The organism is Flavobacterium sp. GCM10023249 (assembly GCF_042653365.1).
Lineage (GTDB): Bacteria > Bacteroidota > Bacteroidia > Flavobacteriales > Flavobacteriaceae > Flavobacterium.
In genome coordinates, this window is the sequence record NZ_JBHSHZ010000006.1 from 403700 (window position 1) to 519042 (window position 115343).

Here is a 115343-nt window from a genome sequence, read left to right on the forward strand (position 1 = left end):
CTGCTTTTTCTTCCGAAAAACCCAACTGTTGGAATTCATTTTCAACTTGTTCAGCCGATTTACCGTTCAATAAAGCTTCGGTTTGAGCAAAGAAATTCGACATTAATTTATCGTGATGTGATTTATCTCCATACAAAGACTTCTTAAATCCAATAAAGTCTGTCGGAATCAATTTGGTTCCTTGATGAATCAATTGAAAAAAAGCGTGTTGGGAATTGGTTCCTGGCTCTCCCCAAATAATGGTTCCTGTTTGATAATTTACAGGATATCCATTGCGTCCTACACTTTTCCCATTACTTTCCATAATTCCTTGTTGCAAGTAGGGCGCCAATTTTTGCAAATACTGAGTATATGGAATCAACGCTTCGCTTTCAGCGCCATGAAAATTATTGTACCAAACACTCAATAATGCCAAAACTACAGGCATGTTTTTATCGAAAGATGTCGTTTTAAAATGCGTATCCATCGCATTTGCGCCAGACAAAAGCGCTTCAAAGTGATCAAAACCAACTGCCAAACTAATTGTCAAACCAACAGCGCTCCATAACGAAAATCGTCCTCCAACCCAATCCCACATCGGAAAGATATTATCGGGGTGAATTCCAAAATCCGTTACTTTTTGAATATTAGTGGACACAGCGACAAAGTGTTTTGCCACATCTTTTTGCTGTGCTGATTGTAAAAACCACGATCGAATGGTTTCTGCATTGGAAAGTGTTTCCTGAGTTGTAAATGTTTTGGAGGCCACAACAAACAATGTGGTTTCAGGATTGAGTTCCTTTATAATTTCTTGAACATGATCTCCATCAACATTGGATACGAAATGAACGTTCAGATGATTTTTGTAAAACTGAAGTGCTTCTACCACCATTGCTGGACCTAAATCTGATCCGCCTATTCCTATATTAACAATATCTGTAAATGCTTTACCAGTAAATCCTTTTCGATTGCCTGAAATTATTTCTTCAGAAAAAGCACGCATCTTCTTTTTTACTTCGAAAATTTCCGGGATTACATTGTGACCATCAACTAAAAAAACATCATTCTCATTAGCTCGCAAGGCGGTATGCAAAACAGCGCGATTTTCGGTCTGATTGATAGGCTCACCAGAAAACTGAGCTTCTATCGCTTTTTGCAAACCAACCTCTTCAGCCAGTTCCAAAAGCAAATCCATTGTTGTCTGGTTGATTTTATTCTTGGAATAATCCAACAAAAATTTTCCCCATTGAATATGGAATTTTTCTGTTCTTTGATTGTCAATTGCAAACAACTCTTGCATGTCTACATATTGCGTTTCTGCAAAATGCTCTCTGAGCTTTTCCCAAGCAGAAGTTTCGGAAGGATTGATAGAAGGTAACGGCATAATTTCTGTTTTTTCAAACTATTGAATAGCGAATTTACAATTTTGCTTTTGATAAATTACCAACAAAATCAACTTCTAACGAAGTTTTTAAAGCGAAAACGTTATAGTATAGGAAACTTATTCAATTCCCTGTTTCGACAAGTTCATACCACTTATTGCACACCGGCTACACTATCCAATTCTCTTTTCAGAGGTTCGATAAAAGTCAAATATCGGGGTTTATTCGCTGCATTCATTGGAGTAGAGTTTGGCAGTTTCAACTTTAAAGCATCGACTTGTTTGCCATTTTTCCAAAAACGATAACACACATGTGGTCCAGAAGCCAAGCCGGTACTACCTACTTTACCAATAATTTGACCTTGTCTTACTCTTTGTCCACGTCGAACTAAAATTCGAGACATATGCAAATATTGGGTTGAATAGGTTTTATCATGTTTGACTTTGACATGATTCCCGTTTCCAGCAGTATAACCCGCCAATTCCACCACACCGTTTGCGGTTGACATTATGGGAGTTCCATGTGGTGCAGCATAATCGGTACCATTATGTGGTTTGAAGAATTTTTGCACTGGATGAAAACGTCTTTTCGAAAATCGAGAAGTTATATTAATCGATTTCAAAGGTGCTTTCAAGAAGAAATTTTTTAATGCTTTGCCTTCTTCATCATAGTATTCAATTCTATCCTTTGGTGATTGTTTGAATGGAAATGCATACACTCGCTTTCCTTTGTATTCAAAAAAAGCACATTCCAAAGAATCTACTCCATCATAAATGGAATCGTTGATATAGCGTTCGGTAAAAGTAACCGCAAATTTATCTCCTTTTTTAGACTTAAAGAAGTCAATTGACCATTTATAAACATTGGTTAATTTAGACGATAATGAAGCCGCTACTCCTTCATTTTTTAATGTTTCTGAAAGTGAACCATTCAATTCACCAGCAATAGTGCGTCTTCTAAAAGTAACCGGTTTTATTTTTTTTGAAGCTTTCACAATTGAATCGGTGAAATCAACTATATAATAACTTAACTGATCCGGTTGGTAAATAAAGTATTGAAGCTTCTTAGTTTTATCTTTAGTTCGCAACAGGGTATAAGGTTTACCCAACCGCATAATACGAACATTAAAAGTATCTTTTACTTTACTGATAATTTCATGAACTTGTTTCCCGTTTAGATTTTGTTTTTCAAGAATACTTCCAAAAGTATCTTCTTTTTTGATAGTATCCCGAACCACAGAATAATCATTCAGTTTAAAACCAAAGTCATATACTATAGGCTCTGGCTTTTTTATAGGCTGAACCACTTCAACTTTATCATTTTTACAAGAAACTGTTAAAAATGTAACAATTAAAAAAAGGATGTATTTCTTCAAAAGGAGCTTTATTTAGCATTATCCGAACAAAAAAGTGGATAAAAGAGATATGAAAGCTAATATAAGAAAATTTTAAACATTCTCACCCCAAGACGCTAATTCTTGTTCTGACCAAAGCTCAGGGAAGAAAATACGTCGTTGGTATCTTGGATGCATGTATTTTTTCCAGTCGCTTCCGCCAGTCGCTTCTCCGTCGCCTTTGCCATTATCAATGTACTTTTTGGCTGCATTATAATGCCCCATTACCCACGTTATATTTACCGTATAATCATAATGACGCATTGCTTTTACTAATTCTGGATTTTGCTGATCAGCTTCTGGAAGCTCTTTGAATTTACGCCAAAGATTGATGGTATTATATTCCTCCATAATACGAAGGAACTCTACTTTGTATTTTTCTTCAAACTGTTGCAAGAAATACGATTTTTGACCTGTTTGATAATCTTTTCCGGCTGCTTGCCAATACAAATGTTCAAAAGCATGTGTATACGGAGTATTTCTATCTATCGTTGCTCTAAAACGATAATCAATTAAATTAATCAGATCAGTAGAACAAAACTCGATCATTCGATATTGAGCACTTTGGAATCCGCTTGCCGGTGTTAAAGTGTGTCTGAATTTCATATATTGTTCCACTTCCATTCCATCTCCCATAATGGTAAAAGAGGTAGTCAACATATCAAAGTAACGACTGATACGCATTAAACGCTCAGCAAAGAATTCGGTAGTTAATTTTTCAGAATGAGCCACTTGTTTGATTTCCCAAAGAATCATCTTGAACAACAATTCATTAACCTGATGGTACATAATGAAAATGTTTTCATCCGGCAATGTAGTTCTTTGCACTTGAAGGTTCAACAAGGCATCGGTTTGAATATAATCCCAATACGTAATGGGTTTCGACCAAAGCAATCCTTCAAGATACGCTTCTGTTTTTTGGTTTAACTCTTTGTATTTTTGATCAATTTCGTTTACTAATCCTGAATAATCACTCATTACTTTACTCTTTTATTATCATGAACGGATTTTTCAATCCTTTAAAAGCATCTAAATCTGCTTTAAGCGAACCAACGGCCAAGCTGGCTTTAATACGCAAAGGTATCTTATTTTCGTCATCTGAAATCCAAACCGTCAAACTTTCCTGCTCTTTAAAAACTCTTCCAGATTGCACCAATGGACGAAACACCATAGCTTTTACTTTTCCGAATTTTGTTCTGATGGTTTCACGTCCAACAAATTTCAATTTGAACTTATAGATTTCATTATCAAAAAACATATCTATTATAATCGATTCACCAACAGTCAATTTATCGATTTTAGGATGATTTCTCAGATAATAGAAGGAAGACATGATATCCTGAACGTTTTCGGTAACGCTAAAGGTTTTTTCGGTATCGTTCTTATAGTCTTTAACTAAAACCGTATTTTTATCTTGGTTAAAAAAGCCTTCCTGGTTTTTAGTATAGCCTCCTTCATCAATTTTTCTTAAGTATTGATAAGGTTTCGTGGTTTCTTTATCAAACTGACTTTGGTAATGGTCATCTACTTTAAAAAAGAAACGAGACATTCCGGAAGTATACCCATGTCCTACTGCATAAAAAACCTTTTTATTATTACGAGTCGCCTCTTTCACTTCGAGTGTTGCATAACCTGCATTTACTACACCATAATGGATTCTGAATTTAAACCATTCACCAACATCAAAAGCAGTGGGTTTTTGAGCGATTGCCGTTATTGAGAAAAGCAACGAGAAGAATAATAGTCTTATTTTCATTTCTTTGGGATTTATGTTTTCTAAAGAGAATACAATTTCCATTCCAAAAGTAATAAAAAACAAAAAAACCCAGTCATTGCTAACTGAGTTTTTATGCTATTAACCAACCAAAAAACTATAAATTATGAAAATTTATCAAAATTCAAAGGGAACCACCCCTTAGAATTCTGACGCAAATATATAGCGGGTTTTTAATTTTATCTAACAAAAAATCAACTTTAACATATTTTTATCAAAATAAAAGGTACTACAACGTTTTCTTTTGATGATTATTCAATAAAAATCATTTTTTATTAATACTAATTTAACAAATTCGAAACGCCAATTTTGAAAATAACTCAAAATCAAGCCCTTAGAAAATGCAAAAAATCCGGAAAATTGCATTTTCCGGATTTTTTTGAATATTCTTAAACAATTATAATGTTCCTCTGATTGCTTGTTCTCTTTCTATTGATTCAAACAAAGCCTTAAAATTACCAGCACCAAAACCTTTGGCACCCATTCTTTGAATAATTTCGAAGAAAAGTGTTGGCCTATCCTCAACCGGTTTAGTAAAAATTTGCAACAAATAACCTTCTTCATCGGCATCAATCATAATCCCTAATTTCTGAAGTTCATTAATATCTTCTTTGAATTTAGACATATGATCTTTTAATCTTTCAGGAATTGCATCATAGTAAGCTTGTGGTGGTGTACTCAAAAATTCGATTCCTCTTGCACGCATTTCGGCAACAGTAGAAATGATATCATCGGTAGCAATGGCAATATGCTGTACACCTTCATCTTCATAAAAATCTAAATATTCTTCAATTTGAGAACGCTTTTTCCCATGAGCTGGTTCGTTAATTGGAAATTTAATTCTCCCGTTACCATTTGACATTACCTTAGACATCAAAGCCGAATATTCGGTAGTAATTTGTTTATCGTCAAAGGAAAGAAAATTCACAAATCCCATCACATCTTCAAACCATTTCACCGCTTCATTCATTCTGTTCCAACCCGTATTTCCAACCATGTGGTCGATATACTTTAAACCAACCGGTTCTGGATTGTAATCAGATTTCCACTCATTGTATCCGGGTAAAAAGATTCCGTTATAATTTTTACGCTCCACAAAAATAAAGACTGTTTCCCCGTAAGCACCATAAATACCAGCACGAACCACTTCACCATTCTCGTCTGTTTCTACTTTTGGTTCGAAATAAGGTTTTGCCCCACGCTTCGTAGTTTCTTCAAATGCCGAACGTGCATCTTCAACCCAAAGCGCAATCACTTTAACACCGTCACCATGCTTTTTCACATGTTCACCGATTGGCGAATCACTATTCAATGCTGTTGTCAACACCAAACGTATTTTGTCTTGCTTCAACACATAGGAAGCTCTGTCTTTCACTCCAGTTTCCAATCCAGCATAAGCTAACGACTGAAATCCGAACGCAGTTTTATAAAAATGCGCTGCTTGTTTCGCGTTACCAACGTAAAACTCAACATAATCTGTTCCTAATAACGGAAGGAAATCTTGTGCTCCTTCAAATATTTTTTCTAATCCGTATTCTACTGATTTTATTTCTTGTGACATGATATTCTATATTTTAAGACAAAGTCAATTTGTCAAAAGTTGTGTTTAAGTTATTAATCCAACCAAGATTGGTAGTATTTCTCATCGGCAATTTTCATAGCATCTTCAGTAACCATCAAAGGCTTAAACGTATCAACCATAACAGCCAATTCTTGCGTTTCCGTTTTTCCGATACTTCTTTCGGTAGCACCAGGATGCGGTCCGTGTGGAATTCCAGCCGGGTGTAACGATATATGACCCGCTTCGATATCATTACGACTCATAAAATCACCATCCACATAATACAACACCTCATCACTATCAATATTACTATGATTATAAGGCGCAGGAATTGATTCAGGATGATAGTCATACAAACGCGGTACAAAAGAACAGATCACAAACGCATCGGTTTCGAAGGTTTGGTGCACCGGAGGCGGTTGATGAATACGTCCTGTAATGGGTTCGAAATCATGAATTGATAATGCATAAGGATAATTAAAACCATCATACCCAATTACATCGAATGGGTGGGTTGCATAAATCATTTCAAAAATTTCATCTTTCTTTTTTACTTTGATCATGAAATCCCCTTTTTTATTATTGGTTTCCAATTCCTCTGGACGACGAATATCACGTTCACAAAACGGTGAATGTTCCAACAATTGACCGAACCAGTTACGGTAACGTTTTGGAGTATAAACCGGACGATGTGACTCAACAATAAACAAACGATTGTCCTCGGTATCGAAATCGATTTTATAAATCATTCCGCGAGGAATAACCAAATAATCACCATACTTGAAATCCAAATTCCCCAGCATGGTTCTTAATTTACCGGTACCTCGATGAATGAAAATCACCTCATCGGAATCTGTATTTTTATAAAAATAATCAGTTGTCGATTTTTTAGGCGCAGCCAATGCGATATGACAGTCGGAATTCGTCAAAACAATTTTTCGGCTTTCCAAAAAATCATCAGTTGGCTCCACTTGAAACCCACGAAGTCTATACGATTGAATATTATTTGCTTTGGCTATTTTAGGTGCAATTGAATATTGTTTTCTGATTTCCTTAACCTGAGTAGGTCGGTTTTCATGATACATATTGGTTGACATTCCGTCAAATCCAATAGTACCGAACAATTGCTCGTAGTACAAATCCCCGTTTTCTTTACGGAATTGGATATGTCTTTTATAGGGTATTTTTCCTAGTTTATGATAAAATGGCATCTTCTTTTATTTTAAAGTGTAAAACTTAATGTTTTAAGTCGGTTAACCAAAACACTACTATAAATCAAAAAGAACCTTTTCTCATTCAGGATTTCTCTTGATGAGGAACTTCAAATGGGCTAATAAACCTTTAAAAGTGGTTTTCATATAGCACAAATATCGGAAAAATCTCTTAGTTATTGAAACAAAAAAATCCCAAATTATTAGTTTGGGATTTATATTATGTTGGTGATTAAATTATTTATTCTCCACCATTATTTAGTTTACTATTCTTTTTACCGTAAAGGAAATAGAAAGCAACACCAATACCCATCCAGACAACTAGACGAAGCCAGCTCTCCAAAGGAAGTGAATACATCAAGTACAAACAAACCACCACACCCGCAATTGGCACGAAAGGCACTAAAGGTGTTTTGAATGCTCTTGGCACATCTGGCATTTTCTTACGCATTACTAATACTCCTATACAAACTAACACGAATGCCAACAATGTTCCTATACTTACCATGTGACCTAAATCAGATACCGGAACAAAACCAGCAAAAATACTAACGAACACTAAGAAGAAAAGATTGGTTTTCCATGGCGTTCTGTATTTAGGATGAATTTCACCGAAGAATTTAGGCAATAAACCATCAGTACTCATGGTATAGAATACACGGCTTTGTCCCATCAACATAACAAGCATTACCGAAGTATATCCTGCAAGAATAGCGATAATTAATCCATTTTGAAGGAAATCATAACCTGTTACAGCAAAAGCTGTAGCGGCTGGTTTGGCATCACCTGCAAACTTATAATACGGCACTAATCCCGTCATTACGTGAGCAAATAATACGTACAAAATAGTACATACAACCAACGACCCTAAGATACCTATAGGCATACCTTTTTGAGGATTTTTAGCTTCCTGTGCAGCAGTGGATACTGCATCAAAACCAATAAAAGCAAAGAAAACTGTTGCAGCTCCAGCAGCAATACCTGACCAACCAAATTGTCCTTTTACACCTGTATTTTCAGGAATATAAGGAGTATAGTTTGCTTCGTTAATATAACTCCATCCTAAAACAATGAATAAAATAACCACTGATACTTTAAGGATTACCAAGAAGTTATTTAAAGAAGCTGATTCTTTTGTACCTCTAATCAACAATAATGAAAGCAAAGAGACAATTATTACTGCAGGTAGATTAATAAAACCACCATCAATAACGGTTCCATCACTTAAAGTTAATTTTTCCCAAGGAGAACAAATAAATTCATGCGGAAGATGAATCCCGAACTTACTCATAAGCTCTAAGAAATATCTTGACCAGCTCACCCCAACGGTTGCAGCTCCCAAAGCATATTCTAAAACAAGATCCCAGCCTATAATCCAAGCCATAAACTCACCCATTGTAGCATATGAGTAGGTGTATGCACTACCAGCTACTGGTATCATTGATGCGAATTCCGCATAACACAAACCAGCAAAAGCACATCCAACTGCCGCTAAAACAAATGATAAAGTCACAGCAGGACCGGCATTCTCAGCAGCTGCGATACCCGTTAATGAAAATAAACCTGCCCCGATGATTGCCCCAATACCTAAAGCAACCAATGCTTTTGAAGAAAGCGTTCTTTTTAATCCTTTTTCTGATTCATCAGCTTCCGAAAGAAGTTGAGTAATCGATTTTCTTTTCCAAATTGACATAAAATTAATGTTTGTTTGTTTTTGTGTCCCAAAAATAGACTTTTTTAAAAACAAATACCTAAAAAAACACCTTTTTATAGCAATGTTTAACAATTAAAAAGCATTAGAACCAAAAACCAACGCTAAACCATGTATAATGTTTACTTGTATCTGGAGACCAAGAATGTTTCATTTCAATTGGGCCAATTAGAGTTTCTAATCCATAGCCCAACGCATAACCCGTATGATTTGGTTTGACAAACCACTCTCTGTTGTCGAAGATTTTGTCTCCAATATTTGCAAAATTAGCGGTAAAGTTCAAATGGTTTTTCTTCACAAATTCATAATCGACACTAGCGCTTCCTTTTACATAACTGTCACCATGTAAATCTAGAAAATTATAGCCGAAGAAAGGCTTAAAATTATTAAACGCATTAAAACCATAACCGCCAAGAATAAAATCATTGATATGATTAATACCTTCACCAACAGTAAAACCGCCTTCTGTTTGTACTTTCAAAGAAACCCTTTTAAAAAAAGTATGAACGAAGGCTACATCCGCTTTAAAAAGGGAGAATTTGGAAAAATCATTGTTATAATCGGTGGAATAGAAACACGATTTAAAGTCACCAAAGAAATACCATCCTTTTTTAGGAAAATATTTATTGGTAAAGGAATCAAATTTCAAAAACCCGAATGCGGAATAATACGAGCTGTTATCAATATCCATTGCAGTATCTACATCGTTTGAAGCAATATTGATTAAATTATGTTCCAATCCTCCTCCAATTAAAAATTTCTGAGCAAAAATAGTCTGCACATACACCTTATTTGACAAGCTGTGGTAACTTAAGTCAATGGATTTCTTACCCAATGCTTGTAAAATGGCACCATTTCTAAAATCTGTGTTACTCGTTTTATTAAATTGATCAAAGGCTGATTTCAAACCAAAACTCCAATGAAAACCGTTATCGATATAGTAATCCAAATTGTAACGAATATTATCGCCAATTATAAAATCAACGGAACCAACATCATTTTTAAAAAACAAATTCTTTTTGGTGATATTTACCAGAGCATTCGATTTGAACAAATCGTCATAATGTACTCCCAGTTTAAGAAAAGTTTTGATTGGATTTTCCTGGACATCTACCAATAAAACATCTTTATCTCCTTGTTGAGATAATTTATACTGTATTGATGTAAAATTTTGGGTTGCATTCAAATTATTTACACCACTACGTAGGTCATCATAACTAATTTTGTGTCCGGGTTTAAAGCGAAGTTTTCCTAAAAAATAGGAACGGGTATAATTTCGATGTCCTTCAAAATTAATCTCACTCAAATACAAACTATCGTTTTTAACTGATTTTAAAGGCACAGTCTTATAATTTGTCCCTAAAGCTTTTAGTTGATCCGATACATTTTGAGCAGCTTGTTCACCATTCTTGATAATAATTTCACCCAAATCAAAAGAAATCACAGAGAAACCTTGAATATTCGGTTTGATGTAAATATCGGTCATTGCTTTTTTCTTGTCCATATTTTCCAATGTTTTAAAATTGGAAATCTGAACCAAAACCCCAGTTGCACCACTTATATTATTGATATCTTTCAAGCCATCTTGAACATCCACCCCAATAATGATATCGGCGCCCATTGCTTTTACTTCTTCAATTGGGTAATTATTAACCACACCCCCATCGATATAATACTTTCCATCAATTTTTACCGGCGAGAATAATGACGGAAAAGCACCGCTTGCAGCCAGACACATCGGTAATGATCCTTCACGAAACACAACACCTTTACCCGTTTCAACATCGGTAGCTACACACAAAAAAGGAATTTTAAGCTGATTAAAATCGCGAATATGACGATAATTATGAGTTAGTTTACTAAATAAATTATAGTTATACAATCCTTTTGAAAACCCTTTAGGTACGGTAATTTTCAACTTCTGAAAAGGAAGTGTTAGCGCATACACCTCATCATTATTTTTCTCATAGAATGTTTTATTGCCTCTTGGGATAATATCTTGAATAATAGCATCTGAATCCAAGTTTCTAAAAATAGAATCCAATTCATCGGCAGTATAACCCGAGGCATACAATCCTCCCACTATAGCTCCCATGCTTGTACCGCCGATATAATCTATCTTAATACCCGCTTTTTCAATTTCTTTTAAAACACCGATATGTGCTAATCCTTTGGCGCCTCCTCCACTTAAAACCAATCCGATTTTTGGCTTCTTGATTGTGTCTTGAGCATACAGATTGCTACAAAAAAAAACGAGTATTACTAGGAGAAGAGTTCTCATTTATTGGGATGTGTTATTTATCTTATAAAATTCGGAAATTTTTTTGGCTTTTGAAACTCCTACAACATCGGAAATATCCTTTTCCGATGCTTCTTTAATTCTTTTAACACTTTTGAAATGTTTTAGTAACGTTAGCATCGTTTTTTCTCCAATACCCGGTATTAATTCCAAAGTTGAATTAAGTGCCGCCTTGCTTCTTTTATCTCTATGAAAGGTAATTCCGAAACGATGTGCTTCATTTCGCAAATGTTGAATCGTTTTTAATGTTTCCGACTTCTTATCTAAATACAAAGGCACCGAATCGCCTGGGTAAAAAATTTCCTCCAATCGTTTTGCAATACCGATTATGGCAATTTTCCCTCTTAATCCCAAATCATCCAGACTTTTTAATGCAGAAGAAAGCTGTCCTTTACCACCATCAATAATAATTAATTGTGGCAAAGATTCTTTCTCATCCAGCATGCGCTTGTATCTTCGGTACACGACTTCTTCCATCGATGCAAAATCATTCGGTCCTTCCACGGTTTTTATATTGAAATGACGATAATCTTTCTTACTTGGCTTTCCATCTTTGAACACTACACATGCCGAAACCGGGTTGGTTCCCTGAATATTCGAATTATCGAAACATTCAATATGACGCGGCTCCGACGAAAGTCGTAAATCCTTCTGCATTTGCGCCATAATGCGATTGGTATGCCTATCTGGATCCACAATTTTAATTTGTTTCAACTGATCTAGACGATAGTATTTGGCGTTACGCTCGGATAAATCCAAAATTTGTTTTTTGTCTCCCAATTTCGGAACGGTAACTTTAATTTTTTCTCCGAAATCCAATTCAAATGGTAGAACAATTTCTTTCGAGTTCAAATGAAAACGTTCCCGAAGCTCTACAATAGCCAATTCGAGTAATTCTTCATCCGTCTCTTCCAACTTCTTTTTCAATTCCATAGTATGCGAACGTACAATAGCACCATGAGATATTTGCAGGAAATTCACATAGGCCATCGCTTCATCTGAAACAATTGAAAACACATCAATATTTGACAATTTTGGATTCAGAATTGTCGATTTAGCTTGATAATTTTCCAGCACTTCGATTTTTTCTTTGATTTTTTGTGCTTGTTCAAACTGCATATCCATTGCTAAATCCGTCATTAATTTTTTGAAGTCTTTCAAACTTTCCTTGAAATTCCCTTTAAGGATTTCACGAATTGCATTAACTTGATTTTGATAATGTTCTTGTGTTTCTAAACCTTCACATGGTCCTTTGCAATTCCCTATATGATATTCAAGACAAACTTTGAACTTACCACTATTGATATTGGAGCGACTTAAGTCAAAATTACACGTACGAAGCGGATACAATTCTTTGATCAAATCCAAAATGGTATGTACCGTTTTGAAACTCGTGTATGGTCCGAAGTATTCCGATCCATCTTTAATCATTTTTCTTGTAGAAAAGATGCGAGGAAAAGGTTCATTTTTGATACAAATCCAAGGATATGTCTTGTCGTCTTTCAACAAGACATTATAACGTGGTTGCAACTTCTTGATGAGATTATTTTCAAGCAGCAACGCATCGGTTTCAGTTGGAACAACAATATGTCTTATTTCAACAATTTTCTTGACCAAAACATTAGTCTTAGCAGTATCGTGAACCTTATTAAAATAGGACGATACCCTTTTTCTTAGATTTTTAGCTTTACCAACGTACAAAATCTTACCTTCTTTATCAAAATACTGGTATACACCCGGGTTATCAGGTAGTGTTTGGATTTGAAGTTCGAGGGAAGTCAACATGAATTGATTATGCATTAAGAGTTGTTTCAAATTTACAAATAAGTTTCATTTTTAAAGTACATTTGCCGTGCATCTCTAAGCAGATTGTAAAAATAATCACTATGAATAAATCCGAACTCCGTACCAAGTACAAAACACTCCGTAAAGAATTAACCTTTGACGAAATTATGAATGATAGTTTGGCAATTGCCAATCACTGTTTGTATTTACCAATTTGGGAAAAGACCTATTTTCATTTGTTCCTTCCAATTGAGTCACAAAAAGAAATCAATACCGAATTTTTACTTCAAGTTCTGGCAGGAAGAGATAAAGAAATCGTAATCTCAAGGTCAAATTTTGAAACCCTCAAAATGACCCATTACTTATTAACTGACAACACTAAAATTAAAACCAATGACTATGGCATTCCAGAACCTGTTGATGGATTAGAAGTTCCGGTTCACAAAATTGATGTGGTTTTTGTTCCTTTATTGGCTTTTGACAAAAAAGGAAATCGAGTAGGTTACGGCAAAGGTTTTTATGATCAATTCTTAGGCGAATGCAAAGAAGAAGTGATTAAAATTGGTTTGTCTTACTTTGATCCTGAAGAAGTTATTGACGACATGCAAGAAACCGATATTCGACTGAACTATTGTGTGACACCATTTGGAGTCATCGAATTTTAGTTTATATTAGCGCACCCAAATTCATTAAACGAAACATTATGTTAGCAAATTTAAAATCGAAAGTCGCTATGATTTTGCTTGTTATGGTTTGTGCTACTGGTTTTACCAGCTGTACCGTACATCACCATCACAATCGCAAAACAGTAAAAGTAAAAAGGTTACCTCCAGGAAAAGCAAAGAAAATTTCCGGTGACAAGAGTGCCAGACGTCATGCTCCAGGACACAATAAATAATAAAAAAGACCTCAAATGAGGTCTTTTTTTTTTGCTCTTTATATTGTTTCCTTTTTGGCAAACGCTTTTTTATTGAATACGATTAATAATCCCACACCTGTAGAAATGGCTACATCGGCGATATTAAATATAGCATTAAAGAAGGTAAAGTTTTTTCCTCCCAAAAACGGAACCCATTCCGGCATAGGAAAATCTTTAATGATAGGAAAATAGAACATATCCACTACTTTACCATAAAACCAAGGTGCGTAAGGTTCATCGGAGAATAAAACGGCAGGTTGCATATAACTTTCATTAAAAATTCTACCATAGAAAACTGAATCCAAAATATTACCGAAGGCTCCAGCTAAAATCAAAGAAATAGCAAATATGAGCAAATTGGAAGCCTTCTCTTTCACTGAAAGCCATAACCAATATCCAATTCCACCAACAGCTGCAATTCGAAACAGAGTTAACGCAATTTTACCGTAGGCGCCCGGAATTTCGGCACCCCAGGCCATCCCTTCATTTTCAACAAAGAAAATTTTAAACCAATCAGTGACATGAACTTGTCCTGCTTCACCATAGACAAAGTGTGTTTTTACATAAATCTTTGTGATTTGGTCAATTACTAAAACGATAAAAACGATGAGATAGGCTTTCTTTAAATTCATTATTTTATGTTTGAGACACAAAAATAGTATAATTAAAATAAAAAACGCCCCAAAAAGGAGCGTTCAGTAATTTTTAGAAAAAGATTAACGTTGCAAGTTCTTTGCTTCGATACTCATGGTAGCATGCGGTACCAACTTCAATCTTTCTTTATTGATAAGTTTTCCTGTTACTTTACAAATTCCGTACGTTTTATTCTCTATGCGGATCAATGCATTTTTCAAATCGCGAATGAATTTTTCCTGACGGATAGCTAATTGTGAATTGGCCTCTTTCGACATAGTCTCACTCCCTTCTTCAAATGCTTTAAATGTTGGGGAAGTATCATCTGTCCCGTTATTTAAATCATTAAGGTAAGCACTTTTGATTAGGTCCAAATCATTTTTAGCTTTTTCCAGCTTCTTTTGAATCAATTCTTTGAATTCTGCTAAATCAGCATCCGAATATCTTATTTGTTCTTCTACCATAATTCCTTACTTTGAAATTAATATTTTAGTTCTTAGTTCATCAAACTCAATTTCCGTACCATTTTCGATACTTTCTGTGAAAGCTAGTTCTTCTGTTAAGGTTTCCGATTTGATGTAGTCCAAGTTCGCTTCAACAGCTTGTTGAATTTCCCCTTGTTTCAACATGGCTACTTTAATCTTATCCGTTACTTCAAAACCAGAATCTTTACGTATATTTTGGATTCGGTTGACTAATTCCCTAGCGATACCTTCTTTTCTCAATTCATCGGAAATCGTTATGTCCAATGCTACTGTTATACCGTTTGAATTAGCTACCAACCAACCCTCAATATCTTGTGAAGAAATTTCCACATCTTGAGTTGTTAAATTAACACTATTTCCTGAAATAACAATAGAAATCTCACCTTTTCGCTCTATTTCAGCGATTTGTTCCTGAGAAAATCCCTGTATTTCTTTGGAAATCAGACCCATATCCTTTCCGAACTTCGGCCCTAAAGCTTTAAAATTCGGCTTAATTTGTTTCACTAATACCCCTGAAGCATCATCCAGAAGTTGTACTTCTTTGACGTTTACTTCCGCTTTTATCAAGTCAGAAACCGCCTCGATTTCAGCACGTTGAACTTCGTCAAGTACTGGAATCATTACCTTTTGCAACGGTTGACGTACTTTGATCATCTCCTTTTTACGAAGTGACAAAACCAATGAAGAAACCGTTTGCGCCTTCAACATTTTGCTTTCCAGCGATTTATCAACAAAATTTTCAACAAATTTTGGGAATTCCGCTAGATGCACACTGCTATATTTTTCGGCCTCTGTAGCTGCATTCAAGTCTTTATACAAGCGATCCATAAAGAATGGCGCAATCGGCGCAGACAATTTCGCAACCGTCATCAAACACGTATACAACGTTTGGTATGCTGCAATTTTATCAGTTCCGTATTCCCCTTTCCAGAATCTTCTTCTACATAAGCGAACGTACCAGTTACTCAAATTTTCCTGAACAAAATCAGAAATAGCACGAGCCGCTTTTGTTGGTTCATATTCTGCATAGGCTTCATCTACCAATTGAATTAATGTATGCAATTCAGACAAGATCCAACGGTCGATTTCCGGTCTTTCTGCTAGTGGAACTTCCACTTCGTTGTATTTGAAGCCATCAATGTTGGCATATAACGCAAAGAACGAATAGGTATTATACAAAGTACCGAAGAATTTACGTCGTACTTCAGCTACTCCTTCAATATCAAACTTCAAGTTATCCCAAGGGTTCGCGTTCGCAATCATATACCAGCGCGTTGCATCGGGACCGTATTCTTTTAATGTTTCGAAAGGATCAACAGCATTTCCTAAACGTTTCGACATTTTTTGTCCGTTTTTATCCAATACCAGTCCGTTAGAAACAACATTTTTATACGCTACTTTATCAAAAACCAAGGTACCGATTGCGTGTAAGGTATAAAACCATCCGCGGGTTTGATCCACCCCTTCTGCAATAAAATCAGCAGGGAACGATTGATTACCATCGATCAATTCTTTGTTTTCGAAAGGATAATGCCATTGAGCGTAAGGCATTGCACCCGAATCGAACCAAACGTCGATCAGATCCGTTTCACGCTTCATTGGTTTGCCCGAAGGTGATACCAATACGATATTATCCACTATATTTTTATGCAAGTCCACCAAATCATAATTGGTTTCCTCCATATTTCCAATTACAAATCCTTTATATGGATTCTCTGTCATGAAACCGGCAGCGATAGCCTTTTCGATTTCATTGTACAATTCCTCTACCGAACCGATACAAACCGTTTCTGTACCTTCCTCGTTTCTCCACAAAGGCAATGGGATACCCCAGTAACGTGAGCGGGAAAGATTCCAGTCGTTTGCATTCTTCAGCCAGTTACCGAAACGTCCTTCACCGGTTGCTTTCGGCTTCCAGTTGATGGTTTCATTCAAGTCGAACATACGGTCTTTTACTTCCGTAACCTTGATAAACCAAGAGTCTAACGGATAGTACAAGATGGGTTTATCTGTTCTCCAGCAGTGTGGGTAACTGTGTACATATTTTTCTACCTTGAAAGCTTTATTTTCTTCTTTAAGGCGGATAGCGATTTCAACGTCTACTGACTTCTCCGGTGCTTCACCGTCGTTGTAGTATTCGTTCTTCACATACTTACCACCCATATCCCCCATTTGGCTTACAAAGCGACCTTGTAAATCCACCAGAGGCACAGGATTACCATTCTCGTCCAATACCAACATTGGTGGCACTTCCGGAGTAGCCTCCTTGGCTACTTTAGCATCATCGGCACCAAATGTAGGCGCAGTATGAACAATACCCGTTCCGTCTTCGGTGGTAACAAAATCACCTGAAATTACGCGAAACGCATTCTCAGGATTTTGGTATGGTAACGTGTACGGCAACAACTGTTCGTAACGGATACCTACTAAATCGGCACCTTTACTAACATGTAAAACCATATACGGTATTTTCTTGTCTTCGGATTTATAATTAGCAAAATCTTCTTCCGATTCCGCTAAGAAGTACTTACTTCCGAACTGTTTTCCGATTAGATTTTCAGCCAAAACAACATTAATTGGCTCAAAAGTATACTGATTGAAGGTTTTCACCAAAGCATAATCAATCTTAGGACCAACTGTCAATGCAGTATTACTCGGCAATGTCCAAGGTGTAGTAGTCCAAGCCATCAAATGAATCGTCCCGAAGCCTTTCAAGAAATCAGGCAATGTATTTTCGATTGCTTTGAACTGTGCCACAATGGTTGTATCGGTCACATCGCGATAAGAACCCGGCTGATTCACCTCATGCGAAGACAATCCTGTTCCTGCTTTCGGCGAATACGGTTGAATCGTATACCCTTTGTATAATAAATCTTTAGTATAAATCTGTTTTAGCAACCACCAAACCGACTCCATGTATTTTGACTTATAGGTTACATACGGATCTTCCATATCTACCCAGTAGCCCATTTTTTCTGTAAGGTCATTCCAAACATCTGTATAACGCATTACTGTACGCTTACATGCTTCATTGTATTCGGTAACAGAAATCGTTTTACCGATATCCTCCTTAGTGATTCCTAATTCTTTTTCAGTACCTAATTCCACGGGTAATCCATGGGTATCCCATCCCGCTTTACGTTTTACTTGAAATCCTTTTTGAGTTTTGTAACGACAAAAAATATCTTTAATCGCTCGGGCCATCACGTGGTGAATTCCTGGCAAACCGTTTGCTGAAGGCGGACCTTCAAAAAACACATACGGAGTTGCACCTTCGCGTGAAGTTACAGATTGTTCAAAAACATTGTTTTTTTTCCAGAAATCAAGAACTTCTGATGCCACTGTTGGCAAGTCAAGTCCTTTGTATTCAGTAAATTTCGTGTTCATTTTGTCGTATTCTAAAATCAATCTGCGAAAGTAATGATTTGTAAGGCAATAGACAAAATTACAAAGCCAAAAAATGGTTAAAAAGCAAGCCTTTTTACTAATATTATGTGAATTGTTGCGAAAAAATTACTTTTGCACTCACATACAAGTCCCCATCGCATGAAAAAACAACTGTTTTATCTTTTTGCATTATTACAATTAACTCTACTTAATGCGCAAAATCACAAAGCTATTGACACTGCAGATTATGCAGAAAGAAAGGCATTTGTAAAAGAATTTAAAACCAAAAACGACAACCATGTAAAGAAAATTAAGGAACGTTTTCCTGGAAAAAGAGGAAAAGAACTTGCGAAGTCACACACACGCTTCCAAGAATTTTTTATTAAAGAAATAGAAGACAAAAACTACACGTTCAAGTCGGAATTCGAACAATACGTTCAAGATATTATTACCGAATTAAGACAAAAAAACACTGAAATTCCAAATGATCTAAAAGTACTCATCGGTAAAACCAACATCCCTAATGCTTATTGTTTACCAGACGGCACCTTTGTAATCAATATGGGTTTATTCAATTGGATGGACAACAGAGATCAAATTGCTTCTGTAATAGCGCATGAGCTTGGACACAAAATACTAGAGCATAGTTTGAAAAAGCAACTGGATAACATCATCACCAATGAGAAAAACAAAACCGAAGTCAGCTTATTAAACGAAGTGAAGTATAATCGCACCATAAAAGCATTTGATGTTTTCAAAAAGCAGATTTATGCCAAGGGTGAAATCAGTAGAAAATTTGAGACTGAATCTGACTCATTAGGATATATTTTATATCGTAAAAGCACTTTCAAAAAAGCCGATTTTACGAATGCGTTGAAAAACTTAGAAAAATACGATACCATTTCTTCAAAGGAAGTAAACATTGCTACTTACAAAAAGTTCTTTAGCATACCTGAACAAGATTTTAAAGAAAAATGGTTTCAAGGCGAAGATTTTTCAGCCTACAATTACGATCATTACAAGGAAAAAATAAACAAAGACTCTGTTTCAACCCATCCTGAAATTGTCGAAAGAATAGCCTTCCTAAAAAAGCAATTTAAAGAACTTGATTCGGATGAAAAAGCAGAAGAAGCTGATGCTGGTTTCAAAAAGATGCAAGATATAGCACGAATGGAAATGCTTCCCAATTTATTTTATGAAGAAAAATTCGGAGAAGGCATTTATTTGTGCCTACAATCATTACAAGAAGAAAAAGACAATTTGCATTACAAACTTTGGCTAGGAAAATGCTTTGAGAAAATCTACGAAGGAAGAAAAAACTACAAACTCAACCATTATCTGGACCGTATTGAACCTAAAAAACAGAGTAAAAGCTATCAGACTTTTTTAGGATTTATGTGGAATTTAAATTTGGAAGAGATAAAGAAAATTGCTGATTATTACAGCAAAAACTCCTAGATACCATTAACAGTAAAAAGTATAAAATTCAACTAAAAAAGCAGGGCATTCTTAAAGAATGCCCTGCTTTTTTATTCATTAATAATTCAATCGTTCCAGGCGAATTTTGTTGTATTTTTCCTTTTTATTCAATTCCTGAAAAAGAATATAGCCCTCTTTAGCCACATACGGTACAATCCAGTTTTCCTTCGATGAAATCTTTATTTTTTCTTGTTTGAATTCTCCTTTGATCAATGTGTTGATATATAAATTCCAATCCCACACTTTCTCCTTAGCTGTTTCGTCTTTTTCATAATCTCTATAGAAGAACACCACGTCATCGCCACTATTGACATATTGTGAAAATAAATAATCCGAAGTAATCCATTTTGATTTCTCTTTATCGAACACTTTAATTCCTTTTATTTTAAATGCACTGTCAGTGTATACATACACCATATCTTCTGATTTAGGCGCAGACCATCCATCGTATTCTCTAAATTTTTCAGTCAATACTCCTACACTACCATCTTTAAGGAAAAACAAATCTCTTGCAGACAGTTTGTATCCTTTTTCCATATATCCCAAACGGTCGATAGTCGGAATGAATTCTTTCAATTCGTTGTATAAAAAAGCCTGTTGATCCAACTGGAACGTTTTTTTATCGATTAATAATCTTGCAAAACCTAGTTCTTCGTCTTTGGTTGCAAAAAATTTCCCTACCAATACAATTTTATCATCGAAAGTCTTTTGATTTGAAATTTCATGACGATCACCGTAAAGGAAAGTGATGTTTTCGATAGTTTTGGCACTGAATTTATCGATAGGCGTTTTCACAACTTCCTTTCCGGTTTTCATATCGATTACCAACAAGTGAAAAGTTTTCACACCATCATTATCATTATTTAGAATTCCGTAGATATAATTTTCATCCTTTTCAATTATCCTCAATACTTCTTTGTTCTTTTTATTTCCACTTGTATTATAGGAATATTTCCAAAGTTCCTTTTTTTCGTCATCAAACCTAATTAAGCTATTATTGTTGATATAGCTTCCGTAATCATTAAACTCGAGCACAATAAAACCGCCTTCTTTCACCTCATACACATACGAAAAGTAGTTGTAGCCCTTTTCTTTTTTCTCTACTTTATTGTTTTTACGTAATTCGTTCCAGTTCTTAAACTCAACACTCTCCTTGATGGCATTGTTTTCGTAGTCGTAATACTTCTTTTTCTCTACCGTATTGTCTTTAAGATTAACTACCATTGAAGCAGGTGAGAACATATCTTTAGCTTTAGTAGCATAGTAGTCGATACGACTTGGTCGTAGAACAATATTGCCTTTAAAATCCATATATGCACTATAATCGGCCGCAGTGATATCTCCTTCAAATTCTTTATTCGCTACCGGGTTCAAGTTTTTATCAAGAAGTACATATTCGAATTTTTTTGTTTTTTCGCCAGATTTACCATATCCGTATAGTGCCACATAGCCAAAAAGTACGTCATTCTGATCAAATACAGCATTAAAACCAAGATAATCCCCTTTTGCAAGTCCAACCAAATCTTGGGTTTGTGCAAAAAGAAAATTTTGCACCATTAACAACATAAATAGTGTGATTTTTTTCATTTGAAAATTTAAATTTGCGCAAAAATACTACACTTTCTTTAAGTAGACCGATGCTTATGCAAAAACTTCTTTCAAAACTTCAAGCGATTTTGGTTTTTTAAAACCATCAAGGTGAAAAGTATAGTAATCCAAAAGGATTTTAAGCAAGTGTTGCCTATCGTTACCCGTAAAGATTCTCTGGTCACTGTCGAATTTGAGTTCGATTAATTTTTTGAAGAGCAATGTTTCTTGTTCCGAGAGGCAGCCTAATGCGTTTAAATCGGCAAAAACACCTTCATTCATTTCGAAATAAGGGAGATCAAAATAAGACACATCTGGATAAAATCCCAAAAATTTGGTAATCTCAAGTAATAGTATCAAATGAAAATTAGCAACATCGTCGTGTGTATCCAACCAAATTAGAGCCGTCTCCAAAAACTCAAAAAGGCGTTCATTTTTTTCTTCTTCCCGAATACTGTGATGCAATATTTCCGACAAGAAAATAACAATTGTACTTTTCACTATATCCAGATTTAGGCTTTGATATGCGGTAGCCAATCGGATTTCCTTAAAATGTTCGAGTGTTCCTTTATTTTTGTGATTCGCTTCAACTTCCAGCAAGGTAAGCGGTTGAAAATAAGCAATTTTCTGCGAAGATTTTTTAGCTGAAAAAGCATTCGGAACAAAATACGATTTGAGTCCGTTAGACAAAGTAAAACACTTTACAATCAAGGATTTTTCCTGATACTTAAGAGAAGAAATAACTATCGCTTTTGTTTTAACAAGCATTAGCGAACAATCATAATTTTTTTGGATTCTACTTCTACACCATCATCCGAAGAAATATGCACAATATATACCCCAGAAGCCACTTTGTATTTATCAAACGCTTTGGTATTCCACAACACGGTTCCGCCTTGCGCAATTGCTTCATATACTAAATTACCACTGATATCGGTAATTTTCACATTGCATTTATCCATTAATCCTGTAATGGAAACATCACCGGTAAAATTTGGACGAACAGGATTTGGAAAAACTACAACATTTTTAAGATCATCCGCCCCTGTTGTTGCATTTCCTTTGTAAGACACCATACCTGCTTCTGTTGCGATAAAAACCTCTCCAGTAATTTCATTGATATCGATATCGTTAATCATGTTACTAGGTAGCGGAGAATTCTCTTTGGTAAAAATGTTATATGTTTTTTGACCGTCTGGCGAAATGAAAAACACACCATTACCAGCAGTTCCAATCCATTTATTATTCGCACCATCAACTACAATATCAGTAATAAATTGCTGGTAAAGTAATTCCTGAGCAACACCATCTTCTAGAATAATAATCGAGTTTGTTTCCAATTCATCTTCAGAAATAAAAGAATCTGCACTTGACAAAACTCGTAATCCTTTGCTTGTTCCAATCCAAAGACGATTTCTATTATCCACGGCTACAGCTCTCACATCCCGAGTTGGCAAGTTCCCTTCTCCAGTACCTTCACCTATACTAATACATTTATTACCAAGTGTTTCATTAAAACCAATCAACCCAAAGAAATTGGTACAAATCCATTTGGTATTATTTTTATCTACAACCAATCTTCCTAAACTTGCTATTGCTGGTGTTAAAACACATGGAAGAGTATAACCCACGAAACTACCATCGGTTTTTAAAACATGTAAATTCCTAGACACCAAAGAATTTGTCATCCATAAGTTCCCATTTCTATCAAAACCAACACCATTCACGCGAACATCATCCGGCACCTGACCTTGAATTGTCTCAAGACTACTATTGGTTGTATTATAAATAGTTGTTGGCACATTATCCACAAATTTCAACAAGCCCGAGTAATACGAACTAAAAAACACTTCTTTATCATTATTCGGATTAACAATACTTCTTGCAATGGATTTTGCTCCGAATAATCCTGAATAAGGAAATTCTTCCCAGACACCGTTTTCATTGAATTTACTTACAGGAAGCAAGTCTAATGAATACGGGTTGTAGCCAGCATTATAATCACCGTAAACGGTCCAAAGTCCGTTGGGATAAGCATCTACACCAAAAATCATATTCCTGAACGGTCCGTTGGGTGTACTATTCTCAAAAACTGTAGTATTGGCCTGAGTGGTGGTAATCACACCTTTTTCTTTTGTCCCTATATACAATTTATTGTCTTTAAAAGTGCTTGATGTAAAACTCACAGATGGACTGGAAGTATTATTCACTGTAAACAAATTTGATAATAAATCATTTAAAACGTAAACGTAATTTTGCGAGGTTACAAGCAATCTATTTTCAACAAACCGAAAATCCAATGGAATTTGGTTAAAATTCGTTACATAAACTGGATTATTACCCACTAAATTATACAATCCTGTTCCTGTATCTATTAAAGCTACTCCGTTGGTAATAGCCTCAACTCCTTTCCAGTTTCCGGCAGCCACCATTGTCCACTGATTAAAATCAATCAGATTGGGATTGGTTACTGAAGCAGTAAGTAATCCATAACCATTTGCTACAGTATAGATTGTATTGTTAAATATAGTGGTTTGAAATATTTCGATATTAATCCCGTTAGGCCCAATAAAGTAGCTATCTCCAAACTCTGAATTTTGTAAATCAAAAACTGAAATTCCATAATCTGTAGAAATGTAGAGTTTTCCATTGAATTCTGTAAAATGATTAATTTTTTTCTTATCTGATGGAACAGAAACCTTATTCACAATATCAACTACATTAAGTATTGAGCCATCCTGATCGTTTACGACTACCATCAAACCATCTACGTGTCCTATGATAGTCTTATTAAAAGCCTGTGAGTGATAAATTTGCGTTATGGTTTGCCCAGACAGTCCTTCCACTGTTGTTGTTGTAGTTAACACATTGGTTGTAATGTCTTTCTTAAAAAAAGCATTTTCAGAAGCCGCAATAACAGTAGTTCCTCCCTGCGTGATATCTTTGATAGAGTTATACGAAAAGAATCCTCTCCAATCCTGATTGTTTTGGGAAAAACCAGCAAAGGAAAAAGCAAAAACGACAATTGTTACAACAAATTTATTCATATAAAAAAAGATATCGCACAAATATAGATAAAAACGATTTTATTTAGGTTTTAATATACTGAAAACAAAAAGTCCTGCAAATGCAGGACTTTTATTGATATATAGCTTATAGAAATTACACAACTCCTTGCGCTAACATAGCATCGGCAACTTTAACGAAACCAGCAATATTTGCACCTTTTACATAATCCACATACCCATTACCGTCAGAACCGTAATTCACACATGCTTGGTGAATGTTGTTCATAATTACTTTCAAACGATCATCAACTTCTTCAGAAGACCAGCTTAAACGTAATGAGTTTTGTGACATTTCAAGACCAGATGTAGCAACACCTCCAGCATTTGAAGCTTTACCAGGAGCAAACAAAATTTTAGCATTTTGGAATACTATAACTGCTTCTGGAGTCGATGGCATGTTAGCTCCTTCAGCAACACAGATACATCCGTTTGCTACAAGCGCTTTAGCATCATCTTCGTTCAATTCATTTTGAGTAGCACATGGCAATGCGATATCACATTTCACTTCCCATGGACGTTTTCCTTCAACAAATTTAGCGTTTGGATATTTTTTTAAGTAATCAGAGATACGACCATAGTTTACGTTTTTGATTTCCATAACGTACGCTAATTTTTCTTCATCGATACCTTCTGCATCATAGATATAACCTGATGAGTCAGATAATGTAACTACTTTTCCTCCTAATTGTCTTGCTTTTTCAGCAGCATATTGTGCCACGTTTCCAGATCCAGAAACTACAACTGTTTTCCCATCGAAGCTTTCTCCTTTAGTTTTCAACATGTTGTATGCAAAATATACATCACCGTAACCAGTTGCTTCAGGACGGATTAATGAACCTCCGAAAGTGATTCCTTTACCAGTTAAAACTCCTGTAAACTCGTTACGTAATTTTTTATATTGACCGAACATATAACCTACTTCTCTTCCACCTACACCGATATCACCAGCAGGAACGTCAGTATCAGCACCAATATGACGTGCTAATTCTGTCATGAAAGCCTGGCAAAAACGCATGATTTCAGTATCTGATTTACCTTTAGGATCGAAGTTTGAACCTCCTTTACCACCACCCATTGGCAATGTCGTTAATGAATTTTTGAATACTTGCTCAAAAGCTAAGAATTTCAAAATACTTAAATTTACTGAAGGGTGAAAACGCAAACCTCCTTTATAAGGACCAATTGCTGAGTTCATTTGAATTCTATACCCTTTATTAACTTGTGTTTGACCTTTATCATCAATCCAAGCCACACGGAACATCATTACTCTTTCTGGTTCAACCATACGCTCAAGTAACATTTTACCTTGGTATTTCGGATTGTTTTCGATGAAAGGAATTACTGTTTCGGCAACTTCTCTTACAGCTTGTAAGAATTCTGGCTCATTAGGATTGTTTTTTGCTACAGCCTCTACAAAAGCATCAATACTATGTGACATAATAATTTTAATTTTTACGTTAATGAAAACGTTTTCGTTTAGTGGAGCAAATATACATTTTCTAAAAATAACACCAACGGTTTTAGGCTAATAAATCACTTATCAAAAACTTAACCTTAGAATATTGCGGTTTTTTTACTGTTTTTTTTTTGATGTGATTGATGTTTTTATATATTTGTCCTATAATGACTTAAAAGTTGACCCATGTCTAAATTTTATAGCTTAATCGTTTTTCTAACTTTAGGAACAATCAGCTCGCTTCAGGCGCAGTTTGGCTTTTCTCATGAAGTGGGAGTAATTACTGGTCCTGTTGCCTTTCAATCCGACTACGGTGAGAGACATGACTTCGACACCAATGCAGGAAATACTGGCTTAGGAGTTGGTTTAGTTCATTATTTGAATTTTTCATATAGAGCCGATTGTAACTGTTACACCCCTGAAACCTATTTTAATGACCACTTTAAATTACGAAGTGAAATTTCATACAACAAAACCAAATTAAATCATTTTGGCCGTTGGGTTGACCCGGATAAAACATCAGTTGGAGCAGAACAATTAAGAGCAATGTCAGGAAGTACAGCTGTTACAAACATTGGTATGCAATTGGAATATTACCCGTTAAGCATTCGTGACTTCACCTCACAAACTGGAAGTTTTGGCCCATTTGTAAGTTTGGGAGCACAATTCAGTTTTTACAAACCAGAAGTAGGCACAACATATGGTGACGGTCAATTATTAAACCAAGCCAACATCTTCCCTAAATACTGGACACCTTCAGACGGTGAGGCACACGGTTTTACCAACGAAAGAGGAAGCACATGGTCTGTTGTATCGAGTGTGGGTAGCCGTTATAAACTAACACCTTTATCGGATTTAATTTTAGATTTACGTTTTCAATACTACTTTTCAAACTGGGTTGACGGTTTAAATCCAAACGAAGATCTTTATCCAGAGAACAAAGCCAACGACTGGAATGTTTGGTTGAACTTCGGATACATTTATTACTTAAATTAATAGAAATACAAAAACATAAAAAAAACCCGAGTTCAAACTCGGGTTTTTTTGTTTATTATGCCAATGCTTGTTTCAAATCTTCAATCAAGTCATCCACATCTTCCACTCCTACACTCAAACGAACCAAATCATCAGTAATACCAATTTCTTTTCGTTTGTCTTCCGGAATAGAAGCATGCGTCATTAAAGCCGGGTGATTTGCCAATGACTCAACGCCACCTAACGATTCAGCCAAAGTAAATACTTTTACTTTCTCCAAGAAGCTAATTGCATCTTGCTTTTCACCTGATTTAAAAGTAAAAGTTACCATACCTCCAAAACCACCTTTCATTTGCTTTTTCGCAATTTCATGAAACGGATGATTTTCCAATCCAGGATAATATACTCTTTCCACTTTAGGATGATTTACCAAAAACTCAGCTACTTTAGCTCCATTTTCACAATGACGTTGTACACGCAAATGCAATGTTTTGATTCCTCTTAATACTAAGAAAGAATCCTGTGGCCCTAATGTTGCTCCGGTTGCAAATTGTTTAAAGTGTAATTCATCTCCCAAAGCCTTGTCTTTAATAACTAACGCACCAGCAATTACATCACTATGTCCTCCTAAATATTTGGTAGCCGAATGCATTACAATATCAGCTCCCAAATCCAATGGCTTTTGCAAATATGGTGTCGCAAAAGTATTGTCTACAGCGAATAAAATATTGTGTTTTTTAGTGATCTGTGCAATAGCGGCGATATCCGCTAATTTCATCAAAGGATTGGTTGGAGTTTCCACCCAAACTAACTTCGTATTTTCGTTAATTAACGCTTGAAATCCTTCCAAATCATTCATATCTACAAAGTGAAATTTAATCCCACTGTCTTTATACAAACGCGTAAACAAACGGTAAGTTCCTCCATACAAATCATCCATTGCAATGATTTCATCACCAGCTTTAAACAATCTAAGCAAACAATCTGTAGCTGCCAATCCCGAAGAAAAGGCTAGACCTCTTGCTCCATTTTCGATCGAAGCTAACGCATCTTCCAAAGCAGTACGAGTAGGATTTGCTGCACGACTGTATTCATATTCCGGATTTAATGGTTTCCCCGGACTCGTCTGCACAAAAGTAGAAGTCTGGTATACCGGTGGCATTACCGCCCCAGTACTTGGATCATGATGTTGTCCACCATGTATAACTTTCGTATTGAATTTCATAATTTATATATTTTTCACAAAGGTATTAACTTCGGAGTATTTTTTTTAACTTGCCTTCTCTTTTACAATAATTTTATGACCAACCCTTCCTGTTGAAGCACCATAATCCATGAAAAAAATACTTTTAGTTGAAGATGAGGCCCATGTTGTTTCTTTTATTAAAAAAGGACTTACAGAAGAAGGATTTGAAGTCAGTGTTGCATTCGATGGCAAAACCGGACTACAAATGGCACTGGACAATACTTTCGATTTGATTATTTTAGACATTATGTTACCGGAAATAAACGGATTGGAAGTTTGCAAATCCATACGTACCAAAAAACAGGCCGTACCGATACTGTTTTTAACCGCACTCGGAACCTCCGAAAATATTGTATTGGGATTAGAAAATGGAGCCGACGACTATTTGGTAAAACCATTTAAATTCATAGAGTTGGTTGCCCGAATTAAAACACTACTAAGACGTTCCTCCGGCCAAACCATTTCACAAAAAGAAGAAAGCCTCGCTCCAGAACACCTATATGTATTCAACGATTTAAAAATAAATGATTACACAAAAACGGTAACGCTGGAAGGAGAAGAAATATCATTGACCTCAACCGAGTATAAACTATTACTCCATTTGTTGAAAAACAAAAACAAAGTACTTTCAAGGATGGATATACTAGAAGCCGTTTGGGGAGTCGATTACGATTTAGGTACCAATGTTGTGGATGTATACATCAACTACCTCCGAAAAAAAGTTGACCTCAAAGCAGAAGACAAGATTATCCATACCGTAATAGGCATGGGATATGTTTTGCGTGAAAACTAAATCGTCTACAACCATCCAATAACTGATATATGAAAAAACATTCGAGGGTTATTTTACTGTTCTTGATTCCTTTCCTGATCGTGATTTTCCTGTTCAGTATATTCATCTATGCCACTGTTTCCAATTATTCTGAAGATTATTTATTTCGATTGCTTGAAGCTAGGGCGAAGAAAGTGGCCAAAGAAAAATTAGTACGAGGAACTGAATTTTCAGAGGAAGAAGATCTAGACAAACTCCCTCATGAAAGAGACTTTTTTATCCCGATAAACAACCAACTCAACATAGATGCCGAATCTCAAAAAGTAGGCATCAATAAACAGTTTTTTAAAGATGTAATTGAAGAAGGAGAAGCCCGCTTTGCTACTAATAAATACCTCTATAAAGGAATAAAATTTCAGTCCAATAAAGGAAATTTCATTGTCATAACAGTAGCCGAAAATTATTTCGAAATCAATCAGGCCGAAAACCTAATTAAAACCATGCTTTTTGCCATAAGCGCAGCTTTTCTACTATTATTATACATCGCCGTATATTACTCAAAAAACATCTTCAAACCTATTTCTGCCATAACGGAAAAAGTAAAAGAAATCAGTTCCGAAAACCTGCATTTACGATTGAGTGAAGACATCGCCAAAGATGAACTCTCTGAATTAACCGGTACATTCAATAATATGCTAGACCGGATTGAAACTTCCTTTGAAACCCAAAACAACTTCATTAGCAATGCTTCTCACGAATTACGAACTCCATTGACCGCCATAATAGGCGAAGCTGATGTTGTGCTAACAAAAACCCGATCTACGGAAGAATATGTTGAGGCCTTAAAAATCATTCTGCAAGAGGCCGAAAAATTAGACAATAAAACAAAGGCTTTGTTGTTCTTAGCACAAACCGGATTCAATGGAAAGGTACAGAAATTCGAAAAAATACGCATTGACCAATTGATCTGGGATGTAAAAGAAAATCTTGACACCTTAAATAGTAAGAATAAAATCCATCTTGACATGGAACTATTACCAGAAAATCCGTTAAAACTAAAAGTCAACGGAAACACTCAACTGCTACATCTGGCTTTCAGTAACATTATCAGCAATGGTTGCAAGTATTCTGATTATAATCATGTGACGATATCAATTGGTGCTTCGGATGATTACGTTTACATCATTATTAAAGACAAAGGAATTGGTATTCCGGAAAACGAAATCAAATACATTTACGACCCATTCTTTAGGGCATCTAATACCAAAAATTACGAAGGCTACGGCATCGGATTACCACTTACCCGAAACATCATCCGTATGCATAATGGAAAGATTCTTGTCACCTCAACTGAGAGCGAAGGCACAACTGTACAAATCACACTTCCATCACTTAAAACAGTGAACTAAAACTTCATTTATTACCGTTTTTAACATTTTTCTAAGTTTTTCTAATCTCATTTTAATCTCGAATATCCAATTCTAATAACATTCTAATCTCAGCTTAATAAAACTCTAATACCTCACTTCTAGTTTTGCTTTGTAAACAAAAAAATAGTACGAAGCATGAAAAAATCAATTGTAATACCGACCGACTTTACCGTCAATTCATTAAACACATTAAAAGCCGTTTTAAGCAACAACTCCGCAGGTACACCTTTAGATATTATCCTATTACACGGTTTGAATCTAAGTGACTCGATACGTGACTTATTGTTCTTCTCCAAAAGAAAGCACATCGATGCACTGACCAATTCCGAATTTGAAGAAGCTTTTGAAGTATTGTGCAACAAATTTGATTCCCAAATCAACTCAATCAAAATCGACTTATTCACCGGGTTCAACCAAATTGCATTCAACAGTTATCTTGACTCCAACAACGTTGAGAAGATCTATCTCTTTGATGGTAAACCAAAACTGGCCAAGAGCAATAGCTTTGACTTAACAAGATTTATTAAAAAATCGCCTGTGGAAGTCATTACAATTACCACTGACACAATTTCTCCGGTTACCGAAAAAGGAAAAATCAGCGAAGTATTCCTGAACCAGGTTTCCATAGGTTAACCTAAAAAAAACTAAAACATGAAAATCATCATACAATACATTAGTCTTCCCATACTGGTTTTGGTAATCCTTATAACAACAACAAGTATGTCGGGGAATCCGGAAAAAAAGATTGAAGGCGAATGGGAAGAAGCAAGTTGGGAATATGAAAAGGTCGACAAAAACGACACGGTGAATGCCGACTTTAAAAACGTTTCAGGTTATGTCAAGGAAATTGCCAGTCAGAACCTGATTATTCATAAAGCCGAAAAATGGATTTTCATGCCCGGAAAGGAATTAATTCTAAAAGGAAAAGAGGCCACAAAAAAACTAACCTGGTCCATAAAAGGCAGGGGAAATATACTCGAGTTGAAATACAACGACAACTCAGTTGAACATTATACGCTTTCAGAATTATCGGAAGACAAACTCGTGCTCAATTTTAATACAAACACAGATGTTCGTGGGATTGCCCGCTTAACATTTGAAAAAAAGAAATAAAGATGCTTAGAAAATACAGTAACAGCAGATCCCATTCAGACAATCTCAAACTCGGTTCCTTATCCGCATTTTCTGCCGGAATGATCAATATCGGTTCGCTACTGCTATTCTTTTCATTCTCATCAAACATTACTGGGCATTATGCTGTTCTTGCTTCAGAAATCGTGAAAGGAAATCTGTACCAGACTATTGTGGTATTCTCTTGGATTTTGTTATTCTTCCTGGGGAGTTTTACTTCCAACCTGGCTGTGATACACCTTAATCATAAGAACAGCTATATTGCCCATTCGATACCGTTACTATTGGAGATACTTTGCTTAATAGCAGTGAGTTTTTACGGAGACAATTTTTATGGGGAAACATTAGCCGAAACAGAAGTCCTTTTAGCCATCTTACTTTTTGCTATGGGATTACAGAACGGACTCACGGCAAGTATTTCAAACTTCTCCATCAAAACAACTCACTTAACCGGTACTACAACCGATTTAGGAATTTTGTTCTCAATGTTCACCAAAAAAGAATTTCGCAACAACAAGAACCTAAAGGAAAGAGCAAAACTGTTATCATCGATAACTTTATTTTATCTTATTGGTGCTGTTTTGGCTGGATTTACTTATGTGCATTTGGGATTCAAGATGTTTTATTTGGTAAGTCTGGTTCTGGTCGTAATTATAGTATATGATCTATACAAACTCCGATTGAAACTTTACTTTCATAAAAGAAAACTACTCAAGCTAAACCTTTCCGTTACCGAACTCAAAGAAAATATCCTTCATCAGAAGGAAAAAAGAGTTGCTTAATTCGAGGAAAACTCCCCTAAGATTTTTGTGTTGTCTTTTGGGGAGTTTTGCTATTCTTTACAAGAATTTTTTGATTTGCATCATAATACCGGTATGCATCCCTTCATGGTAATTGTTAAATTCCATAGCATCTTTTGCACTGGTCACAGTATAACCTGTTGAAGTAGTGAACTCGGTATAGGTTTTGAAAATAGCATTCTCAAAATCTTTTTTCGATTGCTCTAAAGTGGCAAACAGTAATGACTTGATTTCATCCACTTCCTCTTGTGTCACATCCGATTCCGGTTTGGTTCCCTTCATGTATTTGGCCACCATTGCATCGGAAACCATCATTGGCAATCCTGACAAACGGTACACCAACATTTGTTGTACGACCACCATATGACCAATGTTCCATATTAGATTATTACTGAATCCTTCCGGAATCTTATTCAATTGTTCCAACGTATGATTTTCCAGAAATCTCAAAAGAACATTACGCGACAAAAGGTTAATTTTAAAAGTATATTCCATAGTTGGTATGTTTATAAAGCGATAAAATCTTCGGTTTTAGGAAATGCATTCATAACTTCCTGAACGATTTCGGGTGTCGGACTAGCCAACTTTCGCAACTTGGTATCCATCCAAGCACCATCCACACTAATTACCGCACACAATTCATCTCTTTGGTTCTTCAACTCATGCACAATAGTCCAACGAGATGCATCGGCTTTCATCTTTCCCATCTTCGTTGTGATGGTAATCGTGTCACTCAAATGAATTTCTCTTCTGAAAATGGCTTCTTCTCGGAACAAAACCGGTCCAAAAGATTGCTGTTGCATTAATTTCATAGTTAAACCATGTTGTTCCAACACTTCGATACGATGTTGTGCGCCAAAATCATAAAAAGCACTGTGGCGCATATGGAAATTCGGGTCAAGATCAGACCAGCGAATGGATATTTCTTTGGTAAAAGTTCCCATAAATTATTTTTTTCAAAAGTAACCCAAAACCTCCAACCGTACGTTTAAAAAGTTAATTTTGTAGTACATTTTAATACAATTTTAACGTGCGTAAATTACTTTATTATATTCTCATTGCGGGTATTTCCATCAGTTGTAAAAAAGATACTCCCATCTCTAATCCTCCAAAAACTACTACTGTAGTGGATGCTGTAAAATCAGACTTCGACACCTTGGATTATGAAATGAAAAAAATTGAAAAGCGTCTCGTAGAAGGTTCAGACACCACCGAAATTGAACTTAACGTTCCTACTTTTACAACAAAATCGGTAGTAACTGATAGTATTAATAAATTGATCCTGCAGGAAATGAGCAGTTTATTTTACTTTGATACGATCCAACGACCTAAAAATTTTGATGCCATTTGTGCTAATTTCATCAGTACTTATAATCAAGTACATCAGGAAGATCAAGAATTCACCTCACATTGGCAAGCATATAGTACTACCTCAATAGATTATCAATCTCCAAAATTACTCAACCTCGTATTCGATTATTGGGCTTATACCGGTGGAGCGCACGGCAACGGCGCTACCTATTCTTATTTTATTGATGCCAAAACAGGCAAACAAATCAAAAAGGAAAACTTATTTTCTGACTTAAAAGGCTTCACCAAATTAGCCGAACAGAAATTCAGAAAGCAGCAAAATGTTCCTAAAAATGTAAACATCAACGAAACGGGTTATTGGTTTGCAGATGAAAAATTTCATTTGCCTCAAAATATTTTCCTGACTAAAAAAGGAGTGAATTTACTTTACAATCAATACGAAGTAGCTTCCTATGCGGAAGGACCAATCGAAGTAGTAATTCCATACACAGAAGCCAATCAGTATTTAAAATTAAAATAATGAGAAAGATTTATTACTTAAAAACCTGCAGTACCTGCCAACGCATTTTAAAATCATTGCCGCAATTAGACACCTTTGAATTGCAGGACATCAAAACGGAACCAATGACGGTAAAGCAAGTAGATGAAATGCAACAAATGGCGGGCAGTTACGAAGTGCTTTTCAGCAAAAGAGCAACCCTTTACAAAGAAATGGGTTTGAAAGATGAAAAATTAACGGAAACCGACTTCAAGCGTTATATTCTGGAACACTATACGTTCTTATCTCGTCCGGTAATTATTGCCGATGGAAAGATTTTTGTAGGCAATAGTGCCAAAACCGTTGGCGCAGCCATTGACTTTCTAAACAATGAATAAAAGAGAATGGGCATTAATTGCCGCAACTTTGGTTTCGATTATATACGGCGTAACGTTTACTATCGCCAAAGATGTGATGCCAAAATACATCGACCCCTTCGGTTTTATTTTTCTGCGTGTAGGCGGATCGATGTTGCTATTTTGGATTGCTACCTTATTTGTAAAGACTGAAAAAATCGACAAAGCCGATTTTCCACGAATCATTGCAGCCTCTTTTTTCGGAATTGCCTTCAATATGCTGACTTTCTTCAAAGGATTGAGCTACACTTCACCCATTATGGGAGCTGTTTTAATGGTAACCACTCCGATGATTGTACTCATGCTTTCGGCTTTTATCATGAAGGAACGCATGGAAAACCGAAAAATCATCGGTATTCTTCTGGGATTAGCCGGAACCGTTACCTTAATCCTGTATGGAAAATCGATGGTGAATGCGCCTAACGCCTCATTGGGGAACTTTCTCGTTTTTGTGAATGCTGTTTCCTATGGTTTTTACCTCATCATTGTTAAAAAATTGATGGACAAATACAATGCTTTTTCGTTTGTGAAATGGATTTATTTCTTCGGCTTTCTAATGGTTATTCCTTTTGGTTGGAATGAATTTCAGGCAGTAGATTGGAGTATAGTTCCTCCTTCTGCTTTTATGAAAATAGGGTTTGTGGTCATTTTTTCCACCTTCCTTACCTATCTGCTGAATTTACTTTCAATGAAAGAACTCAAACCCACTACCGTTGCTGTATTCATCTACTTACAACCCTTGTTTGCTACTATTTTCGCTATCGGATTACAAAAAGACGAATTGAGTTGGGTAAAAGCTGGATCAGCGGTTTTGATTTTTATCGGAGTGTATCTGGTAACACAGAAGAAGACTTCCAGTCCCTAGTGATTAGTCCTTAGTCCATAGTGGTTGGTGATTACTAGAAAATAATTAATCATTGGCAAAAAGTGATTATCAGGCAGTTTTCGTTACTTAATAACGTGAACTATAAACTAAATGTGGTGAACTAGTTTCTTTGTAACGTGAACTATAAACTAAATGTGGTGATCTAGTTTCTTTGTAACGTGAACTATAAACTAAATGTGGTGAACTAGTTTCTTTGTAACGTGAACTATAAACTAAATGTGGTGAACTAGTTTCTTTGTAACGTGAACTATAAACTAAATGTGGTGAACTAGTTTCTTTGTAACGTGAACTATAAACTAAATGCGGTGAACTAGTTTCTTTGTAACGTGAACTATAAACTAAATATGGTGAACTAGTTTCTTTGTAACGTGAACTATAAACTAAATATGGTGAACTAGTTTCTTTGTAACTAGTTCACATTTTACAAGTAACATCAACCCCTAACTTATCAACCCTGCATACTACTAATTACTAACGACTAAAGTCTAGGTACTAACTACTAATAACTTTTCTTATCTTTACCCTCTTATTTTACGACTATGATACAATCGATGACCGGCTTTGGAAAAGCTTCATTACAATTGCCCACCAAAAAAATCACTGTAGAACTCAAATCGCTTAACAGCAAAGGAATGGACTTGAATGTCCGAATGCCTTCGGTATACCGTGAAATGGAATTGGGTTTGCGCAATCAGATTGCTCAACAATTGGAACGAGGTAAAGTTGATTTTTCATTGTATATAGAAGTTACAGGAGAAGAAACTTCGACAAAAGTAAATGCACCCATCGTAAAAGCGTACATTGCGCAAATGCGTGACATCTTACCCGATGCAGACAATACCGAATTGATGAAGATGGCGGTACGTATGCCTGATGCATTAAAAACAGAACGTGATGAAATCGATGAAAACGAATGGAAACAAATTCAGTCGGTTATTAATGAAGCATTAACCAATATCAATCAGTTTCGTGTGGATGAAGGAATGTCATTGGAGAAAGAATTCCAATTGCGCATTGCTAATATTCGTTCATACATGGAGCAAGCTTTGGAATTAGATCCGGAACGTGTTCAAAATATCAAAAACAAATTACAGACGGCTATTGATGAATTGAAAGTGAATGTAGACGAAAACCGTTTTGAGCAGGAATTGATTTACTATTTGGAGAAATTAGACATTACCGAAGAGAAGGTACGATTAACCAATCATTTGGATTATTTCATCGAAACGATCAAAGGAAATGAAGCCAATGGTCGCAAATTAGGATTCATCACTCAGGAAATGGGCCGTGAAATTAACACCATGGGCTCTAAGTCGAATCATGCCGGTATGCAAAAACTAGTGGTAATGATGAAAGACGAGTTGGAAAAAATCAAAGAACAGGTATTGAACGTATTGTAATAAACCATAGCCTTATTGAAGGCATACTAAACAACATAAATTAAGCATAAAGTCTATTGCAACTTGCCTAAAGTTAAAATACAATGAACAAAGGAGGAAAATTAATCGTATTCTCGGCACCTTCAGGATCGGGAAAAACCACTATAGTAAGACATTTATTAGGAATTGAAGAATTGAATCTTGAATTTTCAATTTCGGCAGCAACTCGCGAACCAAGAGGCGAAGAAGTTAGCGGAAAAGATTACTACTTTATGTCAATTCACGATTTCAAACAGCATATCAAAGCCGAAGATTTTGTTGAATGGGAAGAAGTATACCGCGACAACTTTTATGGCACTTTAAAAAGCGAAGTAGAACGCATTTGGGCTTTGGGCAAAAATGTCATTTTCGACATTGATGTAGCCGGAGGATTACGTATTAAGCATAAATTCCCGGAACAAACTTTGGCTGTATTCGTAAAACCGCCAAGTGTTGATGAATTGAAACGTCGATTGAAAGAACGTTCTACCGAAAGTGAAGACAAAATCAACATGCGTATTGCCAAAGCACACGTAGAATTGGCTACTGCACCACAGTTTGACACCGTAATTAAAAACTACGATTTAGAGGTGGCCAAACAAGAGGCTTATGAATTAGTAAAGAATTTTGTAGAGTAGTCCTTAGCACCTAGTCCATAGTAGAGATTGAGAGAATTTAGTTATTCACAAATTATTCATGAGTAAAATTACATCTTATAAAGACTTATTAATTTGGCAGAAAGGAATTAAATTAGTGGTATTAGTTTATAAACTGACTGAAAAATTTCCTAAGGAAGAAATTTACTCGCTCTCAAGTCAGGTAAAAAGAGCATCAATTTCAATTCCTTCAAATATTGCAGAAGGTTTTGGGCGAAGAACAGATAAATCATTTGGACATTTTCTAAACATTTCAAGAGGCTCACTCAATGAATTAGAAACTCAACTTATAATAGCTAAAGAATTAGATTTTATTAGAGACGAAAAACTATATGATGAGATTCTTTTACTGCTAGAAGAAGAAGCTAAAATGCTAAACGCTTTTTCAAAATCACTAAATGAACAAACTGTTACTTCTTAATTTACGAACAATCTAAGGACTAAGAGCTAATCACTAAGTACTAAACTATGAAAATCGGACTTTATTTCGGAACCTTTAATCCCATTCATATTGGGCATTTGATTATAGCCAATCATATGGCTGAACATTCGGATTTGGATCAGATCTGGATGGTGGTCACACCACACAATCCGCACAAGCAGAAAAACACGTTGCTGGATGATTACCACCGTTTGCATATGGTACACCTCGCAACTGAAAACTATCCAAAAATCAAACCCACCGATATAGAGTTCAAGTTACCTCAACCGAATTATACGGTGAACACATTGGCGCATTTACAGGAAAAATATCCTGATTATGAATTCTCATTAATCATGGGAGAAGACAATCTGAACTCATTGCATAAATGGAAGAACTATGAGGTGATTTTACAAAATCATGCCATTTATGTATATCCGAGATTAAACTCAGGAGAAATTAATAGTGAGTTTGTAAACAATCCAAAGATTCACCGTGTAGGCGCTCCGGTAATTGAATTGTCATCCACTTTCATCAGGGAAAACATCAAAAACAAAAAGAACGTCATTCCGATGTTACCTAGCAAAGTCTGGGAGTATATTGACCATAATTTGTTTTATAAAAAATAAAAAGGCTTAACCTTTCAAGTTAAACCCACAAATTAAGTATCAGAAATAGGTATTGACCAACTAATCTCCGCCGCCACAACCACCACAGCCGCCGCCGCAACTCGAACCGCAGCTACTACCACAACTTGAACCACAACTTCCCCAAGAAGAACTGTTGGAATTCATTCTCGTTTGTATCGGCTCTACCAAAGGAAGGAAATCGTCACAATAAAAAGCCGTACCGATAATCAGATACTTCCATTCCCAAGATTGCTTTAAATCAATTCGTTCTTCGCTTTTTATTTTTGTGTTGTACAAATTAGGAATCGCTTTGGCAAAAAGTTCAGTGTAGGCTTTCTTCAAAAAATAATAGCCTGCAATAAGATAGCCTCCAATTTCTACAACCAAAAATGCTACCGGTTTCTCCCTTTCAATACCCAATTGCAATCGGATGAGAAAAAGATAAAGCATTGGAAGAAAAAACAATATCACTACAGAAAAGAGGTTAACAAAATAGGAACTGTTTACAATGGTAGTTCTCAGGTTCTTCATGGCTTGTTGTGGTAATAAAAACAATTCTTTGACCCGCAACTGATGAAACAATGTGATATAATTTACAGGTTCCTTATCGTTTAAGGCATTACCGACAGCCACTTCATCTTTGGCAGTAAAAACTGCATTCAGATCCAATTTTACGCCCCAATTGCCTTCCGTTCTTAAAACACGCTTCTTAATCATATTATCCACACTTGCGTGAACGTATCGGTTATTATTGCCGGTTTGAAGACAAATAACTTCGGCGGCATTCAGGTTTTGGATATGTACATTTTCACGGTACAATTTCTTTGCATTGTCTTCTGCCACAGCTGTGATTTGAAAGTACAAGAAAGAAAACATACAAAAGGTTACGATAATTGTATACAATACGAAATACGGATTTTCAATAGTGACAATATAAGGTTTCAGCAAAAAATACAGCGGTAGATACAATAGAATACTAATAGCCGCAATTTTGATTATCCTTCTACGCAAAGTAGCGTTCCCTGTTGTTAATTGTGTTTCCTCAAAATAGTGATTATCCCAAAAATAGGGGTTTTGTTTCCCGAAGTACGCTTCGTATAAAACGCTGGTGTATTCTTTTGCAGTTGTAAAAACCGAATGGTTTTGAGGATTGTGTGTGGAAGGAATGTGTTCAATCTTTTTCCCTAATAGCTGGCAGAGTTTTTCATAGGATTTACTGAAGATTAGGTGTTGGTGCCAAACAATATCTACTATTTCGGATGGTGAAACCATTTGTTTGGAGACTGAAGCTAAAAACATAAACTTCTTATACTCTTCGATGGCTTGTTTAGTGACGAAGTCCGTCCATTTATTTTCAAACGCCAATCGTGTTTCAAAACCATACTCTTCGATGGTTTCATCAAAGGAAAACCTAGTAATGGTTTCCCATAATGCTCTTTCTTTTTCTGTCATACAATTTCATTATTATCTTTTTACATTTAGAAATCTGAGCTCTATTTCTAGGTTAAAGTTGGTGACTCTTTATGAAGTAACAGTTATGCTAATGTTAGCTTTTTGTGAAGAATTATCCTTGCCAAATAAAAGACTGAATTTCAAATTGTCGCATTTAAATATTCATCTCTTAACATTCTTTTACCATCTGTTTCGCGTTAAGTTCATTAATTTTATACCTCATTAAAAAAAAATGTTATGACAAACTTCGAATTATACAATCCTACCAATTATGTTTTTGGTAAAGGACAAATTGCAAAACTGCCCGATTTAATAACAAAAGATTCAAAAATACTACTCGCTTATGGTGGCGGAAGTATTTTCAAAAACGGTGTTTACGACCAAGTTAAAACCGCATTATCTGGATATGACATCGTGGAATTTGGCGGAATCGAACCCAATCCACGTTATGAAACCCTAATGAAAGCGGTTGAAATTATTCGCGAGCAAAACATTGGGTTCATTCTGGCTGTTGGAGGCGGAAGTGTAATTGACGGTGTGAAATTCATTTCAGCGGCAGTAAAATTTAAAGGCGAACCAAAAGAAATATTACACAAGCGTTTATTAATCAAAGAACTTTCGGAAGTAATTCCTTTCGGAACAGTACTGACTTTACCTGCTACCGGAAGCGAAATGAATTCAGGCGCTGTAATAACCATTAACGAATCGCAGGAAAAATTAGCTTTCGGCGGAAGTGCCTTGTTTCCAAAATTCTCAATTTGTGATCCCACAGTAATTGCCTCTTTACCCAAAAGACAAATTCAAAATGGTATAGTAGACGCTTACACGCACGTTTTGGAACAATACTTAACTTATCCACATGACGCCTTATTACAAGACAGAATCGCGGAAAGTATTTTACAAACTCTTGTTGAAATTGGTCCATCTGTAGTCGACAATCCAACCGATTATAAATTGGCTTCTAATTTTATGTGGAGTGCCACTATGGCTTTGAACGGCTTAATTCAAAAAGGAGTACCATCTGATTGGGCGACACATATGATTGGCCATGAATTAACAGCCTTGTTTGAAATTGATCATGCAAGAACATTAGCCATCATTGGTCCAAACTTGTATCGTGTCATGTTTGAGACCAAAAAAGAAAAATTGGCCCAATATGGTGAGAGAGTTTTTGGTATTACTGGAAACAGTATCGAAGAAAAAGCCGAGGCAGCGATTGAAAAAACAGTGGAATTTTTACACGCCATGGGAATGCAAACTCGCTTATCGGAAAACACTACTGAAAACTATGCTGAAACCGCTGATTTTATCGTAAAAAGATTTGAAGAAAGAGGTTGGAAAGCGTTAGGTGAAAAACAAAACATTACACCAGAGAAAGTACGTGCAATAGTGGAACTAAGTTATTAACGTAGTAAATCCCAAATTACAATACTGTAAATGGATTATGGTAGTTAAGATGAGCCCGCGTTAGGGATGGAAGCAAGCTACCGCGTAGCGCGAACAGCCCGCCCCGGAGGGTCAAGAGGCAAAGCCGACTACCCGAAGGGAAACGCCCAAAAAACATATAAAATTCAGAAGGCGCTCTGGGAATAAATCCCTAGAGCGCCTTCTTACTAAACACCAAAAACAAAACGTAACTTAACTTAAATTTATTTCGATTTACTAACTAACTCTTTTGTTGCGTTTCTTTTAACTTCTGCAGGCGATTGTTTCATGTACTGAATAAACCCTCTTCCTACAAATTCATATGTCGTTCCACTGGCATTGTGATACAACCTTATTCGGCTGTCGTTAATAACGGTAAGCGTAAACGATTCATTGCCCCAAAAATCATAATCTAATGTTAAATTTTTACTGTATGGGCTCGAAGTGCCTGAAATACCGTAGTATCCTGTAAAATCCCAGTAGATATTATTTACCGATGTACCTGGTGCATCTTGCGATGATTTGAACGTATCGCTGCTTCCGCCCGCTACAAATTTGATAAAATGTTCGTTGTCAAATTCGTTCAAAGCACCTACTCTACTAGTATATACTTTTTCCCAAGCTTTGTATTCTTGTAGGAAATAATGAATGTTATCATAGAACAAACGATCATAATCAAAACCACTTCTTTGGTAACCTGTCAAATAGTACGTTACATTTTGACTGCGGCTATACAATTTGATGCGATTGCTTGAAATTTGATACACTTCCAAGTCATACGTACCATAAATATCATGATACACACGTACAGCATTGGTATAATAATCGTAATAACCCACTCGGATACCAAATCCACTACCCGTTGTTCCGATACCAGCCAAGTTATTGTTAGCATACAAACTTCCATTTAAAAAGGAAACTGTAAAAGCTCTCGATAAGAACGGCACATCTCCACTTCCGGTAGTCGCATCGTAATCCACATACCATAAATCATAGCCTTCCATTAATTCCGGTAACGGTATGCCGTTGTCCACATATCCATCTTCAACAAATACTTCGGCAGTACAAGAGGTTAACAAGAGTGGCGACACCAAGGCTATCAAAAATAATTTTATCGCTTTCATAATTGTAGTTTTTATAGTTTCAGTATTACCTATTCAATATGCGTGCCAAAAATTTCTTACCTTTGACTTTCCTTACAATTTTTAGGAGCTTTTTCCCGCTATTCACTGTATCTTTTCACTTGTTATCGGTGCTTTATACCTCATAGACAATAATTTAACAAGTAAAAAGGATGCCGTTACTATCGGGGCTAAAAATTCAACTATGAGTGAAAAACCGAAATTTGCTGTAATTGGTGGCGGTAGCTGGGCAACAGCCATCGTGAAAATGTTAACTATGAATGTGGACCAAGTCAATTGGTACATGAGAAGTGTGTATGCTTTAGAGCATTTGAAATTGCACCGTCACAACCCGAATTATTTGAGTTCGGTTGAGTTTGACATTAAAAAATTAAACCTCACCAACGATATCAATGAGGCCGTAAAAGATGCGGATTATGTTATTTTTGCCATACCGTCGGCATTTTTAAATAACGAACTTCAAAATCTAACCGAAGATTTACAAGGAAAGATTATTTTCTCTGCTATAAAAGGTATTGTACCAGAAACCAGTATGATTGTGGGCGAACACTTCCACAAAAATTACAATATTGCCTACGAAAACATTGGAGTTATTACCGGACCTTGCCACGCAGAAGAAGTTGCCTTGGAGCGCTTATCTTACTTGACAATTGCTTGTGGTGATACAGCAAAAGCGAAAGTGATGGCTAAAAATTTAGCCAGCTATTTTATCAAGACCAAAACTACGGATGACATCATCGGAACTGAATATGCAGCCGTTTTAAAAAATATTTATTCGATTGCAGCAGGAATTGCACATGGTTTAGGTTATGGCGATAATTTTCAGGCCGTTTTGATGAGTAATGCCATCCGCGAAATGAAACGATTCATCAAGAAAGTCCACAAAATGAAACGCAACATCAACAATTCGGCGTATTTGGGTGACTTATTGGTAACGGGTTATTCTGTGTTTTCTAGAAACCGAATGTTTGGAAACATGATTGGAAAAGGGTATACCGTAAAATCGGCACAAATGGAAATGAGCATGGTCGCAGAAGGCTATTATGCGGCAAAGAGTGCCTGGAACCTCAACAAGGAATATGCTGCCAAAACACCTATTTTAGATGCAGTTTACGAAGTACTATACGAAGGGAAAGAAGCGAAACAATCGTTCAAAAAACTAACCGATAAATTGGATTAAATTCATAAATGAAAAAAACACTTTTCCTCCTATTTTGCACCGCAACATGCCTTGCTCAAGAAAGCTATACTCGCAAAAATTTCGATTATCCCAAGTTAAAAGTTTCTACCGAAAATTGTTCTGAAGCAACTAACAATCAATTAAATACTGCTTTTGAAGCAATCGAACAAAACAATAGCAGTAAAGCAGTTCAAATTTCAGAAAAACTTTTCAAAGCTTATGATTGTCCTGAAGCGCATGAAGCCTATGCTGTAAGTTTATTTAGAAGTGGTGAAGTTATCGAAGGAGTCGAATTGATAGAAGCTGCAATTGAGAAGTTTGGCAGCAATCCTCAATTAATTAAAAGAAAAAGTCTTCTTTTACTAGAACTGTTTGAAAACGGCACAGGTCAAAGAAACATTGACGGCAATGCGGTTTATAAAGCAAAAAATGAAAAACTCAATTATGATGAGGAAAAATTCAAAATAGAAAATTTAAACACTGCACTAAACGATCTGATTTATCTGACTGAAACTTTTGAAGACACTCAGGAAGAAATATACATCATTGGCAAAATCTACCAATCAAAAAATGAATTTGAAAAATCGAATGAACAATTTCTAAAAATAGTCGAAATTCCAGAGTTCAAATCGGAAGTAGTTTTCAATATTGCTGAAAACTATATTGGTTTAAAAAATTACACTTTGGCAGAAGAATACCTGCTAAAATTATTAGAATCATATCCAAATGAACCTCAACTTCTTTCCAAGTTTTCGGAATTATACCAATTAGCTGGTGAAACAAGTAAAAGTGAACTATTCAATAAAAAAAGGTATTTCCATCAATTAGTACCTTCATTTTGTGAAATGGAATTTTCCGAAAAAAACCTTGAAACTATTAGTTTTTTCAATGACCAAAGTAACGATTACAAATCAAAAATCAACAAGCTTAAAGAAATAGAAAAAAATGAGAGTCAAAATTTCACAATTGAAACTTGCATCGCAATATTAAACATCCATGCCAATCATGGCAATGGACTCGAAGATGATGCTGCAAAAATGCTAACTAAAATAGGAATACCTTCGCTAGACAAAGTCCATCAATTATTCAATGCAAGAGTCTCCACATGCACAATTACCAACCTAGCTGAAATAATGGCAAGTCTAAAAGATGAAAGCTCTTGGCAAGTAATGGCAGATTATATTCCTCAAATTGCAAACATGCCCTCAACTTTAATTCCACCGAATGTACCGGAATATCTCATTAAATTTAACGAAGAAAGAGGATTGCGAGAAATTTTAAAAATCGTAAAACCAATGGTAACTAAGGACACGCAAAATGATGCAATGACTCAGTTAAGTTTTATGAATGAATATATTTACTTCAGTCCTTTAGAAAAAATCAGCTTCAAAAAAATCGAAGCAATCTGTAAAGATTTAGGTTACGACAAAAATGAATTAAATGAATTAAAAAAGACTCTTAAATAAAGAGTCTTTTTTTATTTCACCACTACCCCATTCACCCATAAATGCGGCACTTCTTCAGTTGCGCGTTCATTAATAGTATTTTTACGGAAGGTAAATTTCTTATCATACAAAGTGTTCCCTATGAAATAGGTTACCATAAACTCATTATTAAGCGCTAAAACGCTATTTTCAATCAATTCTACCTTAACAGCAGACACTGTTGGCACTTTTACAAAAGCGTGTCTTAAAAGCGATGTTTTGCGCATTTCACCATCTATGGTTCCGAACGCTTTGGAAACGACCATGACGCTGTCCAAATCAAAATCGGAATCATTGACTAAATACACATACCAGACTTTGTCCATAAAATCATCACTCCATTCCTGAACTGCGGCTAAGAACACATTTTCAACTTTCGGGATTTCTATGTCTTTTTTCATATTATTTGAAGAAAAAACCCTTTCGAGAGTACTTCTGAAAGGGTTTGTATTTAATTTCGTTATATACTCGATTTAAACTGCTCTAAGAAACGCACATCATTTTCATAGAACATACGGATATCACTGATTTGATATAAAAGCATCGCCATACGCTCGATACCCATACCGAAAGCAAAACCGTTGTATTCGTCAGGGTTGATATCACAATTTTTCAATACGTTTGGATCTACCATACCACAGCCCATGATTTCCAACCATCCTGTACCTTTGGTAATACGGTAATCGGTTTCGGTTTTTAATCCCCAATAAATATCTACCTCAGCACTTGGCTCTGTGAACGGGAAATACGACGGGCGCAATCTGATTTTTGACTTACCAAACATTTCTTTTGTAAAATACAAAAGCGTTTGCTTCAAGTCGGCGAATGAAACATCCTTGTCAATATACAAACCTTCTACTTGGTGGAAAATACAGTGTGATCGTGATGACACCGCTTCATTACGAAATACTCTTCCCGGAGAAATCGTACGGATTGGCGGTTTGTTATTTTCCATATATCGTACCTGTACTGATGAAGTATGCGTACGCAACAAGATATCCGGGTTCGTCTGAATAAAAAAAGTATCCTGCATATCTCTTGCCGGATGGTATTCCGGTAAATTCAATGCGGTGAAGTTATGCCAATCGTCTTCAATTTCAGGTCCTTCAGAAACGTTAAATCCAATGTTCGAAAAAATATCAATAACCTGATTTTTTACCAAAGATATTGGATGGCGTGAACCAATTTTGAACGGTTCAGCCGGACGCGACAAATCTCCGTAAATTCCTTTTACTTCTTCTTTACTTTCCAATTCATCCTGAATCGCTTTCACTTTCTCTTCAGCAATGGTTTTCAGTAAATTGATTACCTGACCAAATTCTTTTTTCTGATCGTTAGGTACATTCTTGAATTCTGCAAAAATATCCTTTACTAAACCTTTGCTTCCAAGGAATTTGATTCGGAATTCTTCCAGTTTCTCTTTATTTTGGGTTGTAAAAGCTTTCGCTTCTTCAATGTATTCTTTAATCTTATCTGTCATGGGTCTTTTCAATAAGGATGCAAAGTTACTATTTTTTGGTAATTGATAAACAGTTAAAGGCTAATGAATATGCTCATTTCTTTTTCTGAGCTGTATTATTCTATAAATCCGTTTTCAAGAAAATAATTCACAATCGCTTCTTTCATCAAAACCGACTGTTCACCTGCTTTAAGTGGTGGTAATTCGGCCTTAACAATGTAATGAGGCCAACCTTCATTGTCGAAATACTCAAACTCGTAATAGCCGTAAGGCTCCAACAAACGACATATTGCAATATGCATTAAATTGATTTTCTCGTCTTTTTTATATATTGTATTGAATTTACCCAGTTCCTGAACACCGATTAAATAAATAATAGCATCCAAATCCAAATCTTCCCCTTGTGAAAACTGATCTGAAAGTTTTTGCACCAGGAAATCCCAGCGTTCTTTGAGTTGTATATCGCGTGACATTGATTTTTATATGAGTTATGCGTTATGACTTAGAAGATCATAATCACAAAATTAGTCTGCAAAGATAGCATTGAAAATCTTTTCTATTGATTCTTTGAAGGAATTTCTTAATTTTGAGAAAAAGAGACAAAATGGGAGTTTTAGATATCGTAGTGGCTGTAGCATTAGTAGCTGGATTTTACAAAGGTTATAAAGAAGGATTATTTGTGGAATTAGCTTCGTTAGTAGCTTTTTTTATCGGGATTTTCATTGCCGTAAAATTCTCATATATCGTTCAAAATTTTCTAGGCGAAAGCGAATCTTGGTCGCCAAAAACGATTCAAGTCGTAGCTTTTATAATCACACTTTTGATTGTAGTGGTAAGCATCCATTTATTAGCCAAAACACTATCTGGTATAGCTAATTTTGCCTTTTTAGGATGGGCCAATTCGTTACTAGGAGGCGTATTTGGCGCCTTAAAAACCGCTCTTTTCTTTGGAATACTTTTACTTCTGTTTCAGAAAGTCAACACGAATTTCATCAAAGTCGATGAAAATCTACAAGAGAAAACAGTATTGGTTGGACCGTGTATGAAAACAGCCGAAATTGCTCTTCCGATATTAGGCGACTGGTTTAGCGAGGTAAAGGAAGAAGTTTTGGAATATGATAAAGCTGAAGACGCTGAATTTTCAAAGGATACTGTACAATAATAACATCACCAAAGCTTTTTCGGAATCAAAAAAAGCTATTTCAATTCTTTAATAGCCGATTTTGCTATCCAACCTTCTTTCTGATCAGACAGTTGAATTTTTCGATAGTTACCAATGTTTTCCAAAATATAGACTTTGGTACCTTCATGAAGAATAAAAGCCTTCTGAGCCGCGGCATTGGGTTCGCTTTTAACAATTACTTCCTTTTCAAAAACAATTGCCGGTCTTTCATTGTCCAATTTGTGTTTTTCCGAAAACCCGGAAATTAAACTTATGGCTACCATAAAAAAAGAAAAAAGCATTGCAAAAAAGAAAATTCGTTTGGTTTTAGTTTCACTAGCCAAATAATAACCTGCAAATGTCAAAAAGACAAAAAAGGACATGATTACAGCTATCCAAGCCCAAGTATCGAAATGCAGTCCAGAGGTAAAATCCAAAATAATTTTGGCAAAACCGACCTTAGGTGTTTCGGTAATTTCATCAATAGTCATTCCTTGAGCAAAACGGAGGTTATTTTCAATTTCAGCATCACCCGGGTTAAGCATTAAAGCTTTTTCATAATTATAAATGGCTGGGGCTACTTTTTTTAATTTATAATAGCAATTCCCTAAATTAAAATAAAGCTCTGCCGATTCTTTTTGAGTCTGAAGAATTCCTTCATATGTTGAAGCTGCTTCCACATACTTCGACTGTTGATACAAACTGTTCGCTGCATCAAATGCCTCCTGAGCCCAAAAAGATTGAGTAAGCAATAAAAATAGGTAGACTAAATTTTTCATTTCATCTTGTTGTATCTAAACACTTGTTTTATGCCTCGTGTTCGGTAATAATAAAATAGTTGTCAAAATCAAACCATCTGTTTCTCCAAATCAGATATTATACTCACCGCTAAATTGTAATCATTTTGAATACTCATACTGGTTGATGGAGCATAACGAGCAAAGTCACAACTTTCAGTCAGTGCAATGAATTGATCAACCGTTTCTGGATTTGCTTTCTTGAGTAATAATAATTCTCTTATCTTATCTTTACTCATTTCCGATGTTTCAATATTAAGCTTTGCTTTTAGAAAATTGTGCATTGCTTTTTCCAAAGCCACATAAAAAGGTGTTTTATTATCCAAGTGTTTTTGCGCCTCGGACAAATATTTCTTGGCTAACTTATTCGAGAGTCTAATTCGATTTCCTTGAACATCCGAATTACTTGCATCTTGTCTTCTGCGATAGACTACAAGCAAAGGAATCAATAAAAATGGAACAACCAATAAGCCGTAAAACAAACCTGATCCCAAGAAAAACTCTTTATCTTGCGATTTTAGTTCCGTTTTAGTTTTTATAAAACCGAAAGCAGCATTAGCCTTTACTTTCTTTTTATTTTCATTGACTACAACTGTATTTGCTGTAGTTCCATTCCCTTTCTCAACTTCCAAAAGAATCGGATTGGACGTGATTCTTTTGTATTGATTTGCTTTGGGATCAAAATAAGAAAAAGACACCGGTTCGATTGGATACTTCCCTGCATTTTGCGGTATTATAGTGTAATTATCAGAGATATCACCTGACATTCCCGAAGTTAATACCTTCACATTTTCTTTATGATCCGGATCATACATTTCCAGAGAAGCCTGTTCGACAGGTTTGGGTAATGTGAATAATTTTAAGTTCCCTTTTCCAGAAACTTGAATTTTCAAATCCAATGATTCACCGGTTTTTAATTTGGTTCTGCTTGGCACTACCTTTAAATCAAAAGATCCCACAGCACCAGTAAAATCTTCAGGTTTTCCATTTTCTGGCAACGTCTTTACATTAATTATTTTAGTACCTGTAGAAATTTTTCGTACCAAGGTTTTTGAAACCGGATCACCAAACACGTCGTATCCAGCCAACACATTTAACTCAACTTCAAGAACGATTGGATCGATGGCTATTTTTCCAGATTTCTGAGGATAAAGCACCACATTTTGTAAATCAAGACATCTAAATTCCTGTCCTTTATAAGTCACCACTTTTGGCGTTGGCGAGGTTTGATTGATTTGACTCCAAAAGTTCTCATATTTTGGAGGATTGCTTATTAATCCGTAATTCGTTAATCCAGCCTGGAGTCCAACTAACAATTTATAATTAATTGTAATTTGTTCATTTAAGTAAGGATTCGGATTAGAAACATCAGCAATTATAAAAATCTGTTCATTTTTTTGTTGACGTGTTTGCTTTTGCTGATTAGTATAGCCCGGATCATACGGATCATCTATTTGTACTGCATTACCAACTGTTATTTTTAACGCATTACTTTTGTAAATTTTCCCATTAATTTCAATAGTAGCTGGTTTTATCTGTAACACACCTTTTTTAACGGGCTGCAAAATAAAAGAATACGTTTTCTGAAAGGAGCGTCGATTATTAGAAATTACTGAGCTTATGGTTTGATTTGGTCCAGATAACACTTCAAACCCTTCAAATGAAGGCGGATCTAGGTTATCACCGTCATCGTTCATGATAAAACTAACCTGGATGCGTTCGTTGATCCCGATTTTATCACTGCTTACCCGCGCCACAAATTGCACTTGAGCGGCTAATCTGAAACTTAATAGTAATAGTATAAAAAGTATTCGCTTCATTTATTATTCTTTCCTTTTACCAATCTTTTCCGTTATCGATCGGATTTCCTTGTATTTTTCTTTCGTTAACCTTTTCCTGAACTTTCTTTTCATCGTTATTCACAGCTTCCAACAGGTTCTGTAAACGATCTTTCGGTATGTTTTTAGGTTTAGGCTGCGGATTATTTTGATTTTGATTATCCGGCTTATTTTGTTTACTATTGCTTTGATTCTTCGCGTTTTGTTCGCTTTTTTCCTTTTGATTCTGTTCTTTATTCTTATCCTTGTTCTTCTCTTTATTAGAATCGCCTTTTTCCTCCTTTTTATCATCACCTTTTGGCGGATTCTCTTTCAGCATTTTCTTTGCCAACGCATAATTGTAACGAGTTTCTTCATCGGAAGGATTATTTCGCAACGCATTTTTATATGCTTCTACAGCTTTGTCATATTCCTTTTCTTTCATAAAAACGTTACCTATGTTGTGATAAGCTCTATGTTTTTGTTGCTTATCTACGGCTGTTTCTATTGCTTTTGCAAAGGCAGCTTTTGCTTCAACGGGTTGATTTTGTCTATAAATCGCATTCCCTAAATTGTAACTTGCCGCCGCTTTTTTGGGATGCTTACCTTTTGATACTCTATAATTTGCTTCTGCATCGGCATATTCTTTTTTAGCAAATTGCGAATTTCCTTCAGGTAAATCAAAATCTTTTTTCTCTTGATTAAAACCACTGATTGAAAGCAACAAAAATACTATTTTAAAAATGCTTTTCATGCTACTTCTCTTTCTTCTCGTTAAACAAATCTAATTTCTGCACCCATTTCGTTTTTCGTTCTAACAAAAAAACATCAAGTAACAATACGAAAAACACAACCCCTATAAACCATTGGTATTGCGATTGAAAATCGGCCATTGCAACCGCTTCAAACTCTGATTTTTGACTTGCATTTATTTTTTTCAGAATAAAATTCACCACTTGCTTCGTGCTGGTTCCATCTGCATAATATCCTTTAGATGCATCAGCAATAGCTTGTAATGCCTCAGGACGAAGCTTTGTAATTACTTTATCTCCGGTAGCTTTGTCGATATGATAACTTTCAAGCACGCCATTATTCTTAATTGGAATTGGTCCACCCGAAGTTGTCCCCACTCCGACAGTAATTATCTGAATTCCTTTGTTGGCAGCAGATCCGGCAGCAGATTCGGCCTCTTCCGAATGATCTTCACCGTCTGTCACCATAATCAGCAGTTTTTTGGATTTCTCTCTGCCTTCAAAATATGTTTCTGTAAGTTGAATTGCTTCATTAAGATTACTACCTTGAGAAGATATCATCCCAGGATTCATCGTTTGCAAATACATTTTGGCAATATTGTAATCCGTTGTAATAGGCAAAACTGGAAATGCACTTCCGGAATAAGCTATAATACCAATTCGATCGCTTTTTAAATTCCCAATAACCTGTGAAACAATCTGTTTACTTTTTTCCAAGCGATTGGGGGCAATGTCTTCCGCCAGCATACTTTTAGAAACATCAATTGCAAAAACGATATCAATCCCTTTACTTTTCACTTTTTCGGTCTTTGTTCCAATTTTAGGGTTAACCAATCCGAAAATCAACATAATCATACCAAAGAGAAAAAGCACAAACTTCACTATTGGTTTTACATTGGATTTTTCAGGACTTAGTTTTTTTACCAAATCAGAATCCCCAAACTCGGTTTGTTTTTTTTGTTTCCAGAATTGCATCCATACAAAAAGAATTACCAAGAAAGGCAACAATAGTAATAAATACAAGTATTTTGATTCGTCTAATTCGTACATTTCAACTTAAATAAAACTTCTGAAAATCGTATTTCTCAACACCATTTCAATCAATAACAACAAACCTGCCAACCCCGCAAAAATTCTGAATTTTTCGTCGTAATTAACATACTTTAACTCTTCTATTTTTGTGGTCTCCAATTTATTAATTTCTTTATAAATCCCTTCCAAAGCTGCCTTATCAATAGCTCTAAAATATCGTCCTCCCGTCTTTTCGGCAATTTCCTTTAATAATTTTTCATCGATTTCTACAGGTTGCATTCTAAACAAAGGTTGTCCATTCGGTGGAAAAAAATAAGGAAAAAGAGCATTTCCATTAGTTCCTATTCCAATGGTATACACTTTAATACCTAAATCAGCTGCAATTTCCGAAGCCATCACAGGCTCTAAGAAACCCGAATTGTTAACACCGTCGGTCATTAAGATGATAACTTTGCTCTTGGCTTTACTGTCTTTTAGTCTATTGACCGCTGTAGCCAACCCCATTCCGATAGCAGTCCCATCCTGTATCACTCGGTCGTATTGAATAGTATTAACAGCATTCAACACTACAGCTTTATCTATGGTCACCGGTACTTTCGTATAGGCTTCAGCTGCATAAACTACCACCCCGATTCTATCATTGACACGTTCAATGATAAACTTTGAGGCAACATTTTTTAATGCTTCCAACCTATTTGGTTCTAAATCTCTTGCCAACATACTACTTGAAACATCGGTTGCAATCACTATATCAATACCGTTGGCGTCATTGTTTTTATTACTCAGATCAATAGTTCGAGGTCGCGCCAAAGCTACTATTAACGCGCTCAATGCCAAAATTCGCAACACGAATAAAATCGGTTGAAGCTTAGGCAATACTGATGCTGATGACTTGAAACCTTTCAAGGAACTTACTTTTAGGGTCGGTTTTTCTTCATTACGTTTGACAAAATACCAAACTACTGCTAAAGGCAATAGCAGAAACAACCAAAAAAACTCAGGATTTAGAAATGTAATTTTGATCATTGCTTAACTATTTTTAGTTCGACTGAATTCAACATACGGTCCGCAATTTTCTGACCATAAGCATCGCCATCTTTATGTACAATCATAACTTGCTGCAAGCCGCCAGACTGACTGAAAAGAATTACCTCGTAATATAACTGTTCTCCATCAACAGTCATGGTTCCATAACCTTTAATTCCATTCACTCCTTTTTCGGTACTAAATGCTTCCTGTTTGACCATCAAATTTTGAACACCTTGGCTTTCTATCATTTTTACCGTAGCATCTAAAGCAGCATTCAAATCGATTTCATTGTCTTGTTTGAACATTCCGCTGTGATAAATTCCGCCGGCTTCAGCTTCTTTTTGAGGCTTAAATCCTGTTGTGGAAACCATAATATAAAAATGGTCTGTGATAGCACCAAAACTAAACATTTGAATTTCTTTAACCAGCGCCAGCGCATTCTTAGGAATGACCCTTTTGGGCTCCAAACGCTTTAATACCTTGGGTGTTTCAATTACAATTGAAGGATTTCCGTACTCAGAAGCAATCCAATCTGTTTCCCACAATTCCTCAGCTGAATATCCACTAAACCCATTTTTCACATAATCGACTCCTTTGGTAATTGTAATAAAAGTAAGAACCAACAGTAGAACCAGCCCCGTAATACCACTTAAAGCAATAATTGTTTTTTTCTGCTTTTGTTTCTTCAAAAACTCTTGTTGTTCTTTTTGCCAACTCAAACTAGTATCGTCAACAACAACAGGTATTGCATCATGTAATGAAAGTATACTATTCTTAATTTTATCGGTATCTTCTGAAATTTCCTCTTGTTGGGGTTTGGATTTGGCGAATTTTACCAAATCGGCTTGATTTAAAACCTTTTCCAATCCCTCCAGGCTCCCTTTAGCCAACTTCATTTTCTTTTTGCTTACAGCTATCCTAAGTGAGGTAATCAATTCGGAGGTTGTACTTTCTTTTGCCGGAATTTCTATTGCTTTTTCAATATACTCTCTTGCAATATCCGTCATTTCGGAATAATATTCTTTAACCTGACCCTTTTCCAGCAACTTTTTCTTTTCCAACAATTCCAATAGTACAGATGCCTTTTCTACAGGAGAATTATATACCTCTTCCTCCTCCGAAGTTCTATTCTGGTGTTTTTTAAAAAAATTGTAAGCCAGATAACCCAAAACTGAAACACCTAATACTCCTAAAAGATATTTCCACCAATCACCAAACGGCCTTTCTGCCTCCATTATGGGTTTGATATCGTACATTTTTTGTTTCAATGTATCAACCTTCACATCGAAGACCTGTATTTTTATACTATCCGACAAAACGGTCTTTTTATTGATTAAAACCGGAATTCTTGGAATAGTGTATTTTCCTGTGTCGAACTGAGTTAAACCGTATTTTTTAATCCATTGGTATTTTGTATCCTCTTTTATTGTATCTATCGGATACGATTCAATCACTTCTAGTCCGCCATAAAATTTTTCTTGAGGAAAAAAGATCTTAGTCGATGAATTTCCCTTCACAGTAAGAGTCAATGTAAACTGAGCACCAATCTTATTTTTTGTGGTATCGATTTTGGTTTCCAACGATTGTGAATAGGCCAAAGTCTGGCACAACACAACAAACAGAAAACTGTATTTTATTAGCACTTTCATTAATCTCATCTTGATTTAAAATACCCTAGTAACTTTGTTACATAACTTTCGTCTACTCTTGTATTAACCGTTCCAGCTCCACATTTTGAAAATACTTCCTTAAAGTAAGCGGCTTTGTTGTTGTAATATTTTTCAAACTCCAAACGTACCTTAGCAGAACCTGTATTCACCCATTGTGTTTGTCCAGTTTCAGCATCCTGCATGGCCACCAATCCGATATCGATCATTTTTTCTTCACGAACATCATAGACTCTGACTCCCGTGATATCATGTTTTTTACTCGCGATCTTTAAGTTTTTTTCATAATCATCATCAGCGATAAAATCAGAAATCATAAATACGATTGCCTTTTTCTTTTGAGTTGCTGATAAGAACTGAATCGCCTGTGATATATTCGTTTTATTACTTTTGGGCGTAAACTCTATTAGTTCCCGGATTATACGCAATACATGCGGCTTCCCTTTTTTGGGTGGAATATACAATTCAATTTCATCTGAAAACAGGATCAATCCTATTTTGTCATTATTTTGAGTAGCAGAAAATGCTAATGTGGCCGCAATTTCTGTTACTATTTCACTTTTGAGTTGATTTTTAGTACCAAAACTTTCCGAACCCGAAACATCTACCATAAGCATCATGGTCAATTCCCGTTCTTCTTCAAAGATTTTTACGTAAGGTTCATTGTAGCGAGCGGTAACATTCCAATCGATATTTCGGACATCGTCTCCGTATTGGTATTGTCGTACTTCCGAAAAAGTCATTCCGCGTCCTTTAAAAGACGTATGGTATTCTCCCGAGAAGATATGATCACTCAATCTTCGAGTCTTGATTTCAATTTTGCGGACTTTTTTTAGTAACTCTTTGGTATCCATTTTTATAGGCAATAGTAATAGACAAAACTATAATTTGCGGCTAGTCTGTTTTGACTGATTACTTTATGGCACTTCTATTTCGTTAACGATCTTATTGATAATTTCGACTGAAGTAATATTTTCAGCTTCTGCTTCGTAAGTAATTCCGATACGGTGACGCAATACATCATGAACAACCGCACGAACATCTTCCGGAATAACATAACCACGGCGTTTGATAAACGCATAGCATTTTGCTGCCATTGCCAGATTGATACTTCCACGAGGTGATGCACCAAAACTGATTAAAGGCTTTAACGATTCTAGACGGTATTTTTCTGGGTAACGCGTTGCAAAAACGATATCCAGAATGTATTTTTCAATTTTTTCATCCATATAGACTTCGCCAACTGCTTGCTGAGCACGAAGAATTTGCTCTATGGAAACTACCGGATTGACTTTTTCAACATTCCCACTTAAGTTTTGTCGAATCACTAAACGTTCGTCTTCCATCTTAGGATAATCAATTACCGTTTTGAGCATAAAACGATCCACTTGCGCTTCAGGTAATGGATATGTTCCTTCTTGTTCGACCGGATTTTGCGTTGCCAATACCAAGAAAGGCTTTTCTAATTTGAAAGTTGAGTCTCCGATAGTCACTTGTTTTTCCTGCATAGCTTCTAATAGTGCCGATTGCACTTTAGCAGGAGCACGGTTAATTTCATCTGCTAAAACGAAATTTGCAAAAACAGGTCCTTTTTTTATAGTGAATTCATTCTGTTTGACATTATAAATCATAGTTCCGACCACATCAGCAGGAAGTAAATCGGGAGTAAACTGAATACGACTAAAACTTCCGTGAACAGCTTGTGACAATGTATTGATAGCTAAAGTTTTTGCCAATCCCGGTACACCTTCCAGTAAAATGTGCCCTTGTCCCAAAAGTCCAATCAATAAACGTTCAATCATGTGCTTTTGACCCACGATTACTTTGTTCATTTCCATAGTAAGCAAATCAATAAAAGCACTTTCACGCTCTATTTTTTCGTTAATGGCTCTTATATCTAAAGTCGTTGAATTTTCTTCCATCGTCATTTTTTTAAGGTCGTGAAATTAACATTTCAATTAATACTACGCAAATTGAAAATTAAATTACATTGATGCTGTTAATAATGCGTTAAATCTTAAAGAAATAGCTTATTTTTAGGCTTTGTTTAGGATTACCTTCGACAAATTTTAAGAACTACTAATTCAATTGACTTTGAAACCAAAATTATCCCAAATAATAGCCGGCACCATGACTTGGGGAAGCTGGGGAAAAAATCTTGACACAAAAGGAATGATTTCAATCATGGAAAGTTGTTTACTGCGTCAAATTTCCACATTTGATCATGCCGATATTTATGGTGGACATACCACGGAAGAATCATTCGGTAAGGCATTCGCAGAAAGTGGTCTCGAACGAGATACTATTCAAATTATTTCAAAATGTGGTATTAAATATCCTTCTGAAAAGAGAGATTATGGCATCAAACACTACGATTACTCTAAAGACTATATTCTTTGGAGTGTTGACCAATCGTTACAAAATTTAAAAACAGATTATCTCGACGTTTTATTATTACACAGACCTAGTCCACTCATGAATGCTGATGAAATAGCTGAAGCGGTTGACAAACTAAAATTTCAGGGCAAAATAAGAAGTTTTGGGGTTTCCAATTTCACCTCATCACAAACCGAACTCATTCAACAAAAAATAAAGATCGATTATAATCAAATTCAATTTTCAGCAACTCATCATGAAGCAATGACCAATGGTGATTTGGACTTTATGCAAGTACATCAAATTACACCCATGTCTTGGAATCCGCTGGGAAATGTATTTCGAGAAAAAAATGAGCAAACTGAACGGTTACAAGAACTTTTAAAGCAATTGAGTCAAAAATACCAAACCACAACTGACACCATTTTACTTGCCTGGATTTTACAACATCCTAGTGGTATTTTACCAGTAATCGGAACCACTACACCCGCGCGTCTAAAAAACGCATCCGAAGCCTGCACTTTGCAATTGAATTTGGAAGATTGGTTTGCCGTATGGACCGAAAGCATGGGTAACAAAGTCCCTTAAAATAAAAAGCACCAGCCCGAATGAGAGAAAGGCTGGTGCTTAGAACTAACTAAAATCAAGATTTTTATATACTCAGCGCACCGATATTGGTAACCTGACCGTTTACAACAACCACGTTATCAACTACTAGTGGCGCAAGACCCGAAGTAGGATCCGGTGTTAGTGTAACACTATATGTACCTGCTGGAACACCATTTATTTGGAATTTTCCTTCAGCGTCTGCAAATGCAGAAACAGCTACTCCATTCACCAGAACAGATGCCAATACTTGAACTCCCGCAGGTGTTGTGGTTACAGTACCTGCAATGCTTCCGGAATTCACAACCGAAGAAACTCTGATAACAGGATTCAAATTAAAATTACCAGAACTTCCTGCTTCCACTACAATAGACTTATCCACATCAAAATCCAACAAGAAATCATAAGTAAACCCTGGTTCCAACGTTTGATTCACCAAAAGTTTCAATCCCGATTGTTGTGCACTTGGTGTTTTTAAAGGATACGTTACGCCATCCTTTACCACTGTATTTTCGTCACCTAAAATCAATCGAATTTGTCCTAATTTCCCTGAAGGAATAACAGCTCCATCTGCTAATAAAGCATTTACGCCACCTGTCAAGTCTAACAAATTATAAACTTGCGGTGTTGCAGTTCCAATACTTATCCATCCACTGTCATCGGTCCCTGCGTCGGATTTTATCATAACGTCTAAGACTTCAACATTAACGGCTTCATAATCGCCTGGGGCGTCGGTCATTCTAACATTTACTTTTGATGTTTTTTCAGTATCATCGTTATCACTACAACTTACTACGGAAAACGTTGCAAAGACAATTAAAAGTAGGCCTAAAAATTTCAAATTATTGATTCTCATAGCTTGGGTTTTTGAATTAATAATATTGAATTAACGCTAAAAAATGTATTTTAGTATATCTATTCCCGGATAATGATTAATAAGAGACTACTTATCAAGAACTTATTGGCTCACAATGATGAGAATAGTTTTTATGATAAAAAACGACAATTGAATCTGCATACAAGAGAAGGAAAAGGCAAATTTTTGAAGCATATCTGCGCGTTATCCAATTCCAATCCAAACAATAATTCATATATCGTTGTTGGTGTTGAAGATGAGAGCAATGAAATTGTGGGCGACGATTTTTTTGACGACAGCCGTATCCAGAACCTCGTCAATGCCTTTTTAGAAAATCCTCCCAAAATACAGTATGAAAACGTTCCATTTCCGCATTTACCAAAAGACAAGGTAATCGGATTAGTTACGATCAAACCCAATCATAAAACTTCTTATTTCAAAAAAGGGATCCACACTATAGTAGCAAATACCACATTTGTAAGGATTGGCAGCAACACTATTCCAACGGAAGATAAGATTCCTTATTCCAAACAAAACATAGAAACGGTTATCAGTATCGAAAACAATTCCAGAAACAGCATTGCCCATACACTTGATGGTGTGCTGGATTTTATGAATGTGCGACATAAAGATATGGACACCAAACACAAAGTCTTTAAAGAACTTTTTGTGGTTTGCTGGGCAGGAAACAAAAAAAAGATACGGGACATCACTTATTTTTCCAGAGTTGACATTGAACTAATAAACGAACAAATAAAACTTTTTTATTCGGCACAAGACGAAGTAACTATAGAATACACTGACAGTACTTTTGTCATAACTGAATATATTCCGTTAGGATTAAATGACAAAACCAGTTATTATCCTTTGGAAAAAATGACCATTACTTTTTTTGACAACGGCTATTACAAAATGGAAACCCAAATGCTCTTTGAGCCGCCAGTGTTTAATAAAAAAGTACTACATCATATTTACAATTCGAACAAGGCTTTATTGGAAAAAATGGAAAAAGGATTGATTTTAAGCGAGAGAGAGGAAAAAGATCTTGAAAACTTACCCTCTACTTTTATGCTTTGCTATTTAAATGGATTTGAAGACGCAAAACAGCGATTGATTGATGCGAAATCGCTTCTCAAACCCTATCCAAACATTTATATAAGTTTCAAGGAAGCATTACGGGTTCTTCGAAAAATGAAATACGATTAAAGACGTGGATTATAAAAAATAAGTCATGAAGTTTCTATTCATTGCTCTCAGTGTGCTGTATATCATAATTAACCAAATCACGAAAAGCAACAACAAATTGATCAAAATAGACAAGCCTACTTTTTCGCCATTAATAAGCAAATAGCCATCCTTAAAAGTAAGTGTAAGGATATCAAAGAGAGGTTCGTTCATATTTTTAAGCGTATAAAATAGCACAAAAATAATGTTTAGCGCAATCACTATAAATGCCGCAACCATAAGAGTCGACATTAAAAGCGAAAAACGATTTTTTTTGCTTGTATATATGCTTTCAGCAATCATAAACCAATAGTGAAGATAATAGACAGTAAATTTCCGAATATTCCTTCAAACCTTTTTATGGTTTTCCCTCCGATTTTGTTAAAAGTACGTAAATTCTTATATTAATCCAGCTTCTTTAGCTTTTCGTATAATTTCTTCATCGCCGCCTTTATCGATTCCGAAATAATCTTTGATTTGTACTTTTCTTTTTTCTACAGCACTGATAGACAAATTCATATAATTAGGGATGTTTTTGGTTTTTATCCCTTCCGCAAGAAGCGAAATTATCTTGCGATTATAACTATCCAAGTAGATTTTTTTCGATAGCAATTCGCTAACATTTTGAGTAACGGTGGTACTGTGATAGTTTCCGCCCTCAATGATTAATTCAAAAGCTTTTAGTAACTCTTCGGCTGTAAAATCACTTTTAACTAGAATTCCTTCCGGTTCGGCTGTGATGATCAGGTCGTATAAAATTAAAGCTTCGGAATGTGAAGTCAATACAATAATTTTTGCACCTGTATTTAATTTTCTAGCAAGAACAGCTAAATCTTTTCCAGTATTAATTCCTTTTTCGGGGTAAGGTGGCAAACTGTAATCCAACAGAATGACATTGAATTTCTCATTCCCGTTTATCAAATCATAAGCTGATTTACAATTGAACGCGGAGGTCACTTCAATTTCATATCCTTTATTATTATAAGATAAAATAATTTTATACCCTTCGATCATGGAAGGATGATCTTCAACAATTAAAACTTTCAAATTCATGTTTTATCTTTTAAATTGGAATCATAATCTGGATGGTTGTTCCTTTATTAATTCCGGAAATTATTTTTAAATCACCGTTTAGGCTTTTAATTCTTGACTGCATATTTTTTAATCCAATTCCCTCTCTGACTTTCTTGGTATCAAAACCACGACCATCATCTTTAATAATAACCAAGATTCCTTTTTCGGATTTCGTAATTTCCAACAACACATTCTTGGCTTGTGAATACTTATAAATATTTTGAAGTGACTCTTGAAAAATTCGATACAAATTAATCTTTATCGAGCTTTCAATATCTTTCCAGTCGATTTCATCACTAATTTCAATTACATAATCAATATCAGAGAATACCCTTTGACTTTCTACCAGCGATTCTACAATCGCATTGAAACTGTCATTTTCCAAAAAATTCTCTTTTGCCAAATCATGCGATATACTTCGAATCTCTTTTTCGATATCTTGTATTTGAGCGATATAATTTAAGCATTTTTGAATTGTTTCTTCATCATTTTTTTTACCCAGTATAAACAAATTGAGTCGTGTACTAGTCAATTTACTCATAATACCATCATGAAGCTCTTGGGATATCCTCTTTTTTTCATTTTGTCTGGCTTCATCAATTACACTTTGTTGGCTCAACATGAGCCTATATATTTCTTCATTGGCTTTCTGCTGTTCCCTTTCAAACTGTAAGGCTTTATTTTTAGAATGTTGCGATTTGGTAATGTAGGCCATTACGATCAACAAAAGTAAACCAACACTTAAAGTTACAATCACCCATAATTGGATGGAAATTTTCTTTTTTTCGGCTTCGATGTTATTCTTTTGACTTAAGATTTCGTCTGTTTCGAATTCAATTCTGGCGAATTTGTTTCGTGTAGATCGTTCTACGTCCTGTAAACTGTCGGATAATTTAATATATCTGGAGACATATTTTGCGTTTTTATGTGGTTCAATTTTCGCCAAAAGCTTCAAAGAAGACAACTCATCTTCAAAAATTTTACTTTCGTTTGCCATTTTCTTGGCAGAAAGTCCATAATACAATGCTTTAATAGTATCCTTTTTAAAAAGATAATATTTAGAGAGATTGATTCTGCTAGATACTATTCCAGGTATATTGTTGAATTTTTCCCTGATTTGTACTGCTTCGTTAAACATCGCAATTGAAGATTCGTCTTTCAATTCTAATTTTGCATACGCCCAATTATTAATTAAATTGGAATACATAATGGGATCAGAGTTCTTAAAATCGGCGAATTGAAGTGCGCTTTTGAAATAAAAAATCGCATTTTCATATTGTTCCTTTTTAAGATATAACCTACCAATAAAATTGTAAGCTTGAGCTTTTAGCAATAAATGTTGCGGGTCTTTTTTGAGATCAAGAGACGATTCGAAGGCTTTTTGATAATACTTCAAAGATTCGTCGAGATTATTCAATCCTTCCAAAGCATTACCTAGAGTGACATAGCAATCATAAACCAAACGGGCATCTTTACCTGTCATGGCTTCCTTGAGAATACTTATTGTAGCGGTTTCTGCGCCGGTAAAATCTTTCTCATGCAATAGGATATTGGCTTTCCAGAATTTTACGCGAAGTACCTCAGGATTTCCTTTAAGATGCGAATACGCTTTTTCAGTTTTAATGTAATAGTAATAAGCACTGTCGTTTTTGAATCGGCTGTAGTGGTAATCACCGATATAGTTCAAACTCCTTGCAATTCCGAGTGTATCCCCGGCTTGATCAGACATTTTATGCAGCTCTCTACAAACATACAAGTATTTGGCATAATCTTCTGCATTAAAAAAACGGCCAGCTAATTTAAAATAACGCGCACGGTTTAAAGAATCATTGGGTTGATTCTGCAACAACGTTAGTATTTGATTGGCAATTACTACTCGTTGTTTGTTCGATATTTCAAAATCATTTGCTTTCACTAACAGTGATTCTATTTCTTGATTGGACACAGAATCAGAGTTATTCTTTTCCTCGCGACAAGAAAAAAGACCAAAAAACAAAAGTATATAATATATTTTCTTCAATTTTGTTAGTTTGATATATCTATTTATCAAATCTACTACATTAAAAAAAAATATGGTATAAAAACAGACTTTAATTGTAGGTTTTTCTTTTCAATTAAAAAAAATAAGGGTTATTTAGCAGTAATGTGGGACTAATTTCTGCATTTTTTTTCACACCAATACCAAAGTTCGTCATTCTGACATTGGTAATACTGAGTCTGCAACATTTTATTGACTCTCTCCAAAACAAACGTAACCATTAAGATAAATAAAGGAAAGTGAACTATTTCATGGCACATTGTTCGTACCTAATTGTTGTTCCCTTAGCTATTTCCAAAACCATTGTTTTATTGACATTATGGATTTCAATCATTGCGTATTGTCAGAACATTGTTTCTTGCAACACCCTCTTAAACTATTTACGCTTAAACAATTAAACGAAATTGTTCTTGTATAAAACCAATAGCTTTATACTTGAATTTACCTTTTAAAGGGAAATTACGGTTTTTTTGGCATCACAATTGGATCTATTTCCGCGCTTTGGAAATGATGCGAATTTTCGAGTGCATTTTGATTTATTTTTTCTTTATTTTCTTCCATCATTTCTGATGTACATGTATATGGTGACACAGTCAACACAAAAAAGCTAAGAGACAACACAATTGTTTTCATGATATTAATTTTAAAAGTTATTTACATCTAATATATTACAACTCATTGGGGGCGTCTATGGTTTTTTAGGCATTACAATAGGATCTATTTCAACATTTTCTTGAACAGCATCTAATGCAGCCGGGGCTTGTTCTTGATTTTCAGCAACTTCAATTACTTCTGAGGAACAAGTAAAAGGAGAAACTGTTAATATGAAAAAACTTATGGACAAAACTAAAATTTTCATAATGTTACATTATTTGGCGGTTAATTCTTTTTATTTTTGTATAACAATTGCAATGTTGAGGCTATGGTTTTTTAGGCATAACGATTGGATCAATCTCAACAGTTTCCTGAACATTCTCTTGAACAGAGGGTGTTTGTTCTTCTTCTCCTGTAAATGTCGAAATTTCAGACGAACAGGTTAAAGGCGATACTGTCAATACAAAAAAGCTGATAGATAGGACTAAAGTTTTCATAATTCAAAATTTTAAGGTTACTATTTGTTTTTGGAAATGCTTTTTTTTAATTCAAAAAGCGGTGTCATTTATAATTTTCTAAATTATAAAGGATTTTCGACAAAGAATTGAGGAATTTCCGCATATTTTGTTAAATTACAATTAAATGGTTAAAAGGACTTTGGTAATTGGCGATATTCATGGTGGTTTAAAAGCTTTACAACAAGTTTTAAATCAGGTTAAGATAACGGCAAATGATACATTAATATTTTTGGGCGACTACCTAGACGGTTGGAGTGAATCACCTCAACTGCTTGATTTTCTTATAGATTTAGAGAAAAAATATTTTTGCATTTTCATGAGAGGCAATCATGACGAACTGGTTTTGCACTGGTTACAAAACAACCATGACAACCCAATGTGGTACAATCATGGTGGGGAATCTACAGTGAAAGCCTATGAAAATTGCAGCGAATCGTCTAAAGAAAAACACATTGATTTTTTATTAAAACTAAAAAACTACCATATTGACGAACAAAATCGGCTTTTTATCCACGCCGGATTTACGAACCTCAAAGGAGTAACTATAGAACATTTCCCTAGAATGCTTTACTGGGACCGTACTTTATGGGAATTAGCGTTATCACTCGATCCATCGATACCTAAAGATTCACCTTATTTTCCTAAAAGACTGAGTCTATACCATGAAATCTATATCGGTCACACACCAGTTACTCAAATCGGACAAACCATTCCTGTTAATAAAGCCAATGTATGGAATGTAGACACAGGCGCCGCATTTAAAGGTCCATTAACTGTTTTGGATATCGATTCCAAGCAATTTTGGCAAAGCGATCCAGTATACAAATTGTACCCTAATGAAAATGGACGAAATTAAACGGAACTTATTATCTTTGCCCCTGAATTAATTTACAAAAAAATGAACAATAAAATTTTAACATTGGTATTCTTGTTCTCGGCATTTCTTGCAAATGCTCAACAAGCTTATACCGGTAAAGGAGATACAAAAATGCACATTGGTGCTAATTTTCAAGACGGCGGAACCGGTTTGAATGTAGGCTCTGATTTTGGTTTAGGTGAAAATATCTCAATCGGTTTCTCTGCCTCTTATTTATTGGATGTTAAAGAAGTAACTGTTGCAGACGAAACCATTAAACCTAAATTTAAAGATCGTATTGATGCTAAATTGAGATTCAATGCCAACATAGGTAACGTTATGACATTACCGGAACAAATAGACATTTACCCAGGTTTGGATTTAGGAGTAAAAAACTTTGGTGGTCATTTAGGCGTTCGTTATTTCTTTTCGGAAGGTTTCGGATTACAAACTGAATTCGGTGTTCCTTTTGCTAAATACGATACAAACGTTCAAGGTTTTGAAGAACTTAACAACCAATTTTACGCTAACTTTAGTATGGTATTCAACTTATAATGAGCGTAATAGAAAAAAAACTTAAAGACAGAAGCAATTCTTTGTGTGAATTGTGTGGCAATCCTCACGATTTGCAGGTATTTAATGTTGCGCCTAACACCATCGAAAGTCTAGAACAATCCATTTTGGCCTGTAAAACCTGTGTTTCTCAAATAGAGAACCCTGAAACGACAGATGCTAACCACTGGCATTGCTTATCAGATAGTATGTGGAATGAAAATCTACCGGTACAAATTGTGGCATGGCGAATGTTAACTCGACTGAAAAAGAACGATTTACTCGATATGATGTACCTGGATGAGGAAGCTTTGGAATGGGCTAAAGCTACAGGTGAAGGCGATGATGATGAAGGAAAAATCATTCACAAAGACAGTAATGGTAATATTTTGTCAGATGGTGATTCAATAGTATTGATTAAAGATTTGGATGTAAAAGGAGCAAATTTTACAGCAAAAAGAGGTGCTGCAGTGCACAACATCAAATTGGTCTGGGACAATGCCGATCAAATTGAAGGCAGAGTGGAAGGTCAACACATTGTAATTTTGACACAATACGTTAAGAAAACAAAATAAATCGTATCAATTTATACACTAAAAAGAGCTCTCCTATAAACAAGGAGAGCTCTTTCCATTTTAAAAATCAACTAACAACTATTATTCCAATACTATTTTTTTAGTTAGCTCACCATTATTGGAAATTACTTTTACAATATAAGTTCCTTGAGCAAACTGTTTGATTGGTATTTTGATACTTGCGTTCGAAGGATTTTCAATATCCGGTTGTACAACTAATTGTCCAAGAATATCAAAAACATACACTTCTTTCACAATCGACTTGTTTCCTGTAATGTTAAGCGAATAATCAACCGAGGTAAAATAGACATTCAATGCATCTGAAATCGTATTTAGTATTGGTTTGGCAAATCGCAATGAAAAACGGTTCAAGTATTCTCCTTTTTCCAAGTTAATTTCAAAATTAGAGGCTCTCAAATCATGGCTGATACCCGTAAGTTCATCATAAATATAAATTTCTTTATGGTTAGCGATATTTTCAAGATTATCAATCGCAATGGTACTAACACCTGGAGTTTCAATTTTGATTCCTAATGCTACCTTTTGTCCCGAATTAAAATCCGACAATGCTTGAATAATGAATTTACTATTACCCAATTGCCAATACATATCTTCCGGTTTAACATCAATCATTGGCGCATCGTATGCTAAATCATAATAACTACTAGCACTTGGATCAGCACCCAAAAGTAATTGTCTGTAGGTTCCTGATGGTGATTTAAAAGTAATTCGTATTTTTTCTCGCGCATCCGAATCTGATTCATCAATTGGTTCTCCCGGTCGAATAAACAATGAATTTCCACCAGATTCTCTTGCAAATTTTCGTTGGTTATTTTTGAAAACCAAAGTACCTCCAGTAATAGGCGAAATTAAATTCGGATTATTGGCAATCAATGAGTTGTCTGTAGAAGAACTAACAAAAAACCCTTGTGCCACCGGAATGTATTTTTTAGGTATTTTAGAACCTGTCTGACCGGTATTGGCTGTATTAGGATCATTAGATACAGCTACCACCCCACCCATCAGAGTATAGGTTGCATAACCGCCTACATAATCAGCCAAGTAATGTGAATATCCTCCAAAATGATCCCAAAAATAAAGTGCTCCATTGATAACGTTCGTTGTTGCTCTACCTCCATCTTTAATATTATCACGAATAAATTCATCGGCATCCAAAGCAGAAGCATAAGGATTCCCAACTAAATATTTTTGACCTGCTCCGAAAGGAAGGGTAATATCTCCATTATTCGGTTTTCCAGTAAAAACATAATTTTGGGAATTGGATGCTAAGGCAGTTCCATCAACACCTTTCATGGTAAAACCTTCTCCAGCTTTAATCGATCCGTTTTGTGCTATACTTATCCATCCATTATATCCTAAACTAGATGGAGAATATTTATAAATCCATCTCGTACTAATTTTAATTGGATTGGACACAGGACCATCTGCAAAGTCATATCCAATGCCAAATAAAATATTAGTAGTGCTAAACGGATTGGTAGTTACATCGGTTCCATCTTTTAAAATCGCTCCCAAACTATAATTAACATTGTCAGTACTCACTGGTGATGACCAATAATTATAATGGCGACTACTTTTAGTCCCTTGTTGATCTCTTAACAATTTACCCGTTCCTACTAAAGGATTTGAATCTTCACCTAATTGAACCAATTGCGCTTCACCAGTTAAACGTAAATCTCCACTTTCCAATGTTAGGTTATTTTCAACCGTTAATTCGAAGGCATCAGGCAAATTAACTCCTTTTGCACCATTACTGTTTCTGAGTGTCAAATTATAAAATCCTTCATTAGTTTTGATACCAGTGTTAATCAACTGAACCTGATTGAGTGTTGACCCAACGAATTCGACCGTCCCTGTTCCATAATTAAACACACCGCTATTTCGCCAATTTCTACCAATCTGCAATATAGAACCACTATTCATCGTAAGTGACGCATTAGTATTAACTATTAAGTCTCTGGCTGTAGCAGGACCAACTGCCAATGCAGATCTGGCACCACCACCACTAATCACTGGCATATTCGGAACACCTGCAGGAATTACTGCGTCATCATTTATAGTTGGAACTCCACCAGCCCAATTCAAACAATCAAACCAGTCATCACTTACAGCTCCTGTCCACAATCCAACTGTACCATTCAACACTGTGACAACCGCACTTCCTAAAATATCTGCTGGAACAGCCACACAATTGGCATCACTTAATGCCGTAACAGTATATGTTTTATTAGTGGTTAAAACGGGAGTCGTAATGATATAAGGATTCGTATTTACATTATTTACAGTAGTGCTAACAGTTCCATCATTATAGGTAATAGACCATGGCCCAGTTCCAGTCAGATTGATACTAAGTGTAGTTGATGTATTATTACAAATGGTATGAGATGTTCCAATAGCAGCTGTTGGTCTTGGATTAACGGTTACGGTTACATAAGTGGTTCCCTCTGGTCCGGTACTAGCACATCCACTCAATAATGAAGTAACAGCGTATGTAGTAGTTACAGTTGGTGATACTGTAGCAGTTGAAGTAGTACTAATGACCGTATTGGTACTCACATCAACCCATTCAGTAGTCAAACCAACTGGCGCTTGCGGAATCGTAATGTTATCCAGCACCCATAAACTGTCTGTATTGTTAGAGAAATAAGTAAACTTGATTCGCATATTCGGCTGACCGATATAAGCATCCAAATTCAAATTCAATAAAGTCGTGAAAATATTAAACGGTGTCTGTTCAACATAAGGAGCTGATCCCGTTTGTGTATAAAGTGTAATTGGATAAGATGTACCTCCATTTAACGAAAGTTCAATTTTTATATTGGCTCCCGGATACAATCGGTAAGCATGATTGAACTGTAAGTTTGCACTGCTTAACCCAAAAGTACTAAATGCCATGGTTTCCATATAAGAAGTCCCGTTATTTGGTGCTCCCCAAATATCACCATGCACTATGGCGAATTTTCCGGAAGAGCCACATAATATACCTGAATAGGTTCCATTGTTACTCGCACTCAACGCGAAAGGGTTTTCATTAGTATTACTTCCGCTGGAAGAAAGATAGTTTCCGGTAAATTGACCATCAGTTCCCCATCCTCCTGGATTGGCATCGTTAAAGGTACCTCCGGTAGCCAGATTCTGGCTCGTAGCAAATCCACTTTGAGAGGTAAGCACCGAACTTTGTCCGTTACAAATAATTGGCGGTGTTGCCACTACTGGATTCGGTTTTACGTTTGGAATAACATTTACCATCGAACTTGCCGAATAAGCAATACTACATAAACCGGTATTTTGAACAACAGCCCTAAAAACAGTACTTTGAGTCAGATTTACATAATCATAGGTATCTGAAGTATTGTCGACAGCTATCCATGACAACCCTCCATTTGAAGAATATTCCCAACGTAATACGGCACCCACATGGCCACTTAGATAAAGAGTACCACTTCCCGAATGACACAATGTAATGATGTTAACCACTGGCGTAACACCTGGTTGTGAAACAGTTACCGCTCCATCTATAGATTCTTGAATGGATGTAATCGTTCCTCCTAAAGAAGCTACCGGATTACAACCGCCACTGGTTGTCACGGTATAGTTAAATGTTCCGAATACTGTTGGTGATCCACTAATAGTAAATACACCAGCACTATAATTCCCAGTTACACCTGCTGGTAAACCACTTACCGAAGCCCCTGTTGCATTTCCTACCGAATAGGTAATAGTAACAATTGGTGTACGATTACAAACCGTTTGGGTATTATTCGCTGAAGTCAATGTCAATGTCATCGCCGGAGTCACGGTAATAGTACCTCCCAAAGCAGCTGCAGGATTACATCCACCTGTCGTAGTCACAGTATAATTGAATGTCCCCGAAACTGTTGGTGATCCACTAATAGTAAATATACCTCCACTATAATTCCCATTAACCCCTGAAGGCAATCCCACTACCGAAGCTCCTGTCGAATTACCAACAGAATACGTAATATTGGCAATCGCTACATTGATACAGCGGGTTTGATTATTATTAGCTGATGTTAAAGCCAATGTCATTGCTGGCGTAACCGTAATAGTACCTCCTAAAGAAGCTACAGGATTACAACCACCACTTGTTGTCACTGTATAGTTAAATGTTCCGGATGCTGTTGGAGTTCCGCTGATAGTGAATATTCCTCCGCTGTAAATCCCGGTTACACCTGCAGGCAAACCACTTGCTGAAGCGCCAGTTGCATTACCCACATTATAACTAATATTCGCAATCGCTACATTGATACAACGAGTTTGATTATTATTCGCTGATGTTAAAGCTAACGTCATTGCTGGAGTAACTGTAATCGTTCCTCCCAAAGAAGCAACAGGATTACAACCACCGATGGTATTCACCGTATAATTAAATGTTCCGGATACTGTTGGTGTTCCGCTGATAGTAAATATCCCTCCGCTATAATTGCCGGTTATACCCGCAGGCAAACCACTTGCCGAAGCTCCGGTCGAATTGCCAACCGAATACGTAATATTGGCAATCGCTACATTGATACAACGGGTTTGATTGTTATTACCTGAAGTTAAGGCCAAAGTCATAGCCGGAGTAACCGTAATAGTACCTCCTAGAGTAGCTGCCGGATTACATCCACCACTGGTTGTCACTGTATAGTTAAATGTTCCGGATGCTGTTGGTGTCCCACTGATAGTGAATATTCCTCCGCTATAATTGCCGGTAACACCCGCAGGCAAACCACTTGCTGAAGCTCCTGTCGCATTACCCACATTATACGTAATATTGGCAATCGCTACATTGATACAACGGGTTTGAACATTGTTCGCAGAAGTCAAGGCCAAAGTCATCGCCGGAGTAACTGTAATAGTACCTCCCAAAGAAGCAACAGGATTACAACCGCCACTTGTAGTCACGCTATAATTAAAAGTTCCTGAAACTGTTGGTGTTCCACTGATAGTAAATGTTCCTCCGCTATAATTGCCGGTAACCCCCGCAGGCAAACCACTTGCCGAAGCTCCGGTCGAATTCCCTACAGTATACGTTATATTAGCAATCGCTACATTGATGCAACGGGTTTGAACATTGTTCGCAGAAGTCAAGGCCAAAGTCATCGCCGGAGTAACTGTAATAGTACCTCCCAAAGAAGCAACAGGATTACAACCTCCACTTGTAGTCACGGTATAATTAAAAGTTCCCGACACTGTTGGTACACCACTAATTGTAAAAACTCCTGCATTATAATTACCAACCACCCCAGATGGTAATCCGCTCGCCGAAGCTCCTGTAGCATTACCAACGTTATAATTAATATTTGCAAGTGCAGTAGAGATACAAACAGTTTGATTATTATTTGCCGATGTTAACGACAAAGTCATGGCTGGTGTTACTGTAATCGTTCCTCCTAAAGATGCAGCAGGATTACAACCGCCATTTGTAGTCACTGTGTAGTTAAATGTTCCCGAAGCAGTTGGAGTTCCACTAATTGTAAATAGACCCCCGCTATAACTTCCGGTCACCCCGCCAGGCAAACCGGTTACTGAAGCGCCTGTTGCATTGCTAACAGTGTAAGTAATACTTCCTATGGCAACATTAATACAACGGTTTTGAACATTATTGGCTGATGTTAAAGCCAATGACATGGCTGGTGTTACCGTTATCGTTCCACCTAATGTAGCTGGAGGATTATTACAACCACCCGTTGCACTTACGGTGTAGTTAAATGTGCCGGATACGGTTGGACTTCCGCTAATCGTATAGGTTCCAGGTCCTGGATTATAAGTTCCGGAAAGACCAGCAGGTAAACCCACCACTAATGCGCCAGTACCGTTTCCAATTGAATATCTAATATTCGTAATAGAAGAATTGATACAAACTGTCTGGTTGTTATTGGCTGTAGTCAAAGCAATTGTCATCGCTGGCGTTACCGTTATAGTTCCACCTAAAGATGCTGCTGGAGTACAACCTCCACTGGTAGTTACAGTATAATTGAACGTTCCTGAAACCGTTGGTGTTCCACTGATAGTGAATATTCCTCCGCTATAATTGCCGGAGACTCCTGCAGGTAAGCCACTTATCGAAGCTCCTGTCGCATTACCAACATTATAAGTTATATTAGCAATCGCTGCATTGATACAAACAGTTTGATTATTATTACTTGATGTCAAAGACAAACTCATTGCTGGAGGAACAGTTATCGTTCCGCCTAAAGATGCTGCCGGAGTACAACCTCCACTGGTAGTTACGGTATAATTAAATGATCCAGTAACAGTTGGAGCTCCAATTATCGTAAAAACACCCGTTCCTGAATTATAACTTCCGGTTACTCCCGCTGGTAAACCACTAGCAGAAGCCCCAGTTGCATTGCCTACAGCATAGGTGATATTTGCTATTGCCACATTAACACAACGGGTTTGATTGTTATTGGCCGAAGTTAAAGCCAAAGTCATTGCTGGGGTTACAGTAAATGTACCACCTAAAGTAGCAGATGGGTTACAACCACCATTGGTAGTCACGGTATAATTAAAAGCTCCTGAAACAGTTGGCGATCCACTAATCGTATACACACCTGTACCTGAATTATAACTTCCGGTTACCCCCGCTGGTAAACCACTAGCAGAAGCCCCAGTTGCATTGCCTACAGCATAGCTGATATTTGCTATTGCCACATTAACACAACGGGTTTGATTGTTATTAGCCGAAGTTAAAGCCAAAGTCATTGCTGGGGTTACAGTAATTATACCACCCAATGAATCTGATGGATTACACCCACCACTAGTAGTTACAGTATAATTAAAAGTTCCTGAAACTGTTGGCGATCCACTAATCGTATACACACCTGTACCTGAATTATAACTTCCGGTTACTCCCGCTGGTAAACCAATAACAGAAGCGCCGGTTGCATTGCCTACAGCATAGGTAATTGATGCAATTCCAGTATTGATACAAATTGTCTGATTATTATTCGCCGAAGTTAAGGCTAAAGTCATTGCTGGGGTTACAATAATTGTACCACCTGAAGCAGCAGATGGATTACAACCACCACTGGTAGTTACAGTATAATTAAAAGTTCCTGAAACAGTTGGCGATCCACTAATCGTATACACACCTGTACCTGAATTATAACTTCCGGTTACTCCCGCCGGCAATCCGCTGGTTGAAGCCCCAGTTGCATTGCCTACAGCATAGGTGATATTTGCAATTGACGCATTAACACAACGTGTTTGATTGTTGTTGGCCGAAGTTAAGGCCAAAGTCATCGCCGGGGTTACAGTAATTGTACCACCCAATGAATCTGATGGATTACAACCACCACTAGTAGTAACAGTATAATTAAAAGTTCCTGAAACAGTTGGCGATCCACTAATCGTATAAATTCCAGTTCCAGAATCATAATTCCCGGTTACGCCTGGGGGCAAATTACTTGCTGACGCTCCTGTGGCGTTGGTTACACTAAAGCTAATGTCAACTAATGGCGCATTGATACAAACCGTTTGATTTTCGCTTACTGAGGACAAAACAATATCAGGTAAAGAATAAACTGTAACCGATGTAGTAAAAGCAGCATAATCACAAACCACTGGATTGCCTGCCGTTACTTTGTAAGTAGTGCTTGCAGAGGGAAAAACACCATTGAAAGTAATGGTACCTCCCGGAGAATTGGCAATGGTAGCAATTGTGCTGTTTGTACTGACGTCAACTAAGTTGTAGTCAATACCAGTCTCACTGTCAGACATAGTTATGTTTACTGATCCGTTGGGACATATATCGGTAGCATCGGCATTTAAAGTGAACGAAAAACCACAATCTTGCCCAAAGCTTCTAAACGTGCAAATACACAATAAGAATAAAAGTCGAGTTATCTTCATAATCGATTCTTTTTTTAGTTAATAATAGTATTGAAAGCTGATTAACTGAATACTAAGAGGATAATAAAAAAAATGTTCAGCATCTGAAGTTGCCGAAACAGAAAGTTGAATTCTTAGTAATTCACAATAAAATGGGTGTGGTATTTGGAATAAAATTATACATTAAATTCCTTCTTAACACTTTTTGGCAAGAGTTTTCGATAAGATGTTTTGATAATCCGATTAACGACTTTAAGGAAAAATAATACTCCCTAAAATAAGGGATATAAAAAAAGCGCTACAAAATTGCAGCGCTTTAATTTATTAAAAATCAAAGAATTATAAATCAAATTTAATTCCTTGTGCCAACGGCAAATCTGTAGTATAATTGATTGTATTGGTTTGTCTTCTCATGTAAACTTTCCAAGCATCAGATCCAGACTCACGGCCTCCTCCAGTTTCTTTTTCACCACCGAAAGCGCCACCGATTTCAGCACCTGAAGTACCAATATTTACGTTAGCGATACCACAATCTGAACCAGCGTGAGATAAGAATGCTTCCGCCTCACGTAAGTTATTTGTCATAATTGCAGAAGACAATCCTTGTGCTACTCCGTTTTGTACTTCAATAGCATTGTGAACATCACCACTGTATTTCAATAAGTACAATACCGGCGCAAAGGTTTCATGCTGAACGATTTCGAAATGGTTTTGAGCTTCAGCAATAGCTGGTTTCACATAACAACCACTTTCGTAACCTTCACCAGAAAGAACTCCACCTTCTACAATAATGTTTCCACCTTCAGCTACTACTTTTTCCAATGCATTGTTATACGCTGCCACCGCATCTTTATCAATAAGTGGCCCTACGTGGTTATTTTGATCCAAAGGATTTCCAATACGTAACTGACCATAAGCCGCTACAACCGCATCTTTCACTTTATCATAAATACTTTCATGAATAATCAAACGACGAGTCGAAGTACAACGTTGTCCCGCAGTTCCCACAGCTCCGAATACTGCTCCGATAACTGTCATTTTGATATCGGCGTCTGGAGTTACGATAATCGCATTGTTTCCACCTAATTCCAATAAAGAATTACCCAAACGAGCTGCACAAGCTTGAGCAACTAATTTACCCATACGTGTAGAACCTGTTGCAGATACCAATGGAACTCTCTTATCGTGCGTCATTAACTCTCCAATTTTGTAGTCTCCATTAATGATACAAGAGATACCCTCCGGTAAGTTATTTTCTTTTAGTACTTCAGCGATAATGTTTTGACAAGCAATAGAACACAAAGGTGTTTTTTCTGATGCTTTCCAAACACAAACGTCACCACAGATCCAAGCTAATGCTGTATTCCAAGCCCAAACTGCTACCGGGAAGTTGAACGCAGAAATAATTCCTACAACTCCAAGTGGGTGATATTGCTCATACATTCTGTGACCGAAACGCTCAGAGTGCATAGTTAAACCGTGCAACTGACGAGAAAGACCAACTGCGAAATCACAGATATCGATCATTTCCTGTACTTCACCTAAACCTTCTTGCAAAGATTTCCCCATCTCATAAGAAACCAATTTCCCTAATGCATCTTTGTGAATTCTTAGTTTTTCACCAAACTGACGAACGATTTCTCCTCTTTTTGGAGCTGGCATTACTTTGAACGTTTTGAACGCTTCAGTTGCTGCCTGCATTACTTTTTCGTAATCTGCTGCAGTTGAAGCTTGTACTTTTCCGATCAATTTTCCGTCAACCGGAGAGAAGGATTCGATGATTTCGCCATTAGCAAACCAGTTGGAACCTGTAGAAGATCCCAAGTTTATTTCTTTAATACCTAATTGTTGTAAGGCCTCGGTAATTCCGAATTGTTGCGCTATTGTTGACATTGTAACTTTTTTAAGTTGATTTGTTATATTTCGTGCAAATGTATGCTTTTTTTTGAATATTTAGCCCTGATTAAAGTGATAGCTTTTTGAAGTGAAAAGCCTGGAAATTGAAACTTTGCAGAGCGACAGTAGGAGCTCCTGCACCGTTTACAATTTTGTGCTTTTTACAAAAAAACTAAAACGAAAAGCAGGAAATGGCTACTTGATAAATCGAGAATCGGCTTCCATTACAGTACCACATTCCGAACAAGTTCTTTTCTCCTCTGAGGTATAGAAATCCTTGAAATGCTGTAAAAAATCTTTCTCAATGTCTTCCAAACCGAAATAGACTTCATGCAGTTTATGATTACAGTTGTCGCAAAACCACAATAAACCGTCCTTCCCTTCGGTGCGTTTGCGTTCGATGACCAAACCAATGGAGCCCACTGTACGATTGGGTGAATGAGGTACTTTTGCCGGATGCAAATACATATCCCCTGCGGAAAGTTGCATTGCTTTTTTACGACCATTTTCTTGAATGTAAACGGTAATTTCACCTTCGAGTTGATAAAACAACTCCTCGGTTTCGTTATAATGATAATCTTTTCTGGCATTGGGTCCGCCAACAATCATTACGATATAATCTCCGGAATCCACATACAGATTTTTATTCGCTACAGGCGGTTTCAGGAGATGTCGGTTCTCTTCTATCCACTTGTTTAAGTTGAAAGGTTTCGCTATTGACATGACTTATTTTTAGGGTAAAGTTAAGAAATAAAAAATCCCGAAGAATCGGGATTTAAGGTATTATTTGAATTCTTTAATCAAATAGATATACGACGGGAAGTGATCGGAAAAACCAGGTCCATCGTTTGAATTTCGTAATGGATATCCTTTGTATTGACCCGTTGGCTGAATCATAAATGGCTTATTGTAGACTCCAGCTTTCCAATATTTCCAAGTTGAAAAATCATTATTTTTAGGTAACAACGCTTCTGAAATAATAATTTGATCGAAGAAATCCCAAGCATCACGGTGTGCTAAAGTACCGATTCCTTTGTTCATCATTTTCTCAGCTGGATTGTACAAACCAAGTGGTTTTACCTCTTTTTCATCACCTTTGGCACCCAAAATAACTTTGATACTTCTATTGAAAGGACCGTCGTTCAAATCACCCATAGTAAAAATCTTAGCTTTAGGATTGATCTTCTGTAGCGAATCGATTAATTTTTTGTTCAAAGCCGCAGCCGCTTCACGTAACGGACTACTTTTTGCTTCCCCACCTCTTCTTGAAGGCCAGTGGTTCACGATAAAACTCATTTCTTCACCATCTAGTTTTCCAGTCATTAAGATTTGGTCACGAGTATAAATTCTTTTTGTAGCACTATCAACAGCATTATCATCTGAATCTTCTACTTTATCCTTTTCTTTTTCCTTTACTTTCTTATCTGTCATATCATCAGAAATAATCAAAGGATAATTCTGATAGCTAGTCGGTTGAAAATATTTCTTTTGGTATAAAAACCCAGTATCGATACCTCTACGGTCTGGCGAATCGAAATGAACTATTCCGTAGCCTAATTGAATCAATAATGGATGTCTGATTAAATCTTCCAAAACGGTTCTATTCTCAATTTCGGAAACCCCTAACACTATAGGAGCATTTTTTTGGACATCACTAGTCCCTAAACCTGAGATTACCCTAGCTAAATTGTCAATCTTTTTCGCATAATTTTCCGGAGTATAGATAAAATCTTCATCATTTATCTTAGGATCATTAACGGTGTCAAAAAAGTTTTCAAGGTTATAAAAAGCAATGGTATGGACGCCCATTTTCTTGGACTGAGCTGCCATTCCAGAAGCTATCAACATGATTAACAGTAAAGTAAAATTCCTAATTTTCATATTCATCAATGTAAAATTTTCGTCAAATGTATAACAAAAGTTGCGCCAAAAGTAAATAATATTATTAAAAGATGTACATTTGTCGCCCTGCTTTCGAAAAAAGAGTGGGAAAACTCGAATTAATTTTAAACTTATTTATGAAAAAACTTGTTATTAGTACATTATTTGTATTACATGCATTTTTAGTTTTTGCTCAACAACCTACTGGAGTTTCGGGAGTTGTTCTTGACGCTAAAACTCAAAATCCTTTACAAAATGTAGTGACATCGATCGTAAACACTAATTTGACTCAAGTAACGGGCCAGGATGGTAAATTTACGTTCAAAAATGTCCCTTTGGGTGGTCAGATTCTTCAAGTGAAGAGCGACGGTTACAAAGAACAAATGCTTGCTATTGAAATCGTAGCAGGTCAGACTTTAGATTTAGGTGTTGTAGTTTTAGAAGAGGACACTCAGACTACAGAACAGCAAATTAGTTTAATTACGATTACCGAAAATGATTTAGGTGATGACAACAGTGGTTCTGAGAGTACTTCAGGATTATTGCAAGCATCACGCGACACCTACCAACAAGCTGCTGCTTTCAACTGGGGTGGTGCACGTTTCAGAATTCGTGGTTTAGACAATGAGTACGGTACCACTATGATTAACGGTATCGTAATGAATAAGTTATATGATAACAGACCACAATGGGGTAACTGGGGTGGTTTGAACGATGCAACTCGTAATCAGGAATTCACAATGGGTTCAGCGCCTTCTGATTATACTTTCGGTGGTATCTTAGGTACTCAAGAAATCAACACAAGAGCATCTATCTACAGAAAAGGAACAAGACTTTCTTATTCTGGAACCAACACTAACTACAACTGGAGAGCTATGGGTACTCATGCTTCTGGTTTGGATAAAGACGGATGGGCATTTGTAGTATCTGCTAGTAGAAGATGGGCACAAGAAGCACATTTCGAAGGAACAGATTACGCAGCTAATTCATTATTTGCAAGTGTTGAAAAAAGATTTGGAAAAAAACATGCATTAAACTTTACTTCAATTTACGCACAAAACAGCCGTGGAAAAACTTCACCTAATACTCAAGAAGTTATTGATCTTAAAGGATACAAATACAACTCGTACTGGGGATGGCAAGACGGAAGAAAACGCAATTCAAGAGACAGAAACATCGAAGAACCTATCATGATGTTAAGCCACTTCTGGAAATTCAATGACAGAACTACATTGAATACAAATGTAGCTTACCAAACAGGTTCTGTTGGAAATACACGTTTAGAATACCCTTACGGTAACAACCCAGATCCAACCTATTACAGAAACTTACCAAGTTATGCTTTGAATTACCACACAAGTGGAGGGCAATGGTATCCTGACTATGCTGAAGCAGATCGTTTGAAAGCTGCTTTCCTACAAGGTGGTCAAATCAACTGGACTGACATGTATTTAGGAAATACAAGAACAGCCGTTGACGAAAACGGACAAAACAAGGCAGCTTATTTCTTAAGCGAGCAAAGAAGTGATGACAAGCAAATTTCTGCGAACTCTATCATCAACTCTCAATTGTCTGACAACATCAGTATGAATGGTGGTGTTACTTTCAGAAAATTAAAATCACATAATTATGCTGCTGTAATCGATTTATTAGGTGCAGATTATGTATTGAACACAGATTCTTTCTACACTGGTGATAAAGCTCAGTTTGACATGAACAATCCAGATGCAAAAATTGGATTAGACGGAACTTTTGGTTACAACTATAACCTACATGCTATTGTTTTTGACGGATTTACGCAATTCAAATTCAACTACAAAACGGCTAATTTCTATGTAGCACAATCATTCTCTCGTTCACAATACCAAAGAGAAGGTTTATTCAGAAATGGAAACTACATCAACAACTCTTTCGGAAAAGGTTCTAAAGAAATCTTCGAAAACTTCGGTTTCAAAGGGGGTTTAACTTACAAATTGTCAAGCCAACACTTATTGGATTTCAACGGAGCGTACATGACTAAAGCACCTAGCTTACGTAATGTATTTGCTAATGCTCGTGTGAACAACAATGTAACTTTAGACTTAAGAGACGAAAGAATTACAAGTGCTGATGCTAGTTATATCATCAGAACACCAAAATTCAAATCAAGAATTACTGGATTCTATTCTAAAATCCAAGATGCAACGAACGTAGCTTTCTTCTTTGGTGAAGGTGTAGCTGACGAAGACGACAACAACGGTAGTGAAGATGCTTTCGTAAGTGAAATCGTTACAGGTATGAACAAGAAAAACTTTGGTGGAGAATTAGGATTGGAGTACCAATTTACTTCTACATTGAAAGCAAGTGCTGCAGCTTCTTACGGTGAGTATATCTATGATAACAACCCTACTTTAAGAATTAACAATGATGCTGCTGCATCGGCTACTAACACTTACCCTATCGAAGATTTCGGTAAAACCTACTTAAAAGGATACAGAATCGGTGGTATGCCACAAAAAGCAGCTTCAGTTGGTTTAGAGTACAGAGACCCTCACTTCTGGTTCATCTCTGCGAACTACAACTATTTTGACGATGCTTATGTTGGAATTTCAAATGTATTAAGAACAAACAACTTCACAATTGACAGCAACACAGGCGTTTCTTACCCTGGTGCTAATGAAGCTTCAGTTAGAAAAATATTACAACAAGAAAAACTAGATGAATTATATTTATTAAATTTATCTGGTGGTAAATCATGGAGAGTGGACGGAACAACTTTCGGTTTCTTCGCTACCGTGAACAATGTATTGGACGAAGTTTTCAAAACTGGTGGTTTTGAGCAATCAAGAAAAGCAACATTCCCATCAGCTCAAGAAGATTTACAAAGTGGTGTAAGAACTTTTGGACCTAAGTATTTCTACGGATACGGAAGAACTTATTTTGTGAACTTATACATTAACTTCTAATGCAACTAATTATGAAAAGATACATAAAACAACTATTTCTTTTTACAGCTTTAACTGCAACAGTTGTTAGCTGTGATACAGAATCTGAATTCGATATCCCTGAAATCAAAGAAGTACTTTTGTTTGAAGGGTTTGAAGGCACTACTGCAGGAAGCGGAGCAACCGAAAACGCTATTGCTTTAAGCGGATGGTCTAACTTCAACGTAAATCCAGCCGGTACAAGAAAATGGCATAGCCGCTCTTTCAGCAACAATAAATATGCTGATTTTTCTTCTTTCTTCTCTACTGCTGGATCTTCAGATGAAGTATGGTTAGTAACTCCTAAAGTAAATCTTAATGCAAGTAAAGATTGGATTTTTAATTTCCAATCAAAAGCAAGAAGCTGGACTGGAAAAAATCTTACCGTTTATATTTCTGAAAATTATGATGGTACTCAAGCGGGTATTGCAACAGCAACATGGGTAGAATTGAACCCAATATTACCAACTGCTCAGGTAGATGATTTTGTAGGGAGTGGTGATATCGACTTGAATGCTTACAAAGGAAAAGACATCAGCATTGGATTCAAATATGTGGGTAGCAAAAACGCCGGTACTACAACGACTTTTCAATTAGACAATATTAAAATTTTTGAAAATAAATAATATGAAAACATTAAACTTTAGAGGTTTTTTACTTTCATCTCTACTCTTAGCGGCAACCGTTAGTTGTGTTGAAGAACATTATGATGAGCCGAGTTTAGAAGGTGAGTGTGAAACCATTCCGGTAACAAAACAAGTTAGTGAAATCACTTCGACTTCGACTACTACTTATGCAAAATATACTGGTGATGACGTTATCGAAGCGTATGTAACTTCAAGCGACGAATCAGGTAATTTCTACAAGTCTGTGTCATTCACATCTGTTGACGGTAGCGTAGGATTTAGCATGCCAATTGACGCATACAACCTTTATACTTACTTTGAGCCAGGTAGAAAAGTATTTGTCAAAATGAAAGACTTATACTATGTAACCGAAAACAATTCAACTGTAATTGGTGCTTTGTATGACAATGACACTCCTGTTGCAACCGATGACGAAGTGGGTCGTATTGCAGGTGTAGATTTCAAAAACATCATCAAAGCTTCTTGTGTAAAAGTAAGTGAAGAAGATTTTGTTAAAAAACCAGCAAATATCACAGCTGCTAAAAACAATAACTTGTTGAATATGTTAATCGAATTAGACGGTGTTCAGTTTACGGATGCATCTAATAATAAAAACTATTTCGATCCAACAGTAAACAACTTAGGAGGTGCAACTAACCACACTATTGTGGATGCTTCTGGAAACACATTAATTGTTAGAGTAAGTGAGTTCGCTAACTTTGCAGGTAACAAAGTAAACATGAAAAATGGTAAAATCAGAGGAGTTTTAACAAAATTCGGTTCTGACTTCCAATTCATGGTAAGAAATGAAAGTGATATCAAATTAACAAATGACAGAATAGACTTCTTCCCGGTAATCGGTGGTGCTGCAGCAACTTTCAGCGGTGCTTTTACAGAAAACTTTGAAACTGGTTATACAGTAAATCAAACGAACTTCCCGAAATATTACAATGATGCTTATGTTGGAACTAGATACTGGCAATTGAAAACATTCAGCAATAACGAGTACATTGAGTTAACTTCTTTTGGAAGTGGAGGAACTAGCGTAACAGCTAAAGGATATTTCTTTGTTCCTGTTGACTTTACAGCGGCTAACACATTTACTTTCAAAGAAGAAATGCGTTTTAACCAAGGAGTTGCATTACAGGTATATTATGTAACAGCAGCAAATTATACTCCTGGAAGCCCAATTAACACTAGCACTTTCACAAACATCACTTCTAGCTTCAATATCACTTACCCAGCTACAGGTGCATCTGAAAATGCATTCAACTCTGCAGGAACATACAATATCCCTGCTGGTTTAACAGGAAACGGTTACTTTGTTTTTGAATATTCAGGAACACCAACGTTAACTACTACTGTTCAAATTGACGACATCATAGTAAACTAAGAGTACGTTATCATACCAAAACTCCCACAGTTGTGGGAGTTTTTTTTTGCTTGATTTTTAACTTTGGCTATATTCTTCTAATTTTAGGTCAATAAACCTACGGCGATGCAACACTATCTCGAAAATTTCTGGCGAAGAACGATTGAAAAAGAAACTACGTTATCCACTACCTGGAATCAGGAAATCGAATGTTTGTACCATTACAACATCAGTCTAGAAGTTGCTCTTCAGTATTTGCATTTTGAAAACCCTCCCTTACCTACTTTTATTGACTGGGTAAAAAGTTACGCTACACAGAACAATGAAAATAGCCTCAAAATAACCGAAAACGTTCTAAGCGATGCCGATATTCAGTTTTGGAATAAAAATGGCTATATCGTGCTAAAAAATGCCATTTCGAAGGAAGATTGCCTTGCAACTCAAAAAGCCATTTGGACGTTTCTGGAAATGCATCCGGACTCACCCGAAAGCTGGTACCAACAACATCCGCAACAAAGCGGCATGATGGTCAACTTTTCCGACCATCCGATTTTGAACCAAAACCGCGATTCACAAAAAATTCGAAAAGCCTACGAGCAATTGTACCAATCCGACGCCCTTTTCAAAACCATTGACAAAGTAAGTTTCAATCCGCCGGTCAATGATCAGCATACGTTTAAAGGTAGTAGTTTGCATTGGGATGTAAGTTTGCACCAACCCATTCCTTTGGGCTTGCAGGGTTTATTGTATTTAAGCGATTGTGAAGCACACGAAGGCGCTTTTCATTGCATACCTGGATTTCATCACCGCATGGAAGAATGGATCCATCAAGTCCCCAAAGACAGAACTCCGCGAGAATACGCTTTACAGAAACTCACCCAAGAACTTGTGCCCATTACCGGTGAAGCCGGTGACTTTATCATCTGGCATCAGGCGTTACCGCATTGTGCCACCGCCAATCACGGGCGTAACCCACGTATGGTACAATACCTGACTTACTTTCCTACGAATTACAAAGCGAATGAGGTTTGGTTGTAATACCTAAAAATTGCTTTGTAACCCGTCTTTACGCTGTGAGAATTTTTTTGTGATAATTTATTGTATCACAGCAATTTTATCACAACTTTGTGAGAATTTTTTTAACACGAAAAATTATCACAGAATTAGTCCACTGGAGAAGCTGTCTAGGTTTACCTTCTAAAGTCTTGGCATCAAAGCCAGAAAGTTCGCTGCGCTATAAAACCAAAAACCACTCGTAATGAGTGGTTTCTAAATATAATTAAATCTGTGATCCTAACATTAAATAGCTTTATACAAAAATTCTTTATGTGAATGTTCTAGTTTACCATTTCTGTATAAAACTTTATACGTTATTTTACTAATTTTATTGTCTTCATACTCATAGCTGATTTTCAAAGCGCTTTGATCAAATTGAATAATCTCATAAACCAAATATCCTTCCTTATTAACAGCGTATTCAAAATAATGAATTACAGAATTCGTAGAGATGAATCGTCGAATGGTGCTTGAATCAAATTCAGCTTTTACGTTGATATCTTTAGCCCAGAATGCCGTTACCTTATCATCTGCACCCTTCGAAAAATACTGGATAGCATCGGCCAACTTGCAAAAGTCATTCATTTCTTCTGCTACCAAAAAAGGGTGACCCACTTTAACACCGTTTTTAAGCAGGTACTCATGTAAAGCTAAGGTATTCTTGTAATAATCAGTTTCCCAGTCACCGCCTGTTTTATAATCGGATTCCGAACGAACACGATCCAAATTACCATTTACATAGTCAAAACTAAGTACATCATCAATATTTCCTTCCGAAAAATAAATATTCATGTGCGATACTTCTCCTGATTTTCTAAAGAAAAATTCAGAGTGTTTCACTCCATCGACCATAAGTCTCACTTCATTGTCATTCAAATCAATTTTATTGCAGCTTACGATGACAAAAAAGATTAATAAATACAAAAAACGCATGCCCCTTAAATAAAATTGTTATTAGAATTCGATTGCAGATTAACGGTCAGAGTTGGGTAAAAATTAGGAGAACGAACTCATCAGAACTACACATTTTACAACATTAAAGTGCTTTACAAAGATAGAAAATTCAAAACATAACCCGAATAAAGCCCGCAATCTTCTTCAAAACAAATCTAACAAAACAATGGCTAAAATCATTTTCATTACCATCAGTAAAAATAAAACTACAACTTTTTACGGCTGTAGTTTCTATTCTTTGTGGGCACGGATTGCAATCGAGGCTTTAGCCGAACTGACGAAGTAAATCCGCGCGATCCAGATTGCTCATTTTAAAACACCACCACTCAATTTTAAAGCATCTTTTAATAGTTTGTTTGCTAAATCAACATTTTTATCGTGATACTCTCCAGAAATGTAATACTTACCGAGAATAAACTTCGCATTTGGATTATTTTCGTTGGCAGATTTTTCCAAATAAAAAAGAGCCATATTTCTAGTTTTTTTATCTAAAAAATTTAAATCTGGAATCCTTTTAAATTTATTGTCAGCATTTAAATTTGCTAGAGTATGAAAGATTTCAAATGAAGCTTCATTGTAATTGTATTTATTAGATACAACAATAGCATACATAAATGTTTTCTTTGGTCCATCATACATAAACAAACTATCGTATACTCGCTGATTAAGTTTTTTGAATACATTATCTTTAACGATATCTATATCGCTATTACTTTCATTCTGCAAACTTGATTTACACTCAGCAAAAGCCCGTTTGTATATATAATTGGTATAATACTTCAAACCTATCAAACACAATAAAACTAAGACTATATATCGCTTATTACTCCGAAATAAATTTTTTAATTTTTTCAAAAATTCCTTCATTTTTCTTAAGATTAATTTTCTCCTTTAGAGTAACTGTATCAACTTCGAGTGGTTGCCATCCATTTGTTCTTCCAATAACTTTTTTTGTAGAATCCGTTTCACATCCGTAAGCACCAAATGATGAGACAACTTCCCAAAACTTGCAGAACAGGCCGAGAGCAAGCAACTTAATAAAACTGCAATATACTTCATACTAAAGGCTAATTTAGAAGCTCATAAAGTTAACATAACTTCTTAACTAGTAGACATAAAAAAACGAACCTTTTGGGTTCGTTTTTATCGTATTGTACACAAAAAATTATTTTTTTACAATCATAAATTCGGAACGACGGTTTTGCGCATACTCCTCTTCAGTACATCCATCACCACAATTCACTTTTGGTTCTGTTTCTCCATAGCCTTGTCCGCTAATTCTATCAGCTGTAATTCCTTTAGAGATAATATACTGCACGGTAGCTTTTGCTCTACGTTCTGACAAACTCAAGTTGTATTTATCATTACCGCGTGAATCGGTGTGCGATTTTGCAAAAATAACCATGTTCGGGTATTCATTCATCACAGCTACCAATTTGTCTAACTCAGCCGCACCTTGAGGCGTAATATTGCTTTTGTTGTAAGCAAAATACACATCACCCAAAATCACTTCCTTCTCTGTGATTACCACCTCAACCGGATTCAGATTAGCAGCAACTTTTACTTTTCCTTTGGTTTCCGATACAGGGAAAGTTTGAGTCAAATAACCTGCTCTACCTACAGAAACTTCGTATTTCTTTTCGCAATCCAATTGAAAATCGGCATCACCGTTTTCGTTGGATGTTCCAGACATAACCGTATTCTTATTCTCATCCAATACAATGATATTCGCATTCGGAATCGCCAAGCCGGTTTTTGAATCGCGAACTAATGCTACTAAATCCAAATGACAAATCGGCAATACCATATAAATATCGTCATCACCAGTACCACCATTTCGGTTACTAGAAAGGAAAGCTGTTTTTTTAGATTCATTATAAGCAAAAGCAAAATCATCTTTTTCGCTATTTACAGGCGCACCTAGGTTTTTAGGTTGCTCTGTTCCATTCAAATCGACTTCAAAGACATCAAGTCCTCCTAATCCGTTGAATCCATTAGACGCAAAATAAAGAATATTGCTATCTGTTACCGAAGGGAATTGTTCGTTTCCTTCTGTATTGATTCTTTTTCCAAGATTTTCTGGAGTTCCAAAAGTACCATCAGCATTTACAGCTACTTTCCAGATATCGGTTTTACCAATTCCACCTGGTCTGTCAGAAGTAAAATAAAGCACAGTACCATCTGCACTTAGCGAAGGAGAACTACTATTGAATTCTTTACCGTTGAAAGGAAGCGCTGTAACATTCGTCCATTTCCCATTGTCTTTGGTAGCTTTGAAAAGATACATTTTACCAAATCTATTCTTCTTATCTGATGATTTCACAAATTGTTTTTCTGAAAAACTTTCTCTTGAAAAATAAATAGTATTTCCATCTGCCGAAATAGCAACCGGACCTTCATGAAATGAAGTGTTTAATCCGGCAACTTCAATAGGAGATTGACCTAAAGTACCCTCTTTAAAATCCACTTCATACAAATCCAGAAAAGGCTGGTCGTTCCATTCATACGTTTTACGTGACGTATTTCTGGCGCTTGCGAAATATACTTTATCACCTTTCAAATAGGCTCCGAAATCAGAATACTTAGAGTTGATTCCAACAGATTTCATTTCCCAGTTTTTGGAATCTTTTTGTAGTGCACTTATAGAAGTAGCATTGGATGCTTTAGCACGTTCATCATTGGGTGCTAATGCCCCAAATTTATCCATCGCATTTTTAGCTTCATCATATTTCTTGTTCGCTTTTAACATTTGAGCATATCGGAAATACGTTTCGGCATCTTGTTCTTTCGCGGCGATAGCTTTCGCGTACCATTTTTCAGCAGCCTCAGCATTGAAGATGTTATAATAACAATCCCCTAGTTGCTTGTATACATAAGAGTCCGCTTTTCCTTTATCTTCAAGCTTTAAATATTCTTTGGATGCATTGATGTATTCGTAACTGTTAAAAAGTTTGTCCGCACTTTTGGTGTCTTTATTTTGTGCTATACCAGCTGATACAGCTAATAGTAAACTTATATTGAAGTATATCTTTCTCATTTTTAAACCTATTAGAAATAACGTGGTGAACTTGACACTTTTTTAGGGAAGTTCAAATCAAATAAAACCATAAACTCGTGCGATGAAGGAGTAGCCACATTCAAATCGGAAACGATATGATCGTAAGCATATCCCAAACGCATTCCGTCGGAAATTCTATAATTTACCATAGCACCGAAAGAATCATCAATTCTATAGCTTGCACCCAATTCAAACTTATCGAAGAATAAAAAGTTAGTAGACAAGTCTACCGATGTAGGCGCGTTAAATGCCGATTTCACCATAAAGAAAGGCTTGAATTTAGTATTTTCGGACAAGTTGAACACATAACCTCCGGTTAAGAAATAGTGTTGTACTTCAGAACCGTACTGTACACCGTTATAATCCAAATGAGCAGATTTAAGCATATTCGGAACGGAAAGCGCCAAATAGTACTTATCCGTATAATAAAACAATCCCGTTCCAATGTTCAGCTTAGCACTTGAAGTGTCCTCTGCGAAAGCACCATCGGATGGAGCGGGTAAAGTCGATGCAATTTCGCTATTGAGTCCGATGTTCAACAATGAAACACCCGCTTTAATACCCATAGCCAATCGATGCTCACCACCTAGATTCAAAGTATAAGAGAAATCACCGTAAATGTTATTCTCCTCTACAGGACCAATTCTATCACTAATAACAGACAAACCTAAACCAACATTCTTACCTACGGGAGAATGTCCTGATGCGGTGAATGTGGTAGGGGAATCTTCAATTTCAACCCATTGTTTTCTGAATAATAATCCTATCGAAAGGTTTTCTTTAGAACCCGCATAGGCTGGATTCATGACATTCATATTATACATATATTGGGTGTAGTGGGGATCTTGTTGTGCTTGCATTTCCGAGAAAAATGAAAATGCAATTATTGCAGTAAGAAATAGTTTCTTCATTTTAATTGTTTGTTTAATACAAAAGCAAGGCCCATTCTCATGGGCCTAAGCCTTATTTTTATCTATTAATGTAAACCCAACCTGATTTGGTTTCACCATTATCTTGATCAATAACGTAGTAATAAGTTCCATCTGGTAATTCATCGCCAGATTCAGATTGACCGCTCCATTGATTCGTATAATTTGTCTTACCATAGACTTTTTTACCATATCTGTTGAAGATAGATAATTTTTTAACTCCCAAACTAGTTAAGTCAAAAGTATCATTATTTCCATCTCCATTCGGTGACAATCCTCTTGGGATGACACATTGAGGGCTTTCAACTGTAAAACTTTGTGTATCAACACATCCATCAGGAGCTGTTGTGATTTTTACCGTGAAAGTCATTGGGAAACTAGCTAGCGGAACATTATAATCCAAAATATATTGAGATACATTAAGCGTATTTGCGTTTGTTCCTATTACCGTAGAGGATTCGTTTGTCCATTCATAAGTGGCAGTAGCACCATCAAAAGAACCATTTACAGGAGAAGCGGTAATTACATACTGCGCTCCTTGACATTCACCCACTGTAGTGATAGGAATATCGGTCATATCCATAACCACTTCAATTTGTTGAGAAGCGATACAGCCTTGGTTATTTACCGTTACTTCATACATACCATAATCAACAACACTGATTGTATTTGTTGTACCTGGAATTGGATTTCCATTTAACGTCCATGAATAAACTACTAATGGATCCGTAACCGAATAATTCACGGGCTGAACCGTTAACACCGCTGTTTCACCAGCACATTTGGTTAGATTCGTTCCGGATAATGTAAAGTTCGGTTGAAAATTAACCGTAAATGAAGTTGTAATAGGTGTCGTATTCGTACATCCATTCAATGTTACAACTACTTCATAAGTCCCACTCATTGTAGGTGTAATAGAACTTGTAGTACCCACAGGAATAGTACCGTTCAATGTCCATACATACGTTGCATCGGCAAGTAAGAAATTACCTGGAACCACTGTTAATTGCGCTGTATCATTAGAACAAATAGTATTGTCTGGATCGGTTGAACCTATTGTTGCAATAGGGTTAGTTCTAATTATGATAGTTGCATCCGCAGAATTTGCTTGGCATCCATTGGCTGCTGCAACTGTATTCGTAACTACATAAGTTCCTGGTGTACTGTTGGTCACATCAACAACTCCTGTCGAAGGATCAATAGTCAATCCTGTAGCAGGCACTGCTGTAAAAGTTCCCGCCGTTCCACCACCGATAAATGTTGGACTTGCTGTTCCTGTACTCTGACAGTAAGGACTGTCGGCATAGTTAAAGGTTACCACAGGAAGTGCTGTAATCGTGATTGTTGTAGAAGCAGTTACTTCGGCACAACCTCCTGCAGCTGCAATCGTGTTGGTAACGGTATACGTTCCAACAGTACTTGCTGACAAATCGATAACTCCCGTTGAAGGATTGATAACCAATCCGGTCGCACTAGCACTAAATACACCTGCAACTCCTCCACCGCTGAATGTAGGACTAACCGTTCCGGCATTTTGACAATATGGTGTACCCGTATAGGCAAAAGTAGCAACCGGTAAAGCCGTTATAGTAACCGTAGTCTCAAATGGTGTTGAAGAACATCCTGGTACCACTACATTATATCGTACGGTATACGTTCCCGCTAAACTCGTGCTTGGAGTAATTGCTCCCGTTGAAGCATTAATTGACAAACCTGCCGGAACAGCATAGTAGTAACCACCAACAGTACCTGTTTGAGTTACAGGCTGTGCCGCTGTTACTGATTTACAGAATTCAGGTGCACTATACGAAATTGTAGCATTCGCCGGGTTAGAAATCGTCATACTCCAAGTTGCAATTGACGTCTGACATCCGTTAGCTCCAATTATAGTACTGGTTATTGTATAAGTACCTATAGTACTTGCTGCCATATCAACCTCTCCAGTAGTAGCATTAATTACTAAACCAGCCGGTGAAGATGTATAGGTTCCGGCTGTAGAACCTGGACTTAATACTGGTATTGGGTTGGGACCACCAGATCCTTTGCAATAGAAACTTCCACCTGGGTAAGTAAAACTAGCAAATGGACAACAATCTATAGGAGTAGGTCCAACCATTCTTTTAAGACGGATATAACCTCTTTTTCCGGGAAGTGTATTCGCCGTAAAGTTGGTGATCATAACTACATAAACTTGTCCTGCTATAGCACCATTTATTTTTAAAGTTTCTGTGGCTGCTGCCGAATAACTACATCCATCTGGTGCAGGTCTTACATTGCTTACAGTTATAGCACCACAAGCAGCAGCTACACTAGGGTAAGGACCCCAACTCGCATAATCCACATCTAAATCGCGAATAGTAAACGTTGGATCTGTACTTTGCTCCATGAAATACTCATAGTTTCCGTCTGCTGGGATAGTCAAGTAATAGAAAGTTGGTGAAGGCGCATTCCCTAAACATCCAACTGCAGCCGTAGTTGTCCCACTAATTGGATTCGGTGTTGAAGGTACACCCACATCATTTCTTAAAATAATATCATTTACAGCACAAGCCGGAATTGAGTTATTACAATAAATCACTTTTGTTCCCACACAAACTTCAAAACGTTTGGTAGAAGCTGCTGTTCCTCTTGAATACACTCGTATTTTATAGGTTTCCCCTATTACTAATCCGGTTTCCATAGCTCCATTAGCTGCACTTCTACAACTAATCTGAGTTAGATTATTACAATCATTGCCTCTATACAAAGTATACCCAAGTCCACCTGGAGTAGCTGTAGGAAATCTTGGAGGAACCGCAGTATCGGTTACCGGTTCCAATAAAGAGATATAATGAGTTGTTGCGGTTGCCGTAAAATGGAACCAAACATCATCGTTATCATCGTTAGGTGCGCAAGTAGTTGCTTGCGTTGAAGCTGTGGCATTGGAAACTGTTCCAAAAACAGTTTGCTCACAGTGTGTATTTTGATTTACCGGTACTTGTTTCGAATTGATACATTCATCATTAACATCTGGGGTATTGAACGTTCCACTTACAGACCATGGGCTTTTATCAGTAGTTGAACAAATAGCTCTCACATAGAAGTCATAACAAGTAACTGGAGTTAAACCACTTACCGTAAAAGGTTTAACAGAAGTAACTGTCGCACCAGGATAAGGTGTAGGTGTTGTTTCTGTCGGTGCAGGTGAACCACAAGGCAATACAATTACTTCCCATGTCGTTGCTGTACCTCCACCAGGATTTGCCGGTTGGGTCCAGTTCAGATTCGCTGTATACGGTGTAATTCCAGATGAAGTTGGCACTGTTGGTCTTGAACACGTTGGTAACGTAGTAAAATCTCCCGCTACTGTCCAGTTACTCGCTTGAGTAGTAGAACAAACCGTTCTTATATAATACAAATAGGTTGTATTTGGATTGAGACCAGTTACTACAAAAGGTCTAGTTGTAACTCCTGCAAAAGTAGGAACGGTTGAAGCATTTGGTGCTGGTGAAGGTGGAGTTGCCGGAACCACATAAATATCCCATTGCGTTCCACCATTCGGCGTCCAGTTCAAAGTAGCCCCTTGTGTAGTTGGTGCAGTATCCGTTGGAGACAAAGGTAATAAACAGGCCGGTACATCACAATCAAATGCAGTAGCAAACAATGGAGTAGTAGTACTAGCAGCACCAGAATTGGCTGGTTTCGTAAACAATGTTTGTCCAAAGTTATTAATTACAGTAATTCCTACTTCTCCTGGCCAACTTCCTGCCACGTGCCAGTACAATTCGAAAGGATAATTCTCACAAAGAGCTACTGTTTGGTTAAAGGTTCCACCAGTGGTAAATGTAGTTCCTAAAGTAGCTACTACAATTCCGTTCTGTCTCACCTGCATTAAAGCACCGTCCCATCCATCAGCTACTGAGTCTGTCAATCTGAAAGTATAATTACATTTTTGAGCCGCATCACAAATTTCGGTACTAAAACGGAAAGGTCCAGCCCACGGGCTATATAATCCTCCTCCACAGTCAGAACGAACCCAATACTCATAGGCATGAGCTGAAGTCAACCCAGTTACTGTAAAATTGGTATTAACAAAGGCATCTGTACCTGATCCTGTTGGAATCGGCAAACCTGCATCCTGAACCACTACTTGCCAAGCCGTTGCTCCTGAAGGGTTCGCCCAAGACAAACTAGCGGTAGTCGTTGTCGCTGTAGCGGACAATGTTGTTGGGGGATCACAGAATTTTTGTTGAATAATTAAAGTATAAGGAATACCTGTTACTGGAGTAGAACTTGATGAAATTACAAATACATAGGTTTGTCCTGAAACAACAGGTATCGTTGCTATATTTCTTGGATTACCAGTTGCATCGGCTACACCAGCTAAACAAGACACCCCAACGTTAGCACACCCATCATAAACAAACAAACTCGAATTTGTTGCTCCAGGTGTCATTGATACAGTAATGTTACCAGTAAAATTGGCAGTATACGAATAAAATACTTCTGCTCCCTGCATATAGTTGGTGGCTCCACCAGCACAACCTGTACCCTGAGGTGTATCTACTTCATCACCATAGGTGTTGGTATTATCTGTGTGGCTATAAGGTAAACTTGTTACAATGATAGGTGAACTACAAATAGAACCTGATGGTGAGGTGGTAAAATTAAATGGCCCTACCCAATTACTATTCGATAGAGTACATATCGATCTCACATAATATTCATAATTGGTGCCCGGATTTAATCCAGTATAGGTAAATGGATTGGTAGGTGCTGGAGTACCAGCTCCTGTTGGTGTTCCAGTTCCACTTGGCTGCACTACCACTTCCCAATTCGTTGCAGATCCATTATTAGTCCATGATAACACTGCAGAAGTAGGTGTAATTGCACCTGTAGTTAAAATACTAGGATCCAAACATTGTTGAAGCACCTTAACTTGATCTATCAACCAACGGTCTCCCGAAGTAGTCCCAGTTGGCTGTGTATTTACTTTTACGAAAGCAACATAAACTTGTTGGCCTGCATAAGCCGCCAAACTGACTGCTTTTTCTTCATACACATTATAAGTAGTATTCAAATTGTTTTCGGTCCAAGTTTGAATAGTTGTATAAGCTGCCTGATTAGTTTGACTAGCATCTGTTGACACTCGAATTTCATAAATTGACCCATTATTCCCCAATAAGGTTTGTCTGGTAAAAAAACGAAGTTGTCCGTTTGCTGGAACCGTAATTTGTGGGGTTACCAACCAATCTTGAGAGGTATTTCCGGCCCCAATGTTTTCCCGGTCTATGATTGCGGCCTTAAGACCTGCATAAACCCTCGCTGGGTCGGTAGTTTCAATCCAACTTTCGCCAGTACCGATACCATTATCCATGGTAATCCAGTTGCCTGGTGTTGTTGGAGGAAAAGTGGCTCCTTCAAATCCTTCATCGATTACTTGAGCAAAACCCAAATAAGGAAGAATCATCATGAAAAAACCAAAAGTAATTTTTTTCATGTTTTGCGTAATTTTTTGGTTAATCTTGTTTATTTAACTTCCAAAAGTAAATAATTTTAATAATCATTTAACATTTAATCATATAATATTTATTTTTTTAACACTTAACTTCCTATTAGAAGTGAGAAAATTTGACGCTTAAATTTATACCTTTGCACCACAATATGATATCATGCTAGAGAAAGAAAAAATAGATTTTGAAAAAACTATAGTCGTAGGGATTGTAACACAACAACAAAGTGAAGATAAGCTTAACGAATATTTAGACGAATTAGAGTTCTTAACCTATACTGCTGGTGGTGAGGTAGTAAAGCGTTTTACACAAAAGATGGATAAACCCAATCCTAAAACGTTTGTAGGAACTGGAAAACTTGAGGATATTAAGTACTATATAAAAGACAACGATATCAAAACTGTGATATTTGATGATGAGTTAACACCGGCTCAGCAAAAAAATATCACTAGAGAATTGGACTGCAAAGTACTAGATAGAACCAACTTAATTTTGGATATTTTTGCGCAACGAGCAGAGACATCTTATGCGCGTACACAAGTCGAATTGGCACAATGCCAGTACCTACTTCCCCGTTTAACAGGTATGTGGACGCACTTGGAACGTCAGCGGGGAGGTATTGGTATGCGTGGTCCCGGTGAAACAGAAATTGAAACTGACCGTCGTATTGTTCGCGATCGTATTGCTTTATTGAAAGACAAGATTCGCGTCATCGATAAACAAATGGCCATACAACGCAGCAACCGTGGCGCCATGGTTCGCGTTGCTTTGGTAGGTTATACCAATGTTGGCAAATCAACCTTAATGAACGCCATTGGAAAAAGTGAAGTATTTGTAGAAAACAAATTATTTGCTACTTTGGATACCACGGTTAGAAAAGTAGTGATTAAAAATCTTCCTTTTCTTCTCTCTGACACGGTAGGGTTTATTAGAAAGTTACCTACTCAACTGGTTGAATCTTTCAAAAGTACATTGGATGAAGTGCGTGAAGCGGATTTATTGCTGCATGTAGTTGATATTTCTCATCCTGAATTCGAAGACCACATCGAATCGGTAAATCAGATTTTAAAGGATATTAAAAGTGACGATAAACCAACGATTATGGTCTTTAATAAAATTGATGCGTATCAACATCTGACTATTGAAGCCGATGACTTAATGACTGAAAAAACGACTAAGCATTATACTTTAGAGGAATGGAAACAAACCTGGATGAGTAAATTGGGTGAAAACAACACCTTGTTCATTTCAGCCACTGAAAAAGCAAACTTCGAGGAATTCAGAGAAAAAGCATATGAAGCAGTAAGACAAATTCACATTACCCGATTCCCTTACAATAACTTCTTGTATCCTGACTATAAAGACGCCGTCGAAAAAGAATAAAAAAAAAGACCTCAAAATGAGGTCTTTTTTTTATTCTTTAAAAGATACAATTCACGCCTAGACCAAACACTTCTCGAATCTGAAAGGCGCCCACCGCATTATCATCATAAATAGCCTGAAATGCAATATTGGTTGAAATGTATTTATTGATTTTCATTACTATATTAGACTGATAATCGATGTCTACATTTTTGGGTGTATCCAAATAATTCGTATACATCATTACAATATTTTCCCAAGAGATGTTTTCCATGAGGTTACATTTATAATAACCACTCAATGCAGCCCCGAACTCAAATCTCGAAGAATCGCCTTGTTCTACCCCAAAAGAAGCACCAAGTTCTGTAAAATGAGGATGCACGAATATAACTCTAGAGGTTGCCGGAGCAATGTTCACTTTCAAATTATCACTCTTTTTCCATAACATACCAGGACCTGCCTGAAGATAAGCAGGTGAAAATAAATGAGATATTTTTGTCATAGTTGCTGGCTCAAAACCGGAATCCATCTGGGTTCTAAAATCAAGAAAACCTGAATAAAACCAATATCCTGAGGCTTTTTTACCCAATAAGGAAGTAAAAACAAAACGATCGTCCGATTTTTGAACATCCGCTCCTTTCAACTTGGTCAAACCATAAGAAACGATCAATTTATTATCCCAAATCAAAGCAGGAGTTTTATAGTTGAAATCATAATTCAACCCAATGTTTCCAGCCATATTGGATACACCTCCTCCACGCCAATCATTATTAAAAGCGGATTGATTGAATAAGAAAACCAAGTTACCTGTTTTTTTCCAACCCATATTCAGAGTATCTCGGGCTTTGGTTTCGGCAGAAGATGTTTTGCCAATTAATTCTTTCTCATTGCCTTGTGCGAATGAAAAGAAAGTCATCATCAACAATGACAATACGATAAATCTCTTTTTCATAAGTTTGTGTTTACTGATTTCCACAAACTTATGAAATCTTTTTCTTATTTTTTGGATTTATAGAGCGGTACTGAAGAACAGGCTTCACCAAACATAATGCTTTTGGCAAAAGGCATAAGATGTTCTATCGCCAAAACATATGCTTGCTGAGGAACAGGCTTATTGGAACAGCCTTTAAGGATTACCGGCTTGTCAATAAAATCAGAATAATCCAATTCACTTAAAATACCTTGATACAAAGAAAGCAACAGTTCGTTCTTAGTCCCGTTGACTACCTTAGGTGCAAAAGGCTGCAGATACACCGTTACGAGAGCATAAGTCCAAGCAGGTAGTATCGCTTCTTCCGAACAATACAGCGCAACATAACAATCCTTGTACTGTGTCCAATCATGTGCTTTCAAATGGTCACGAAATTCATTCTCTTTTAGAATAAAACCTCCAAAGAGCCATTGTGAAATGTCTAGTTCAACAATGCTTTGTTTTGGAAAATAATCTTCCAAATCAAAAACCTGTAGCGCACTATTCGCAACTCTGTTTACAATTTCTTCCATTTTTGAAGTTAAGGGTTATAAGTTTATGGTTTGCAGTTAATGAATCATAAACCACAAATTATAAACTTTAAAGCATTCCTAATTCCAATTTCGCTTCTTCACTCATCAAATCCTTACTCCATGGTGGATCAAATGTAATCTCCACTTCACACGATTTAACATCGCCGATTTTCTTGATTTTCTCTTCCACTTCTTGAGGCAAAGTTTCTGCCACAGGGCAATTCGGTGACGTTAATGTCATAAGGATTTTAACATCCATTGTTTCATTAACAAAAACATCGTAAATAAGTCCTAACTCATAAATATCAACTGGAATCTCAGGATCGTAAATCGTTTTCAAAACCTTTACTACTTCTTCTCCTAAGTTGATTGTATCGTTAAATTCTTCCATCATAGTAATTAATTTTTGGCCTGAAAAGCCAAAGCGTACATTTTTATTTGTTTAATCATTGATACCAATCCATTGGCTCTCGTAGGCGACAAATGTTCTTTCAAACCGATTTCATCAATAAAATCAGTAGTTGCATCCAATATGGCCTGAGGCGACTGATTCGAGAAAGTACGTATTAATATACCTATAATTCCTTTGGTTAATATCGCATCACTGTCGGCAGTAAAAACCACATTGCCATTTTGCTCTTCTGCATGAACCCAAACCTTAGACTGGCATCCTTTAATGATATTATCATCAGTTTTGTATTTTTCATCAATCAATGGTAAAGATTTACCTAATTCGATGATGTATTCGTACCGTTGCATCCAATCGTCAAACATGGAAAACTCATCAACGATTTCATTTTGTATTTCTGTAATTGTCATTCTATTCTATTCGTTATCTTTCACGTAAGAAAGTAATTTTTTTACCAATTTTTCTATTTGTGCCGGAGGAATTCCATGATCAAAAGTTTCCGAGCTGTAGGTTTTACCACTTTTCGTGATATGAATATTGGCCATTGCCGCACCATCATAAAATCGTTTTTCGGTTGGTGCTTTCAGTTCAGAAATTTTTGCCGCTTCCACTCCATTAAGCAAAGAATTCAACTCTTCAACCTGTGCTTTGGTCAATTGAACCGTTTGCAAGGCATCTGAATCTCTTTCTTTTGTATACGTCAGTTTTCCTTCTTGAAATTTAACTTTCAGATAAAAACCTCTTGAATTCGCTTCGTATTCGACACCAGCAACTGTTTCCTGACTTTTCAAACTATCTTCATTTTTAGGTTGCACAATAGCAGCCGCAGAATCCGCAACTGTTCCGTTATCAGTAACACCTTGTACAGCGGCAACTTCATTTTTAGGAACTTGATTTGAAACCACTGTATCTGTAGTTGCTTTTTTACATTTGCACGAAATTAGTAACGTGACTACAGAGAATCCAATTAATGCCAGGTTTTTCATAGTTTTTGGTTTTTTAAATTAAGAAAGCATCGTTTTTGCTTTTTTAACGGCTTCCACAAAGATATCAATTTCTTCTTTCGTATTATAAAACGAAAAACTCGCTCTAACCGTACCCGGAATTCCAAAATAATTCATGATGGGTTGAGCACAATGATGCCCTGTTCTAACCGCTATACCTAATTTATCTATAATCGTGCCAATATCATACGGATGAATTCCTTCAATATTAAAAGAAACTACCGAAGTCTTTTGAGCAGACGTCCCGTAAATTTTCAAACCTTCAATTTCGGATAATTTTTCGGTAGCATGAGCTAAAAGTGAGCGCTCTTGCTCTTGAATATTTTCAAAACCTACTTCATTCAAATAATCGATAGCGGTTCCCAACACAATCCCATCGGCAATGTTAGGCGTTCCCGCTTCAAATTTATGTGGTAATTCTGCATACGTGGTTTTCTCGAAAGTAACTTCTTTAATCATTTCTCCACCGCCCATATACGGAGGCAGTTTATTTAACCAAGCTTCTTTCCCATACAAAATACCAACTCCGGTCGGCCCACATATCTTGTGTCCTGAAAACACATAAAAATCACAATCCAAAGCCTGAACATCCGGTTTTAAGTGCGGCGTAGCCTGCGCCCCATCAATCAAAATAGCTGCTCCCACTTCATGCGCTTTCTGAATCATATATTCAATTGGATTGATCACACCTAATGCATTCGAAATATGATTGACCGCCACAATTTTGGTTTTGGCTGTAAGCAAACGATCGTATTCAGACATTACGAGTTCTCCATCTTCATTCATTGGTATTACTACCAGTTTTGCGCCAGTTTTCTCACACAAAAACTGCCAAGGCACAATATTACTATGGTGTTCCAATGCCGAAACCATAACCTCATCGCCTTCTTTCACAAAAGCTGCCATGCCATTCGCCACCAAATTGATTCCTTGGGTTGTACCCGAAGTAAAAATCACCTCGTGAAGATGCTCCGCATTAATGTGCTTTTGAATTTTCTCTCTCGAGGCTTCATACGCATCTGTAGCCAACTGACTTAATGTATGTACTCCTCTGTGTATATTGGCATTGATTTCTTCATAATATTTGGTAATGGCATCGATAACCACCTTTGGTTTTTGTGACGTGGCACCGTTATCGAAGTATAGTAAGGGTTTCCCGTTAACTGTTTGATTCAGAATTGGGAAATCGGCTCTTATTTTTTGGATATTCAGCATTTTTATTTAGAATTTTTCTAAATACAAAAGTAAACATTTGCCCCCGAAATCAAGAATATTTTAGAAAAGTTTAATGAATCAACTAAAGCCTGAAAAAATTACTTCATTTCAATACAAATAATTAAATTGCAGTACAATAACATCACATTATGAGAAAATTTTTCCGCTTTCTAGGGTTGGTTGTAGTAGCCGCAATTATCTATTATAGTTTTGAAACCTATCCCAAACTGGATTTAATCTCGGGGTTTTCATCCAAAAGCGTTGCTTCCGGCTATTTTCTGGACAATCGACCGTTAGAGGTTATTGAAAATGGAGACAATGATATTGATATGATTGACTTGGCTGACAACCAAATCAACGATAAGGAAAAATTTGCAGAGGCTTCGGTATACGGACTGAAGTCGAGAAAAGCCATTTTCCGTGAAGGATTAGGTGCCGTTTTAGTTAATGATGAATACGACGCTTCTTTACCCTACTTAGTACCTAAAAGAGCAAAACCAGACAATTCAACTCCTTTCCCATACGGAAATGCAGCACCAAATGATACTGTATTCAGCACAGTAGATTATAAAAAACTCGAAGCAACGGTAAACAATGCTTTCGACAAAAAAGGACAACAAAAACTAAGAACGAGAGCAGTTGTAGTGATTTACAAAGACAAAATCATTGCAGAAAAATACGCTGATGGTTTTACCAAAAATTCAAGATTTTTAGGATGGTCCATGACCAAAAGTATCACCGCTACCTACTTTGGTATTCTGCAGCAACAAGGTAAATTCGACATTTACAAACCGGCTCCGTTTCCGGAATGGCAAAACGACGAACGCAAAAAAATTACCACGAGTGATTTATTACACATGAACTCTGGACTAGAATGGGAAGAAGATTACGGTAAAATATCGGATGTGACCAAAATGCTTTTCTTGGATGAGGACATGACACGCTCCCAATTGATAAAACCAGCGGCTTTCCAACCCAATACGCATTGGAACTATTCTTCCGGGACTACCAATTTGCTTTCGGGTATTTTACGAAAACAGTTCAAAACACATCAAGAGTATTTGGATTTTTGGTACAGTGCTTTGATTGACAAAATTGGTATGAATTCGATGGTGGTGGAAGCCGACATGAAAGGCAATTATGTAGGGTCTTCCTATGCTTGGGCGAATGCCAGAGATTGGGCAAAATTTGGCTTATTGTATTTGCACAAAGGCAATTGGAACGGACAACAGCTGTTCGATGAAAAATGGTTCAACTATGCCGCAACACCAACAAATACCTCCAACGGCCGTTATGGCGCACAATTCTGGCTCAACAAAGGAGGCTATTTCCCTGATGTAACCAAAGAAATGATGTATTGTAGTGGCTACCAAGGACAAATGGTTGCCTTATTCCCATCCAAAAACCTTGTAATTGTTCGTTTAGGACTTACCGAAGAGCCTGAATTTGATTTTAATGGATTCTTAAGAGATATTACCAATAGTATCAAATAGTAACACATAAAAAAACCGCTTCTTGAAGCGGTTTTTTTATTTTATATAGTTACACTATTTTTTATAAAAACGTAAGAGCTATGCCTAAATTAACTGTTGTTGCTCGAACTCCATCAGGATACCTGAATCCATGATTGGCTACCTCAACGAAATAACTGAACATGTTTTCATCACCAATGGCATGTGCAATCGAATATTTACGCAAATAGCCGGCATATCTTTCGGTTCCAATCTGCATACTTCTACCATATCCAAAACCTAGAATGATTTTCCCATTCTCTGATACATCAAATGCAACTCGGCTATTAACATAAACCGGTATTATTCCAGTTCTATGTCTAAAATTACCTTCCACTCCGGAATGAACACCCAAAAATAGACTTCCTTCGTCATTATGAATTCCGACACCTCCTTTTAGTCCCAATCCGCCAAGCGTCAAAAATTGAACATCTCCGTTTTCATCTTCCATCAAAAAAGACGCAATTCCGGAAAGCTCTCCTTCATAATAAATATTTTCTTCAAAAAATTGTGCAGTAGCCGTTTGACTACCCATAAAAATCCACAATACGATTCCAAAAAGAACTTTACTAGTATTTTTCAAGGCAATTACAAGGTTTTATAGATCAAATCCCATTTTCACGCCTAATTTATCGGCAATGATTCGGGCAATTTTAGCTTTTAATTCAGGTATTTTGATACTCGCGGTTACTTCGCTGGTGAAGGCATACATTAATAACGCTTTGGCTTCTTTTTTAGGAATACAGCGTTGTTGCATGTAAAACATCGCACTGTCATCCAACTGACCTATAGTACAACCATGCGAACACTTCACATCATCTGCAAAAATTTCCAATTGTGGTTTTGCATTGATAGTCGCTTTATCACTTAATAAGATGTTGTTATTTTGTTGGAAAGCATCGGTTTTTTGCGCTTCCTTCTCCACATAAATTTTCCCATTGAAAACACCAGTCGATTGACCGTCTAAAATGGTTTTATAATTCTGGTGACTTTCGCAGTTCGGTTGTTCATGGTTAACCAAAGTATAATGATCCACGTGTTGTTTATCACCAATAATGGTAATCCCTTTCAACGTACTGTCAATTCGCTCACCGTGGTGGTAGAAATTCAGATTATTACGCGTGATATTACCCCCGAAAGAAAACGTGTGTACAGCCACTCGGCTTTCCTGTTTCTGTGAGATGTACGTATTATCAATTAGATTCGCTGTCTGCATATCATTCTGGATTTTGTAATAATCCACAATGGCACGCTTTTGCGCAAAAATTTCGGTTACTGAATTGGTCAATACAGGATTCGAATTCAAACTCTGATGACGCTCCACGATTTGCACGTGTGCATTTTCACCCACAATAATCAAATTACGCGGTTGTACCATCAGCGCAGCTTCATTACCCGTAGAAAAATAAATGATTTCGATAGGTTTATCAACCACTCTACTTTTCGGAATATTGACATACGCACCTTCAAATGCAAACGCCGTATTCAAAGAGGTCAAACTTTCTTCTTTATTGGCTATTTGATTGAAATACGTATCAATAATCATTTTGTATTTGGGCTTGGTCAATGCCGATGACATCAAACAAACATCCAAACCATCGTGTGTAGTAGAAGACAAGAAAGAACTGAATATTCCATCAATGAAAACTACTTTATAAGTATCTACGTCATTCAAGAAGTATTTTTTCACTTCCTTGAATTCGATCGCGTTCTCCTTCTTAGGGAAAATACTGAAGTCGTTCTTTAGAACTGAATTCAGTGAAGTATACTTCCAAGCTTCCTCTTTTTTTGTCGGAAACCCTTTTGATTCAAAGTTTTTTAAGGCTTCGGTACGGATATCGTGCAAATCGGTCACCACATCCACTTTCTCTTCGAAAGCCATAAAAGACGATATTAATTTTTCTTTTAAATCCATTTTCAATGTTTAGGGTTTATCGTTTACCGTTTAAATCACAAGACCTAAACTACAAACTAGTAAACCGTACCAATTATTTTAACCAATCGTATCCTTTTTCTTCTAACTCCAATGCCAATTCCTTGCCACCCGATTTGATGATTTTTCCATCCATCAAAACGTGAACAAAATCTGGAACAATATATTCCAATAATCTTTGATAGTGCGTAATGACAACTACTGCATTGTCCTCACTTTTCAATTTATTGACACCATTCGCCACGATACGTAAAGCATCGATATCCAAACCAGAATCGGTCTCATCAAGAATAGCCACTTTGGGTTCTAACATGGCCATTTGGAAAATTTCGTTACGTTTCTTTTCACCTCCAGAGAAACCTTCGTTCAACGAACGCGAAAGAAACTTTCTATCCATTTCCAATAATTCCGACTTCTCACGAATCATTTTCAACATTTCATTGGCTGGCATTTCTTCCAAACCATTCGCTTTACGCTTTTCGTTAATAGCGGTTTTGATAAAATTGGTTACCGAAACTCCTGGAATTTCAACAGGATATTGGAACGAAAGGAAAATACCTTTGTGTGCTCTTTCTTCTGGAGCCAACTCAGAAACATCTTCTCCATCCAACAGGATTTCTCCTTCAGATACTTCATAATTCTCATTTCCTGCAATGATTGAAGAAAGTGTAGACTTTCCGGCACCGTTAGGCCCCATAATCGCATGAATTTCTCCAGCTTTTACTTCAAGGTTAATTCCTTTTAATATTTCTTTATCCTCTACAGAGGCGTGCAAATTCTTTATCGTTAACATGATAGTACTATCTTAAAAATATATTTATAATGATTATCCTACTGATCCCTCCAATGAAATCTCTAATAATTTCTGGGCTTCCACTGCGAATTCCATCGGCAGCTTGTTCAATACTTCTTTACTGAAACCGTTCACAATCAAAGCGATTGCTTTTTCAGTCGGAATACCACGCTGGTTACAATAGAATACTTGGTCTTCTCCAATTTTTGAAGTAGTAGCTTCGTGCTCTATTTTAGCCGTTGAATTATTCGATTCGATATAAGGAAAAGTATGGGCACCACAATTGTTGCCCATTAATAACGAGTCACATTGTGAAAAGTTTCGGGCATTCTCTGCACGCGGGCTGATTTGCACCAATCCTCTATAACTATTTTGTGATTTTCCAGCAGAAATACCTTTGGAAATAATTGTAGACTTGGTGTTTTTACCCAAATGAATCATTTTAGTTCCCGTATCGGCTTGCTGGTAATTATTGGTAACTGCAATTGAATAGAACTCTCCTATTGAATTATCTCCTTTTAAGATACAAGATGGATACTTCCAAGTTACTGCAGAACCGGTTTCTACCTGTGTCCAAGAAATTTTAGCATTCTTTTCGCATAAACCTCTTTTGGTTACGAAGTTGAAAACACCACCTTTTCCTTCTTTATTACCAGGATACCAGTTTTGTACCGTAGAATATTTGATTTCAGCATCATCCAAAGCAATTAGTTCTACTACTGCAGCATGCAACTGGTTTTCATCACGACTAGGTGCAGTACATCCTTCCAGATACGAAACATAACTGCCTTCATCAGCAATAACCAACGTTCTTTCAAACTGTCCAGTTCCACCTTGATTGATACGGAAATACGTAGACAATTCCATCGGGCATCGAACGCCTTTTGGAATATAACAGAACGATCCATCAGAGAATACAGCCGAATTCAAAGCCGCATAGAAATTGTCTTTTTGCGGAACAACACTTCCGATGTATTTTTGAACCAACTCCGGGTGCTCTTGAATGGCTTCCGAAATGGAACAGAAAATAATACCTTTTTCCGCTAATGTCTTTTTAAATGTTGTAGCAACCGAAACCGAATCCATTACGATATCTACCGCAACTCCAGCCAATTTCTTTTGCTCATCTATAGAAATACCTAACTTTTTGAAAGTTTCCAATAATTCTGGATCTACCTCATCAAGGCTCTCGTATTTGTCTTTTTTCTTGGGTGCCGAGTAATACGATACTGCCTGAAAATCAGGCTTCTCATAATGTACATTGGCCCATTCCGGCTCAATCATTTCTTCCCAAGCACGAAACGCTTCCAAACGCCAATCGGTCATCCATTCCGGTTCGTTTTTCTTTTTTGAAATCGCACGCACGATATCTTCGTTTAACCCTGGCGGAAACGTTTCTGATTCGATATCGGTATAAAAACCGTATTCGTATTCTTTATTTTCGAGTTCGACTTTTAAGTCGTCTTCTGTATACTTTGACATTTTTATTATTTAAAAAATTTTAAAAGCCAACTTTCGGCTTTCGACTAGAGCGAAAAACTCTCTCCACAACCGCACGTACGCTGTGCATTAGGATTATTGAAAACAAATCCCTTTCCGTTTAAACCGCCTGAATATTCTAAAATAGTTCCAGCTAAGTATAAAAATGATTTCTTTTCAACAGCAATTTTTACATTATTGTCTTCAAAAACCTTGTCACTTTCACCTATTTCCTTGTCAAATTTCAACTCATAAGACAAGCCTGAACAGCCTCCACTTTTAACTCCAACTCGAACATAGTCGTTTGAAGGGTCAAAACCATCGTCTTTCATCATGTCGACAATTTTCTTACTTGCTGATTCTGAAACTTTTATCATCGCTTATTTTGATTTTGTCTAAATTAAACCGTTTTAAACCGCAAAGATATAACATAAAAACCCTTTTTCATAATAAGTAACATTTTTATAACTAATTCCCTGATAAATAATCTTTATATTGAAAAATGTTTTGTGGGAAATTTCACGATTTATTATATTTGAGTGAAATCAAGCAAACAACTAAAAACCATGACTAAAAAACCACTATTAGTAATTGTAGCTTGTATGCTGCTAACCGGTTGTTCGACCGCTTTATTACTCGAAAAAAACCCAAAATCAAAAGCTGACTTTGACACCAAAAAACAACAAGCCATTGTGTTTTATAAACAAACAGAAGACACGTCCTTGGTAGCCAAACACGATGAAATACAAAAAAGATTTACGGCTCATTTTGCCAAAACGGAAGAACTCAAGGTGATCGTAACCAAAACAGACCAAGTGGTTAAATTTGCCAACACAAAAGAATACTACTTCCGAAATAAAAAAACCAGTCCGCCGGTAGGTGTCTTATTATCCAACGGAAAAGACAAACCCATCCTAATCAAGAATCCTTCACGGTACATCGAAGAATTCGAGAAATACTTCGAAATCCCTTTCAAAGATGCTGTCTATTACAAAGAAAGAAAGGAAAAAATCAAAAAACTCAACAAACAGAAAGCGCAAGACATATTGGATGACAATTTCAGCATGAATGAAAAACTAGCCGCCAAAATCCAAAAACTCCCGTATTCTCATTATGTACCAAAAGACAAATTCAATCCTAAAAAATGCAAAAGCGAAAAAGTAACCATCACAGTATTCAAAGACGCTGCTAAAAAGAAAAAAACCGGCATTCAAATTATTGAACTCTACGACAAGAACAATCAAATCGTGAAACAGACCAAACTTATCAACAAAGTCATAAAAGAAGAAACCAATTATTACCGCGATCAATTTAGCCTGATTGACAGTATCGTAAGTGTTGATGAAAAAGGAAATAAAACCAAAGAGATTTACAAATACACCAAAAATCAATTCGCTATAGTCTCAGTCGATAAAAAAGGAATCGTGTTATCCGCTCTTTACTATTTGGATTCCAAAACATCGCTTCCCAATAAAGGCGAACGGTATGATAGCGAAGGAGAAATGTCTGGTTTTCCAAAATCGTACAAATATGACGACAATGACCGCATCATCGAAGAAGACGAAGGTGTCTATAAAATTGTTTACGAATACAAAAATCCCACCGATCGTATGTACTCCAACTACAAGAAAATTGAAAATAAATCAGTGGTACTAGAGCACATTATCACCACAAATAAAAAGAAACAAAAAGTTGAAATCCGAAGCGAAGGGAAAACCATCTCAAAAACCATTACCAAATCCCTCGCCTCGAAATGCAAAGAAACCAAAGCAGAATACAATAATGGCAAACTGACCAATTTTTACGAATACAGTTACCAGTAAAACAAAAAGCCCACAATTATTGTGGGCTTTTTAATTCAGAATACAACGAGTATCGCTGAATACTCTAAGGCTGGACAGCCAACTTAATGGTGCCAAGCAAAATCCTATTATCTTTCACTTTATACAAATCGCTACAATTCACCCATTTCCCATTGTTCTTAATCAATACCTTCGTATTACCTAGTTCAAACCAAGCTTCAAATTCAACATATTTAGCATTGGTTGGACCCACTTTAACGAAATATTGATTGCCTTTATCAGTCTCTTCAATATGAACCTGACCATTAGACGTTATTAAATCAATGTCATTATGCCTAATCCTAGTCTTTTCAAGCGCTTCGACAATAGTAAACAGAATTTTACTTTCTCCTATTTTAAGTTTTGGATTCGGTAGGTACTCAGGATACCAACTATGCAGTACCACTTTCGGTTTTTGGTATAATCGAATAGTTTCCTGTGCATAACTATTTACTACGTTCAAAAAAAGAGTAGCTGCTACTACAATGAAAGTAGAAAAACTCCAATTACTATATGAAAATGTTCTCACAATCTAAACAGTTTAAATACCACTCAAAACTACAAAAAATAAGTAGGACAGCCGAAATGGTTTTGTGCAACAGTAAATAAAAACAGTACTCAAATTGTAACAATTGTAGGGAATTTCATACCTACTTAGTAATCAATCAAAAATCATCATCATCATGAATCCATCAATCAAAAAAATCCTCCATTTTCCGCTCACGAAAATGGTACTCGGAATCGTTTTCTGTTTCGGAGTATTTGTAGTTGTCCAAAACTTCATTTCTAAACCTGTTTTGTATAGTATCTTCCCGGACAAGAACGTAGCCGATCCCATCATTCACACCATTTCCTTCTTTGTATTGCTGCTCTCCTACTATTATTTCTTCCGAATTATTGACAAAAGGGACATCACCGAATTATCGTTAAAAAATGTAACCCAGACAATAATAGGAAGTAGTATTCTGGGGTTTGGAGCCATTTCAATTACCATCTCAATTCTGTATCTATCTGGATACTATCAAGTATTCGGTATATCATTGGACTATTATTCCTGGAAATTGTTCGGAACATTGGTCATAGCCGCTCTAATCGAAGACCTCTTCCACAGAGCACTCATTGCCCGTATTATAGAAAACTGGTTGGGCACTAACATTGCAATCTTCATCATAATGCTAATTGAAACCTCACACATGTTCAATCCCAATGCCAACATGTTCAGCCTCTTTGTTGATTTGGTATGGGGTTTCACCATGACAGTGTTGTTTGTCTATTCCAAAAAACTTTGGCTCCCTTTCTTTTTTCACTTCAGCTGGAATTTTGCACAAATCTTTTACGGCTCCAGTCTTACAGGACTAAATGATATGGGAAGAATAATCCTTTCCAAATTCACTGGTCCGGAAATCCTTAATGGTGGTGCAGTGGGTGTCGAAAATTCCATAGTTACCGCAACTACTCTACTGCTAATAGGCATCTATTTTTACCTTCGTGCTCAAAAAGAAGGGAAAATAATTCCGAGAAAACAAAAGAGTAGCGTAAAAGCGCAAACTGTTTAATTATATACTAAAAAAACAACCCGAGAAGTAGTAACTTCCCGGGTTTACAATCGGTATACACTAAAAAAATAGTCTAAGAAATTCTCACTCAAAAAATTAGTGATTAAAACGCTCAAAAGCGGCTCGTTCCAACATTTCCCTATCTTCCGGATGAGATATTTCAATGAGTGCTTGAGCTCTTTGGCGCAAATTCTTACCATACAAATAAGCCGTCCCAAACTCGGTCACCACATAATGAATATGCCCACGTGTGGTTACAACTCCAGCGCCTTGCTTTAAAAACGGTACTATCCTTGGCAATCCTTTTTTTGTCCTAGAGGAGATTGCAATAATTGGTTTCCCTCCCTCCGAAAGTGCAGCACCTCGCATAAAATCCATCTGACCACCTATTCCACTGTATTGGTAACTTCCAATAGAATCTGCACAAACCTGACCCGTCAAATCAATCTCAATCGCCGAGTTGATAGCGACCATTTTTTTATTCATCATGATGTTAATCGGGTAATTCACCTGTTCCACATCCATAAAAGCAAAAGCTGGATTATCGTCAATGTAGTCGTATAGTTTTTGGGTGCCAAAAGCAAAACTGGTAATGGTTCTATTCAAATGAACGCCTTTGTACTTATTGTTCACTACGTCCTTTTGCATTAAATCTACAATCCCATCACTAATCATCTCCGTATGTACTCCAAGGTCTTTGTGATTTCCCAAACATTGTAATACCGCATCGGGTATAGTACCAATCCCCATCTGCAATGTCGAACGATCATCTATCAATTGAGCAACGTGACTTCCAATCAATAATTCTTCTTCTCCTACTTTGGCTCCATAATCAACTGTCAATAAGAGTTCGTCATGCCACACCATTTTGTCAATCCTACTGTAGTGTATCATTCCGTTACCATGTGTTCTTGGCATTTTGGGGTTTACCTGTGCAATGATTTTTTGAGCTGAATCAACCGCACTTCGTGCCACATCCACCGAAGTACCCAAAGTGCAGTACCCATGAGCATCTGGTGGTGAAACCGTAACCAAAGCAACGTCGATAGGAAGATGTCCATTCTTGAAAAGGATCGGTATTTCACTCAAAAATACTGGCACAAAATCACCACGTTCAGAATTCACCGCCTCACGCACTGGGGTAGAAACAAAAAGTGAATTGATATAAAAACTGTCCTTGTATTGTGGCTTGGCAATTTCAACGTTCCCTTGTTGTGTAATAGAAACAAACTCAACGTTCTTTAATCTACCCGATTGACGTGCCAGCTCATCCAAAAGCAAATTCGGCGTACAGGCACTACCATGTGAAAATATACGGTCGCCACTTTGAATAACACTGACGGCGTCTTCTACAGTTGTATAGAGGTTCATTTCAATGAATTTAAAAGTTAGTCTCTCAAATTTATGGATTTATACCCATACATTATATGACAAATGTTAACAAGGTCATTTTTTAATTGCATATGCCATATAGCCCCATTTACAACTAATAAACAGTAAAATACCTCCATCAATAGTATTAAAATAAGTTAGAAATTTAGTTCAGATATAGAACTTTTTTTGCCCAACAACCTGCAATAATAGGGTTGAATTAATCTTTTATTAGAATTGAATGACCACTTGGTAACTATAAACCAAAAACGATAAACTCTTTAGATACTTAGAATATCAAAAACTTTACAACTTTCTAACTTTCAACTTACGCTTTCAACTTTCCAACTAATATCCTAAATTTGTGTACCATTATAAAAACTATGAAAATATATCCTATCGAAGCCGGTAACTTTAAATTGGACGGAGGTGCCATGTTTGGCGTTGTCCCAAAAACCATTTGGAGCAAAACCAATCCGGCCGACAACAACAACCTCATCGATATAGCCGCACGTTGTATGCTTATCGAAGAAGGAAATCGCCTCATCCTGATCGATACTGGAATGGGCAACAAACAATCCGATAAATTCTTCGGCTATTATTCGCTTTGGGGCGATGACTCTTTAGACAAATCCCTTATAAAACACGGTTTTCACCGCAATGATATCACCGATGTGTTCATGACGCACCTGCATTTCGACCATTGTGGTGGAAGTGTAGAATGGAACAAAGACCGCACGGGTTACCAAATCGCTTTTCCAAATGCAACTTTCTGGACTAATGATAACCATTGGGAATGGGCCACACAACCTAATGCGCGTGAAAAAGCCTCATTTCTTTCCGAAAATATTCTTCCCATGCAGGAAAGCGGCCAACTGAAGTTCATTGAACGCCCCAACAGTGATTTTGGAATTTCCAAAGAAATGGGTTTTGGAATTTTCTACGTTGATGGTCATACCGAAAAAATGATGATTCCGCATATCGAATACAAAGACAAAACGATTGTATTCATGGCCGATTTATTAGCCACAGCAGGACACTTACCATTGCCCTATGTTATGGGATACGATACCCGCCCCTTGTTGACAATGCCTGAAAAAGCTAAATTTCTCAATGCAGCAGCTGAAAACAATTACTATTTATGGCTCGAACATGATGCCCATAATCAAATCATTACCGTGGAACAAACCGAAAAAGGCGTCCGCCTAAAAGAAGTATTCCGCTGTGAGGATATATTAATCTAATGTTAAATTCATTACATTTACTCGAAAAATTCAGACTTTTATCAAAATTTTTAATTTCATATTATGAAAAACTTTAAACCTTTTTATATCTCCGGTTTATTTGCTTTAGCATTAGCAAGCTGTAGCGCTCCAAAAGCATTGGTTAGTATAGATCCTGCCAAGATTGATGCGATGCCATTGAAAACCACTAAAATGACTGAAAAACAAATGGAACGTTGGAGTCATTTGGACTTGGTTAAAGATACAGTGCCTGGTATGAGCGTAGATTTAGCCTATGATTTCTTAAAAGGTAAAAAAGCCAATAAAATTATCGTAGCAGTAGTAGACAGCGGTATCGATATCGAACATGAAGATTTAAAATCAAGCATCTGGGTAAATCCTAAAGAAATTGCAGGAAACAAAAAAGACGACGACAACAATGGTTATGTAGATGATATCAACGGATGGAACTTCCTTGGTGAGTCAGACAACGAACAATTGGAAATGACTCGTATCGTTAAAAAAGGAAATGATGGATCGGTACAGTATGAAAATGCTTTAGCGGAATTAAAATCCAAAGAAGCAGAGTTAGCACCTCAAAAACAACAATTGGATATGATACTTGCAGCAGAAGCCACTGTTGCAAAGCATTTAGGAAAAACCAATTTTACCCTAGCAGAAGTAAAGGCTATCAAAACTACGGATCAAGGTTTACTACAATCTCAAAATATTATAGCTCAGGTAATGGCTAACATAGGTGGTGATAAATCCAAATTTGACACCGAAATCAACAATTACAAAGAATACATCTACGACAATCTAAACTACAATTTGAATCTTGAATTCGACGGTAGAAAAGTGGTGGGTGACAACCCTAATGATATCAACGATACCAAATACGGAAACAACAACGTAATTGGCCCTAAAAAAGAAAGCGCAAAGCACGGTACACACGTAGCGGGTATCATTGCGCAAGTTCGCAATAACAATAAAGGTGGCGATGGAGTAGCAACCGATGTGGTAAAAATCATGTCATGCCGTGCCGTACCAAATGGTGACGAGTATGATAAAGACATTGCTTTAGCTATTCGCTATGCAGTGGATAACGGTGCTAAAGTAATCAACGGAAGTTTTGGAAAAAGCTACTCACCAAACAAACAATGGGTAATTGATGCCATCAAATATGCCGCTTCTAAAGACGTTTTATTTGTTCATGCCGCAGGAAATGACGCTAAAGACATTGATCTAGCGCCTAACTTCCCTAATGATGCAGAAGGTAAGAACCCGGAATACGCAGACAATGTATTAACAATTGGTGCATTAAACTACGAATACGGTTCTTCTCAAATGGCCGATTTCTCTAACTACGGTAAAGAAAATGTAGACATTTTCGCACCAGGTGTTAAAATCTATGCTACAACGCCTAACAGTACTTATGAATATTTACAAGGAACTTCTATGGCTTCCCCGAATGTAGCTGGTGTAGCGGCTTTAATCCGTGCGTACTACCCTTCACTTACAGCATCACAAGTGAAACATATCATCATGGATTCAGGAACGCCTTTGAATAATACTTTTACTCTGGCTGGCGAAAAAGGAGAACAAACTACTTTTCCTAAAATCAGTAAAACAGGTAAAATCGTAAATGCATTAAGCGCTTTACAAATGGCCGATAAAATGGCAAAAAAATAACAACAGATTTTTTAATATTTGGGAAGGGTCTAGTCCCTTCCTTTTTATTTCAATAGATATGAAACAATTCTTTTTATTACTACTTCCTTTAGGAGTTTTTGCCCAAAACAATCCCAATCCAGGTTATTGGCAACAAAATGCCGATTATAAAATGGAAGTCACTATGGATGTGAAAACTTACCAATACAAAGGAATACAATCTTTAGCGTACACTAACAATTCTCCGGATACTTTAAAAAGAGTGTACTTTCATCTTTACAACAATGCTTTTCAACCGAATAGCCCAATGGACGCGCGCTTAAAATCGATTAAAGATCCGGACGGCCGAATGGTGAACCGCGTAAAAGTGGGCGACAAAGAAACCAAAGAAAGCCGCATCGCTTCATTAAAACCAAACGAAATAGGTTATTTATATGTAACCAATTTAAAACAAGATGGTGTCGCTGTTGCCAATAAAAGAGTGAGTACCATCTTGGAGGTAACTTTAGCACAACCCCTATTGCCAAAAGCAACCACAACTTTTTCTATGGATTTTGAGGGACAAGTTCCTATACAAATTCGCCGTTCAGGAAGAAACAATAAAGAAGGTATCGAATTATCAATGTCACAATGGTATCCCAAAATGGCAGAGTACGATATCGACGGATGGCAGGCCGACCCTTACATCGCCCGTGAATTTCATGGTGTGTGGGGTAATTTTGATGTAAAAATCACTATTGACAAAAATTACATCTTAGGCGGAACCGGGTATCTTCAAAACGGAAATCAAATTGGTTACAACTACCAAGATGAAGGAGTTAAAGTGGCTATCCCTAAAAAGCAAAAGACCTTAACTTGGCATTTTTTAGCTCCTAAAGTACATGATTTTACTTGGGCAGCAGATAAAGACTACATCCATGATGTATACAAAACCAATTTTGGAACCACTCTTCATTTCTTGTACCAAAACGATTCGTCTATAATCGAAAACTGGAAAAAACTGCAACCAAAAACTGCCCAGTTAATGGAAATTTACAACAGAACTGTCGGAAAATATCCTTACCAGCAATATTCTGTAATTCAAGGCGGTGATGGCGGTATGGAATATGCCATGTGTACACTAATCTTAGGTACTGGCGAATTTGAAGGCTTACTAGGCGTTACCGCACACGAAATGGCACACTCATGGTTCCAACATGTATTGGCTACTAATGAAGCCAAACACAGCTGGATGGACGAAGGTTTTACTACTTGGCTGGAAAACTATGGATTGAATGAAATTGCCGATAAAAAAGTTGACAATCCTCATGCCGATTCGTATGCCAATTACCTCAACATGGTCAAATCAGGTAAAGAACAACCGCAAACTACGCATGCCGATCGTTACGATGAGAATCGCCCTTATAGCATTCAAGCTTATAGCAAAGGAAATTTATTCTTAACGCAGTTAGAATATTTAATCGGTACCGAAAACTTTAACAAAACATTGAAGCGTTACTTCCAAGAATACAAATTCACGCATCCAACGCCTAATGATATCAGGAATACTGCAGAAAGAGTTTCAGGTGCAAATTTAGACTGGTTTTTAACCGATTGGACCAAAACTACAAATACAATAGATTACGGCTTTAAAAGCGTCTATTCTGAAGCCAATACCACAAAAGTGATTTTGGAAAGAATCGGTCGAACACCTATGCCACTCGATATTGTAGTGGTATATACTGACGGCACAATGGAAAGTTTTTACGTTCCAAATACATTAATGCGATGGAGTAAAGACAATCCATTCCCAAAAATCAAACGAACTGTGCTAGAAGGATGGGATTGGGCTTATCCAACCTATGAACTTATCATCAATCAAAACAAGGAAAACATTAAAACCATTTTAATTGATCCTATAGAAATCATGGCCGATGTGAATCGAGCAAATAATACCTATAAAAAATAACAAAAAAGCGAACCAATTGGTTCGCTTTTTTTATTAGCTACTAAACAACAACATATTTAGTTCATCGAATTTATTCTTATACTTGCTTTCAC

At 36.5% G+C, this 115343-nt stretch carries 98 protein-coding genes (2 of these 98 running past the window's edge); 36 read left to right on the plus strand and 62 right to left on the minus strand.

The features are described from left to right. The 9 genes from pgi to uvrC all read right to left on the minus strand — a co-directional run. On the minus strand, positions 1–1363 hold the 5' portion of the coding sequence (gene pgi, locus ACFO7M_RS03400) for a glucose-6-phosphate isomerase (protein ID WP_379734023.1). It extends 278 nt beyond the left edge of the window; only the first 1363 of its 1641 coding nucleotides appear in the window; the start codon lies at positions 1361–1363; its stop codon lies beyond the left edge, outside the window. 152 nt (positions 1364–1515) lie between these two features. After that, positions 1516–2736 carry a M23 family metallopeptidase gene (locus tag ACFO7M_RS03405; RefSeq protein WP_379734025.1) on the minus strand — a complete coding sequence of 407 codons (1221 nt, stop codon included), beginning with the start codon at positions 2734–2736 and terminating at the stop codon, positions 1516–1518. Positions 2737–2808: 72 nt separating this feature from the next. Further along, positions 2809–3732 (minus strand): tryptophan 2,3-dioxygenase family protein, encoded by a 924-nt coding sequence (locus ACFO7M_RS03410; protein ID WP_379734027.1) that lies wholly within the window; start codon positions 3730–3732, stop codon positions 2809–2811. A gap of 4 nt (positions 3733–3736) precedes the next feature. Next, positions 3737–4510, minus strand: a complete 774-nt coding sequence (locus ACFO7M_RS03415) for a DUF3108 domain-containing protein (RefSeq protein ID WP_379718078.1) — start codon at positions 4508–4510, stop codon at positions 3737–3739. A 415-nt stretch (positions 4511–4925) separates the two neighbouring features. Continuing rightward, positions 4926–6089 (minus strand): 4-hydroxyphenylpyruvate dioxygenase, encoded by a 1164-nt coding sequence (gene hppD, locus ACFO7M_RS03420; protein WP_379718076.1) that lies wholly within the window; start codon positions 6087–6089, stop codon positions 4926–4928. 53 nt (positions 6090–6142) lie between these two features. After that, positions 6143–7300 (minus strand): homogentisate 1,2-dioxygenase, encoded by a 1158-nt coding sequence (locus ACFO7M_RS03425; RefSeq protein WP_379734029.1) that lies wholly within the window; start codon positions 7298–7300, stop codon positions 6143–6145. A 241-nt stretch (positions 7301–7541) separates the two neighbouring features. Continuing rightward, positions 7542–8993, minus strand: a complete 1452-nt coding sequence (locus ACFO7M_RS03430) for an amino acid permease (RefSeq protein ID WP_379718072.1) — start codon at positions 8991–8993, stop codon at positions 7542–7544. Between the two features lie 103 nt (positions 8994–9096). Further along, positions 9097–11292 carry a patatin-like phospholipase family protein gene (locus ACFO7M_RS03435; protein ID WP_379734031.1) on the minus strand — a complete coding sequence of 732 codons (2196 nt, stop codon included), beginning with the start codon at positions 11290–11292 and terminating at the stop codon, positions 9097–9099. Continuing rightward, complete coding sequence (gene uvrC, locus ACFO7M_RS03440; RefSeq protein ID WP_379719031.1) at positions 11293–13095, minus strand: excinuclease ABC subunit UvrC; 1803 nt, start codon at positions 13093–13095, stop codon at positions 11293–11295. 101 nt (positions 13096–13196) lie between these two features. On the opposite strand from uvrC, the gene ACFO7M_RS03445 reads away from it, so the two are divergent. Both ACFO7M_RS03445 and ACFO7M_RS03450 read left to right on the plus strand, forming a co-directional pair. Continuing rightward, on the plus strand, positions 13197–13760 hold the full coding sequence (locus ACFO7M_RS03445; protein ID WP_379718067.1) for a 5-formyltetrahydrofolate cyclo-ligase: 564 nt from the start codon (positions 13197–13199) through the stop codon (positions 13758–13760). A gap of 38 nt (positions 13761–13798) precedes the next feature. Continuing rightward, the gene (locus ACFO7M_RS03450) at positions 13799–13993 is read left to right on the plus strand and encodes a hypothetical protein (RefSeq protein ID WP_379734033.1); all 195 of its coding nucleotides are present in this window, start codon (positions 13799–13801) and stop codon (positions 13991–13993) included. Between the two features lie 38 nt (positions 13994–14031). Here the strand turns inward: ACFO7M_RS03450 and ACFO7M_RS03455 are convergent, their stop codons facing one another. The 3 genes from ACFO7M_RS03455 to ileS all read right to left on the minus strand — a co-directional run bounded on the left by ACFO7M_RS03455 (position 14032) and on the right by ileS (position 18519). After that, positions 14032–14646: a lipoprotein signal peptidase gene (locus ACFO7M_RS03455; RefSeq protein WP_379734035.1), complete on the minus strand. Its 615-nt coding sequence runs from the start codon at positions 14644–14646 to the stop codon at positions 14032–14034. An 84-nt stretch (positions 14647–14730) separates the two neighbouring features. Next, a complete protein-coding gene (locus ACFO7M_RS03460; RefSeq protein ID WP_264544176.1) occupies positions 14731–15111 on the minus strand; it encodes a TraR/DksA family transcriptional regulator in 381 nt (126 codons plus the stop codon). A 6-nt stretch (positions 15112–15117) separates the two neighbouring features. Further along, the gene (gene ileS / locus ACFO7M_RS03465; protein ID WP_379734037.1) at positions 15118–18519 is read right to left on the minus strand and encodes an isoleucine--tRNA ligase; all 3402 of its coding nucleotides are present in this window, start codon (positions 18517–18519) and stop codon (positions 15118–15120) included. 159 nt (positions 18520–18678) lie between these two features. On the opposite strand from ileS, the gene ACFO7M_RS03470 reads away from it, so the two are divergent. Further along, positions 18679–19977, plus strand: a complete 1299-nt coding sequence (locus tag ACFO7M_RS03470) for a M48 family metalloprotease (RefSeq protein WP_379718058.1) — start codon at positions 18679–18681, stop codon at positions 19975–19977. 78 nt (positions 19978–20055) lie between these two features. Here the strand turns inward: ACFO7M_RS03470 and ACFO7M_RS03475 are convergent, their stop codons facing one another. The 4 genes from ACFO7M_RS03475 to gdhA all read right to left on the minus strand — a co-directional run bounded on the left by ACFO7M_RS03475 (position 20056) and on the right by gdhA (position 26091). Then, on the minus strand, positions 20056–21585 hold the full coding sequence (locus tag ACFO7M_RS03475; RefSeq protein ID WP_379734039.1) for a hypothetical protein: 1530 nt from the start codon (positions 21583–21585) through the stop codon (positions 20056–20058). Positions 21586–21639: 54 nt separating this feature from the next. Then, entirely contained in the window at positions 21640–22353 is a 714-nt protein-coding gene (recO, locus tag ACFO7M_RS03480) for a DNA repair protein RecO (RefSeq protein ID WP_379734041.1), read from the minus strand. Beyond that, complete coding sequence (locus tag ACFO7M_RS03485) at positions 22353–24632, minus strand: T9SS type A sorting domain-containing protein (protein ID WP_379718052.1); 2280 nt, start codon at positions 24630–24632, stop codon at positions 22353–22355. Before ACFO7M_RS03485 ends, recO begins: the two co-directional genes overlap by 1 nt. Positions 24633–24747: 115 nt before the next feature. Beyond that, a complete protein-coding gene (gene gdhA / locus ACFO7M_RS03490) occupies positions 24748–26091 on the minus strand; it encodes an NADP-specific glutamate dehydrogenase (RefSeq protein ID WP_379718050.1) in 1344 nt (447 codons plus the stop codon). Positions 26092–26295: 204 nt separating this feature from the next. On the opposite strand from gdhA, the gene ACFO7M_RS03495 reads away from it, so the two are divergent. Next, positions 26296–27105: a THC0290_0291 family protein gene (locus ACFO7M_RS03495; RefSeq protein ID WP_379718048.1), complete on the plus strand. Its 810-nt coding sequence runs from the start codon at positions 26296–26298 to the stop codon at positions 27103–27105. A 55-nt stretch (positions 27106–27160) separates the two neighbouring features. Here the strand turns inward: ACFO7M_RS03495 and ACFO7M_RS03500 are convergent, their stop codons facing one another. Beyond that, positions 27161–28309: a cystathionine gamma-synthase gene (locus ACFO7M_RS03500; protein WP_379718046.1), complete on the minus strand. Its 1149-nt coding sequence runs from the start codon at positions 28307–28309 to the stop codon at positions 27161–27163. Between the two features lie 109 nt (positions 28310–28418). Here ACFO7M_RS03500 and ACFO7M_RS03505 point away from each other — a divergent pair, with 109 nt between their 5' ends. The 5 genes from ACFO7M_RS03505 to ACFO7M_RS03525 all read left to right on the plus strand — a co-directional run bounded on the left by ACFO7M_RS03505 (position 28419) and on the right by ACFO7M_RS03525 (position 32445). After that, complete coding sequence (locus tag ACFO7M_RS03505; RefSeq protein WP_379718044.1) at positions 28419–29123, plus strand: response regulator transcription factor; 705 nt, start codon at positions 28419–28421, stop codon at positions 29121–29123. A 29-nt stretch (positions 29124–29152) separates the two neighbouring features. Further along, entirely contained in the window at positions 29153–30511 is a 1359-nt protein-coding gene (locus ACFO7M_RS03510; RefSeq protein ID WP_379734043.1) for a HAMP domain-containing sensor histidine kinase, read from the plus strand. A gap of 156 nt (positions 30512–30667) precedes the next feature. Next, positions 30668–31165 carry a hypothetical protein gene (locus tag ACFO7M_RS03515; protein ID WP_379718040.1) on the plus strand — a complete coding sequence of 166 codons (498 nt, stop codon included), beginning with the start codon at positions 30668–30670 and terminating at the stop codon, positions 31163–31165. Positions 31166–31183: 18 nt separating this feature from the next. Further along, the gene (locus tag ACFO7M_RS03520; RefSeq protein WP_379718038.1) at positions 31184–31645 is read left to right on the plus strand and encodes a hypothetical protein; all 462 of its coding nucleotides are present in this window, start codon (positions 31184–31186) and stop codon (positions 31643–31645) included. 2 nt (positions 31646–31647) lie between these two features. Then, a complete protein-coding gene (locus tag ACFO7M_RS03525) occupies positions 31648–32445 on the plus strand; it encodes a YoaK family protein (protein ID WP_379718036.1) in 798 nt (265 codons plus the stop codon). Positions 32446–32502: 57 nt separating this feature from the next. Here ACFO7M_RS03525 and ACFO7M_RS03530 read toward each other — a convergent pair whose 3' ends face one another. Both ACFO7M_RS03530 and ACFO7M_RS03535 read right to left on the minus strand, forming a co-directional pair. After that, positions 32503–32958 carry a DinB family protein gene (locus ACFO7M_RS03530; protein ID WP_379718034.1) on the minus strand — a complete coding sequence of 152 codons (456 nt, stop codon included), beginning with the start codon at positions 32956–32958 and terminating at the stop codon, positions 32503–32505. A gap of 11 nt (positions 32959–32969) precedes the next feature. Further along, the gene (locus ACFO7M_RS03535) at positions 32970–33407 is read right to left on the minus strand and encodes an acyl-CoA thioesterase (RefSeq protein WP_379718032.1); all 438 of its coding nucleotides are present in this window, start codon (positions 33405–33407) and stop codon (positions 32970–32972) included. 86 nt (positions 33408–33493) lie between these two features. On the opposite strand from ACFO7M_RS03535, the gene ACFO7M_RS03540 reads away from it, so the two are divergent. The 7 genes from ACFO7M_RS03540 (at position 33494) to nadD (ending at position 38678) form a co-directional block, all read left to right on the plus strand. Beyond that, complete coding sequence (locus tag ACFO7M_RS03540; RefSeq protein WP_379718030.1) at positions 33494–34294, plus strand: DUF3298 domain-containing protein; 801 nt, start codon at positions 33494–33496, stop codon at positions 34292–34294. Further along, positions 34294–34650, plus strand: a complete 357-nt coding sequence (locus ACFO7M_RS03545; RefSeq protein ID WP_379718028.1) for an arsenate reductase family protein — start codon at positions 34294–34296, stop codon at positions 34648–34650. Before ACFO7M_RS03540 ends, ACFO7M_RS03545 begins: the two co-directional genes overlap by 1 nt. Beyond that, positions 34643–35533 (plus strand): DMT family transporter, encoded by an 891-nt coding sequence (locus tag ACFO7M_RS03550; RefSeq protein ID WP_379734045.1) that lies wholly within the window; start codon positions 34643–34645, stop codon positions 35531–35533. Before ACFO7M_RS03545 ends, ACFO7M_RS03550 begins: the two co-directional genes overlap by 8 nt. 560 nt (positions 35534–36093) lie before the next feature. Then, complete coding sequence (locus ACFO7M_RS03555) at positions 36094–36954, plus strand: YicC/YloC family endoribonuclease (protein ID WP_379734046.1); 861 nt, start codon at positions 36094–36096, stop codon at positions 36952–36954. A gap of 83 nt (positions 36955–37037) precedes the next feature. Then, positions 37038–37610 (plus strand): guanylate kinase, encoded by a 573-nt coding sequence (gene gmk / locus ACFO7M_RS03560; protein WP_379734048.1) that lies wholly within the window; start codon positions 37038–37040, stop codon positions 37608–37610. 58 nt (positions 37611–37668) lie between these two features. Continuing rightward, complete coding sequence (locus tag ACFO7M_RS03565; protein ID WP_379734049.1) at positions 37669–38049, plus strand: four helix bundle protein; 381 nt, start codon at positions 37669–37671, stop codon at positions 38047–38049. A 47-nt stretch (positions 38050–38096) separates the two neighbouring features. Next, on the plus strand, positions 38097–38678 hold the full coding sequence (nadD, locus tag ACFO7M_RS03570) for a nicotinate (nicotinamide) nucleotide adenylyltransferase (RefSeq protein ID WP_379734051.1): 582 nt from the start codon (positions 38097–38099) through the stop codon (positions 38676–38678). A gap of 60 nt (positions 38679–38738) precedes the next feature. Here the strand turns inward: nadD and ACFO7M_RS03575 are convergent, their stop codons facing one another. Beyond that, positions 38739–40130 carry a hypothetical protein gene (locus tag ACFO7M_RS03575; protein WP_379734052.1) on the minus strand — a complete coding sequence of 464 codons (1392 nt, stop codon included), beginning with the start codon at positions 40128–40130 and terminating at the stop codon, positions 38739–38741. 237 nt (positions 40131–40367) lie between these two features. On the opposite strand from ACFO7M_RS03575, the gene ACFO7M_RS03580 reads away from it, so the two are divergent. Beyond that, positions 40368–41537 carry an iron-containing alcohol dehydrogenase gene (locus ACFO7M_RS03580; protein ID WP_379718016.1) on the plus strand — a complete coding sequence of 390 codons (1170 nt, stop codon included), beginning with the start codon at positions 40368–40370 and terminating at the stop codon, positions 41535–41537. 242 nt (positions 41538–41779) lie between these two features. On the opposite strand, the gene ACFO7M_RS03585 is transcribed toward ACFO7M_RS03580, so the two are convergent. Then, entirely contained in the window at positions 41780–42679 is a 900-nt protein-coding gene (locus tag ACFO7M_RS03585) for a nicotinic acid mononucleotide adenyltransferase (RefSeq protein ID WP_379734054.1), read from the minus strand. 202 nt (positions 42680–42881) lie between these two features. Between ACFO7M_RS03585 and ACFO7M_RS03590 the strand changes: the two genes are divergently transcribed. Beyond that, on the plus strand, positions 42882–43877 hold the full coding sequence (locus ACFO7M_RS03590) for an NAD(P)H-dependent glycerol-3-phosphate dehydrogenase (RefSeq protein WP_379734056.1): 996 nt from the start codon (positions 42882–42884) through the stop codon (positions 43875–43877). An 8-nt stretch (positions 43878–43885) separates the two neighbouring features. Beyond that, positions 43886–45343 carry a tetratricopeptide repeat protein gene (locus tag ACFO7M_RS03595; RefSeq protein ID WP_379718010.1) on the plus strand — a complete coding sequence of 486 codons (1458 nt, stop codon included), beginning with the start codon at positions 43886–43888 and terminating at the stop codon, positions 45341–45343. Between the two features lie 11 nt (positions 45344–45354). Here the strand turns inward: ACFO7M_RS03595 and ACFO7M_RS03600 are convergent, their stop codons facing one another. From ACFO7M_RS03600 to ACFO7M_RS03610, 3 genes are all read right to left on the minus strand, one after another. Further along, the gene (locus ACFO7M_RS03600) at positions 45355–45762 is read right to left on the minus strand and encodes a hypothetical protein (RefSeq protein ID WP_379718008.1); all 408 of its coding nucleotides are present in this window, start codon (positions 45760–45762) and stop codon (positions 45355–45357) included. Positions 45763–45821: 59 nt separating this feature from the next. Then, positions 45822–46841 carry a phenylalanine--tRNA ligase subunit alpha gene (gene pheS, locus ACFO7M_RS03605; protein ID WP_264544151.1) on the minus strand — a complete coding sequence of 340 codons (1020 nt, stop codon included), beginning with the start codon at positions 46839–46841 and terminating at the stop codon, positions 45822–45824. A gap of 95 nt (positions 46842–46936) precedes the next feature. Beyond that, positions 46937–47293, minus strand: coding sequence for a hypothetical protein (locus ACFO7M_RS03610; protein ID WP_379718006.1), 357 nt, complete (start codon positions 47291–47293; stop codon positions 46937–46939). A 131-nt stretch (positions 47294–47424) separates the two neighbouring features. Between ACFO7M_RS03610 and ACFO7M_RS03615 the strand changes: the two genes are divergently transcribed. Then, complete coding sequence (locus tag ACFO7M_RS03615; RefSeq protein WP_379718004.1) at positions 47425–47982, plus strand: CvpA family protein; 558 nt, start codon at positions 47425–47427, stop codon at positions 47980–47982. 35 nt (positions 47983–48017) lie between these two features. On the opposite strand, the gene ACFO7M_RS03620 is transcribed toward ACFO7M_RS03615, so the two are convergent. From ACFO7M_RS03620 to ACFO7M_RS03655, 8 genes are all read right to left on the minus strand, one after another. Then, complete coding sequence (locus tag ACFO7M_RS03620; RefSeq protein WP_379718002.1) at positions 48018–48761, minus strand: tetratricopeptide repeat protein; 744 nt, start codon at positions 48759–48761, stop codon at positions 48018–48020. 68 nt (positions 48762–48829) lie between these two features. Next, on the minus strand, positions 48830–50599 hold the full coding sequence (locus ACFO7M_RS03625; protein WP_379734058.1) for a BatD family protein: 1770 nt from the start codon (positions 50597–50599) through the stop codon (positions 48830–48832). A gap of 16 nt (positions 50600–50615) precedes the next feature. Further along, positions 50616–51350: a tetratricopeptide repeat protein gene (locus ACFO7M_RS03630; RefSeq protein ID WP_379734060.1), complete on the minus strand. Its 735-nt coding sequence runs from the start codon at positions 51348–51350 to the stop codon at positions 50616–50618. Position 51351: 1 nt separating this feature from the next. After that, the gene (locus ACFO7M_RS03635; protein WP_379734062.1) at positions 51352–52398 is read right to left on the minus strand and encodes a VWA domain-containing protein; all 1047 of its coding nucleotides are present in this window, start codon (positions 52396–52398) and stop codon (positions 51352–51354) included. A gap of 6 nt (positions 52399–52404) precedes the next feature. After that, positions 52405–53406, minus strand: coding sequence for a vWA domain-containing protein (locus ACFO7M_RS03640; RefSeq protein ID WP_379734063.1), 1002 nt, complete (start codon positions 53404–53406; stop codon positions 52405–52407). Beyond that, positions 53403–55058 carry a BatD family protein gene (locus tag ACFO7M_RS03645; RefSeq protein ID WP_379734064.1) on the minus strand — a complete coding sequence of 552 codons (1656 nt, stop codon included), beginning with the start codon at positions 55056–55058 and terminating at the stop codon, positions 53403–53405. Before ACFO7M_RS03645 ends, ACFO7M_RS03640 begins: the two co-directional genes overlap by 4 nt. A 5-nt stretch (positions 55059–55063) precedes the next feature. After that, entirely contained in the window at positions 55064–55930 is an 867-nt protein-coding gene (locus ACFO7M_RS03650; RefSeq protein WP_379717990.1) for a DUF58 domain-containing protein, read from the minus strand. Positions 55931–55993: 63 nt separating this feature from the next. Further along, complete coding sequence (locus ACFO7M_RS03655; RefSeq protein WP_379734066.1) at positions 55994–56998, minus strand: AAA family ATPase; 1005 nt, start codon at positions 56996–56998, stop codon at positions 55994–55996. Between the two features lie 172 nt (positions 56999–57170). On the opposite strand from ACFO7M_RS03655, the gene ACFO7M_RS03660 reads away from it, so the two are divergent. Beyond that, positions 57171–58040, plus strand: coding sequence for an aldo/keto reductase (locus tag ACFO7M_RS03660; RefSeq protein WP_379734068.1), 870 nt, complete (start codon positions 57171–57173; stop codon positions 58038–58040). Between the two features lie 64 nt (positions 58041–58104). On the opposite strand, the gene ACFO7M_RS03665 is transcribed toward ACFO7M_RS03660, so the two are convergent. After that, entirely contained in the window at positions 58105–58914 is an 810-nt protein-coding gene (locus tag ACFO7M_RS03665; protein WP_379717984.1) for a DUF4382 domain-containing protein, read from the minus strand. A 72-nt stretch (positions 58915–58986) separates the two neighbouring features. On the opposite strand from ACFO7M_RS03665, the gene ACFO7M_RS03670 reads away from it, so the two are divergent. Further along, a complete protein-coding gene (locus ACFO7M_RS03670; protein WP_379717982.1) occupies positions 58987–60120 on the plus strand; it encodes an ATP-binding protein in 1134 nt (377 codons plus the stop codon). Positions 60121–60129: 9 nt separating this feature from the next. On the opposite strand, the gene ACFO7M_RS03675 is transcribed toward ACFO7M_RS03670, so the two are convergent. The 6 genes from ACFO7M_RS03675 to ACFO7M_RS03700 form a co-directional block, all read right to left on the minus strand. Further along, positions 60130–60312 (minus strand): hypothetical protein, encoded by a 183-nt coding sequence (locus tag ACFO7M_RS03675; protein ID WP_379717980.1) that lies wholly within the window; start codon positions 60310–60312, stop codon positions 60130–60132. 225 nt (positions 60313–60537) lie between these two features. Continuing rightward, on the minus strand, positions 60538–61191 hold the full coding sequence (locus tag ACFO7M_RS03680) for a response regulator (RefSeq protein WP_379717978.1): 654 nt from the start codon (positions 61189–61191) through the stop codon (positions 60538–60540). Between the two features lie 10 nt (positions 61192–61201). Further along, positions 61202–63232: a tetratricopeptide repeat-containing sensor histidine kinase gene (locus ACFO7M_RS03685; RefSeq protein WP_379734070.1), complete on the minus strand. Its 2031-nt coding sequence runs from the start codon at positions 63230–63232 to the stop codon at positions 61202–61204. A 477-nt stretch (positions 63233–63709) separates the two neighbouring features. Continuing rightward, positions 63710–63883: a hypothetical protein gene (locus tag ACFO7M_RS03690; protein ID WP_379734072.1), complete on the minus strand. Its 174-nt coding sequence runs from the start codon at positions 63881–63883 to the stop codon at positions 63710–63712. 55 nt (positions 63884–63938) lie between these two features. Then, entirely contained in the window at positions 63939–64109 is a 171-nt protein-coding gene (locus ACFO7M_RS03695) for a hypothetical protein (protein WP_379717972.1), read from the minus strand. A gap of 61 nt (positions 64110–64170) precedes the next feature. Further along, complete coding sequence (locus tag ACFO7M_RS03700; protein ID WP_379717970.1) at positions 64171–64341, minus strand: hypothetical protein; 171 nt, start codon at positions 64339–64341, stop codon at positions 64171–64173. Positions 64342–64486: 145 nt separating this feature from the next. Here ACFO7M_RS03700 and ACFO7M_RS03705 point away from each other — a divergent pair, with 145 nt between their 5' ends. From ACFO7M_RS03705 to ACFO7M_RS03715, 3 genes are read left to right on the plus strand one after another with little or no spacing between them, the layout of a single operon-like run. Next, entirely contained in the window at positions 64487–65218 is a 732-nt protein-coding gene (locus ACFO7M_RS03705; protein WP_379734074.1) for a metallophosphoesterase, read from the plus strand. 42 nt (positions 65219–65260) lie between these two features. Beyond that, positions 65261–65773, plus strand: coding sequence for a DUF6646 family protein (locus tag ACFO7M_RS03710; protein ID WP_379717966.1), 513 nt, complete (start codon positions 65261–65263; stop codon positions 65771–65773). Beyond that, positions 65773–66345, plus strand: a complete 573-nt coding sequence (locus tag ACFO7M_RS03715; protein ID WP_379717964.1) for a PhnA domain-containing protein — start codon at positions 65773–65775, stop codon at positions 66343–66345. The genes ACFO7M_RS03710 and ACFO7M_RS03715 overlap by 1 nt, the downstream gene beginning before the upstream one ends. Positions 66346–66426: 81 nt before the next feature. Here the strand turns inward: ACFO7M_RS03715 and ACFO7M_RS03720 are convergent, their stop codons facing one another. The 4 genes from ACFO7M_RS03720 to ACFO7M_RS03735 all read right to left on the minus strand — a co-directional run bounded on the left by ACFO7M_RS03720 (position 66427) and on the right by ACFO7M_RS03735 (position 77988). Beyond that, positions 66427–74226 carry a T9SS type A sorting domain-containing protein gene (locus tag ACFO7M_RS03720; RefSeq protein WP_379734076.1) on the minus strand — a complete coding sequence of 2600 codons (7800 nt, stop codon included), beginning with the start codon at positions 74224–74226 and terminating at the stop codon, positions 66427–66429. Between the two features lie 318 nt (positions 74227–74544). Continuing rightward, complete coding sequence (locus ACFO7M_RS03725; protein ID WP_379734078.1) at positions 74545–76098, minus strand: aldehyde dehydrogenase family protein; 1554 nt, start codon at positions 76096–76098, stop codon at positions 74545–74547. A gap of 198 nt (positions 76099–76296) precedes the next feature. Continuing rightward, a complete protein-coding gene (locus ACFO7M_RS03730) occupies positions 76297–76824 on the minus strand; it encodes a 3-hydroxyanthranilate 3,4-dioxygenase (RefSeq protein WP_379734080.1) in 528 nt (175 codons plus the stop codon). 60 nt (positions 76825–76884) lie between these two features. Continuing rightward, positions 76885–77988: an endonuclease/exonuclease/phosphatase family protein gene (locus ACFO7M_RS03735; protein ID WP_379734082.1), complete on the minus strand. Its 1104-nt coding sequence runs from the start codon at positions 77986–77988 to the stop codon at positions 76885–76887. A 131-nt stretch (positions 77989–78119) separates the two neighbouring features. On the opposite strand from ACFO7M_RS03735, the gene ACFO7M_RS03740 reads away from it, so the two are divergent. The 4 genes from ACFO7M_RS03740 (at position 78120) to ACFO7M_RS03755 (ending at position 83981) form a co-directional block, all read left to right on the plus strand. Next, positions 78120–80927, plus strand: coding sequence for a carboxypeptidase-like regulatory domain-containing protein (locus tag ACFO7M_RS03740; RefSeq protein WP_379734083.1), 2808 nt, complete (start codon positions 78120–78122; stop codon positions 80925–80927). Between the two features lie 11 nt (positions 80928–80938). After that, a complete protein-coding gene (locus tag ACFO7M_RS03745) occupies positions 80939–81571 on the plus strand; it encodes a choice-of-anchor J domain-containing protein (RefSeq protein ID WP_379734085.1) in 633 nt (210 codons plus the stop codon). Between the two features lies 1 nt (position 81572). After that, a complete protein-coding gene (locus ACFO7M_RS03750; RefSeq protein ID WP_379734087.1) occupies positions 81573–82964 on the plus strand; it encodes a DUF5689 domain-containing protein in 1392 nt (463 codons plus the stop codon). A 105-nt stretch (positions 82965–83069) separates the two neighbouring features. Then, complete coding sequence (locus ACFO7M_RS03755; protein ID WP_379734089.1) at positions 83070–83981, plus strand: phytanoyl-CoA dioxygenase family protein; 912 nt, start codon at positions 83070–83072, stop codon at positions 83979–83981. Positions 83982–84242: 261 nt separating this feature from the next. Here ACFO7M_RS03755 and ACFO7M_RS03760 read toward each other — a convergent pair whose 3' ends face one another. The 5 genes from ACFO7M_RS03760 to ACFO7M_RS03780 form a co-directional block, all read right to left on the minus strand. Beyond that, the gene (locus ACFO7M_RS03760) at positions 84243–84932 is read right to left on the minus strand and encodes a hypothetical protein (protein WP_379734090.1); all 690 of its coding nucleotides are present in this window, start codon (positions 84930–84932) and stop codon (positions 84243–84245) included. A gap of 327 nt (positions 84933–85259) precedes the next feature. Beyond that, a complete protein-coding gene (locus ACFO7M_RS03765) occupies positions 85260–85808 on the minus strand; it encodes a hypothetical protein (RefSeq protein ID WP_379734092.1) in 549 nt (182 codons plus the stop codon). 310 nt (positions 85809–86118) lie between these two features. Continuing rightward, positions 86119–87990, minus strand: coding sequence for an OmpA family protein (locus ACFO7M_RS03770; protein ID WP_379734093.1), 1872 nt, complete (start codon positions 87988–87990; stop codon positions 86119–86121). 11 nt (positions 87991–88001) lie between these two features. Then, complete coding sequence (locus tag ACFO7M_RS03775) at positions 88002–88922, minus strand: type IX secretion system membrane protein PorP/SprF (RefSeq protein ID WP_379717940.1); 921 nt, start codon at positions 88920–88922, stop codon at positions 88002–88004. A 58-nt stretch (positions 88923–88980) separates the two neighbouring features. Then, a complete protein-coding gene (locus tag ACFO7M_RS03780; RefSeq protein ID WP_379717938.1) occupies positions 88981–94419 on the minus strand; it encodes a fibronectin type III domain-containing protein in 5439 nt (1812 codons plus the stop codon). A gap of 172 nt (positions 94420–94591) precedes the next feature. On the opposite strand from ACFO7M_RS03780, the gene hflX reads away from it, so the two are divergent. After that, positions 94592–95815: a GTPase HflX gene (gene hflX, locus ACFO7M_RS03785; protein ID WP_379734095.1), complete on the plus strand. Its 1224-nt coding sequence runs from the start codon at positions 94592–94594 to the stop codon at positions 95813–95815. A 37-nt stretch (positions 95816–95852) separates the two neighbouring features. Here the strand turns inward: hflX and ACFO7M_RS03790 are convergent, their stop codons facing one another. The 6 genes from ACFO7M_RS03790 to ACFO7M_RS03815 all read right to left on the minus strand — a co-directional run bounded on the left by ACFO7M_RS03790 (position 95853) and on the right by ACFO7M_RS03815 (position 99925). Then, positions 95853–96746: a DUF3078 domain-containing protein gene (locus ACFO7M_RS03790; RefSeq protein WP_379734097.1), complete on the minus strand. Its 894-nt coding sequence runs from the start codon at positions 96744–96746 to the stop codon at positions 95853–95855. A gap of 44 nt (positions 96747–96790) precedes the next feature. Next, a complete protein-coding gene (locus ACFO7M_RS03795; RefSeq protein ID WP_379717933.1) occupies positions 96791–97297 on the minus strand; it encodes a DUF2480 family protein in 507 nt (168 codons plus the stop codon). Positions 97298–97364: 67 nt separating this feature from the next. Then, the gene (locus tag ACFO7M_RS03800; RefSeq protein ID WP_379719028.1) at positions 97365–97688 is read right to left on the minus strand and encodes an SUF system Fe-S cluster assembly protein; all 324 of its coding nucleotides are present in this window, start codon (positions 97686–97688) and stop codon (positions 97365–97367) included. 8 nt (positions 97689–97696) lie between these two features. Next, positions 97697–98116, minus strand: a complete 420-nt coding sequence (locus ACFO7M_RS03805) for a SufE family protein (protein ID WP_379734099.1) — start codon at positions 98114–98116, stop codon at positions 97697–97699. A 6-nt stretch (positions 98117–98122) separates the two neighbouring features. Next, positions 98123–98692, minus strand: coding sequence for a hypothetical protein (locus ACFO7M_RS03810; protein ID WP_379734101.1), 570 nt, complete (start codon positions 98690–98692; stop codon positions 98123–98125). 18 nt (positions 98693–98710) lie between these two features. Then, positions 98711–99925 (minus strand): aminotransferase class V-fold PLP-dependent enzyme, encoded by a 1215-nt coding sequence (locus ACFO7M_RS03815; protein ID WP_379734103.1) that lies wholly within the window; start codon positions 99923–99925, stop codon positions 98711–98713. 149 nt (positions 99926–100074) lie between these two features. Here ACFO7M_RS03815 and ACFO7M_RS03820 point away from each other — a divergent pair, with 149 nt between their 5' ends. After that, positions 100075–101418, plus strand: coding sequence for a serine hydrolase domain-containing protein (locus tag ACFO7M_RS03820; RefSeq protein ID WP_379734105.1), 1344 nt, complete (start codon positions 100075–100077; stop codon positions 101416–101418). Positions 101419–101479: 61 nt separating this feature from the next. Here ACFO7M_RS03820 and ACFO7M_RS03825 read toward each other — a convergent pair whose 3' ends face one another. The 5 genes from ACFO7M_RS03825 to ACFO7M_RS03845 form a co-directional block, all read right to left on the minus strand. Beyond that, positions 101480–102019, minus strand: coding sequence for a hypothetical protein (locus ACFO7M_RS03825; RefSeq protein WP_379717925.1), 540 nt, complete (start codon positions 102017–102019; stop codon positions 101480–101482). A gap of 15 nt (positions 102020–102034) precedes the next feature. Further along, positions 102035–103351, minus strand: coding sequence for a Fe-S cluster assembly protein SufD (gene sufD / locus ACFO7M_RS03830; RefSeq protein ID WP_379734107.1), 1317 nt, complete (start codon positions 103349–103351; stop codon positions 102035–102037). A gap of 73 nt (positions 103352–103424) precedes the next feature. Further along, on the minus strand, positions 103425–104162 hold the full coding sequence (gene sufC / locus ACFO7M_RS03835; RefSeq protein ID WP_379717921.1) for a Fe-S cluster assembly ATPase SufC: 738 nt from the start codon (positions 104160–104162) through the stop codon (positions 103425–103427). A 33-nt stretch (positions 104163–104195) separates the two neighbouring features. Further along, complete coding sequence (sufB, locus tag ACFO7M_RS03840; protein ID WP_379734109.1) at positions 104196–105644, minus strand: Fe-S cluster assembly protein SufB; 1449 nt, start codon at positions 105642–105644, stop codon at positions 104196–104198. Between the two features lie 44 nt (positions 105645–105688). Then, entirely contained in the window at positions 105689–106018 is a 330-nt protein-coding gene (locus ACFO7M_RS03845; protein WP_379734111.1) for a HesB/IscA family protein, read from the minus strand. 189 nt (positions 106019–106207) lie between these two features. Between ACFO7M_RS03845 and ACFO7M_RS03850 the strand changes: the two genes are divergently transcribed. Continuing rightward, positions 106208–107464, plus strand: coding sequence for a hypothetical protein (locus ACFO7M_RS03850; RefSeq protein ID WP_379734112.1), 1257 nt, complete (start codon positions 106208–106210; stop codon positions 107462–107464). A 64-nt stretch (positions 107465–107528) separates the two neighbouring features. Here the strand turns inward: ACFO7M_RS03850 and ACFO7M_RS03855 are convergent, their stop codons facing one another. Next, a complete protein-coding gene (locus ACFO7M_RS03855; protein WP_379734114.1) occupies positions 107529–108011 on the minus strand; it encodes a hypothetical protein in 483 nt (160 codons plus the stop codon). Positions 108012–108165: 154 nt separating this feature from the next. On the opposite strand from ACFO7M_RS03855, the gene ACFO7M_RS03860 reads away from it, so the two are divergent. Next, positions 108166–109038 carry a CPBP family intramembrane glutamic endopeptidase gene (locus ACFO7M_RS03860; protein ID WP_379734116.1) on the plus strand — a complete coding sequence of 291 codons (873 nt, stop codon included), beginning with the start codon at positions 108166–108168 and terminating at the stop codon, positions 109036–109038. Positions 109039–109134: 96 nt separating this feature from the next. Here ACFO7M_RS03860 and ACFO7M_RS03865 read toward each other — a convergent pair whose 3' ends face one another. Next, positions 109135–110409 carry an acetyl-CoA hydrolase/transferase family protein gene (locus ACFO7M_RS03865; RefSeq protein ID WP_379734118.1) on the minus strand — a complete coding sequence of 425 codons (1275 nt, stop codon included), beginning with the start codon at positions 110407–110409 and terminating at the stop codon, positions 109135–109137. Positions 110410–110792: 383 nt separating this feature from the next. Between ACFO7M_RS03865 and ACFO7M_RS03870 the strand changes: the two genes are divergently transcribed. The 3 genes from ACFO7M_RS03870 to ACFO7M_RS03880 all read left to right on the plus strand — a co-directional run bounded on the left by ACFO7M_RS03870 (position 110793) and on the right by ACFO7M_RS03880 (position 115251). After that, positions 110793–111653 carry an MBL fold metallo-hydrolase gene (locus ACFO7M_RS03870; protein WP_379734120.1) on the plus strand — a complete coding sequence of 287 codons (861 nt, stop codon included), beginning with the start codon at positions 110793–110795 and terminating at the stop codon, positions 111651–111653. Between the two features lie 63 nt (positions 111654–111716). Continuing rightward, positions 111717–113324 carry a S8 family peptidase gene (locus tag ACFO7M_RS03875; protein WP_379717905.1) on the plus strand — a complete coding sequence of 536 codons (1608 nt, stop codon included), beginning with the start codon at positions 111717–111719 and terminating at the stop codon, positions 113322–113324. Between the two features lie 58 nt (positions 113325–113382). Then, positions 113383–115251 (plus strand): M1 family metallopeptidase, encoded by a 1869-nt coding sequence (locus tag ACFO7M_RS03880; protein ID WP_379717903.1) that lies wholly within the window; start codon positions 113383–113385, stop codon positions 115249–115251. Positions 115252–115307: 56 nt separating this feature from the next. Here the strand turns inward: ACFO7M_RS03880 and ACFO7M_RS03885 are convergent, their stop codons facing one another. After that, a protein-coding gene (locus ACFO7M_RS03885) for a S24 family peptidase (protein ID WP_379717901.1) crosses the window boundary here: on the minus strand, positions 115308–115343 show its 3' portion. 663 nt of this gene lie beyond the right edge of the window; only the last 36 of its 699 coding nucleotides appear in the window; its start codon lies off the right edge, out of view; it ends in the stop codon at positions 115308–115310.

Bases quoted from the DNA above. Each gene is read 5' to 3' on its own strand.
- ACFO7M_RS03410 (WP_379734027.1), bottom strand. From the start codon at position 3,732: ATGAGTGATTATTCAGGATTAGTAAACGAAATTGATCAAAAATACAAA.
- ACFO7M_RS03415 (WP_379718078.1), bottom strand. From the start codon at position 4,510: ATGAAAATAAGACTATTATTCTTCTCGTTGCTTTTCTCAATAACGGCA.
- hppD (WP_379718076.1), bottom strand. From the start codon at position 6,089: ATGTCACAAGAAATAAAATCAGTAGAATACGGATTAGAAAAAATATTT.
- ACFO7M_RS03425 (WP_379734029.1), bottom strand. From the start codon at position 7,300: ATGCCATTTTATCATAAACTAGGAAAAATACCCTATAAAAGACATATC.
- ACFO7M_RS03430 (WP_379718072.1), bottom strand. From the start codon at position 8,993: ATGTCAATTTGGAAAAGAAAATCGATTACTCAACTTCTTTCGGAAGCT.
- ACFO7M_RS03435 (WP_379734031.1), bottom strand. From the start codon at position 11,292: ATGAGAACTCTTCTCCTAGTAATACTCGTTTTTTTTTGTAGCAATCTG.
- uvrC (WP_379719031.1), bottom strand. From the start codon at position 13,095: ATGTTGACTTCCCTCGAACTTCAAATCCAAACACTACCTGATAACCCG.
- ACFO7M_RS03445 (WP_379718067.1), top strand. From the start codon at position 13,197: ATGAATAAATCCGAACTCCGTACCAAGTACAAAACACTCCGTAAAGAA.
- ACFO7M_RS03450 (WP_379734033.1), top strand. From the start codon at position 13,799: ATGTTAGCAAATTTAAAATCGAAAGTCGCTATGATTTTGCTTGTTATG.
- ACFO7M_RS03455 (WP_379734035.1), bottom strand. From the start codon at position 14,646: ATGAATTTAAAGAAAGCCTATCTCATCGTTTTTATCGTTTTAGTAATT.
- ACFO7M_RS03460 (WP_264544176.1), bottom strand. From the start codon at position 15,111: ATGGTAGAAGAACAAATAAGATATTCGGATGCTGATTTAGCAGAATTC.
- ileS (WP_379734037.1), bottom strand. From the start codon at position 18,519: ATGAACACGAAATTTACTGAATACAAAGGACTTGACTTGCCAACAGTG.
- ACFO7M_RS03470 (WP_379718058.1), top strand. From the start codon at position 18,679: ATGAAAAAACAACTGTTTTATCTTTTTGCATTATTACAATTAACTCTA.
- ACFO7M_RS03475 (WP_379734039.1), bottom strand. From the start codon at position 21,585: ATGAAAAAAATCACACTATTTATGTTGTTAATGGTGCAAAATTTTCTT.
- recO (WP_379734041.1), bottom strand. From the start codon at position 22,353: ATGCTTGTTAAAACAAAAGCGATAGTTATTTCTTCTCTTAAGTATCAG.
- ACFO7M_RS03485 (WP_379718052.1), bottom strand. From the start codon at position 24,632: ATGAATAAATTTGTTGTAACAATTGTCGTTTTTGCTTTTTCCTTTGCT.
- gdhA (WP_379718050.1), bottom strand. From the start codon at position 26,091: ATGTCACATAGTATTGATGCTTTTGTAGAGGCTGTAGCAAAAAACAAT.
- ACFO7M_RS03495 (WP_379718048.1), top strand. From the start codon at position 26,296: ATGTCTAAATTTTATAGCTTAATCGTTTTTCTAACTTTAGGAACAATC.
- ACFO7M_RS03500 (WP_379718046.1), bottom strand. From the start codon at position 28,309: ATGAAATTCAATACGAAAGTTATACATGGTGGACAACATCATGATCCA.
- ACFO7M_RS03505 (WP_379718044.1), top strand. From the start codon at position 28,419: ATGAAAAAAATACTTTTAGTTGAAGATGAGGCCCATGTTGTTTCTTTT.
- ACFO7M_RS03510 (WP_379734043.1), top strand. From the start codon at position 29,153: ATGAAAAAACATTCGAGGGTTATTTTACTGTTCTTGATTCCTTTCCTG.
- ACFO7M_RS03515 (WP_379718040.1), top strand. From the start codon at position 30,668: ATGAAAAAATCAATTGTAATACCGACCGACTTTACCGTCAATTCATTA.
- ACFO7M_RS03520 (WP_379718038.1), top strand. From the start codon at position 31,184: ATGAAAATCATCATACAATACATTAGTCTTCCCATACTGGTTTTGGTA.
- ACFO7M_RS03525 (WP_379718036.1), top strand. From the start codon at position 31,648: ATGCTTAGAAAATACAGTAACAGCAGATCCCATTCAGACAATCTCAAA.
- ACFO7M_RS03530 (WP_379718034.1), bottom strand. From the start codon at position 32,958: ATGGAATATACTTTTAAAATTAACCTTTTGTCGCGTAATGTTCTTTTG.
- ACFO7M_RS03535 (WP_379718032.1), bottom strand. From the start codon at position 33,407: ATGGGAACTTTTACCAAAGAAATATCCATTCGCTGGTCTGATCTTGAC.
- ACFO7M_RS03545 (WP_379718028.1), top strand. From the start codon at position 34,294: ATGAGAAAGATTTATTACTTAAAAACCTGCAGTACCTGCCAACGCATT.
- ACFO7M_RS03550 (WP_379734045.1), top strand. From the start codon at position 34,643: ATGAATAAAAGAGAATGGGCATTAATTGCCGCAACTTTGGTTTCGATT.
- ACFO7M_RS03555 (WP_379734046.1), top strand. From the start codon at position 36,094: ATGATACAATCGATGACCGGCTTTGGAAAAGCTTCATTACAATTGCCC.
- gmk (WP_379734048.1), top strand. From the start codon at position 37,038: ATGAACAAAGGAGGAAAATTAATCGTATTCTCGGCACCTTCAGGATCG.
- ACFO7M_RS03565 (WP_379734049.1), top strand. From the start codon at position 37,669: ATGAGTAAAATTACATCTTATAAAGACTTATTAATTTGGCAGAAAGGA.
- nadD (WP_379734051.1), top strand. From the start codon at position 38,097: ATGAAAATCGGACTTTATTTCGGAACCTTTAATCCCATTCATATTGGG.
- ACFO7M_RS03575 (WP_379734052.1), bottom strand. From the start codon at position 40,130: ATGACAGAAAAAGAAAGAGCATTATGGGAAACCATTACTAGGTTTTCC.
- ACFO7M_RS03580 (WP_379718016.1), top strand. From the start codon at position 40,368: ATGACAAACTTCGAATTATACAATCCTACCAATTATGTTTTTGGTAAA.
- ACFO7M_RS03585 (WP_379734054.1), bottom strand. From the start codon at position 42,679: ATGAAAGCGATAAAATTATTTTTGATAGCCTTGGTGTCGCCACTCTTG.
- ACFO7M_RS03590 (WP_379734056.1), top strand. From the start codon at position 42,882: ATGAGTGAAAAACCGAAATTTGCTGTAATTGGTGGCGGTAGCTGGGCA.
- ACFO7M_RS03595 (WP_379718010.1), top strand. From the start codon at position 43,886: ATGAAAAAAACACTTTTCCTCCTATTTTGCACCGCAACATGCCTTGCT.
- ACFO7M_RS03600 (WP_379718008.1), bottom strand. From the start codon at position 45,762: ATGAAAAAAGACATAGAAATCCCGAAAGTTGAAAATGTGTTCTTAGCC.
- pheS (WP_264544151.1), bottom strand. From the start codon at position 46,841: ATGACAGATAAGATTAAAGAATACATTGAAGAAGCGAAAGCTTTTACA.
- ACFO7M_RS03610 (WP_379718006.1), bottom strand. From the start codon at position 47,293: ATGTCACGCGATATACAACTCAAAGAACGCTGGGATTTCCTGGTGCAA.
- ACFO7M_RS03615 (WP_379718004.1), top strand. From the start codon at position 47,425: ATGGGAGTTTTAGATATCGTAGTGGCTGTAGCATTAGTAGCTGGATTT.
- ACFO7M_RS03620 (WP_379718002.1), bottom strand. From the start codon at position 48,761: ATGAAAAATTTAGTCTACCTATTTTTATTGCTTACTCAATCTTTTTGG.
- ACFO7M_RS03625 (WP_379734058.1), bottom strand. From the start codon at position 50,599: ATGAAGCGAATACTTTTTATACTATTACTATTAAGTTTCAGATTAGCC.
- ACFO7M_RS03630 (WP_379734060.1), bottom strand. From the start codon at position 51,350: ATGAAAAGCATTTTTAAAATAGTATTTTTGTTGCTTTCAATCAGTGGT.
- ACFO7M_RS03635 (WP_379734062.1), bottom strand. From the start codon at position 52,398: ATGTACGAATTAGACGAATCAAAATACTTGTATTTATTACTATTGTTG.
- ACFO7M_RS03640 (WP_379734063.1), bottom strand. From the start codon at position 53,406: ATGATCAAAATTACATTTCTAAATCCTGAGTTTTTTTGGTTGTTTCTG.
- ACFO7M_RS03645 (WP_379734064.1), bottom strand. From the start codon at position 55,058: ATGAAAGTGCTAATAAAATACAGTTTTCTGTTTGTTGTGTTGTGCCAG.
- ACFO7M_RS03650 (WP_379717990.1), bottom strand. From the start codon at position 55,930: ATGGATACCAAAGAGTTACTAAAAAAAGTCCGCAAAATTGAAATCAAG.
- ACFO7M_RS03655 (WP_379734066.1), bottom strand. From the start codon at position 56,998: ATGGAAGAAAATTCAACGACTTTAGATATAAGAGCCATTAACGAAAAA.
- ACFO7M_RS03665 (WP_379717984.1), bottom strand. From the start codon at position 58,914: ATGAGAATCAATAATTTGAAATTTTTAGGCCTACTTTTAATTGTCTTT.
- ACFO7M_RS03670 (WP_379717982.1), top strand. From the start codon at position 58,987: ATGATTAATAAGAGACTACTTATCAAGAACTTATTGGCTCACAATGAT.
- ACFO7M_RS03675 (WP_379717980.1), bottom strand. From the start codon at position 60,312: ATGAACGAACCTCTCTTTGATATCCTTACACTTACTTTTAAGGATGGC.
- ACFO7M_RS03680 (WP_379717978.1), bottom strand. From the start codon at position 61,191: ATGAATTTGAAAGTTTTAATTGTTGAAGATCATCCTTCCATGATCGAA.
- ACFO7M_RS03690 (WP_379734072.1), bottom strand. From the start codon at position 63,883: ATGAAAACAATTGTGTTGTCTCTTAGCTTTTTTGTGTTGACTGTGTCA.
- ACFO7M_RS03695 (WP_379717972.1), bottom strand. From the start codon at position 64,109: ATGAAAATTTTAGTTTTGTCCATAAGTTTTTTCATATTAACAGTTTCT.
- ACFO7M_RS03700 (WP_379717970.1), bottom strand. From the start codon at position 64,341: ATGAAAACTTTAGTCCTATCTATCAGCTTTTTTGTATTGACAGTATCG.
- ACFO7M_RS03705 (WP_379734074.1), top strand. From the start codon at position 64,487: ATGGTTAAAAGGACTTTGGTAATTGGCGATATTCATGGTGGTTTAAAA.
- ACFO7M_RS03710 (WP_379717966.1), top strand. From the start codon at position 65,261: ATGAACAATAAAATTTTAACATTGGTATTCTTGTTCTCGGCATTTCTT.
- ACFO7M_RS03715 (WP_379717964.1), top strand. From the start codon at position 65,773: ATGAGCGTAATAGAAAAAAAACTTAAAGACAGAAGCAATTCTTTGTGT.
- ACFO7M_RS03720 (WP_379734076.1), bottom strand. From the start codon at position 74,226: ATGAAGATAACTCGACTTTTATTCTTATTGTGTATTTGCACGTTTAGA.
- ACFO7M_RS03725 (WP_379734078.1), bottom strand. From the start codon at position 76,098: ATGTCAACAATAGCGCAACAATTCGGAATTACCGAGGCCTTACAACAA.
- ACFO7M_RS03730 (WP_379734080.1), bottom strand. From the start codon at position 76,824: ATGTCAATAGCGAAACCTTTCAACTTAAACAAGTGGATAGAAGAGAAC.
- ACFO7M_RS03735 (WP_379734082.1), bottom strand. From the start codon at position 77,988: ATGAATATGAAAATTAGGAATTTTACTTTACTGTTAATCATGTTGATA.
- ACFO7M_RS03740 (WP_379734083.1), top strand. From the start codon at position 78,120: ATGAAAAAACTTGTTATTAGTACATTATTTGTATTACATGCATTTTTA.
- ACFO7M_RS03745 (WP_379734085.1), top strand. From the start codon at position 80,939: ATGAAAAGATACATAAAACAACTATTTCTTTTTACAGCTTTAACTGCA.
- ACFO7M_RS03750 (WP_379734087.1), top strand. From the start codon at position 81,573: ATGAAAACATTAAACTTTAGAGGTTTTTTACTTTCATCTCTACTCTTA.
- ACFO7M_RS03755 (WP_379734089.1), top strand. From the start codon at position 83,070: ATGCAACACTATCTCGAAAATTTCTGGCGAAGAACGATTGAAAAAGAA.
- ACFO7M_RS03760 (WP_379734090.1), bottom strand. From the start codon at position 84,932: ATGCGTTTTTTGTATTTATTAATCTTTTTTGTCATCGTAAGCTGCAAT.
- ACFO7M_RS03770 (WP_379734093.1), bottom strand. From the start codon at position 87,990: ATGAGAAAGATATACTTCAATATAAGTTTACTATTAGCTGTATCAGCT.
- ACFO7M_RS03775 (WP_379717940.1), bottom strand. From the start codon at position 88,922: ATGAAGAAACTATTTCTTACTGCAATAATTGCATTTTCATTTTTCTCG.
- ACFO7M_RS03780 (WP_379717938.1), bottom strand. From the start codon at position 94,419: ATGAAAAAAATTACTTTTGGTTTTTTCATGATGATTCTTCCTTATTTG.
- hflX (WP_379734095.1), top strand. From the start codon at position 94,592: ATGCTAGAGAAAGAAAAAATAGATTTTGAAAAAACTATAGTCGTAGGG.
- ACFO7M_RS03790 (WP_379734097.1), bottom strand. From the start codon at position 96,746: ATGAAAAAGAGATTTATCGTATTGTCATTGTTGATGATGACTTTCTTT.
- ACFO7M_RS03795 (WP_379717933.1), bottom strand. From the start codon at position 97,297: ATGGAAGAAATTGTAAACAGAGTTGCGAATAGTGCGCTACAGGTTTTT.
- ACFO7M_RS03800 (WP_379719028.1), bottom strand. From the start codon at position 97,688: ATGGAAGAATTTAACGATACAATCAACTTAGGAGAAGAAGTAGTAAAG.
- ACFO7M_RS03805 (WP_379734099.1), bottom strand. From the start codon at position 98,116: ATGACAATTACAGAAATACAAAATGAAATCGTTGATGAGTTTTCCATG.
- ACFO7M_RS03810 (WP_379734101.1), bottom strand. From the start codon at position 98,692: ATGAAAAACCTGGCATTAATTGGATTCTCTGTAGTCACGTTACTAATT.
- ACFO7M_RS03815 (WP_379734103.1), bottom strand. From the start codon at position 99,925: ATGCTGAATATCCAAAAAATAAGAGCCGATTTCCCAATTCTGAATCAA.
- ACFO7M_RS03820 (WP_379734105.1), top strand. From the start codon at position 100,075: ATGAGAAAATTTTTCCGCTTTCTAGGGTTGGTTGTAGTAGCCGCAATT.
- sufD (WP_379734107.1), bottom strand. From the start codon at position 103,351: ATGGATTTAAAAGAAAAATTAATATCGTCTTTTATGGCTTTCGAAGAG.
- sufC (WP_379717921.1), bottom strand. From the start codon at position 104,162: ATGTTAACGATAAAGAATTTGCACGCCTCTGTAGAGGATAAAGAAATA.
- sufB (WP_379734109.1), bottom strand. From the start codon at position 105,644: ATGTCAAAGTATACAGAAGACGACTTAAAAGTCGAACTCGAAAATAAA.
- ACFO7M_RS03845 (WP_379734111.1), bottom strand. From the start codon at position 106,018: ATGATAAAAGTTTCAGAATCAGCAAGTAAGAAAATTGTCGACATGATG.
- ACFO7M_RS03850 (WP_379734112.1), top strand. From the start codon at position 106,208: ATGACTAAAAAACCACTATTAGTAATTGTAGCTTGTATGCTGCTAACC.
- ACFO7M_RS03860 (WP_379734116.1), top strand. From the start codon at position 108,166: ATGAATCCATCAATCAAAAAAATCCTCCATTTTCCGCTCACGAAAATG.
- ACFO7M_RS03865 (WP_379734118.1), bottom strand. From the start codon at position 110,409: ATGAACCTCTATACAACTGTAGAAGACGCCGTCAGTGTTATTCAAAGT.
- ACFO7M_RS03870 (WP_379734120.1), top strand. From the start codon at position 110,793: ATGAAAATATATCCTATCGAAGCCGGTAACTTTAAATTGGACGGAGGT.
- ACFO7M_RS03875 (WP_379717905.1), top strand. From the start codon at position 111,717: ATGAAAAACTTTAAACCTTTTTATATCTCCGGTTTATTTGCTTTAGCA.
- ACFO7M_RS03880 (WP_379717903.1), top strand. From the start codon at position 113,383: ATGAAACAATTCTTTTTATTACTACTTCCTTTAGGAGTTTTTGCCCAA.